The sequence below is a fragment of the Rathayibacter sp. AY1E2 genome (genome assembly GCF_002932325.1).
Taxonomy (GTDB): Bacteria; Actinomycetota; Actinomycetes; order Actinomycetales; family Microbacteriaceae; genus Rathayibacter.
The window spans coordinates 57672-157515 of the sequence record NZ_PSVO01000006.1; the positions used below are offsets into that span (position 1 = coordinate 57672).

Genomic DNA, 99844 nt, shown 5'->3' on the forward strand with positions numbered 1-99844 from the left:
GCCAGCAGCTGCGCGCCCTCGACGGGCCAGCGGCGGCCCGTCTCGATCGGCTCCGCGGCGAAGGCGTCCTCGATCTCGCGCCACTCCCCCGCGACCTGGAGGACGACGGCCGGTCCGTCCTCGGCCCGGATCCGCGCGAGGCGCATCAGCGGACGCCCCTCGGCTCGACGCCGGTGCTGCTGCTCGTTCTGCTGGTCGCCACGGTGCCTCGCTCACTCCGGCCCGCAGAGGCGGGATGGGCCGAGCGTAACAGCCCAGTGAACGGCATTCAACAGAATGGACGACGAGGCGTCAGGTGGGCGCTCCGGCGACGAGGGGCGGGCGGCCGAGCGCCGCGGCGGCCTCGCGGAGGGCCGCGACGACCTCCTCCTGATCGTCGCCGACCGGCCGGACCAGCGAGACGCCGACCGCGACCGAGAGATCGGAGCGGGTGGCGGCCGGGACCGCGACGGCGACGCCCAGGACGCTGGGGTGCAGCTCGCCGTCGTCGATCGCGTAGCCGCGCACGCGCGCCGCGGCGACCTTGCGGAGCAGCTCGCGGGTCGAGGACGTGGACCGGTCGGTGAAGGCGACGATGTCGCGGTCGTCGGCGAAGCGCTCGGCGATCTCGCTGTCGTCGAGCTCGGCCAGGAGCGCCGTTCCGACGGCCGTGGCGGAGGCGGGGTACCGGTCGCCGACGCTCGCGGAGAGCGCGAACCGCTCCCGCCCCTCGTGCACCGCCAGGTAGAGGACCCGCGTGCCGTCGAGCAGCGCGATCTGCACCAGCTGACGCGAGAGCACCGGCGACTCCTCGCAGAGCCGGTAGAACTCGCGCACCGGGTCGAAGCCGGCGAGGTAGTGGCTGCCGAGCTCGACGGTGCGCCGGCCGAGGAGGAAGCCGGAGCCGACGCGGCGGATGAGCCGGCCCTCCTCGAGCGCGGCGCAGAGGTTCGAGGTCGACGACTTGGCGATCCCGAGCTCGCGGGCGATGTCCGTCAGCGTGCGCGGGCCGCCCGCGTCGGCGAGGAGGTCGAGGATGCGCATGGCGCGCGACACGGCCGGGGCGCCCGAGCCCCTGTCGGAGTCGACCGTCGTCGGGGGCGCATCGGGGCGGGCCATGGCGTCCTCTTCCGGGGGCAGGATCAGTAGAACTCCACCGTATCGACTCGGTTGATCAGGGGCTCCCCGTCGAGGAAGCGGGTGGCGTTGCGCGCGAAGAGCTTGGCGATCAGGCGGTCCTCCGCGACGTTCAGCGCCGCGGTGTGGGGGCTGATCAGGACGCTCGGGTGGCTCCAGAGCGGGCTGCTCTGCTCGAGCGGCTCCTCCGCCACCACGTCGAGCGCGGCGAAGCCGACGCGGCCGTCGTCGAGCGCGGCGAGCAGCGCCTCCTCGTCGACGACCGTCCCGCGCCCGACGCTGACGAACGAGGCGCCGGGGCGCAGCGCGGCGAAGAACTCGGAGCCGACCAGCTTCTCGGTGGCGGCGGTGCCGGGGAGCGTGACGACGACCCCGTCGATCCGGCCCGCCACCTCCGCGATCGCGTCGGGGGCGACGATCTCGTCGACGTGCTCCGCCGCGGTCTCGTGGCGGCTCGTGCCGATCACGCGGGCGCCGAGCTGCTGGAGCTTGCGGGCCGTCGCGCGCCCGATCGTGCCGAGGCCCACGATCAGGACCGTCTGCTCCGAGATCAGCCCCATCGTCCACCGGCCGCCCCAGACGCGCTCGCGCTGAAGGGACTGGAGGCGCGGGAGGGACTTGGCACCGGCCAGGAGTCCGAAGACCCCGAACTCGGCGAGCGGCTCGGAGTGGACTCCCGCCGAGGTCGAGAACGCGATGCGCTCGAGCTGCGCGTCGTCGAGCCCCGCGGCCCGCACCTGCGCGCCTCCGCCCGCGGGCATCGTCTGCACCCAGCGGAGGCGCGGATTCGCGGCCGCCGTGCGCGCGAGGGCGGCGGGGGTCTCGTCCGGCACGCCGTAGAGCACGTCGGCGGAGTCGACCAGCTCGTCGAAGGCGCGCTGCTGCTCCGGAGCGCGCCGGAAGGAGGGGTCTCCGCCGTGGTCGCCGGGGTGGCGCATCGGAGGGAGGAGGCTCTGGTCGGCGACGACGTCGAGGCGCGGCTCGAGCTCGACGACGCGGGCGATCAGCTCGGGGCTGAGCGGCGAGGCGATGACGACGCGGAGGCGATCGGTCACGGGTGTCCCTTCGCGGGACGGTGCGGGAGGCTCTCCCCCGGATCGGCCCGCGCCCACCCTACTTCACTCCTGTGAACCGTGTTCGATATGCTGGGCGCATGCCGGACACCACGACCGCCGCCCTCCCGCCCGCGCGCACCGGCTTCGTCGGGCTCGGGAGCATGGGCGCCCCGATGGCCCGGCGCCTCGTCGCCGTCGGCATCCCGCTCGGGATCACCGCGCGCATCGGCTCCGCCGACCGCGCCCGCCGCGCCGTCCCCGAGGCGCAGTGGCACGACTCCGCCCGCTCGCTCGCCGCCGCATCGGACGTGCTGATCGTGATGGTGCCGGACCTGCCGCAGCTCGAGGAGGTGCTCGAGGGAGAAGAGGGAGTGCTCGCCGCGGGGTCGGACCTCGTGCTCGTCGTCTGCTCCAGCGTGTCCGCCTCCGGCCTGCGCGAGCTGGCGGGGCGCCACCCGCGGCTCCGCCTCGTCGACGCCCCCGTCAGCGGCGGCACCGAGGGTGCCGAGGCGGGGACCCTCTCGATCATGGTCGGCGGGGCGGAGGAGGACGTCGCCCGGGTGCTGCCCGTGCTGTCCGCCTGCGGAACCGCCGTCCGCCTCGGGCCGCTCGGTGCCGGCGAGGTGGCGAAGGCCTGCAACCAGCTCGTCGTCGCCGCGACCATGACCGCGATCGCGGAGGCCGCCGTCATCGCCGAGCGCTCCGGCCTCGACCTCGACACGCTGCTCGCCCTGCTGGAGGGCGGCTACGCGGGCAGCCGCGTCCTCGAGACCAAGCGCGCCGCCCTGGTCGCCCGCGACTACACGCCGACCGGCGTCGCCTCCTTCATGGACAAGGACCTGCGGGCCGCGGCCGACGAGGCGGAGGCGACGGGCACCTCCGCTCCGCTGCTCGGCACGCTCCGCACCGTGTTCCGCGACCTGGTCGACGCCGGCCTCGGCGACGAGGACCTCGCGGTGGTGCACCGCTTCGTCGCCGAGCGCTGAGGCGGGGAGCGTTCGCGCGGAGGCCGGGCGGCGACGTCCCGCTGCGCGCCGGGACGCCGGCGAGGGGCGGTGTCTCGGCACTGACGGGCAGCGGGAAGCCGGCGCCTCACCGCTGCCGGGCGCGTGAGCACGGCAGCTCGGCGGAGAGGCGCCGCGCGAGAGCAGCCTCCGCGCGTCGGCGCAAGGGCCCCCGCTCCGGGCGTCCCCGACCTAGCGTCGGAGGATCGGCATCATCGAGCGAAGGAGCACGACATGGCATCAGGAGTCGCAACGGTCTGGGTCCCCGTCACGGACATGGAGCGGGCGGTCGCGTTCTACCGCGACACGCTCGGCCTCGAGGTCAAGGACACCTCGGACGACTGGTCGGAGCTGGACGCCGGCGGGCTGATGATCGGCCTGAACGCCCGCGAGTCGGCCACGGTCGCGGAGCAGGGCGGGGCGGTCATCTCGTTCCAGCCCGAGGGCTCGATCGAGGACGAGCTGGAGCGCCTCACGGCGCGGGGCGCGTCGATCGAGGGCGAGATCAGCGACCACGAGTGGGGCCGCATCCTCCCCTTCAAGGACTCGGAGGGCAACGACCTCCAGTTCTACTCGCCGCCGCAGAGCTGAACGGAGGGCCGCCGTCGAGGCGGCCGCGACGAGCGGCGGTCGGGCCGGAGCCGGAGGGCTGCGGTCCGCCCGCCGCTGTGCGTCGCGCGGCCCGTCGGTCCTCGCGCAGGTGCGTCGCCCGGCCGGTCCGATCCTCGGATCGCCTCTCCGCCGCACGTGAGGCCCTCCTCCCGGCTCGCCTCCGCACGTGAGGTCCTAGGATCAGCTGTCCGCCGCATCTGCGGACTCCAGATCCGGAGGTCCCCGTGCGTCGTCGACTGCTCCCCCTCGTCCCGGCCGCTGCCGCGCTCCTCCTGCTCGCGGGCTGCTCCGCTCCGTCGACCCCCGCCGGCGACGCGGCCCCCGGCGGCGCGACGTCCTCGGTCGGCGGCTCCCTCACGGTCTTCGCCGCCGCCTCGCTGAAGGGCGCGTTCACCGAGCTCGTCACGGGGTTCGAGGCCGCCGAGCCCGGAGCCGAGGTCGAGCTCTCCTTCGCCGGCTCCTCCGACCTCGCGACGCAGATCGTCAACGGCGCCCCGGCCGACGTCTTCGCCTCCGCCGATGCGCGCACGATGTCCACCGTCGCCGAGGCCGGGCTCGTCGACGGTGACCCGGTCGACATCGCCACGAACACGCTCGAGATCGCCGTGCCCCCCGGCAACCCGGCGCAGGTCGTCTCGCTCGCCGACCTCGCCCGGCCCGGGACCGCCACCGTCGTCTGCGCGCCGCAGGTGCCGTGCGGAGCAGCGGCCGTCGCGGTCGAGCAGGCCGCCGGGGTCGACATCTCCCCCGTGAGCGAGGAGTCGTCGGTCACCGACGTGCTCGGCAAGGTGTCCTCGGGCGAAGCGGACGCCGGGCTCGTCTACGCGACAGACGTCCGCGGGGCCGCGGGCTCGGTCACCGGCATTCCCTTCGATGAGGCCTCGGAGGCGGTGAACACGTACCCGATCGCGGCGCTGACCGGAGCGGGCGACCCGGCCACGGCGGCGGCCTTCGTCGCGTACGTCGCCTCCGACGCCGGGCGCGCGGTGCTCGCGGCGGCCGGGTTCGGAGCGCCGTGAGAGGCGTCGCGGCGTCGGAGGAGGCCTGCAGGGCGGTCGGCAGGTCGGTCATAGGAGGGTCGTAGGACGGTCATCGGAGGCGCAGAGCCCCGGCCGCAAGGGTTGCTCGCGACGGACACCACGATCGACGAGGAGCACGACCATGACCCGCATCCCGGAGCCCCGCAGCACGCCCGACGGACCGGCCTACGAGGGCCGTCGGCTCGACCGCCCCGAGGAGGAGGTGGTCGACCAGGGCCTCCCGTTCGACGTGGGGACCCTCTTCTCGCGGCGCGGCGTGCTGACGCTGGTCGGCGCGGGGGCGGCGACCCTCGGGCTCGCGGCGTGCTCCACAGGAGGATCGGGATCCGCCTCCTCCGCCGCCGCGACCGCCACCGCGACTCCCACCGCGACCGCCACGGCCGGGACCGCCACCGCGGTCGCCGGCGAGATCCCCGACGAGACGGCCGGCCCCTACCCGGGCGACGGCTCGAACGGGGTCGACGTCCTCGAGCGCTCCGGGATCGTCCGCAGCGACCTGCGCACCAGCATCGGCGGCGGCGCGACGGCCGACGGGGTCCCCCTGGCGCTCACTCTGACGATCCTCGACGCGGCGAGCGGGGGCGTGCCGTTCGCCGGAGCCGCCGTGTACGTCTGGCACTGCGACGCGAACGGGGACTACTCGATGTACTCCCGCGGCGTCGAGGACGAGACGTACCTCCGCGGCGTGCAGGTCGCCGACGCGTCGGGCGTCGTCTCCTTCGCCTCGATCGTCCCGGCCTGCTACTCCGGCCGCTGGCCGCACATCCACTTCGAGGTGTACCCGGGAGCGGACTCGATCACCGACGCGTCGAACGCGATCGCGACCTCGCAGGTCGCCCTGCAGGAGGAGGCGTGCACCGCGGTCTACGCCCTCGAGTCGTATGCGGGCTCGGCCGCGAACCTCGCCCGGGTCGGCCTGGAATCCGACTCCGTCTTCGGCGACGACGGCGGAGCCCTGCAGCTCGCGACGATGTCCGGCAGCCCGTCGTCCGGCTACTCCGTGGCACTCACGGCGAGCGTCGACACCCGCACCGCGCCGACCGCGGGCGCCGCGCCCCGCAGCCGCTGACCCCCCGTCCCTCTCCGCGAGATGCCACTTGGGTACGCGACACGCCGTGCGAGGCGTACCGAACTGGCATCTCGCGGAGAGGGGACGGGCGGGGCGCGGGCGTGCGCGAGGGCGAGATGCCACTTGGGTACGCGACACGCCGCGCGAGGCGTACCGAACTGGCATCTCGCGGGGAGGGGATGGGCGGGGAGCGGCGCAGGCGCGGACGTAGGATCGACTCCATGCCGCAGATACGGATCAGGGACGCCGCCGCCGCGCTCGGCGTGAGCGACGACACGCTGCGGCGCTGGATCGAGAACGGGACGCTCGAGAGCGCGAAGGACGCGTCCGGGAGACGCGTCGTCGACGGCCTCGAGGTCGCCCGGCTCGCCCGCGCGAACGCCGTGCTGCCGGAGGATCCGTCCCCGGTCGCGCGCTCGGCCCGCAACCGCTTCGTCGGGATCGTCACCGGCATCGTGATGGACACCGTGATGGCGCAGGTCGAGCTGCAGTGCGGTCCGCACCGCGTGGTCTCGCTGATGAGCAGCGAGGCGGTCCGCGAGCTCGGGCTCGAGCCCGGGTCGCCCGCGGTGGCGGTGGTCAAGGCGACCACGGTCATCGTCGAGACGCCGCTCGCCCGCGGCTGATGCGCACCGGGTCCGGCCTGCCGCGCTGGGTCGTGGCCGTCGCCGCGCTCGGCGCCCTGCTGGTGCTGCTCCCGCTCGCCGCGATCCTCGCCCGCGTCGACTGGCCGCAGTTCCTGCCGCTGATCACCTCCGACTCCTCCGTCGCCGCGCTCCTGCTGAGCCTGCGCACCTCCGCCGTCGCGACCCTGCTGTGCCTGCTGCTCGGCACCCCGATGGCCCTCGTGCTCGCCCGCACGGCCTTCCCCGGCCAGCGCCTGCTCCGCTCGCTGGTGCTGCTGCCGCTGGTGCTCCCGCCGGTGGTCGGCGGGCTGGCGCTGCTCTTCACCTTCGGGCGGATGGGCCTCCTCGGCGGCGCGCTGGAGGCCCTCGGCGTCCGCATCGCGTTCTCGACCACCGCCGTCGTGATCGCGCAGACCTTCGTGGCCCTGCCGTTCCTGGTGCTGACGCTCGAGGGCGCGCTGCGCAGCGCCGGCGCGCGGTACGAGTCGGTCGCCGCGACGCTCGGCGCGTCCCCCGGGACGGTGCTCCGGCGGATCACGCTGCCGCTGATCCTGCCGGGCCTCGCCTCGGGCGCGATCCTCTCGTTCGCGCGGGCGCTCGGCGAGTTCGGGGCGACGCTGACCTTCGCCGGCAGCCTCGAGGGCACGACGCGCACCCTCCCGCTCGAGATCTACCTGCAGCGGGAGAGCGATCCGGACGCGGCGGTCGCCCTCGCGCTGGTGCTCGTGGGGGTCGCGGTGCTCGTGATCGGTCTCGCGCACGGCCGCTCCGCCCGGGGGGTGCCGCGGTGAGCCTGCTGCTGGAGGCGCGGCTCGCGGCGCGCGGGATCGACGTGCGGATCGACGTGGCCGAGGGCGAGACGATCGCGCTGCTCGGGCCCAACGGCGCGGGCAAGTCGACCGTGCTCGAGCTGATCGCCGGCCTCGTCCGTGCCGACTCCGGGCGGGCGACCGCCGGCGGCGAGCTGCTCTTCGACGACCGCCGGTGGACTCCTCCGCACCGGCGCCCCGTCGCCCTGCTGGCGCAGGATCCGCTGCTGTTCCCGCACCTCAGCGTGCGCGAGAACGCGGCGTTCGGTCCGCGCAGCGCCGGCGCCGGGCGGGCGCGGTCCCGCGAGCGGGCGGAGCGCGAGCTGGCCGCCGCGGGCGTGGCCGACCTGGCCGACCGGCGCCCGGGGAGCCTCTCCGGCGGCCAGGCGCAGCGGGTCGCCCTCGCCCGGGCCCTCGCGACCGACCCGCGCCTTCTGCTGCTCGACGAGCCGCTGGCCGCGGTCGACGCCCGGACCGCCCCGGTCCTCCGCCGGATGCTCCGCGAGGTGCTCGCCGACCGCTCGGCGATCGTGGTCACCCACGACGTGCTTGACGCCTGGACCCTCGCCGACCGGGTTCTGGTGCTGCACGGCGGCCGGGTGGTCGAGGAGGGGCCGACCGCCCGCGTCCTCACGCGCCCCCGCACCGCGTTCACCGCCGAGCTCGCCGGGCTCGAGCTGCTCGAGGGCGTCCGCACCGGGACGGGTCTGCGCACCCCTGACGGGCACGAGCTGTCCGGAGTCGCGGCCGAGCCGGTAGCGGTCGGCGCCGCCGTGCTCGCCGCGGTCCGCCCCTCCGCCGTCTCCGTCGGAGAGGGAGGCCTCCGCGCCGTGATCACCGATGTGGAGCAGCGGGGAGACGCGGTGCGGGTGCGCAGCGCGCTCCTGACCGCCGACGTCCCGGCGGCCGACGCGGCGCGCCTCGACCTCGCGCCCGGTCGCGAGGCAGGCTTCACCGTCGCTCCGGAGGATCTGCTGGTCTACCCGGCGTGAGGGGCGGGCACGAGGAGACGGCTCGCCATCCGGCATGAATACGTCCCTCGGACCGCCCTGTGCTCGACGCGAGGGACGGCGGGAGCGCCCGTCCCGCTACTCCGTCCGTCCGCCGTCCCCGCCGGGCGCCGCGCCGGACAGCGGGAGCCGCGCCCTCACCCGCGCCCCCGCCAGCACGGGCGAGTCCGAGAGCTCCAGCGAGCCCCCGTAGACCGCGAGCTGCCGCTCCAGCCGCGCCAGGCCCGAGCGCGTCGACCCCTCGACGAGTCCGCGGCCGTCGTCGTCGAGGGTGAGCACCACGACGCCCGCCTCCTCGTCGCCGCGCACCCGCAGCGAGGAGGCGCCGCCGTGCTTCAGCGCGTTGGTGACCGCCTCCTCCAGGAACCGGACCAGGAGCATCCGCTGGTCGAGCGGCGCCTCGGCGCCCTCGGCGGCGAGCGCCGGGATGCGGCCGAGGTCGAGGTCGACGGCGATCTCGGGAGGGAGTCGCGCGACGAGGTCGCGGACGGCGGGGACCAGGCCGTGGTCGATCTCGACCGGGTAGAGGGCGTGGCCGACCGCGCGCACCTCGTCCTCGCGGAGCCGGTCGAGCCGGGCGGCGATGGCGAGCAGCCGCTCCGAGGCCGCCTCGTCGGTTGTGCTCGCGACCGCGTGCAGCTCGGCGGTCAGCACCACGAGTCCGTTCTGGAGGCCGCCGTGCAGGCTCTGCGCGACGTCGCGCCGCACCCGCAGCTCCTCCCGCTGCAGGGCCTGCACCGCCTCGAGCGCCTGCACGGAGGCGCGGGCGTGCTCCCGCTCCTTCTCGCGCACGCGCCGTGCCGCGCGCACGAGCAGGTAGCCGTAGGCCGTGATCAGCGCGATCACCGTGGATCCGACGACCAGCTCGACCGCGAGAGCGGGGAGGGCCGAGAGCGGGTAGACGCCGGTCAGCACCTGGAGGCAGCAGCGGACGAGTCCCATCCCCACGGCGATGACCGCCGTCCGGGCCACCCGGCCGCTGCCGGTCGAGCGCTCGGGACGCAGCACCGCGACCAGGGCGATCGCGAGCCCGATCGTCGACACGTTGACCAGGACGCGCGTCGTCACGTCGAGCAGCGGCCCCGGATCGACCCCCCGCAGCGTCCGCGACAGCATCCCGAGCGCGAAGACGGCCTGGAGCGCGGCCAGCAGCGAGAGGACGCCGCCCAGGAGGGCCATCGCTCCGAGGACGATGCGGTTGTCCTCGCGCGCGTCGCGCGGGCCGGCGCTCATCCGGTGTACTCGAGGAAGAGGAGCGTCGCGTCGACCCGCGGGTTGCGCTCGCCGTCCGACCGCACGCCGAGGCCCGCGTAGACGGCGTTGACGTGGTTGTCGACCGAGCGGACCGCGATGCCGAGGCGCTCGCCGATCGCAGCGTTGGTCAGCCCCGATGCGAGGCCCGAGAGCACCTCGTACTGGCGCGGGCTCAGCGCGGCGACCGGGGAGTCGCGGCGGGCCGCGCGGGCGGCGACCAGCGCCGGATCGAGCACGGTGCGGCCGTCCGCCGTCGCGCGGACGGAGGCGAGCAGGGCGGGGGCGGAGAGGGAGGAGGTCTTCGAGAGGTAGCTCCAGCCGCGGGCCTCGGCGCGATCGAGGCGGAGGAAGCGGTGCATCGCGTCGACGGCCGAGAGCAGGACGATGCCCAGTCCGGGCGCGGTGGACCGCAGCCGGCGCCCGAGCTCGATGCCGTCGCCGTCGCCGAGCTCGATGTCGAGGATCGCCACGTCGAGCTCCGCGGGCCGCAGCACCGACCGCGCCTCCGTGGCGGATCCGGCCTCCACGACGCTCCGCACGCCCGGCACCGCGCGCAGCAGCGACGACAGCATGTGCCGGTAGAGGGGCTGGTCGTCGACGACGGCCAGCCTGAGCTCCGGAACGCCCCCCACGGATGTCATCCGCCCATCTTCACCCATGCTCCGGAGGTCGAGGCGTCCCTCGACCGGGGGTCACCGCGCGAGGATCCGCGTCGGCTCGCGGGCGGCGGCGGGCGCCTGCCCCGTGAGCGGGGGGATCAGGAGTGACGAGGCGGGCGCGGAGGGGCGTGGGGTGGGCTCCGGGAAGGGCGGCGAGGAGCGGAGCCACGTGCCGCTCCGGAGTGCCCGCCACGCTGCTCAAGACAGCCGGACGCCCGTCAGCGCGAGGCCCGCGGCCGCCGCCGCGACGGCGAGCGCCGCCGTGCCGACGCCGTACCCCAGGCCGGCCGCCCAGCGCCGGTCGAGCAAGAGCCGCGCGGTCTCGACGCTCGCCGTGCTGAACGTGGTGAAGCCGCCGAGCACGCCCGTCCCGAGCACGGCCCGCCACACCGGGTCGAGGACGCCGGCCAGCACGAGCCCGGTGACGACTCCGAGCAGCAGCGACCCGCTCACGTTGATCAGCGCGGTGCCGACCGGCCAGCGCGCCGGCACGAGCGACCGCGCGACCCCGTCGACGACGAGCCGTGCGGCCGCTCCGACTCCGCCCGCGAGAGCGACCGCGAGCAGCAGGCCGGCCGTCACGCCGCCGCCCTCCGCCGCCCCGCGACAGCGATGCCCAGCGCCGCGGCGAGCACGCCCAGCACGAGCGTGCCGCCGGTGTAGAGCAGGTACTCCACGACGTGGCCGCCCTCGAGCAGCGCGACCGTGTCGAGCGAGAAGGTGCTGTAGGTCGTGAATCCGCCCAGCACGCCGGTGCCGATCAGGAGGCGCAGGGTTCGGCGCCCGCCCTCGTCCGGCCCGCGCCGCGCCAGCGCCTCGAGCAGGAGGCCCAGGAGGAACGCGCCCGGCAGGTTCACGGCGAGCGTCGCGACCGGCACGACGCCCAGCGGAGGCAGTGCGGCGCCGATCGCGGCGCGAATCGCCGTGCCGACGGCACCGCCCGCCGCGACCAGGAGGATCGCGGAGGGGCGCAGGTGCAGGGGTCGCGTCACTCCGGGAGGTCCCAGGGCGCCGGGCGCGACGGGTCGCGGTCGGCGCGCGGGACGACGAGCACGGGGCGGTGCTGGCGGTGAGCGAGGTGGGCGGCGACGCTCCCGCTGAGGAACTCGGCGATGCTCGCGAGCACGCCCGCGTCGCGGGTGCCGACCACGATCATCCGCGCGTCGACCTCCTCGGCGACCTCGGCGAGCGCCAGGGCGGGCTCGCCCCGCGCCGCGCGCAGCGACCACTGCACGGTGCTGCCGTCCAGCTCGTGCTCGACCGTCTTGCGGAGCCCGGGCGGGAGGGACGGGCCCTCGCCGCGGTCGGCCGCGGCGCCGACGAAGCCGAGCGGGATGCCGCCGGTCATCGGATCGACGTACTCGCCGACGAGGTACGGATCGGCCGAGACCGACACGAGCAGCAGGGCGGCTCCGGCGTCGGCGGCGACGCGGGCGGCGGTGCGCAGGACCTCGGGTCGCTGGCCGTCGACGATGCCGACGAGGACGGGCCCGGTGGGGGTGGGTGCGGTCATGAGGAGCTCCTTCCCGGTTGCGCCCCATCCTGGCACCGCGCGGGCGCGAGCGGTCGGAGCATCCGTGCCGGATCCGTCGTGATCGTTCCGTTATGCGCGGGCCTCGGGCTAGAGTGGCTCGTCGCCGGATCCCCACCGGCCCCCGACCCCCCGTCACCACCGTCATCCGAGGAGAACGCACGCGTGTCGAAGCCAGGCATTCCCACCCCTGAGGAGAGTGCCGGCACCCCGACCACTGCACCCCTGACCCGGCGCGAGGCCCGCGAAGCCGAGCGCCGTGCGGCCCGGGCCGAGACGGAGACGGGCGCGGCGACCGCCGGCACCGCGGTCGAGGGCAGCGGATCGGACGACTCCGCCGCTTCCGCAGGCGCTGGCGACTCCGCGCCCACCGCCGTCGACGCCGCAACGGCCGTGGCGACCGCTCCGACCGTCTCGGTCGAGGTCCCCGCCGTCGCCTCCCCCGCCTCCCGGTCGATCCCGGCCTCACCGCGCCGCGCGTCCGCCTCCCGCCCCGTCGCTCCTCGCGTCGCCGAACCCGCCCGGGCCCGTGGCCTCAGCCGCCGCGCCCTGGCCTTCGGCACCTTCTCGGTGGTCGGCGGCCTCTTCGCCACGGCCGCGATCCCCGCGTACGGCGCCCGCAGCTCCTCCGCCACCGCGACCGGCCGCGCCGCCGCGAACCGGGTCGGCCTCCAGAACCTCACCGTCTCCTCCGACGCCGCCGGCCAGACCGCCGTCCGCGACGCCTTCGCCGCACCGACCCAGGCGCAGCTCGACGAGGCCAGCCGCCAGGCGGCCGTGCTCTCCGGATCGAACGGCGGAGAGTTCTCGACCGTGCAGACCCGCGCGGTCGGCGACGACTACCCGTGGCCCTACGAGACCATCGACGACGACGGCGGCGGACTCTCGCCCCTCGGCTACTACTACCGCGAGTGCGTCGACTTCGTGGCCTGGCGCCTCAACCGCGACGCCGGCCGCACCTCCGCGCCGTGGAAGTACACGTGGGGGAACATCACCCCGCTCGGCGGCAGCGCCTACGAGTGGCCGGACAACTGGGCCGCGAAGGGCTGGGCGACCAGCAGCGTCCCGATCGTCGGCTGCGTCGCGTGGTGGACCTACAACCACGTCTCGTACGTGCAGAAGGTCAACGACGACGGCACCGTGCTCCTCGAGGAGTACAACTACGGCGGCAAGCACAGCTACGTCACCCGCACCTTCCCCACCGCGCAGGTCCCGCTCTTCCTGTACCCGCCGGTCCTGTAGGGGGCCTGTTCCCGTCGCGCCTCGGCGGGCGGAGCGTCGCAGTCCCGCTCCCGGCGCGCGTCAGCCGAGCGCGGCGAGGAGGATCGCGAAGGCTGCCGTCGTCGGATCGACGAGCGCCATGTGGTCGGCGTCGGCGAGCTCGTGCAGCTGCACGGCGAGATGCCGGCCGGCGTATCGGCGGCTGTAGGCGACGGGGACGTCCTCGTCGAGTACGCCGTGGATCAGCGTGGTCGGCTGCGGCGGCGCGGGCAGCTGCGCGGGGTCGGCGCCCGGGAGCAGCGCGAGGTCGCCGCCGAGGAGCTCCCCCACGGCGTCGTCGCTGAGGCGGTCGGCGGAGGCGGCGGCCAGGTCGAGCACGCCCGCCAGCGCCACCACAGCGGCGACGTGCGGCGACGGACGGGCGGCCTGCGACCAGACGGCGAGGTGGCCGCCGGCGGAGTGGCCGACGAGGGTGACCGGTCCGGCGCCGGGCAGCAGCGCCGGGAGCGCCGCGAGCACGGCCAGGACGTCGTCGCCGGTGCTCGGCCAGCCGCCTCCCGTGTCGCCCGTGCGCCGGTACTCGGGGAGGAGCACGTCGTGTCCGCGGTCGGCCAGCGCCGCCGCGAGCGGCCGGGCGTGCCGCCGGTCCCACCGCGCGCGCCAGAATCCGCCGTGCACGAGCACGACCGGCCGGCGCGCCCCGCCGGGCGCCCCGCGGAAGACGTCCGCGATCTGCTCCGGTGCCTTCCCGTACCGGCGCACCTCGTCCGGCTCGCGCCCCTCCGTCTGCTGCATCCCCCCAGTACCTCCCCGCGAGACGCCACGTCGGTACGCCGGGCACGGCGTGTCGCGTACCGGAGCGGCATCCCGCGGAGAGGGAGGGGACCGCGTCAGGACTCGAACCAGCCCCGGGGGTGGTGGTCGGCCGTGAGGGGCGTGCGCGGCCGGGTCGGGCGGGCCCAGCGGACGGCGTTCGCCAGCACGCGCCGGATGTCCGGGTGGTGGTAGACGGGGTAGTCCTGGTCGCCGGGCGAGAAGTAGAAGACCTTCCCGAGGCCGCGGGTGTAGGTCACGCCGGAGCGGAACACCTCGCCGCCGGTGAAGGTCGACAGGAACACCGTCTCCTCCGGCACCGGGATGTCGAAGTACTCGCCGTACATCTCCTGCTCGGGGATGATCAGCGGGCTGGGCACGCCCTCGGCGATCGGATGGGTGGGCGCGATCGTCCAGACCAGCTCGCGGTCGCGGTCGTTGCGCCACTTCAGCGAGCAGGTCGTGCCCATGAGCGCTTTGAAGATCGACGAGTAGTGGCCCGAGTGCAGGACCAGGATCCCCATCCCCTCCTGCACGTGCCGCAGGACGCGCTGGACGACCTCGTCCGACACCTCCTCGTGCGCGATGTGCCCCCACCACAGCAGCACGTCCGTCGTCGCGAGCGCCTCCTCGGTGAGCCCGTGCTCGGGCTCGGGGAGCGTCGCGGTGCGGACCGAGACGGCGTCGCCGAGCGACTCCGCGAGCCCGTCCGCGATGACGCGGTGGATGCCGTCCGGGTAGTGGCGCAGCACGGTCTCGTCGCCGCGGGTCTCGTGGCGGAACTCGTTCCAGACGAGGACCTCGATCGGGGCGCTCATGCGACCGCCACCTCCTGCTTCTCGGCGGCGGAGCGGTAGATCGCGTCGACCACCCGGCTGCGGTGCAGAGCGTACTCGCCGTAGTGGCCGGAGTAGCGGGGGCCGCCCGCGGGCGCGTCGGCTCCCGAGGCGATGGCCTCCAGGAACTCGGCGATGACCGAGCGGTGGTGTCCGGCGGGGACCTTCACGTCGGGGTGCGAGACGGTCGGCGCTCCGGCGACCTCGGAGTAGAGCGTCAGAGTCCCTTCCGTGGCGTAGTCGGCGATGTGGAGGCGCGCGCCCCCGGCCGAGCCGAGCAGCTCGACCTCGATGTCCTCGTCGACCTTCGAGTAGCTGGCCCAGGAGGCGTCGAGCTGGAGCGAGCGGCCGTTGTCGAGGCGCAGCAGGGCGCTCGAGAAGTCCTCTACCTCGAACGCGTGCGTGCCGGTGGCGGCGACGCCGTGCGGGCGCCCTCCGCGGCCGGAGCGGCCGATCTCGCCGTACGCGACCGCCGAGACGCTGGTCACGCGCGGCTCGTCGAGCAGGTGCAGCGCGATGTCGAGCACGTGGGAGCCGAGGTCGATGAGCGGGCCGCCGCCGGCGAGCTCCTTGCTGGTGAACCAGGAGCCGATGCCGGGGATGCCGGTGCGCCGCTGCCAGCTCGCGCGGGCGTGGTAGACGTCGCCCAGCGGCGCGTCGTCGAGGTAGTCGCGGAGGAAGGCGACGTCGGCGCGGCGGCGGTGGTTGTACGCGATCTCGAGCACCCGGTCGTTCGTGCGGGCGGCCTCGACCATCTCGGCCGCCAGCTCAGCGGTGGTGGCGAGCGGCTTCTCGCAGAAGACGTGCTTGCCGCTCGCGAGCGCGGCCACGGCGATCGGGTGGTGCAGGTGGTTTGGGACGCCGATGGAGACGACGTCGAGGTCGTCGCGGGCGACGAGCTCCTCCCAGTCGGCGTAGAGGTCGGGGACGCCGCGGGTCGCGCCGAGTTCGTGCAGGCGCGCCTCCTCCTGGCCGGCGAGCGCGACGACGCGGGCGCCGGGCAGGGACTGGAAGGCGTCGAGGTGGGTGGTGCCGGCGAAGCCGAGGCCGACGACCCCCACGCGCAGCTCAGTGGTGTTCTCTGTCATGCGCCGAGCCTACTCGAATCGATTCGAGCACTCCATGGGCGGTGCGGCCTCCCGGAGCATCCGGCAGGCCGGCTTCAGGCCGCGAGGCGCGCCTCGAGCGCGGCGAGCGACGCGCGCAGGGCCGGCGCCTCGAGGGCGTCGCCGTCGGCGGCGGCGTGCGCGGCGGCGAACGCCTGGACCTGGCGGTGCAGCTCGACGCGGGTACCCCCGCGGGCGACGACCGCGAGCCGCTCGGCGAGGCGCACGCCGGCGCGGACGACGAGCGGCTGCTCCATCGCGTACGAGCGCAGGGCGAGGAACACGTCGGCCAGCAGCTCGCCCGCTCGCGGCCACGGGACGACCAGGCGGACGACTCCGTCGGCGTCGGAGTAGCGGCCGCGCGCCTCCGGCCGGCCGCAGAGGTCGACGAGCGCGCTGGTCAGGGCCTCGACGGCGCCGACCGCGGTGTACGGGTCGTTCGTGCCGGTCGCGAGCCCGCGGACTCCGATCTCGACCACCTGCTGGACGGCGTACCGGAGGTCCTGGTGCGGGGTGCGCGCGTCGGCGACGACGACCGCGGCGACCGCCTCCTCCTGGGCGACGGACCCCTCCAAGACCTCGAGCACCGGGTCTCCGACGAGGACGTGGTCGCCGGGCAGCGCGAGCACCCGGAGCCGCGCGTCGCCGCGGCGGGCCAGGGCGACCAGCCGCTCGACCTCGAGCTGCTCGACGTAGCCGCCCCGCACCGCCCGCAGGACGACCGGCTCGCGCCCCGCCGGCGGCAGGGCCTCCTCCGCGAGCAGGGCCGCCTCCGCCTCCGCCGGCTCCTCCCCGTCCTCCGGGTGCAGCCGCTCGATGACGTCGACGAGCTCGCCGAGCACCCGCTGCTGCAGCGTCGTCACCTGCACCGACAGCGCGATGTGGTGGATGAAGTAGACGAGCACCGCGACGTCGCCCACCGCGAGCAGCACCGAGAACGAGACGGCCACCACCGGCACGAACGTCAGCGAGGCGTCCTCCTCGGTGTGCACCGCGCGCAGAACGATCAGCGAGTACAGGAACGTGGACGTGAGCACCGCCAGGACGACCTGGTTGCCGCGGTCGGCCATGAAGTTGCGGACAAGCCGGGGCCCGTAGGCGGAGGACGTGGTTGCCAGCACCGAGATCGTGATCGAGAACGAGGTCGCGGCGACGCCCAGCATCGTCCCGCCGATCGCCGAGAGGATCGCCCGGCCGCCGGTCGGCGACAGGTCCTCGATCAGGGGGATGTCGCTGACGCCGGCGCGGACCAGCAGGTGGTCGACCTCGACCAGCCCCAGCGCCAGCCCGACGGCGAGGACGCCGAACAGCGCCGGGAGGAACCAGAAGGATTCGCGGAGATGGAGGAGCCGGGAGCGCATCCTCGAAGGCTAGAGCGGCGCCTCCTCGCGGGCCGCGCCGCCGCGGAGGCTTGCGCGCCGGGCCGGGACGTGCCGCGGTGCCTGCCGCCAAGGCGACGTCGCGTCAGGGCCGTCCGCACTGCGGGGGCGTCGTCGCGACGGACGCCGGACGCACCGGAGGCGCCGACCCCCGGGGATCGGCGCCTCCGCCGGGCGTCAGGTGACGTTGATGAGCGTGCGCTGCCAGCCGGAGGATCCGTCGGGCGCGACCGGCGCGCGGTCCTCGATCTGGACCATGCCGTTCTTGTCGACCGCGCGGACCGCGACGTAGTGCGAGCCGGGCTGGGCGTCCCAGTCGACGAACCACTGCACCCAGGTGTCGAGGTTGACCGGGGTCGAGAGCGTCGCCTCCTGCCAGTCGCCGTTGTCGATGCTCACCTCGACCTTCTCGATGCCGATGCTCTGCGCCCAGGCGACACCAGCGATCTTGAGAGCGCCCGAGGTGACGGGGACGCCGATCCGCGGGGTGTCGATCCGCGAGGACATCTTGATGGGGGCCTCGGCGGAGTAGCCGCGCGGGGTCCAGTAGGCCTGGTCGGCCTCGAAGGTGGTGACCTTGAGCTCGGTGAGCCACTTGGTGGCCGAGACGTAGCCGTAGAGGCCGGGCACGATCATCCGCACCGGGAAGCCGTGCTCGAACGGGAGGGGCTCGCCGTTCATGCCGACGGCGAGGATCGCGTCGAGATTGTCGTCCGTGACCGCGGTGATCGGGGTGGACGCCGTGTAGCCGTCGCTGCTGGTCGAGAGGAGCATGTCGGCGCCGCTCTGCACGCCGGCCATCTTCAGCACGTCGCGCAGGGGGACGCCGAGCCACTTGGCGTTGCCGACGAGGTTGCCGCCGACCTGGTTCGAGACGCAGGTGAGGGTGATGCCGTACTCGTCGAGGCCCATGTCGAAGATCTGCTGGAGGTTCAGCGTCACCTCGCGGTCGACCATGCCGGTGATCTTCAGCGACCAGGCCGACGGGTCCAGGTTGGGCACGGTGAGGGCGGTGTCGACGCGGTAGAAGTCGGCGTTCGGCGTGTAGAGCGGGGTGATGCCCTCGATGTCGAGCTCGGCGCCCGCGGGGACCGAGACGGTGCTGCGCGGGGACGGCAGGCGCAGGGCGTCGCGGACACCGGCGAGGGAGGAGGTCGCCGCGTTGACCAGGCGGGCACCGGTGCCGACGACGGCCGCGCCGACGGCGGAGATCAGCGCGATGCGGAAGAAGCCGCGGCGCTCGAGGGCGCCCGGACGGGCCTCGGAGGATGTTCCCCTGGCCTCCGAGGCCCGGGCCGCACGCCAGCCGCGCAGGCGCGTGAAGAGGAGGTGCATGACGACGACGGCGACGACGAGTCCGACCAGCGTGGGCACCGCAGCGAGCGGCGACGCTCCGGTGCGGGTCACGATGGCGGCGATCGAGAGGCCGCCGGCGATCACGAGCAGCACCTGGCCGAGCGGCGGGCGGACCAGCTGGAGCACTCCGGCGATCGCGGCGGCGACGACGACCGCGGCGCCCACGCTGCCGAGCAGGAAGGTCTTGTCGTTCTCGCCGAACGTCTCGATCGCGAACTCCTTGAGCGGGCGCGGGACGATGTCGACGATGAAGGCGCCGAGGGCGAGCACGGGGCTCGCGGTGCGGGCGACCGCGAGGGCGATGAGCTCGGCGACGGCGAGGAGGACTCCGCCCGTGACGATGCCCGCGAGGGCGGCGAGCAGGAAGTAGAGAGCTCGATGCTCGCGCACGGGTGCCGCTGTCTGGTTCATGGAGGAGAGTTTTCTCCCGCGACCTGCCGTTTCCCAGGGTGTCCCTGGTTTGGTCGTGTAGGCGCCTTTTTCATAACGAACAGGTAACGCACAGCGGCGTGACCGCGGCCGGGTCGGTCGAGGGGCCGACCCGCGAGGTCGGCCCGGCGTCGGCCCGGATCCGTCTCGAGACCGTCGACGGTGAGGATCGTCGACGGTGAGGATCGTCGACGCCGGTCCCGTGCGGTGGGCTCGGCGCAGGCGCGCTCGGACCCGCGCGACGGACTCGCGTCCCGCTGCCCCTCCGCGGTCCGGAGTGACGGTGCCGCGGACCGCTCGGGTCGGCTGCTCGCCGCCGCGCCTCTTCTTCCGCCGGCCCCCTCGAGGGCCCGTCCGTCAGAGCGCCCCGAGGACCGGGCCGCCGAGGATCGCCTCCGCCTCGTGCCAGAGCCGCGCGCCCAGCGCCGCGTCGGTCGAGCTGGGCACGGGAGTCGCGAGCACCGGCTCTCCCGCGGCTCCGTGGCGGGGGCCGATGTAGGCGTTCCGCGGCAGTGTCGGTGCGGCGACGGCGGCGACGGCGGGTCGCGCCGCGGAGTCCTTCCCCTGCACCAGGCGCGAGACCAGCGGCGCGAGGGCGGGTGCGAGGAGCCGCACGGGCAGCGGCCGCTCGTGGAGCGGCGGCCGCTCGGGGGTGAGGGCATCGATGGCGCCGCCGGGGTGGGCGACGACGGAGCGGATCCGAGACCCCGCGTCGAGGAGGCGGCGGTCGAGCTCGAACCCCAGGATCTCCGCGGCGTGCTTGGACATCGCGTAGGCGACGCGGGGGCGGTAGGACTTCTGCGAGAGCCAGTCGTCGGGGTCGAAGGGGATCCGCCGGGTGAGCATGCTGCCGGTGCTGACGATCCGCGCGGCCGGCGCCTCCTCGAGCGCCGGCAGTGCGGAGCGCAGGAGCTCGAGGTGCGCGAGGACGTTCACGCCGACCGTCGACTCGACGCCGAAAGCGCCCGTCGCAGCGGTCCTCGGCGCGGCGATGATCCCCGCGTTGAGGACGATGCCGTCGAGGGTGCCGAGGCGCCGGAGGGCGTCCCCCGCCGACAGGATCGACTCCCGGTCGGAGAGGTCCAGCGGCAGGTGACGGTGCAGGCCCGGCTCGGGGAGCAGCCCGATGGCCGAGTGCGCCCGGGCCGCCGAGCGGGCGGCGACGACGACCCGTGCGCCGAGGCGGGCGAGTCCCTCCGCGACGAAGAAGCCGATGCCGCCGGCGGCCCCGGTGACGACGACGGTGCGCCCGTCGAGTCGTGCGATCTCCACGGCGGTCTCCCCTCGGCGCCCGAGAAGGGGCGCGGTGGTCTCGGAAGGGCTCAGATTCCCTTCAATCCTTGAAGCTTCACCGTACATGCTTCAGGACTTGAAGCGATATTCTGCTCGCATGGCGACGCGACGGGACGAGCGGCTGGCGGACGCGCTGGCCGCGGTCTACGACGTGGTGGCGCGCACCGACGAGGCGCTCGCTCCGGCACTGCGCGAGTACGGCATCACCGCCACGACCGCCCACCTCCTCTGGAGCATCGACCCCGACGAGCCCGCTCCGTCCATGAGCGAGGCGGCCGCCCGAGCGCACTGCACCCCTCAGAACGTCACCTTCCTCTGCCGGCAGCTCGAGGCGCGGGGACTGGTCGAGCGCCGGGTGTCGCCGACGGACCAGCGGCAGCGCGTCATCGGGATCACGCCGCTCGGCCGCGTCGCCCGCGAGCGGATCAGCGCGCTCGTCTCCGCCGACTCCCCCCTGGCGCGGAGGACCGATGCGGTGCTCGACGCCGTCGTCGAGATGCTCGGCCCGCCGCCGGGCCTCACCGCGCGCGACGCCCCCGCCGGAGGACCGCCGCGTTCGCGGTGACGATGAGGGCGATGCCGATCCATCCGGCCGCGCCGACGTCCTGCCCGAGCACGACCGCGCCGATGAGGGCGGCCAGGACGGGGTTGGCGCTCATGAGCGTCCCGAACACGCTCGCCGGGAGCCTCCGGAGCGCGATCACGTCGGCCACGAACGGGACGGCCGTCGCCAGGACGCCGGCGCCGACCGCCAGGAGCACGGTGCCCGCGTCGGGGCGCGTCGTGACGAGCGTCCAGACGGCGACGGGCAGGAAGACGGCGGCGGAGATGCCGGTCGCCGTGGCGGTCCCCTGTGCTCCGGGCAGCCGGAGTCCGATGATCCGGTTGAGCAGGATGTACGCGGCCCAGCAGCACGCGGCCGCGAGACCGAGCGCGATCCCCAGCTGGTCGGACGAGGGCCTCGGCCCGGCGATCGCCACGACGCCCGCTCCGGCGACGAGGGCGCAGAGCGCGCTGGTCCTGCTCCGGGAGCCGAGGAGCGCGACCGCCAGCGGCCCGCAGAACTCCAGGGTCACCGCCAGCCCCAGCCCGATGCGGTCGATGGCCGCGTAGAGCGTGAGGTTCATCGCTCCGAACACCACGGCGAGGAGCAGGACGGGCCACCACTGCGCGCGGGTCAGGTCGCGGATCCGCGGCCGCACGACCGGGAGGAGGATCAGCGCGGCGACGATCTGCCGGACGGCGACCACTCCGACGGATCCCAGGACCGGGAAGGCCAGAGTCCCGGAGGCCGCCCCGAGCTGGTTCGAGAGGGCGCTCGCGAGGGCGGTCGCGACGCCGACGGTCCGGCCGTCGCCGGGGAGCTGCTTCGTCATGCCGGAAGTCTGCGAGCCGTCCGGCCCCGGCTCACAATGCATCACCGGTCCGATCGATGCGGGAACCGCATGAATAGGATGCGGTCATGGATCTGGAACTGCGCCACCTCCGGTCGTTCGTCGGCGTCGTGGACGCCGGGACCTTCACCGACGCGGGGATCGACCTCGGCATCTCCCAGACGGCGGTCTCCCGCAACGTCGCGGCGCTCGAGTCCGTCCTCGGACGAAGGCTCCTCCACCGGACGACCCGCAGCGTCGAGCTCGCGCCGGCGGGCGAGCGGGTGCTGCGGCACGCCCGCCGCGTCCTGGCCGTCGTCGACGATCTGCGCGAGGAGGCGGCGGCCGGGACGGACACGATCCGGATCGGCTACGCCTGGTCGGCTCTCGGCGAGCACACCCAGGAGTTCCAGCGCCGCTGGGCCGCGGCGCTCCCCCGCCACGAGCTGCGGCTGATCCGCTCCAACACGCCCACCGCGGGGCTCGCGGAGGGCCTCAGCGATCTCGCGATCCTCCGGCGCGGATCTCCGGCTGCGGACGTCGAGTCGGCTCTGATCGGCACCGAGAAGCGCTACTGCGCCCTGTCCGTCGACGACCCGCTCGCCGCGAAGCGCACGGTCACCCTCGCCCAGGTGGCGACCGCTCCGCTCGCGCTCGACGACCGGACCGGGAGCACCCGGCTCGACCTCTGGCCCGAGCACGACCGGCCGCGGATCACCGTCCCGACGACCGACGTCGACGACTGGCTCACGGTGATCAGCAGCGGCACCGCCCGCGGAGTGACCGCGGAGTCGACGGTGAGCCAGTACCGGCGGCAGGGCCTCGCCTACCGGGTCGTCCGCGACGCTCCGCCGGTCCCCGTGCACGCCGCGTGGATCCGGAGCGACCCGCCGCCCCTCCTGGGCGACGTCATCGGGCTGCTCCAGGGCCTCTACCGCGCCTCCGACTGACGACGACGGCCGCCGGGGGCGAGCCCCGACGGCCGTCGTCGTCACGTCACTTGCAGGTGAGAGCGGAGTACGCGGCCTGCTTCGTGGTCGTCACCGCGGCTCCGTCCAGGGTGGCCGTCGCGGTCACCGTCGCCGAGCCCGCGGCCACCGAGGCGGCGCGGGTGGTGAAGGCGTGGGAGGCGCTCGACCCCGGAGCGATCCCGGTGAACGACTTCGAGCCCCAGGAGGACGCGATGGTGATCGCCGCCGGGACCTTCGCGTCGTTCCGAGCGGAGACCGTCACCACGACCCTGCCCGCCACGCAGCGGCTGGTGGCCGTCACGGTGGTCGGCACCGTCGCCGCGGAGGCGCGGACGATCGAGAGGCGGTAGGTCGCGGTGGTCCTGTGGTCCTGCGCCGACGACTCGACGACCACGCTCGTCGTGCCCGACGCCGCGAGCGGCACCGTGCGGCGGAGGGTGTCGTCGATCAGCACGCCGTCGACCTTCACCAGACCGCTGGGCACGGCCGGGTCGAGGTCGAGCGAGACGCTGGTCGTGCCGGCCGGCACCGTCAGGGTGTGGTCCCGCACCCCGGCGGCGAGCGCCGGCGAGAGCGTCCCGACGTCGGAGGAGAGCTTCGTCAGCTCCGGGTTCACCGCGTAGGTGGTCGACTCCGTGGTGTAGACCCCGAAGACGCCGCCGACGTAGCTGGACCCGGTGCCCTGGAAGCGCACCGTGACGACGGGGATCTTGCGTCCCTGCGCGTCGAGCACGTACTTCCCGCTCTGGTCGCGCTTGTAGCTGTCCTTCGCGGCGAGACCGCTGAGGATCGACGCCGGGATCCGGTCGTACTGGACGTACCAGCTCGTCGCTCCGGCCGCTCCCGAGACCACCTCGGTCTTGAGCTTCACGTCGTTGAGGTAGACGTCGAAGGTGCGTCCCGCGTCGCCGCCGTAGTAGCGGACCCCGAGGTAGTTGGCCGGCAGGGTCGGGTCGACGATCATGTCGTACTGGAAGTACGCCTCCGCCGAGCGCTCGCCGTCGCGGTAGCCCTCCCCGCGCCAGGTGCCGACTCCGGACCGCGCGGTCTTGTAGTTCTTGTCGGCCTCGCTGTTGTTGTTGTCGAACGAGGTGAGGGAGTCGATGGTCGTCTCGTCGACGCGCAGCTGCTCCTTCTGGGTCCGGATCAGCGCCTGCGCCGCGGCCGAGTCGGGCTCGATCAGGGTCATGTACGTCGCGTATCGGGCGTTGTAGAGGCTGTAGTACGGGGTGAAGACCCGGGCGGCGGACGCGGCGTCGACGTTCTTCATGCCGAAGCGCATCGTCGTGCGGCCGTTGCCGTCCGCGCCGTCGGGCAGGCGGACCAGGTTGCCGCGGACCGCGGACTTCCAGGCCGCGGAGTCCGCGACGACGACGTTCGAGTTCACGGACTTGTCGGCCGTGCCCATGCGCACCAGGACGCCGGCGACGTAGGACGCCTCGACGTTCGAGCGGTTGAGCTCGGTCGCCAGCAGCACCGGTCCGTAGCGGAACGCGGTCCAGTCGGGGTTCTCCGTGTCCGCGACCGCGCTGACCGCGGCGGGCAGCTTCCAGGTCAGCACGTCACCGGCGGCGACGGCGACCGAGACGTATCCGGCCTGGGCCGTGACGGCACGGACGGCACCGTTCACGGTGAGCGTCGGCGCTCCGTCGATCCAGGACGGCACGCGCAGCTTGAGGGTCGTGTCCGCGGCCACGGCTCCTCCGGCCAGCGCTTCGACCCTCAGGGTCGCCGTGTCCGTGCTCGGGATGTCCGCCGTCTGGGTCAGCCGGAGGTTGTTCGCGGAGGAGCGGAGGACCGAGGAGCGGAACTGGTTCACGAAGACGGTCTTCGGCTTCTCGAAGTAGATCGAGTCGCCGAGCTTGGTGAAGCTCTCGATACCCGAGCCGTGGTCGCACCAGAACTCGTCGAGCTCGTGCCCGAAGACCTTGGCGTAGCCCGCGGTCTGCGGCTGGAAGTAGGTCACCATGCCGGTGTCCGGGTTCTGCACCGAGAGGACGCCGTTGATGAACGTCTCCTCGTAGAAGTCGGCGTACTTCACGTCCTCGGTCACCTGGAACAGCGCCCGGGTGAGCTTGAGCATGTTGTAGATGTTGCAGCCCTCGGAGGTCGAGTTCTCGCCGTAGCCGGTGGTCTGGCCGTTCGTGGCGTACTCGTACAGGGTGCCGGGTGCGTGGAAGTGCTCGGACTGGCTGTTGCCGCCGTTGGCGTAGGTGTGGGTCTCGTCGACCATGCGCCAGAAGTTCTCGGCGGCACGGCGGTACATGTCGAGGTCCGACTTCTCGGCGTCGGTCAGCGTCGCGTAGAGCGCCGGGTCGTCGGTGAAGACGCGGTAGCGCTTCAGCGCGCCGATCAGCTTCGGGATCGTGGTGTTCGCGTGCAGCCCGTTGAGGACGTCCTCGTTGTCCGCCAGCTTGCGGAACAGCGCCGTCTCGTCGAAGTACTCCGCCGCGCGCTTGTGCGCCGGGTCGTGCGTGGTCTCGTAGAGGCGGTAGAGCGCCTCGTTCATCCCGCCGTACTCGGTGTTGAGGAGCTGACCGGGGTTCGCCTGACGGCCCGCCCAGGCGGTGATCCAGCTGCCGAAGCCGCCGGCGACGGTGAGCGCCTTCTGCGAGACGGCGTCGGGCGCCTGGTCGTGGGCGTCGAGGAGGCCCGCGAGCACCTTGTGCAGGTTGTAGAAGGGGACGAGCAGGCCGTCGCCGCCCGAGGGGAGGTAGCGGGTCGGGAACGGCGAGACGTAGCCGGCGTTCGCGGGGTCCTTCAGCGCGTAGGCGTCCTGGACCTTCTTCAGCCCGTCGACGGAGGCGGCGAGCTTCGCGAGCAGGGCGGCCTTCGTGGTCGGGTCCTCGGTGGTGGCGTAGGCCTGCGAGAGCGCGGACATGTAGTGGCCGAAGAAGTGGCCCTGGAACCGGGTGCCGTTCTCGCGCTCCCAGCCTCCGTATCCGCCGCTCGTGGTCGGGGCGAGCCCGGCCTCGCGGTAGAAGGAGTAGAGGAACATCTCGGGGTCGAGGCTCAGCAGGTACTCGACGGTCTGCTGCTCCCCGTTCTCGAGGTACGGGTCCTGCACGGAGACGTCGGACAGGCCGGCCTCCAGAAGGTAGTTCGACGTCTTCACTCCCCGGGGCTGCACCTGGAGAGTGTAGGTCTTCGTGACCGCGGTGCTGCCCCCGTAAGTGGCGGAGCCGGTGAGGACGACCTGCGTCGCGGAGCCGGTGGGCGGCGTGACCGAGGCCGTGCCTCCGCTGATCGCGACGGTCGCCGGGTCGGAGGAGGTCCAGCTGAGGGCGGACCCCTTCGCGCCGACGGTGGGCAGGGTGAAGCCGGTGCTGGTGCTCGCGGGCGGGGCGACCAGCTCGAGGTCGGCCCGGGCGATGCTCGCGGGGTCGAAGGAGGGGTTCCCGGCCTTCGTCAGGGCGACGACGTCGGTGGTGGTCGCGACGCCGTTGTAGAGCGCGTAGTCGTCGAGCAGGCCGCGCAGGTGCGCGCCGTTGTACTGGGGGCCGTTGAAGCCGAGGGTCTTCGTCGACGTGCTCTCGGAGCCGAGGACGCCGGACGCGGAGGAGGACGGCGCGGTCTTGACGACGGCGGTCTGCTTCACCCCGTTGCGGTAGAAGGCCACGGCCTTGGTGCTCTTGTCGTACGTGGCGACCACGTGCGTCCACTCCCCCGCGGGGAAGAAGCCGGAGCGGGCGGTCTCGACGGCGACCTTGTACGGCTGACCGCCGGACGGGCCGATCGAGAGGGCGAGCGGAGTGCCGTCGCCCTCGGAGGTGAGGTACCAGCCGTCGGAGTTGTAGGCGGTCTTGTTCCAGGTGAAGACCTGCTCACCGGTCATCGCGCTGGTCGGCTTGTACCAGAACGAGACGGTGAGGTCGGCGGGCTGCAGCGCCGCCGCAGTGCCGAGCGAGATCGCGTTCGATCCGGTGAACTCGAACGCCCGGCCGTTCAGGCCGGTGCCGTAGGAGGCGGTGCCCTTCTGCATCCCGAGGGCGGTACCACGACCGCTGGTGTCGGCGAGCGACCCGTCGAACGGGAGCTCGAGCACCTTCGCGGCGTCGAGCGAGGTGGTGGGGGCGGCCTGGGCCGTGGGGCCGACCGACAGGAGACCCGCCGTCAGCGCCATCACCGCCACGGTGGCCAGGGGGAGTCGTCGTCTCATTCGTGAGGCCTCTCGTCGTTGAGAAATCCGGCCCAGGGGGGCGGGCCGCCTCGAATGTTACCGTTAACAATAGTTTTCGGTGAGGTTTCGGTGAGAGGTCTGACAGGGTCCTCCGGCGCTCAGCGGCGCCGGTCCAGAGCCGCCCGGAGGTACGGAGCGGTGCGGCTGCCCGCGGCCTCGGCGACCTCCTCCGGAGTGCCCGTCGCGACCACCGAGCCGCCGGCCCGGCCCGCCCCCGGGCCGAGGTCCACGATCCAGTCCGCGTCGGCGACGACGCGCATGTCGTGCTCGACGACGATCACCGTGTTGCCCGCGTCGACCAGGTGCTGCAGGTGCTCGAGCAGGCGGTCGGCGTCGGCGGGGTGCAGGCCCGAGGTCGGCTCGTCGAGCAGGTAGAGCGTGTCCCCGCGCTGGGCGCGACGCAGCTCCGAGGCGAGCTTCACCCGCTGCGCCTCTCCCCCGGACAGCTCGGGCGCCGGCTGGCCGAGCGAGACGTAGCCGAGCCCCACGTCCACCAGCGCGTCGAGGTGGCGGGCGACCTCGCGGTCCTCGGCGAAGGCCTCGCGCGCATCGGCGACGCTCAGCGCGAGGACGTCGGCGATCGTCCGGCCGCCCAGGGTGACCTCGAGCGTCTCGTCGTTGTACCGGGTGCCGCCGCACGCCGTGCAGGGCGCCTCGACGGTCGGGAGGAACAGCAGCTCCACCTCCACGGAGCCCTCGCCCTTGCAGACGGGGCAGCGCCCGCTGGGCAGGTTGAAGGAGAAGCGGCTCGCCGAGAAGCGGCGGCGCTTCGCCTCCGGTGTGGCCGCGAAGAGCGTCCGCACCCGGTCGAACAGGCCCGTGTAGGTCGCGACGTTCGAGCGCGAGGTCCGGCCGATCGGGGTCTGGGTCACCTGCACCACCCGGCGCAGGCGGTCCGCGGGCCCGGAGGCGGTGCCGCGGGTCGCCGCCGCAGCCGCGTCGAGCAGCGGGTCCGCCTCCCCGCCCTCCTCGGCCGGCGCGTCCTCGGCGACGTCGGCGCGGAGCGAGGCGCGCAGCAGATCGGGCAGCGCCTGGTTCACGAGCGTCGACTTGCCCGATCCGGAGACGCCGGTGACCGCGGTGAGAACCCCGACCGGGAACGCGACGGAGAGGTCGTCGAGGGTGTGCCGCGAGACGCCGGCGAGCTCGATCCACTGCTCCGCGGTGCGGCGGGAGCGCAGCGGCGCCGGGTCGCCCTCGGGGAAGAGGTAGCGGCGGGTGACGGAGTCGCGGGCGCCCGGCAGGCCGTCGAGCGGGCCGGAGTAGACGACGGTGCCGCCCCCCGACCCCGCGCCCGGGCCGATGTCGACGATCCAGTCGGCCTCGCGGATGACGTCGAGGGAGTGCTCGACGAAGAAGACGGTGTTGCCGGTCGCCCGCAGGGTCCGCAGGATGCCGAGCAGCGCCTCCGTGTCGGCGGGGTGCAGGCCCGTGGACGGCTCGTCGAGCACGAAGACGACGCCGAAGAGGCGCGAGAGCACCTGCGTCGCGAGGCGCATCCGCTGGAGCTCCCCCGAGGAGAGCGTCGGCGTGGAGCGGTCGAGCGAGAGGTGGCCGAGGCCCAGGTCGACGATCGGCGCGAGGCGGGCGACGAGGTCCTCGACCAGCCGCTGCGCGGCCAGGCGGGTCTGCGGAGCGCCGTCGGCCGGGGTCCAGCCGGGCTCCAGCACGCGCCGCGCGACGACGACCAGCTCCTCGAGCGGGAGCGCCGACAGCTCGGTGATGTCGAGCCCCTCGAAGGTGACGGCGAGCGCGTCGGGCTTCAGCCTCCGGCCGCCGCACACCGGGCAGGCGACGCTGACGACGAACGAGGCCGCGCGCTCGCGCATCCGGGCGCTCTTCGAGCCGGCGAAGGTGTCGAGCACGTAGCGGCGCACCCCGAGGAACGTGCTCATGTAGCGCGGCTCGTCCCCGGCGGCCACGGCCGCGCGCACCTCCGCGGGCGAGCGGTCGGTCCACACGGGGACCTGCGGCGAGTCGGGCGTGTGCAGGATCCAGTCGCGGTCCTCCGCGGGCAGATCGCGCCACGGAGCGTCGATGTCGTGGCCGAGCGAGATCAGGCTGTCGCGCAGCTGCTTGCCGTGCCAGGCGGTCGGCCAGGCGGCGAGCGCCCCGTCGCGGATCGAGAGCGAGTCGTCCGGCACCATCAGCTCGTCGGGGACGTCGTAGACCCGGCCGATGCCGTGGCAGCTGGGGCACGCGCCCTGCACGGTGTTGGCCGAGAAGTCCTCCGCGAGCAGCATCGGCGCGCCCTCGGGGTAGGCGCCGATGCGCGAGAACACCATCCGCACCACGCTCGAGAGCGTCGTCGCACTGCCGACCGTGGAGCGGGCCGAGCCGCCGGAGCGCCGCTGCGGGAGGGCGACGGCCGGCGGCAGGCCCTCGATCGAGTCGACGTCCGGCACGCCGACCTGGTCGATCAGCCGCCGCGCGTAGGGGGCGACCGACTCGAAGTAGCGGCGCTGCGCCTCCGCGTAGAGCGTGCCGAAGGCGAGCGAGCTCTTGCCCGATCCGGAGACCCCCGTGAAGGCGACGAGGGCGTCGCGCGGCACGTCGACGTCGATGCTCCGGAGGTTGTTCTCGCGGGCGCCGCGCACGCGGACGTGGTCGAGGGGGTCGGTGGTTCCAGGCGCGCTCATCCGTACAGCCTGCCGTGCCGGGATGTGGGGCGGCCGCCGCGGAGCTCCGAGGCGCTCGACGCCGAGACGGCCCGCTCCCGGCCGAGGCACCGCAGTGGGGCGGTGTCTCGGCGGGGGCGGGCCGTCTCGGCGTCAGCGGCGCGCGTGCGTCAGCAGGTGCGCGCCGGGTAGGCCGCGGTCAGGGCGCCCGCGGTGAGCGAGGCGGCCGGGACCGAGGCCTGACGGGTGGTGAAGGCGGCCGAGGCGCTGGCGCCGGGGGCGACGGTCAGCGTCTGCGAGGCGCCGAACGACGAGCGGATGACGACCGAGAGGGGCGTCGTGCTCGTGTTCTTCACCACTCCGGTGAGGACGACCCTGCCCGCGACGCAGCGGGTGGACGCGGTGAGCGTCGAGGTCGGTGCCGTCACCACCACGGTCGCGGTGACCGTGACGGCCGTGGAGCTCGAGAGCCGACGGTCGGCGGCGTTGTAGGCCGTCGATCCGTTCGCGCCCACCCACTGGTTGTCGTTCGCACCGATCGTGCGGACGACTCCGGTGACGGAGTAGCGGCCGGGCGCCGTCGCCACCGCAGAGGTGTTCCAGGTGACCGGCTGCGAGGCGGTGCCCCGGTTGTAGGCGAGCACGACGTCGGCGCGGGCGGGCAGAGCCGCCGCGGCGTCGGCGCCGGAGGCGACCGTCACCTCGCCGAGGTCCGAGCGGACCGCGGAGGCGGCGTCGGCCGAGCGGACCTCGGCGTACTGCCCCGCGGTCAGCGAGACGATGCCGCCGTGCTTGGTCGACGAGGCGAGCGAGAAGCCCGGGTCGGTGAGCTGGGTCCAGCCCGTGTCGAGGTCGTTCGTCACCATCGGCTTGTAGCCGGTCGCGGGGATCACGTCGACGTACAGGTACCAGGTGTCCTCGCCGTGGTCCTTGAACACCGCGGGGCCCTCGACCCCACCGGGGTTGCCGCCGGACCACACCGCGCCGATGCGCGACTGGATCTGCGTCCACGAGGTCGTCGGCAGCCACCAGGTCGCCGAGGTGGTCGACTCCATGTAGATGCCCTTGCCGGTGCCGTTGTCCTTCGAGATCCGGTAGGTCGTGCCGGAGTCCTGGATCAGCGTGGTGTCGATCGTGTCGGCCCCGGTGTCGATGAAGGTGCCGCCGTACGAGTAGGTGGCCTGCGTGAAGTCCGTGGTCGCTCCCCAGAGCACGCGGGAGGATCCGGTGCCCGGCGTGTGCGCCGCGGTCGGGTAGACCGTCGAGGACCAGTAGACGACGAACGCGCCCTTGCCGGGTCCCGCGTAGTCCGGCACCCACGTGGCCTCGGGAGCCCACATCATGCCGGCCTCGAGCTTCTTCGTCCCCGCGGCGTCGAGCGCCACGTCGAACTGCCGGACGTCGCTCCACGACACGAGGTCGCTCGACTCCCAGACGTTCATCTTCGTGCTGCCCTTGGTGGTCCAGTAGCACCAGGTGTCGCAGGTGCTGGGGCCCCGGTCGCCGCCGAAGACGCGGAGGTCCGTGGCGATGATGTAGTACTTCTTCGTGTCGGGGTTGTAGGTCAGGTACGGGTCGCGGACACCGGTGGTGCCGAGGTCGGAGGCCAGGATCGGCTTCGCGCCGTTGAGCGGGTCCCACTTCTCCGGGTCGTCGCCGCGGGAGACGTCGAGGTAGATCTTCTCGGCGTAGCCCTGGGAGTCCTCGACGAAGTGGACCATCATGTAGCCGTAGGGGGTGTCGACGCCGACCTGCGGCTCGACCGTCACGGCGATCGAGCGGGTCTGCACGATTCCGCGGATCGACGCCGTCGCGGTGAGCGACGAGGTGCGCGCGGCCTGGCCCACGGCGGGGCGGTCGGCGCTGAGGGTGCGGCCGTCGGCCGAGACGCGCAGGGTCGGGTCGCTGGAGGACCAGGTCACCGCTCCCCCGTAGTCGGGCAGGTTGGTGGTCGAGTCGTCGACGGTGAGCGGGGCGACCCCGGCCAGCACGGCGGCGGCGATCGGGGAGAACGTGGAGGCGTGAGGCTTCGCGTCGACGCTCGACACGGCCACCACCTCCGCCCCGGTGAGCGCGCGGTCGTAGACGCGGAACGCCGAGACCTCGCCCGTGTAGAACGGGTCGGGGTACGGTGCTCGGCCGATCGTGTTCAGCGACTGGTCCGCCACCGACGAGGGGCGCAGAGCGGTGGGCGCTGAGGCGACCTGGACGCCGTCGACGAAGAACGAGATCGTGCCGGCGCTGCCGTCGATCACCGAGGTGAGGCTGTACCAGCGGTCGGCGGTCAGGGCGGAGGCGCTGCGGGCGTTGTTCTCGCCGTTCCCTCCGCTGGTCGTGATCGCGGTGCGCACGCGGTCGCGGACGGACGCGAACCAGTACTGGTTCGTGCTGTCGCTGCCGATGTTCCACAGGAAGTGGAAGTTCGAGAGCATCGACGCGTCGGCGCGGGTCTCGATCGTGACGGTGGCCGACGAGCGACCGGTCAGCAGGTTCGCGGGCAGCTGCACCCAGGGGGCGGTGGTGCTGCTCTTGGGGCCGCCGGTGAGGCGGAGCGACGTGCCGGTCCAGAGCGCGTCGGTCGCGTTGCGGACGGTGGCGGCTCCCACGCCTCCGCTCACGGTGTTCGGGACAGCGCTGCCGGTGGTCTGCGTGAACCGGTAGTCGGCGAGGAGGCCCTGCTGCGGGATCACGGCATCGGCCGCCTGCGCGGCCGGAGCCGGGGCGACGAGGCCCGAGAGCAGCACTGCTCCGAGGCCGAGCGCGGCGAGCGCTGCGCGCAGCGGCGCTCGCCGCGCGGGTGTGGTGGTGGGGGGCATGGTGCTCCTTCAGTGGAGTGGTGCGGTTCGGGGGGAGGGTCTCGGGGTGCCGGGTCGAGCAGCGCCGTCAGGGACGTGTCGGGACCTGTGTGCGGAGCGCGGGGGTCTCGATACGCCGCTGCACTGCTGCTCGACCGGCATGGTGGGGGCGGCTGCGCCGGCTGCTCGACCGGCAGGAGGATCAGCCGCAGGTGAGCGCCGGGTGGCTCGCGGTGACGGTCGCGGTGCGGCCGGCATCGTCGGTGCCCGCGACGGCGACCGTCGTGGATCCGACCGGGACGCTCGCCTGGCGGGTCGTCACGGCGGTCGACGTGCTCACTCCGCCGGCGAGCGCGGTGACCCGCTTCGCCGCGGTGCCGGTGCCGATCGTGACGTCGACGGGCAGGTCGTCCGCGTTCCTCACGACCGTGGTGACGACGACCTTGCCGGCGACGCAACGCGCGGCCGAGGTCGCCACCGGCTGCAGCGGCACCGTCGACGCCGGGGCGCCGAGCGAGACGCGGAAGCGCTGGCAGTCGTTGTTCAGGACGCTCCACTGACCGATCCTGGTGCCGTTCTGCGCGGAGCAGTTCGACAGGTCGAGCGCCTTGCCGCTGTGCGCGGCCCGCAGCTCGACGGTGCCGTCGTTGCCCGGGCGGAGGCGCCAGCTGCTGCCCGTGACGCCGCACGCGCCCTGGGTGACGGTCGCGCCGTCGGCGGTGGAGCCCCCGGTGACCGCGAGGCACTTGGCGGCGGCCGAGACGGGGTGCATCTCGAGCGCGCCGTCGGCGGCGGAGCCGAAGGTGACGCGCTGGCAGGGCGAGCCGAGCCAGTCCTGCTGCTGGAGCAGGGCGCCGTCGGCCGTGGAGCAGTTCGGCAGGTCGAAGGACTTGCCGGTGACGAAGGACGTGACGGCGACGGGTCCGGCGGGGCGCAGCACCCACTCCTGAGCCGCGGCGGAGGTGGCGGCCGCCTGGCGGACGGTCGGGCCGGACGCCTCCAGCAGCTTGCCGCTGGTGCGGTTCGTCAGGGTCGAGTAGCCGCCGGTGGCCGGGGCGACCGTCCACTGCTGGCAGCTCGTGGTGAGCCATGCGGACTGCTGGAGCCCGGCGGTTCCGGTGGCGCAGCCGACCGGTCCGAGCGCCTTGCCGCTCGAGGCGTTCATCACGCGGAGGGTGCCCTCGCCGGTGGCGTCGAGCATCCAGTTCGCGCGCGGGGTCGAGCAGGAGCCCTGCACGACGCCTGCGCCGTCGCCGCTCTGCGCGGAGGAGACGGTGGCGCAGAGGCCGGTGCTGCGGCTGACGAGCTGCCACGGGGCGCCCTCGACGCGAGCGGTGATCGGGGCGTTCTCGCCGCTGGGGACGGGGATGCGGGCCGCGGTGCCGAGCGGAGCGCCGAAGTCGGGCTCGCCGGTCGCGGTCCACTCCACGATGTGCGCGCGGGCCGAGCGCTGGCGGCTGCAGCCGTCGTTCGGGCCGGGGTTCGCGTGGTACAGGTTCCAGGTCTCGGTGCCGTCGGGCGAGTCGAAGAAGTCGTTGTGGCCGGTGCCGTACTCGCCGTTCGCCTTCGAGAAGACGGGTCCGTCGCTCTTGGTCCAGGAGGAGGCGAGCACCGGGTCGCCGGTGCCGTCGTACTCGAGGGTGCCCAGCTGGTAGTCCTCGGTGCCGCAGAAGCTCGCCGAGTAGACGATCCAGGTGCGGCCGTCCCTCTGCAGCGGGATCGGACCCTCGTTGACAGGCATGCCGATGGTCTCCCACGGCTCGACCGGCTCCGAGAGGACGGTGCCGGTGCTGGTCGCGGTCCACGGGTCCGACATCCGGGCGATGTAGTTGCTCTGGAGGCCGTTCCCGGGCTGGAACTCGGACCAGGTCATGAACAGCTCGCCGTTCAGCTCCAGGTACGCGCCGTCGATGTTCCACCGGTCGGTCGGCACGGGGCGGCCCTTGTAGGTGTACGGGCCCATCGGGTCGTCCCCGGCGCTCTCGATCACCTGCAGGTGCTGGCCGTCGAAGTTCGCCACGGTCCCCATCGTGTACATGAGGTACCAGCGCCAGCCGTTCGGGCCCTGGAGCCGCTGCAGCTCGGGCGCCCACATGTTGGCGTTCCGGCCGGGGTTCGTGTCGGTGTAGACGGTGGTCGGGGCGGTGGTGCCGAGTGCCGCGAGGGTGGGCGCCTTCCGCATCACGACACGGTTGTCCCACGTCGTCGCGACCATGTAGTAGTTGCCGTCGTGGAACTCGATCGTGGGGTCGGCGGTGTCCGGAGCGATCGGGTTGGTGAAGGTCGGCTCGCCGAGGGCGACGGCCGGGGAGGCGGCGGTGAAGGGCAGTGCCACCACCGCGGCGAGCAGGATCAGCAGCCCGGCCGTGAGGCGGCGCCGGAGCCCTGCGGATCGGGGGCGCTCGGCGTCGGCGGGCGTCGGTGCGGTCGTCATCGTGACTCCATCGTCAGGGCGGCGTGGGGCCCGGAGGCGCACCGTGAGCGGCGCGCCCCCGGGGGCGGAGGGGCTCCGGAGACGCGCCGGAGGGCGCCGCGGAGAGAGGCCCGGTGGACCTCGGAGAAGAACTGGCCGTGCCTCGCAGGATCCGGCGCGACCTCCACCTCGAGGTCTCCGACGCCACCGGCCGCACGGTTTGTTCACGGTAACAGGGCGGTTGCGCAAACTCAACGGCCCCCGTCAGAGGGGTGGCATCGGCTCACGGCGCCTGCGGTCCCCGCGGTCGCGTTCGCAACGGAGGAAGGATCCGCGGTGCCCCGCGGAACGGCGCGGATCAGGAGGGCCGGATCGGACGTTCGTCCTGAGTTGTGACCAGCACTGCCGTCCCGAGCCGCCGTCCTCGGCCCTCCTCTGCCGCCACTCCGCACCTCCGCCGCCGCTGTCAAGAGGGGAGAGACGGCCCACGCCCCTCGCCTAGGGTGCCGGGATGCCCCGCACCCGGACGTCCCGCGCCGCCCTCGCCTGGCGGGAGGCGGTCACCGGCTCGCGCCTGATGCTCGCTCTCAAGACGGCGCTGGCGGTCGGCATCGCCTGGGCCGTCGCGCCGCTCGCTCCCGGAGTCGCGGAGCAGTACCCGTACTATGCGCCGCTCGGCGCCCTCGTGAGCATGTACCCGACACTGATGGGCTCGGTCCGCACCGGACTGCAGACCCTGCTCGGCCTGGCGGCGGGGATCGGGCTCGCCGCCCTCGTGGTGGTCACCGTCGGCCCGACCTGGTGGACGATCCCGCTCGTCGTCGGGATCGGCGTGGTCCTCTCGGGGACGGGGTGGTTCGGCGCGGGCCGCGAGTACGTGCCGATGGCGGCCCTCTTCGTGCTGATCATCGGCGGGGCCGACGCCGAGGACTACTCCCTCGGCTACCTCGTGCAGATGGCGGTGGGCGTGGTGGTGGGGCTGCTGGTGAACGGGGTCGTCGCCCCCGGGCTCACCGTCGAGGCGGCGTCCGCCCGGGTCGACGCGTTCCAGCGCGAGCTCGCGGAGCACCTGCGCCAGCTGGCCGCCGCGCTCGAGGAGACGTGGCCGCCCGAGCACGAGGCGTGGGCGCGCAACGGCGAGGAGCTGGCCCGGACGGCGGAGGAGGTCCGCGCGGCCCTCGCGGACGCGGACGAGAGCCGCAAGGGCAACCCGCGCGCACTGCTGCACCGGCGCGACTCCCGGCCCGACCACCTCCGCCTCGAGACGCTCGACGCGATCCTCTTCCACGTCCGGGATCTGAGCGGCGCCCTCGCGGACACCATCTGGGAGCGGCCGGGCGCGCTCCCGTTCGATCCGGCGCTCGGCCCGCCGCTGAGCGAGGCCTGCCGGGCGGTCGCCGACGCGATCGACCGCGACGACGCCGGCTCCCCCGCCGCGCACCGGGCGATCGGGGGCGCGGCCCGCGCGATCCGGCACCTCGTGCAGGTCGTCGACGAGCGGACCGCCGCGACCTCCCGGACCCTCGGGCCCGGCGTCCTCGCGGCGATGCACCTCCGCCGCGTCCTGGTGCGCCTGCAGCACGACGGCGCGGAGCCGCAGGAGGAGTGAGGGCTGGCGCCTCCCGTCCCATACTGATATGGTGATGGGACATCAGGAGGACGGGGACGACGTGGAGCGGACGGTGACGACGACGAGCCTCCGTGGTCGCACGCCGGAGCGGGCGACCACGGAGGCTCACCTGGCCTTCGGGCAGGCGCTACTCGCAGACGAAGAAGGCGACCTCCACGTAGCCCATCGTCTGCGAACGGGTGTCGACGTCGGAGTTCTCGACGGTCACGCCGGACGCGGCGAAGCTGCTGCCTCCTGCGCCCGTCGACGCGTTGGCCGCGTAGGAGCCGCCACCGCGCACCCACAGGGAGGTGCCGCCGCCGGCACCGCCGAAGTAGCCGCCGCCGCCACCACCGGACGCGTAGGTCACCTGGCGGCTCGCGTTCGTCCTGGCTGCGCCGGCACCGCCGTCGCGCCCGGAGCCCGGGCTGCCGAGAACCGTCTCGGTCACGTTGACCGTCGTCACACCGGGCTGCCCCGGCCCGGTCTGGCTTCCGCCAGTGCTCCGGGCCTGCTCGGTGGAGCCGGTGCTGCTGTCCGCGCGCGAGACGGCGCTCTCGTAGCCGGAGCCGCCGACGGGACCGCCGGACCCCGCGTTCGGCCCGACGCGGGCGGACCGGGTGAAGTCGTTCGAGGTGAAGCCGGCTGCGCTACCGCCGCCGCCGCCCGCGATGACGAGCAGGGAGCCCGCGGCGGTGATCCCGCTGGCCCCGCCCCCTCCTCCGGAGCCGATGTAGCCCGGAGTGCCCGGAGCCCCGCCGTTGCCGAGCCCGCGGCCGCCGGCCTGGTTGCTGCCGCCCGAGCCCGCGGTGATGACGATCTCGGACGCTCCGCCGAGCGCGTCGACGGGGATGGTGCCCGTCACCCGCGCACCGGCGCTGGTGACGTCCGACCCGGTGCGGACGCCGCCGCCGTCTCCGCCGACCGCCGTGAAGCGGACCCACTGGGTTCCCGCGGGCACGGGGATCGTCCGGGCCGCGAGCGCGGTGGTCGAGGTGGCGTCGATGCGCTGCGCGTCCTGCAGGGCGCACTGGGGGGCGGTCGAGGCCGACGCCATCGGAGCGGCGATCGAGGCGGCCACAACAGGAATCGCCCATGCGGCGCCCTTCACCACGGTTCGGCGCTGGGTCAGACGATCGGGGGCGCCGGTCGGCGTGCTGGTGTCTTCGTTCTGCATCGGAGTCCTTCTGTCATCGTGCACCCCTGGGTATCGGGGGCAGAGTCGGGTGAGAGGCGCGGGAGGATGCCCGTGCCGCTCCGACAGAGTCGCCTGCTCCGCGACGGGGCACGCCGCTCGAGGCCGCTCTGGCGCGAACGTGCCCTGAGGCGGCGCGCCGCGCCTCCCGCGCCTCATCCTCAGCAGCTTCTCCGCACCGCCGACCAGTCGTGCACGACGTCGCAGATGCCCCGTCGGACTCGCCGATACGGACCCTCCGAGCGGGCGGCCCGACTCGCGAGCACCCCGGACCGAGCGGCCCGGAGAGCCCGCGACGGCCGAGCGCAGAACCCGACGTCAGTCCGGCGCCGGCCCGCGACGGCCGAACGGGCAGCCCGGCGTCAGCCCGGCGTCACGCCCCGACGGCCGAACGGCCAGCCCGGCATCAGCCCGGCATCAGCCCAGCGCCAGCCCGGCGTCAGCCCGCGTCGGCGAGCAGCGCCTCGCGGTCGAGCCGCTTCGCGTAGCAGCGCGCGCTCGGCTCGTCGCCCCAGTAGCCGTAGCCCGCGATCGGGTCGTAGCCGGCGCTCGCGTAGAGCGCCATCGCTTCCGGCTGCTCCGTGCCGGTGACCAGTCGGAGCAGCTCCACGCCCTCGCGGGCCGCCAGCCGCTCGACGCCGGCGAGCAGCACGCGGCTGAGCCCGCGGCCCCGCGCGGCGCTCACCACGAACATCCGCTTGATCTCGCCGATCCCGTCCTCGACCGCGAGCGCCACGCAGCCGACGAGCCCGCCGTCGACCTCGAGCAGCAGGGTCGGAGCGTCGGCGGGAGGGCGCGGACCGGTGTCGTCGCCGCCGTAGCGGGCGAGGAGGTCGGCCTCCTGCAGGGCGAAGAGGTCCGTGGCTGCCGGGTCTCCGGCCGTGGTCTCGATCAGGCGGTGCACGGCACGATGCTACGGCGCGGCGGCGAGCCCCGCGGCGATCCCGGTCAGCTGCTCGAGCACGGCCCGCACGGCCGAGCGCTCCAGCGTCTCGGGCCGGGCGAGGCAGTCGATGTGGCGGCCGAGCCCCGGGATCCCGAGCGGCCGCAGCACCACCTCCGGCGTGCGCCGCAGGTCGGTCGTGTACCGCGGCAGCAGCGCCACGCCGTCGCCCGCCGACACGACCGCCGCCGCGACCAGGAAGTCGTTGATCCGGTGCGGGATGCGCGCGTCGCCGCCCGCGAGGACCGCGATGGCGTCGATCGCCCGCTCCAGGGGGAAGCCCTCGTGCACCGCGACCCACTCCTCGTCGCGGAGGTCGGCGGGACGGACGACGTCCTTCGCGGCGAGCGGATGGTCGCGCCGCAGCGCGAGGTCGAGCGGCTCGAAGAGGAGGGGCGTGGAGCGCACGGTCCCGGGCCACTCGGCGCTGCCGGCGAGCCGGTGCGCGACGACCAGGTCGTGATCCGCGGTCAGCCCGGCGAAGGCGCTCTGCGCCACGTCGAAGTCGGCGAGCGCGACGCCCGGCCGACCCGGTGCGCGCAGCGTTTCCAGCAGCGGGCCGAACATCGCCAGCCCCGCGCTGTGGAACGCGGCGACCGAGACGGTGCCGCTCGGCTCCCCCTCGAAGTCCGCGACCGCCCGCGCCGCGCGCTCGAGCGCCACCTCCACCTCGACCACGGCGGCCGCGAGAGCGCGGCCAGCGGGGGTCAGCGCGGTCCGGCGCCCGTCGCGGAAGGTCAGCGCCGTCGGCGTGCGGCGCTGCAGCGCGCTGATCTGCTGCGAGACGGAGGAGGGGGACACCCGCATCGCGGCGGCGACGGCGGCGATGCTCCCGCGCTCGCCGAGCTCCCGCAGAGCCCTGAGCTGTCCGAGTTCCATGAGTTCCAACTTACGCGTCGGCGAAGAAGATGCAGTCTTGTCCTTCGGGTCTCCGTGCCGCCACGATGAGCCGTGCGCGCTCTCCTCTCCCGCTTCCGGGTCGACCTCCTCCTGCTCGTGGTCGCCGCCTCCTGGGGCTCGACCTACTTCGCGGCGAAGGAGCTCGTCACCGACTCCAGCGTGATGGCGCTGCTCGGCTCGCGGATGACCCTCGCCGCCCTGTGCCTGGCCGTGATCGTCGCGGCGCGGCGGCACCGGATCACCGCGGCGGAGTGGCGGGTCGGCGTGACCATCGGGGCGCTGCTCGCGACGATCTTCGCGCTCGAGACCTACGGCATCGCCGGCACCTCCGCCACCAACGCGGGCCTCATCATCAGCCTGACGATCGTGATCACGCCGATCCTCGACTCCGCCGTCTCGAAGCGCCGGCTCCCGGGCCGCTTCCTGCTCGCATGCCTCGTCGCGGTCGTCGGAGTCGCGCTGCTCGCGGGCAACGGCTCCCTCCGCCCGCCCTCCCCCGGCGACCTGCTGATCCTCGGCGCGGCCGTCGTGCGGGCCGTGCACGTCACGTCGATGCACCGCCTCTCGGCGCGGGCGCCGATGGACTCCCTCCGCCTGACCACGGTGCAGCTCGGCACCTGCGCCGTCGTGTTCAGCGCCGCGTCGCTCGTCGTCGGCGTGCCGATCCCCGAGTACGTCGCGGGACTCGACTCCGTGGGCGCCGGCCTGTTCCTCTACCTCGTCCTGGTCTGCACCGTCTTCGGCTTCCTCGTGCAGACGTGGGCGGTCCGCCGCACCTCCCCCTCCCGCGTCAGCCTCCTGCTGGGCACCGAGCCGGTGTGGGCCGCGGTCGTCGGAGTCGCGCTCGCCCGCGACCCGATCGCGCCGGTCGGCTTCCTCGGCATCGCGCTGATCCTCGCGGGCACGGCCTGGGGCCGCTCCCTCGAGCAGCGGACGGCACCCGACGCGCCGACCGCGGCGGCCGCTCCGGAGGCGTTGCTCGCCCCCGAACCGGAGGACGAGCACCGGCGTCCCGTCGAGCGGTAGCCGGGTCAAGGGACTCGCGTGCGGCGCCCCGATGTGGGGGAATCGGATCGGGAGGCGTCCGCCGCGGGCGCCGCCGGAGGAGGATCCATGTCGCTCAGCGTGCTGTTCATCGGCGGGACGGGCATCATCAGCGCCGCCTGCGTCCGCGAGGCGCTGCGGCTCGGCCACGACGTGACCGTGCTGAACCGGGGGCGGACGTCGCTCCGCCCGCTGCCCGAGGGCGTCCGCGAGGTGCAGGCCGACGGCCGCGACCGCGACTCCGTCACCGCCGCTCTCGGCGACCGGAGCTTCGACGCCGTGATCGACTTCGTCGCCTTCACGCCCGAGCACGTGCAGCAGGACATCGACCTGTTCGCCGGCCGCACGGGCCAGTACGTCTTCATCAGCTCGGCCTCGGCCTACCAGAAGCCGCCGCGCAGCCTCCCGGTCACCGAGTCGACTCCGCTCCGGAACCCCTACTGGCAGTACTCCCGCGACAAGATCGCGTGCGAGGACCTGCTCGTGGCCGAGTACCGCGCGAGCGGCTTCCCGGTCACGATCGTCCGCCCCTCCCACACCTACGACCGCACCGCGCTGCCCGTCGACGGAGGCTGGACCGTCGTCGACCGGATGCGGCGCGGCCAGGAGGTGGTCGTCCTCGGCGACGGCACCTCGCTCTGGACGCTCACGCACGCCGACGACGTCGCTGTCGGCCTGGTCGGTCTTCTCGGCGCCTCCGCCGCGATCGGCGAGGCGTTCCACATCACCGGCGACGAGACGCCGACCTGGGACGAGATCCACCGCGACCTCGCCGCGGCGGCCGGAGTCGAGCCACGCCTCGTGCACGTCGCCTCCGACGCGATCGCCGCGGCCGACCCCGAGCTCGGTGCCGGGATCATCGGCGACAAGGCGCACTCGATGGTGTTCGACAACGCGAAGATCCGCCGCCTCGTCCCGGCGTACTCCCCCTCGGTGCGCTTCAGCGACGGCGCCCGCGAGATCGTGGAGTGGTACGACGCCGACGAGTCGCGCCGCGTGGTCGACGAGCGGATGAACGGCCTGTTCGACGCGCTGATCGAGCGGTACCGGCCGCGCCCGCTGTGAGGGTCGGGCGGAGGGGGTGCGCGAGTCCGCCGGCTCCGCCCCTCCCGGCCGCTGCACCCGGCCCGGCTCCTCCACCTGCGCCGGCGCCCCCGCTCAGCCGATCGGCTCGAGCCGCACCAGGAACCCGCCCGGCACTCCCGGCTGCAGCTCCTGGTACTCGGACGGCACGCGGTAGGAGCCCTCGCCGACCGCGGTCACGGTGAAGGCGTCGTCCGTGCGGGTCCCCGCGAGGAAGACCGTGTAGACGTCGGTGCCGTCCTCGGTGGTGCGCTTCCCGGCCGCCGCGCCGACCCAGCGGTGCCCGCCCGGATCGGCCGTCGCCGTCTCCCCGAGGGTCGCATCGATCGCGGCCGGGTCGACGCCCACAGTGCGGATCCCGTCCTGGCACTCGCGCCAGACGCCCGTGAATCCCGGGTCGGGGTCGGAGTAGCAGAACATCATCGACCCGTCGGGCGCGACGTGCAGGTCGCCGTAGCCGCCGACCACCGGCCCGGAGACGGGGGCGGTCGTGGGCCCGGTCGTCGGCTCGGGGTCGGCCGGCGCGGTGCACCCGGCGAGCGCGAGGACGAGCACCGCCACCGCTCCCGCTCGCCACCTCATGTGCGCAACCTACTGGAGCCGCGCCCCCGCCCGTCCGGGTGCCGAGCCGGGAGTCCGCCGGGAGCCGGCCCGCCCTCAGACCAGCCGGCGGCCGCTGAAGCGGTCGACGGGGGCGTCGTGGCGCATCGCCCGCTCGTACATCCGCCGGAACGGCTCGGTGAGCACGCCGTTCGTGCGGTCCAGCGAGTCCTGCCAGGCCACGATCTCCCCCAGCTGCGCGGCGAGATCCGCGCGGAGGGCCGCCTCGTCGACGGTGGTCGAGACGCCCTTCGAGACGACGATCCGGCCCGCGACGATCACGGTGTCGATCGACGAGCCGTTCTCGGAGTAGACGAGCTGGTTCTCGAGCCGCTGGCGCGGGGTGAAGTTCAGCGTCTCGAGGTCGTAGACGACGAGGTCGGCCTGCTTGCCGACCTCGATGCTGCCGGTGACGTCGTCGAGCACGGCGCTGCGCGCGCCTCCGATCGTGCCGGCCGTGAGCACCTCGGACACGGTCGGCCAGGTGGCGATGTCCGGATCCGTCACCTTGTGCAGGAGCGCCGCGGCCTTCACGACGTCGAGCATGCGCGGAGAGTCGCTGCTCGAGCAGCCGTCGGTGCCGAGGCCGAGGTTCACGCCCGCGTCGTGCAGCGCGCGCCACGGGGCGATGCCCGAGCCGAGCTTGAGGTTCGAGATCGGGTTGTGCGAGACGGACGTGCCGGCGGCGGCGATCCGCTCCATGTCGGAGTCGGTGAGCCAGATCCCGTGGGCGAAGGTCGTGTTCGGGGAGAGCGCGCCGATCCGCTCCATGTACTCGACCAGCGTCGAGCCGTAGGACAGCTCGCCGGTCACCAGCTGCGTCTTCGTCTCGAGGACGTGGATGTGGCACTCCGCCCCGTGCTCGAGCGCCAGCTCGGTCGCCCCCACGAGCAGCTCGGGTCCGCAGCGCTGAGGAGCGGACGGGGCGACCATGTAGCGCAGCCGCCCGCCTCCCCTCCCGTGCTGGGTCGCGAACGCCTCGCGGCTGAAGGCGAGGTAGCCCTCCGTCGTCGGGCGCGACGCCGACCGCGCCTGATCGAGGATCTCCGCCGGCACGTACTCCTCGAGGAACGGCATCGTCTCGTGGAAGGGCCTGCTGATCACGTGGCCCGAGATGTTGGCGCGGACTCCGATCTCGTCGTACGCGTCGAAGACCGCGGCGAGCTGCTCCGCGTCCTGGTCCGGGTTCTCGAGCACGTCGTCGACCAGGGTCGTCACCCCGGCCTTCAGCGATTCGAGGGCGAAGAGCGACGAGCGCAGCCGCACCAGATCCGGAGCGACGCGGCTGTTCCCGAGGATCGGGTACGACAGCAGCATCCACAGCTCGAGCGGCAGGTTGTCGTAGCGGCCCTTGTAGAGGTACTCCCACGAGTGGGTGTGGGCGTTGACGAAGCCGGGGACGACCAGGCGGTCGCGCCCGTCGATCACCTCGTCGCCCGGCTCGGGGACGAGGCCCGGGCCGATCGCGACGATCAGCTCGTCGACGATGCGGATGCTCGCGGTGATCGGGACGGCGCCCGAGACCGGGTCCATGGTGATCACGGCGGCGTCGGAGAGGAAGAGGGGCATGGCGGTTCCGTTCGTGGTGCGGGGTGCAACGGGGCGGGCCGGCTCGCGAGGGAGCCGGCCCGCGGAGGGGCTCGGGCTCAGCCGCGGACGGGCTCGGGCTCCGCGGCGACCGCCGCGGCCGACTCCCGGCGCTCGACCCAGGCGGGAGCGTCCCGGCCGAGCAGGAGGTAGGCGATGCCGGCCGAGACTCCGCCCGCGAGCCACGAGACGTCGACGCCGCCGAGGGCGGTCGCGGCCGGACCCTGCAGGGCGGGCACCGAGCCGTTCATGAACAGCCAGGTCAGGGTCGCGCCGATCGCGAAGGAGAGCAGCGCCCGCCAGCGGACGTCCGGCAGCAGCGGCGAGCCGACCGGGGCGAACAGGTGCCCGAAGGAGCGGACGCGCGGCTCGAACACCGTGTAGTGCACCAGCACGATCGCACCCCAGGGGGCGACCCAGCCGACGAGGCCGACCAGCCACGCGTCGAGCGTGGTGGCGAGGTCGTCCTGGAAGACGAAGAACACCGCGGCTGCGAAGGCCAGCACGCCGACGATGAGGCTGAGCGCGCGGCGCCCGAGCCGGATGTCGAGGGCCTGGGTCGCCATGCCGAACGAGTAGATGTTCAGGACGTTGGTCGCGATCGGACCGTGCACCACCAGGAGCAGCACGGGGATCGCGAGGGCGCCGAAGTTCTCGACGATCAGCTCCCCGGGATCCACGGATCCGTTCTTCGTCGCGAGGGTCGCGCCGAGGACGCCGAGCCAGACCACCGGGATGAACTGGCCGAGGACGCTGGCGAGGTAGAGCCCCCGCTTCGAGGAGCGGGGCCCGACGAAGCGGGAGTAGTCGCCGGCGTAGGCGAGCCAGGTGAGGCCCCAGCCGATGCCGATGGCGGTCATCACGATGGACATGGCCGCGATGCGGTCGCCTCCGGTGAGCGCGCCCTCCGCGGGGCCGGCGTAGGACCAGTCGATGTCGAGGAAGAACCAGGCGACGACCGACATGATCGCCAGCACCAGGAGGGTCGGCGGGACGGTCCAGCGCTCGAAGGCGGCGATCGCGCGGTAGCCGAGGAAGGAGATCGCGACCTGCACCGCCATGATCACCGCCGCCACCGCGATCTTCCAGCCGACGTTCGCCTGCTCCGGGTCGACGACGCCGACGGAGCCGAGGAGCGCGATGACGAGGTCGAGGACGATCCAGGTGTTGATGGCGCACCAGCCGATCACGACCACGGCCTGGATCGCGGCCGGGACGTAGTTGCCGCGCCGGCCGAAGATCGCCCGTCCCACGAGCATTCCGGTCGCCCCCGTCCGCTGGCCGAGGAGGACGAAGAAGCCGAACACCGCCATCCCGACCACGTTGCCGAGCACGAGGACGGTGACGGTGTCCGCCAGGCCGAGGCCCATGTTCACGCCGAGGGCGCCGAGCACCCAGTTGATGGGGGCGATGTTGGCGCCGGCCCAGATCCAGAACTGCCCGTCGAGCCGGGCGGTGCGTCGGGAGTCGGGCAGGGGACTCAGCGCGTCCTCGGCGTCGGCGGTGCCGTGCAGGGTGTCGGTGCTCATGGCGGATCCTCTCGGGGAGGGGGATGAAGGGGAGGGCGGGGCGCCCGGTGAGGCTCCACTCTCGTGCGGACCCGTTTCGGGCGGCGCGTCCGCGTGTAAATTCGCCGTGACGCGAGAGGACGTTCTGTATGGCCTACCTGCTGTCGGACGCGATGCGGGATCCGCGCCTCGCCGCCATGCTCCCGGTGGTGGCCGCCGGGCACGCGGCCGCCGAGCGCGCCGTGATCCGCTGGGCCCACACGAGCGAGCAGCTCGACATCGCGCCCCTCCTCCTCGGAGGCGAGCTGCTCCTGATGGAGGGCGCGCTCCTCTCGACCGACCAGGACCCGGCGGAGTGCCGCGAGTACGTGCGGTCTCTGGTGGATGCGGGAGTCGGCGCCCTCGCTCTCGAGCTCTCGCCGCGCCTGCCCGCGGTGCCGCCGCCGATCGTCGCGGCGGCCGACGAGCTCGGCCTCCCCGTGCTCGCCCTGCCCCGGCGAGTCCCCTTCGTGCAGGTCTGCGAGAGCATCAACACCCATCTCACCGAGCAGAAGTTCCGGAGCATCCGACTGGCGGACAGAGTGTCCGGTCTGCTGGCCGACGCGGCCTCCGGGGACGCCGGCGTCGACGAGCTCCTGCAGGTCGTCGCCTCCGCGACGGGCGCCTCCGCCTCGCTCGTCTCGCTCACGGGCGACGAGATCGCCCGCGCCTCGCCCGGGCCGGGCGTCGACACGGAGCCGACGGCCGGGACGTTCTCGAACGTGCTGCACGCGGGCGACTCCCTCCTGGGCACCCTGCATCTGCGGGCCCACGCCGACGCCGACCTCCACGCCGTCGCCGTCGCGCTCGACCGGGCGCCGGACGTCCTCGCGATCGCCGTGCTCCGGCACCGCCCGCCGTCGGTCACCGAGCGGCTGACCGCCCAGCTCTTCGCGATCGCATCTGTCGAGCGCGCGGACCCGGCGGCCGACCTCCAGATCGACGCCTTCCTCGGCCGCCTCGGCGCCGGCTCCCGGGAGCGCTACCTCGGCGTCCGGGCCGACACCGGTCACGACGACCGGCGGCTCCGCGCTCTGCTCCGCCTCCTGACGGGCGCAGGAGCGGATCCCGGCCCGGTGCTCTGCGTGGTCGGCTCCGAGCTGCTGGCGCTGCTGCCGTTCGCCACCGCCGCCGCGATGGAGGAGGGCCGCGCGGAGCTGCTGCGCCTCGGCGCCGCCCTCGACTCGGACGCTCTGCTCTGCGTCGGCAGCGGGCTCGGCGGGCAGGAGCGGGTGCCGCGGGAGCTGGCGGAGGTGCGCGGCGCGCGCGAGTGGGCGCCCGCAGGCGGAGTCGTCGACTCGCGCCAGTACCGCCTGGAGCGGTTCGCGAGCTCCCTGCAGGACGATCCGGAGGCGGACGACCTCGTCGAGGAGGTGCTCGGGCCCCTGCGCGCCCAGCGCGGCGAGCTGCTCGCCACCCTCGAGGCCTTCGCGTCGCTGTGGGGGAGCAAGACGGCGACGGCGGCCGCGCTCGGCATCGGCCGGCAGACCCTCTACGACCGGCTCGCGCGGATCGAGGAGCTGATCGGCCCGCTCGACTCGTCGCCGGCCCGCGCCCGGGTCGTCATGACCGCCGTCTTCCTGCACCGGGCGCGCGCGGCGCTCCCGGCGGGCTCGCCTCCGGTCGGGCGGACGTTCCCGCCTCCCGCCGAACGCTGACGCGGCCGGACGGGATCGACCGGCTCAGGCGGGCAGCAGCTCCGCGACGAGCGCCTGCACACGGGCCCTGATGTCGTCGCGGATCGAGCGGACCTCCTCGAGCGGTCGGCCCTTCGGGTCGGCGAGGTCCCAGTCCTCGTAGCGCTTGCCCGGGAAGACGGGGCAGACGTCGCCGCAGCCCATCGTGATCACGACGTCGGAGGCCTGGACCTGCTCGGTGGTCATCAGCTGCGGGACGGCCTGCGAGATGTCGATGCCCTCCTCCGCCATCGCCTCGATCGCGATCGGGTTGATGCTGTCGCCGGGCTCGGAGCCGCCGGAGCGGACCTCGACGGCGCCGCCGGAGAGGGCGCGGAGGTAGCCGGCGGCCATCTGCGAGCGGCCGGCGTTGTGGATGCAGACGAAGAGGACGGTGGGGGCGGCCATCGGGGCTCCTTATGTCGAGGGGCGGTGCTCGGAGGAGCACGGGGCGAGGGTAGCGCGCCCGGGCGAACGGCTCGCGGGCCTGCGGAGCCGCAGGAGACTCGGACGGCCGGGTCGGGAATATACCCCCCGGGGGTATGTTTCACTCCCCTGGACCGAACCGGAGGAGACACCATGACCGACCACGCCCACCACCACCCGACCACCTGGCGCGCCGCCGCCCTCGCGACCCTGCACTGCCTGACCGGCTGCGCGATCGGCGAGGTCCTCGGCATGGTGATCGGCTCCGCCCTGGGGCTGCCCGCCCTGGCGACGGTCGCCCTCTCGATCGTCCTCGCGTTCGTGTTCGGCTACGCGCTCACGCTGCGGGGGGTGCTCCGCTCCGGAGTGACGTGGCGCGCCGCCGTCGGCATCGCGCTGGCGGCCGACACCGTCTCGATCGCCGTGATGGAGGTCGTCGACAACACGGTGGTGCTCGCGATCCCCGGAGCGATGGACGCGGGCCTCTCGTCCGGCCTCTTCTGGGGCTCGCTCGCCGGCGCCCTGGCCCTGGCCTTCGTCGTCACGACCCCGGTGAACCGCCTGCTCATCTCCCGCGGCCGCGGCCACGCAGTCGTCCACGGCCTGCACGGCTGAGCCGCGCGGGTCTCGACAGGGCGCCTGCGGCGGCTGCTCGACCAGCAGGAGGCGCGTGCCGATCGAGCCGCCCGGGCAGCAGGCGCCGCGAGATCCCGTCGGCCGTCAGCCCTGCAGGCGGCGGTAGTGGCGGTTGCGGACCGAGAGGATCGCGCCTCCGATCACCGCCGCGAGGAACGAGCCGGCCAGGACGCCGACCTTCACATGGTCGTCGGACTCGCTGCCCGCGCCGAACGACAGCTCGCCGACCAGCAGCGACACCGTGAATCCGATGCCGGCCACGAACGCCATGCCGATCACGTCCACCCAGCGCAGCGACGGATCCAGGCCGATGCCGCGGAACCGGGTCAGGAGGAAAGTGCTCCCGGCGATGCCGAGCGGCTTGCCGAGCACGAGGCCTGCGATGATGCCCACGGCGATCGAGTCCTGGAACGAGTCGACCAGACCCGCGACTCCGCCGACCGTCACTCCGGCCGAGAAGAACGCGAAGACCGGCACCGCGACCGCGGTCGAGAGGACGCTCCAGCGGTCGGCGAAGTGCGCGGCGAGGCCGTCGTAGACCGGGCGCCCCTCCGCGTCCGACCCCACCCGCACTCGGGCGCGCTTCGTCGCGACGACCGGCACGGTGAAGCCGAGCAGCACGCCCGCGACCGTGGCGTGGATGCCCGAGGCGTGCACGAGCGCCCACGTCGCCACTCCGAGCGGGATCAGCACCCACCAGGCGCGCACGCCGCGCTGCACGCAGACCGCGAAGACCGCCAGCGGCACCAGCGCGAGCAGGAGCATCAGCACGTCGATGCCGGCGGTGTAGAAGACGGCGATGATCGTGATCGCGATGAGGTCGTCCACCACGGCGAGCGTGAGGAGGAACGTCCGCAGCGCCGGCGGGAGGAAGCGGCCGACCACGGCGATCACCGCGACGGCGAAGGCGATGTCGGTGGCGGCGGGGATCGCCCAGCCGTCCAGCGCGGCTCCTCCGCGGGGCAGGTTCACCGCGGTGAAGATCAGGGCGGGGACGGCCACGCCGCCGACGGCCGCGACGATCGGCACGAGCGCCGTCTTGGGGTCGCGGAGCTTGCCGGCGACGAACTCCTCCTTGAGCTCGAGCCCGACGACGAAGAAGAAGATCGCGAGCAGGCCGTCGGCCGCCCACGACCCGACGCTCAGCTCGAGGTGCAGGGCCTCGGGGCCGAAGCGGAAGTCGCGGACCGCGGTGTAGAGCGCGGACGCGGGGCTGTTGGCGACGATCAGGGCGAGGAGGGTCGCGGTGAGCAGGAACGCTCCGCCGACCGTGTCCTTCTGGAGGGTCTGGCGGAGTCCCCGCCAGATCGAGTGGGGGGCCTGATCGGCGGGCAGGGGCTGGTGCGGCATGAGGGGTTCCGTCCGGAGGGGTGGGTGAGCGCGGGAACGCGGCCGCGGGCTCCGGAGGAGGGGCGGTCGCGGGTCAGCCGCGCGGCGGCGGGCAGCCGGCGATCTCGCCGTGCGCGTTCGTCCCCCACGAGCTGAGCCATCCGTTCGTGCCCGAGGCGCGCTTGGTCAGCAGCAGCCGGGTCGGGTACGCCGCGGCGGCGCGCGCGCGGGCGCGGCTCAGCGGAGGGAGGGTCAGGGGCACCGGACCAGGGTACCGGTGGCACCCGCGAGGGGGCCGGGTGTGCACGAGCGCTCGGAGGAGGAGCCGTCTCTCCCGCTGCCGAGCCTCACCGCCCCGTCCGCTCAGGGGACCTCGTGCCCCGGGCCCGGCTGCCCGCCGAGCAGCGGGCGCAGCGCGGTCGCGACGGCGTCGGCGCGCTCCTCGCCGCCGAACCACGCGTTGCCGGCCCGCACGAGCGGGTAGGCGGCCGCGAGGAGGTCGCGCCCCGCCGGGGTCAGGGCGATCCGGGAGTGACGGCCGCGGCCGCGCTCGGCGCCCCGGTCGAGCAGGCCCCGCTCCGCCAGCCCGGCGACCAGGGCGGTCATGCTCTGCGGGCGGACGCCGACGGCGCGGGCGAGGTCGGCCTGCGTCAGCCCGTCGGCCGCCGAGAGCTGCGCCAGCACGCCGAACTCGACCGGGCTGAGCCCGACCGGCGCGAGCGCGTCGCCGACCCGCCTCGCCAGGTCGCGGGCGGCGCGGATGACCGTCCAGGCGGCGATCGCGTCGACGTCGTCGCGGGTCAGGGAGAACTCCGAGGACATGGACCGAGCGTACCGGCGTAGTCTTCGAGTATCAGTTAGTTGATACCGAGGAGGAATCATGAGCGACGTGATCGCTATCACCGGAGTCACCGGCGACGTCGGCGGAAAGACCTTCGAGCGGCTCGTGGCGGCCGGCGCGCCCGTCCGGGCGATCGTCCGCCGGCCGGAGCAGGCGGCGGCCCTCGCGGCCCGCGGCCTCGACGCGCGGATCGCCGACCTCGGCGACGGGGCCGCACTGACCGCCGCCCTCCGGGGCGCCGACCAGCTCTTCCTGGTCACCGCCGCCACCCCGCGCCAGGCCGAGCACGGCGCCACCGCCGTCCGCGCCGCCCAGGAGGCGGGCGTCCGCGCGCTCGTGCAGCTCAGCGGCGGCGACGCGGCCGAGCACTCGCCGCTCCCCTGGGGCCGCGCGATCTGGCGGACCGACGAGCGGGTGCGCGCCTCCGGGCTGCCCGCGACGATCCTCCACGCCTCGGGCTTCCTGACGAACCTCGAGCCCTCGGCGCCCGCGATCTCGCGCGGTCTGCTCCCGCAGACGATGGGGCGCGGCGTCATCCCGTGGATCGACACCGCCGACATCGCCCGGGTCGCCGCGCGCGTCCTCGAGGCGGGAGGGCACACCGGCGCCGAGCCCGTCCTCACCGGACCGGCCCTGCTCGACGGACCCGGCGCCGCCCGCGAGCTGACCGCGGGCCTGGGGCGGCGCGTCCGCTACCTGCACCTGCCCAGCCGCGTGTTCGCCGGGGTCCTGCGCCTCACCGGCATGTCCGCGTGGCAGGCGGAGGGGCTCCGCCGGCAGTTCGGAGTCGTCGCCCGCCGCGGCCTGGACGGCGTCGACGTGCTCACCGACGAGGTCGAGCGGATCACGGGGACGCCGGCCCGCTCGACGGCCGACTGGGCGCGGTCCCGCCGCTCCGTGCTCCTCGGGCGGGAGTAGCCGCGACCCCTGCACGCTCCACCCGGCACCGGTACCCCTACCCGTGGATCCGCCGCAGGCGCATCGTAGGGCTGTGAAGCAGATCCAGTACGCCGGCGCGACCTTCCAGGTGGGGGACGCGGTCGCCGACGCACTCGTCTCCTACGCCTCCGGGCTCGCCGCCCACGGCCGCACCGACAGTGTCGAGCTCCCCGTGCTCGGCGGCGACGGCCACGCGACGGTCGTGACGCTGCTGCTCAACTCCGCGACGAGCCTCTTCGTCTCCGGCGCCGCAGGCCTCCTGCCCGGGCTCGACGAGAAGGCCGTCGCCGCCGACCTCCGCCAGCGGACGCAGTGGCTGGACGCGGTCCCGGCGGTCACCGCCGTGGAGCCGAGCGCTCCGGAGGACCTGATCTGGCTCGAGTTCCCGGAGGTCGCGGCCCTGATGGACCCCGAGACCGGCGCCCGCTCCCCCGCCGCGCTCCACCTCGTCGAGCACTCGCCGCGGCGCGACTCCCTCGTCTTCACCGTCGTCTACGTCAGCACCCTCGACCGCGACCTGGGCTCGGGGGAGATCCGCCGGCTGCTCGAGACGAGCCGCCGCAACAACGTCGAGCACGGCGTCTCGGGGATGCTCGTCTTCCGCGGCCGCCGCGTGATGCAGCTGCTCGAGGGCGAGGAGTCCGACGTGCGCTCGCTCTACGCGCGGATCCTCGCCGACCCGCGGCACGAGGGAGTGGTCACCGTCTGGACCAGCGTGCACGAGCAGCGCCGGTTCCCGGACTGGTCGATGGGCTTCGACGAGCTCGACCTGCCCGTCGAGCGGCCCGCCTCCTGGCCCGAGCCGGACCTCCCCGAGCAGTCGATCGACGCCGTGGCGGACGACTACCTCCGCCGCCGGTCGGAGGCGCTGCGGAGCGCGCTGGTGAGCAGCGACCCCCTCGTCGCGAGCCTCGCCGTCATCCTGCACGGGCACCGCCCCGAGCGCGTCCTCGAGGGCGGCGCCGGAGTGCGGCTGCGCTGCGCCGAGTGCCGCGCCTTCGACGCCCACGACGGGTACGACTCCTACCCCTGCGCGACCGCGAGGACCGCGATCCAGGCGCTCGAGGCGGCCTGACGCGAGCCGGGCGGCCGTGCGGGATCACCGTCCCGGGGCACTCCGAGCGCACCCCCCTTCCGCGGGTCTGCGCAAGCCCGTCCGCTCGCCCCGGCGCGCGCCTAGGGTGAGGCCATGACCGATCCCGGCGCGGCCCGCCACGACGTCCTCATCATCGGCGGCGGCAACGCCGGACTCTCGACCGCGGGACGCCTGCGGCGCTCCGGAGTGGACGACGTCGCGGTGATCGAGCCCCGGTCGACCCACGTCTACCAGCCGATGCTCTCCCACGTCGCGGGCGGCACAGCACCCGCCTCCGCGGCGACCCGGCCCCAGGGCTCGGTGACACCGAAGGGGGTCGTCTGGATCCAGGACCGCGTCGAGACGCTCGACCCGGTCGCGCACACGGTCACCCTCCTCTCCGGCCGCACCGTCGGCTACGGGCAGCTCGTCGTCTGCCCCGGGATCCAGAAGGACTGGGCCGCGGTCCCCGGGCTCCAGGAGGCGATGGACTCGCCGTTCGGAGTGTCCAACTACGAGTACGAGTACGCCCGCAAGGCGTCGCAGGTGCTCCGCGAGGTCCGCTCCGGCACCGTCGTCTTCACGCAGCCCGGCGGCCCCGGCACCTGCTCCGGCGCCTCGCAGAAGCCGATGTACCTCGCCTGCGACTACTGGCGCGCGACCGGCGTCCTCGACCGCATCCGCGTTGTGCTCGTCGTGCCGACCCCCACCCTGTTCGGGATGCCGCTGATCGACTCCGAGCTCGAGCGGAAGGTGGCGGAGTACGGGATCGAGGTCCGCTACGGCCGCGAGCTGGTCGAGGTCGACGCGGCCGAGCGGCGGGTCGTCCTCGCCGTCGACGAGCGCGCGACCGCCCTCCCCGGCCCCGACCGCGCGCGGCGCTCGACCGACGGCCCGCGCGAGACGCTGTCGTACGACGTGCTGCACGCCGTGCCCCCGCAGTCGGCCCCCGACTGGCTGGCCGGCACCGGACTGGCCGCCGAGGGCGACGAGGGCGGCTTCGTCGAGGTCGACCCGCTGACCCTGCGGCACCCACGGTTCCCCGACGTCTGGGCGCTCGGCGACGCGGCGGCCACGGTCAACTCGAAGTCCGGAGGAGCGCTGCGCCAGCAGACCACCACGCTCGCGAAGAACCTCGTCGCCGCGCAGAAGGGCCGCCCGCTCCCCCGCGTGTACAACGGCTACTCCGTCTGCCCCTTCGTGGTCTCGCGCTCGAGCGTGGTGTTCGCCGAGTTCGACGACCGCTACCGCCCGAAGCCGACCGTCCCCTTCTGGACGGGTCTGGCGAAGGAGCGGCGCCTCACCTACCTCGCCGACCGCCGCGTCCTGCCGTGGGTGTACTGGAATCTGATCCTGCAGGGACGGGCCTGAGCGTCCTCTTCCGGACATGTCCGGTAGAGGCGCTTGCCGCTGCTGGACGCGCTCCCGAGACTGAGGGGTCGGCACCACCGTCCGACGCGCCCCCTCGTCCCCTGGAGGACCCGATGCGGCCCAGCCCGACTCCCGACCGCTCCGGCACCGCGCGATGACGACCGCGCAGGACTGGGGGCCCTCGACCGACGCGGACTCCGCCGGCGGTCCGCCCGCCTCGCGGAGGCAGCGCGTGCGCGCCTGGATGCGCGGCGGCTCCTTCGGGCCGACCGGCCTCACCCGGCGCGGCTGCCTCCTGGTGCTGGCGTCGGTGCTCGTGGTGGCGGTGCCGGTCGTCGCGCTGACGCTCGCGCATGTCGATCCGCACGCGTCGCTCAAGGTCTGGATCCTGGCGATCACGCTGATCGCGCTGGTCGGAGCGCTGCTCCGGGTCGTCGCCGACGCCGGTCCGGACCCGCAGGCCGACCTCGACCGCGCGGGCAAGGCGGTCGGAGCAGTGGCCGCGGCCTACACGGCGCTGGCCGTGATCATCGACTGGGGGATGCTGCACCTCTGAGGCGCGGTCAGCGGGCCTCGTCGCGCGGGTCGTCCGTGCCGTCGGGAGCGCTGCCGATCACGTCCGGTGTGCCGCCGGTGCCGCCCTGCGCGCTCCCGGTCCCGCCCTGCGCCGCTCGCTCGTCCTCGCGCCGGCTGAGCCAGCCCGGGCCCTCGCGCCGCAGCCGCTCCGCCTCCGGACTCGGGACGGGCGGCGCCGCCGGCCGCCGCAGGAGCCGCACCTGCCGGACCGCGCCGAGCACCACTCCGGCGCCGAACAGCGGCAGGCCGAGCAGGAGCACCAGCCACAGCGGCGCGTGCCGGCGTCCGCCGCCGACGACCGCGCCGAGATCCCAGCCCGCGTCCGCCGCCAGCCAGAGCATCCCCGCCACGAAGACGGCGCTCACCAGCGAGAGCGCCCAGGGCTGCGCGAGGAGGAGCGCCTGCGCGCGCTCCGTGCGGAAACCCTTCGCCATGCGCCGATCCTAGGCGGGCGTCAGCCGGCGAGGATCCGGTCGACCAGCCCCTGCGCGTCGCCCTCCGCGGGAACGGTCTGCACGGTGTCGCCCTCGATCGGCTGCATGACGGAGAGCGCAGACTCGACCCGGTCGCCCACGCGGAGGAGGAGCCGGGCGTCGGCCCCCTCGTCGATGGCCGCCTGCGAGCCGCGGCGCAGGAGGGCGGCGCCCGCCTCGTCGAACCGGACGTCGACGACCCCCGTGCTCGGATCGGCCTCGACCGCGGCGACGCCCGCGCGGGTGAAGTCCTCGGGATCGACGAGGACGTCCTGCCCGCCGACCGGGACGCACTGCGGATCGGAGCCGGGCTCGCAGAGCGCCGAGACGGCGACCCCGAGGCCGCCGACGGGCTCCGGAGTGGCGGACGGGGACGACGCGGACGACGACCCGGCGGAGCAGCCGGTCAGGGCGAGCAGGAGGAGCGCGGCGGCTCCGGGGGCGGTGCGGCGGATCACGGGATCTCCTCGGGTCGCGTCGGAGCGCGCCACGATACCGAGGCTCCGGCGCTGCGGCCACTCGGCGGCACGGCTCGGGCGGAGCGGCTGCGGCGGGCGGCGGCGGACCGGAGGAACCCGGCCGGATCCCCGGGCTGGTCGCTCGGGGCCGGACCCCGCTCGATCCCTCCGCACGGGGCCGGTCGGAGCCCGGCCTCCCGGAGCCCGCCCTCAGAGGCGGACGACCAGCTTCACCGCCGACACACCCTCGTGCAGCCGGTCGAGGGCGGGCTGCAGCGCGGCGAGCCCCTCACCCACCACCTCGGGCGCCGGGGCGCAGACGTGACGGCCCTCGGCGAGCGCCGCCGGCAGGTGGTCGCGCCACAGCATCGGCCCCACCTCGTTCGTCATCAGCGAGCCGCCCCAGACGAAGCGGGCGCGGATGCCGCGGCGCCGGGCCGCGATCTGCAGCGCCGCGGTGCCGCCGACCACGCGCAGCATCGTCCGCACGAAGGCGGCGCTGACACCGCGCCGGCGCGGGAGCGAGCCGAACGAGACGGAGGGGCTGGCCAGGGCGACGCGTCGCGCTCCGGTGGCTGCGGCCACCGCCACCGACGGAGCACCGGAGCCCGTCCCGATCGCGAGCACCCCCGCGACCTCGTGGCCCGCGAGCGCCGCCACCAGGTCGGCGACGACGGTGGGGCTGCGGTAGTCGAGCACGATCTCGGCGCCCAGCTCGCGCATCCGCTCGTGGTTGCGAGGCGACGCGGTCGTCGCGACGCGGTGCCCGGAGGCGACGGCGAGCTGGATCGCGTTGCTCCCCACGCTCGTCGTCCCGCCCCAGACCACGACCGTCCTGCCCGTCGGCCGGACCGCGACGCTCGGGTGCGGCAGGGCGAGGTGGTCCCGCTGGAACAGCGCCGTCGCCGCCGTCGAGACCGCGAGCGGCAGCACCGCCGCCTCCTCGAAGCCCAGCCGGTCGGGGATCGGCGCCGCCAGGTCCTCGCGCACGACCGTGTACTCCTGGAAGGCGCCCTCGTCGCGGTTCCGCCGCCCGCGCTCCATCCCGACCGCGTACGCGACGACCCGGTCGCCGACGGCGAAGCGCGTCACTCCAGGGCCGACCGCCTCGACCACTCCCGCCACGTCCTCCCCGAGCACCGCCGGGTACGGCACCCACCGGAACGTCAGATCGCCCGTCCACTGCTTCATCTCGTCGACCGGATTCACGGCCAGGGCGCGGTTGCGCAGCAGGACCTCCCCCGGACTGGGGACGGGCATCGGAGCGGGGCGGACGACGAGGTCGGCCCGAGGGGCGGTCAGCAGGGCGGCGGCGTTCTCGGGCACGGGCGGCTCCAGTCGGAAGTGATGGCAGGACGTGTCGTCACACTACTCCTGATGACACGTCGTGTCGTCAGCTATCCTGGGCGGATGTCACGCTGGGCCCCCGATGCCGCCCTCCGCCTCGAGCAGGCGGCGATGGAGCTCTTCGCCGAGCACGGCTACGCGGGCACCACCGTCCCCGCGATCGCAGAGCGCGCCGGGCTCACCACCCGCACCTTCTTCCGCCACTTCGCGGACAAGCGCGACGTCCTCTTCCTCCGCGAGCGCGAGTTCCCCGAGATCGTCGGCCGCCTGCTCGCCGGCGCCCCCGCCGGCCTCGCGCCGATGGACCTCGTGATGCACGGCCTCGAGGCGGCCGCCTCGGGCGACCTCCAGACCTGGCGCGCTCAGATTTCCGCCCGCCGTGCCGTTGTGCGCTCCGAGCCGCAGCTGCGTGAGCGCGAGCTCCTGAAGTCGGCCGCCCTCGCCGAGAGCATGCGCGCCGCCCTCGTCGACGCCGGAGTCGCGCCGGAGGACGCGGCCCTCGCCGCCCTCGCGGCCTCCGCCCTCTTCGACCTCGCCCTGGAGCGCTGGCTCGCCGCGCCCGAGGGGTCCCTCCTGGTCGACGTCCTCCGCGCCGAGCGCGCACGCCTCGGCGCACTGCTCGCGCGCTGACCCCGCACGCCGCTGTCGAGGCGTCGCGAACGGTCGTCCTCCGCGGCGGGAGGCGACCGTTCGCGACGCCTCGGACCGGCGGGCGGGGGACGATCCGCTCAGAGCGCCCAGGGGAAGGCGGGAGCGTTCGAGCGGGCGCCCTGCGCGGCCTTCGAGCGGCCGGGCTCGCCGAGCTCGGCGAGCAGCGCCTCCGACTCGCCGACGAGGACCGCGAGCGCGCCGGGCGTGAACCAGTCGGGGCGCAGGGCGAACAGGAGGTCCTCGGTCGCCGTGTTGCCGCTGGCGCCCGGTGCGAAGGGGCAGCCGCCGAGGCCGCCGAGCGCGCCGTCGACCACCGCGGCCCCGGCCTGCACGGCGGCGATCGCGTTCGCGACGCCCGAGCCCCAGGTGTCGTGGCCGTGGAACACGATCTCGCGGGGCGGGGTCTCCGCGGCCACGCGCGAGACGAGCGACGCCACCTGGCCGGCGTGCGCCTGACCGAGCGTGTCGCAGACGACCACGTCGGCCGCTCCCGCCGCTCGCGGGTCACGCGCGATCGCGAGCACGCGCTCCGGGTCGACCGGGCCCTCGAACGGGCAGGTGAAGGAGGTGGCGATGCACAGCTGGATCCGCCCGCCGACGCTCTCGGCGAGCTCGACCGCCTCCGGCATCGCGGCCAGGCTCGCCTCGGTCGGCCTGCCGACGTTGGCGAGGTTGTGCGAGTCGGACGCCGAGAAGCAGTACTGGAAGCGGCGCGCCCCCGCGGCGGCCGCACGCTCGACGTGGCGCGGAGTCGCGACCCACACCCAGCACCGCTCCAGCTCCTCGGGAGTGAGCGCGGCGATCACGTCGAGGGTGTCGGCCATCGGAGGGACGAGGTCGCCGCGCGCGAGCGAGCCGATCTCGAGCTCGGGCACTCCCGCGGCGAGCAGCGTGCGCGCGAGGTCGACCTTGCGCTCGGTCGTCAGGAGCTTGCCGGTGAGCTGCAGGCCGTCGCGGAGGGTGACGTCGCGCAGGCGCGCGGAGGCGAGCGCGGTCACCGGCCGGTCTCCTCGGCAGCGGCGGCGGAGGGAGCAGCAGCAGCGGCCGGAGCTGCAGCAGCAGCCCCGCCGGCGGAGGGAGCAGCGGGACCGGTGCGCCGGAGCATCCCCAGCACCTCCTCGGTGTCCTGGCCCAGGTCGGGCGCGAGCGAGCGGATGGGGAGGGAGCGGCCGCCGAGCACCGGCACGATCCCCGGGAAGCCCACGCCGCGCAGGGTGCCGCCGGCGTCCTCGACGTCGAAGGCCTGGATCATGTCGCGCGCCGCGTACTGCTCGCTCGCGCTGATGTCGGCGGCCGTGTAGATCGGGCCGGAGGGGACGCCCTCGTCGTCGAGGACCGCGAGCGCCTCGGCGGCGGTGCGGCCCGCCGTCCACGCGCCGATCACCGCGTCCAGCTCGTCGCGCCGGGCCCAGCGCTGCTCGTTCGAGGCGAGCGCCGGGTCCTCGCCCAGGTCGGCGCGGCCGATCACCGCCATCAGCCGCTGGAAGATCGCGTCCGCGTTCCCCGCGATCACGATGCTCGCCCCGTCGGCGCAGGTGTAGGCGTTGGTCGGGGCGATGCCCTCCATCCGCCCGCCGACCCGCTCCCGGACGATGCCGTGCGCCTGGAAGTCGGGGATCAGCGACTCCGTCATCGAGAACATCGCCTCGTGCAGCGCCACGTCGACGACCCGCTCCGCCAGCGGTGCCGGATCCAGCCCGGCGGAGCGGCGGGTCTCGCGCTGGAACAGCGCCATCATCACTCCGTAGCCCGCGTACAGCCCGGCGATCGAGTCGCCGATCGAGACGCCGACGCGCACGGGCGGCCGGTCCGGGTCGCCGACCAGCTCGCGGAACCCGCCCATCGCCTCCGCGACCGCCGCGAACCCGGGCCGGGCCGACAGCGGGCCGGTCTGCCCGAAGGCGGAGATGCGGCCGATCACGATGCCGGGCCGGGCCTCGTCGAGCACGTCCGGCCCGATCCCCCAGCGCTCGAGCGTGCCGGGACGGAAGTTCTCGAGCACCACGTCGCACTCGGCGACCAGGCGGCGGACGGCGTCGCGCCCCTCGTCCGTGCGCAGGTCGAGCGCGATCGAGCGCTTGTTGCGGTTGATCGTGTGGAAGAGGAGCGAGGTCTCGGACCCCTCGTGCAGCCGCCAGCGGCGCAGCTCGTCCCCCGTGCCCGGCCGCTCCACCTTGATCACCTCGGCGCCGAAGTCGGCGAGCAGCCGGCCCGCGGTGGGCGCCGCGATGAAGTTGCCGAGCTCGAGGACGCGGACGCCCGCGAGCGGGAGGGGTGCGGTCATGGCACGGCCTTTCGCTCCCGTCGAGGCTAGCGCGGAGGACGGCGCCACCCCCTGCCCTCACGCGGACGCCCGACCTACACTTGCCGGACATCATGCGCAGACACACCCTTACTCCGCGACCGGACTGGCGAGCCCGCTGCGACGAGATCGGCTTCAGCTTCTACGACCTCCCCTCCGAGGGCGGCCGCCCCTACTGGAACGAGTCCGCGGCGTACTCCTTCGAGCCCGCCGAGATCGACCTGCTCGAGCGCACGACCTCGGAGCTCTTCGACCTCTGCATGGAGGCGTGCGAGCTCGTGGTGCGGAAGGGCCGCTTCGCCGAGTTCGGCATCCCGCCCCGCTTCCACGACCTGGTGCGCACCTCGTGGGACGAGGACGACCCCACGGTCTACGGCCGCTTCGACCTCGCCTACGACGGCGCGGGCGCGGTGAAGCTGCTCGAGTTCAACGCCGACACCCCGACCTCGCTGGTCGAGACGGCCGCGGCCCAGTGGCAGTGGCTCGTCGAGACGAAGGGGCCCGACGCCGACCAGTTCAACAGCCTGCACGAGCAGCTCGTCGAACAGTGGCGCCACCTCCGCCTCGAGCGCTGGAGCCTCGACGAGGGCGCCCGGCTGCACCTCGCGTCGCTGCACGACTCCGGAGACGGCGAGATGATCGTCGAGGACGCCGACACCGTCGCCTACATGGCCGAGACCGCGGCGCAGGCCGGCTTCGACCCCAAGCTGATCTTCGTCGAGGACATCCGCTACGAGCTCGACGGCGCCGGCTTCCTCGACGGCGACGGCGAGCCGATCCGCCACGTCTTCAAGCTGTACCCGTGGGAATGGATGCTCGGCGAGCAGTTCGGCGGCCTCCTCCTCGACCGGCGCGAGCGCACCCGCTGGGTCGAGCCGGCGTGGAAGCTCCTGCTCAGCAACAAGCAGCTGCTGGTGGTGCTGTGGGAGATGTTCCGCGGCCACCCGAACCTGCTGCCCGCCTCCGTGCATCCGCTGCCCGGCACCGCGCAGGTGCGCAAGCCGCGCCTGGGCCGGGAGGGCGCCAACGTGACGGTCCTCGACGCCGACGGCTCGGTCGTTGCCGAGAACGGCGGGAGCTACGGCGCCGAGGGCTTCATCCACCAGGAGCGCGCCGAACTGGCCCGGGTCGACGGGAAGACCGTCGTCATCGGCAGCTGGATCGTCGGCGAGACCCCGGCCGGCATCGACGTGCGCGAGACGAGCGGCCTGATCACCGGCGACCTGGCGGAGTTCGTCCCCCACTACATCGAGGGCGGACGGAGCGACGGGGCCGCGACGGACGCGGACGCCGCGTCGGCCGCCTCCCGCCCCGGGCACGGCGCCGCCCCCGCCTACGGCGCTCCCGCGCCCGGCACCCCCGCGCCCGAGTACGGCGCCCCCGAGCACGACCGGCCGCAGGACACCCGCGCGGCCCGCCCGCAGGACGAGGAGATCCGATGACGGACGACGACCGCACCCCCGGCGATTCGGGGACGCCGAGCTCCGGGAACGACTGGGGCAGCCGCGAGCCCGGGGCGGGCTCCGGCACGCCGGGCGGCGGCTCGAGCGGCGGCACCGGCCGCGGCGACGGCTCCACCCGCACCGCTCCCCACCGCTCCCGGAGCGTCGGCATCAGCGGCATCGCGAAGAACCGCCGCGGCCTGCTCATCGGCGGCGCGGTCGCGGTCGGCGCGGTCGGCCTCGCCGTCGCCCTCGCGAACGGCGGCCCCTCGACCGACGGCGTCGTCGCCACGGGAGCCGACGGCCAGGACTACGTCATCCCCGAGAACGCCGAGCGCCCCGTCTACGCGAGCCGCGAGGACTGCCTCGCCGACGTGCGGGAGCAGATCGCCCAGCTCCAGGCGCAGGGCGAGGAGGTCGGCGACGACCCCGAGCAGCTGTGCGAGGCGACCGACGAGTACCGCGGGCACTACGCCGGCGGCTTCTGGCTCGGCCCGCTGATCTTCGCGTCCTCGCGCTGGAACTCGACGCGGGCGACCAGCTGGGCGCCCGTCGCGTCCGGCGGCTTCGCGGCCCGCGGAGCGACCCAGCCCGACGTCGTGCAGCGCGCGCCGGCCGGCTCGACCGTCGGCTCGAAGGCGACCCTCTCCGGCGGCTTCGGCTCCTCCGGCAAGTCCGGCTTCGGCTCCACCGTCGGCGGCTGACCGCAGCGCACCTCCGCCCTCGCGCCCGGGACGCGGGGCGAGACATCCGCCGAGACACCGCTCGCACGCCGGCCGTCTCGACGATCACGGGGACGGCTCGCCGCCGCTCCCTCTCTCAGGAGGAGGGCGTCGTGCTCGGGAAGAAGTGCCGCTCGACGGGATCGCCGTCGGCGTGGGTCAGCGCCGCCGCGCGGATCTCGCGGTCGCGGCCGGTGAGCCGCTGGGTCTCCTGCCGCCGGAACTCGCCCCACGAGGGCACCATGAACGTCTCTAGCTGCACGTCGGCCTCCTCCCCGCTCCGGTAGAGCGCCCAGCGCGAGGCGCCGGTCCGGCGGCGGGAGCTCTCCAGCAGCCGCATGGCCGATCGGAAGTCCGCGAGGGAGTCGGGGCGGACCGTCCACGAGATTTGCACCATCACCGGCCCGTCCGTCGGCTCCGGCTCGAACACCAGCGTGGGCGTGGGCCACGACATCGAGATGCTGCGGTCGACGGTTCCCGTCCCCGGCAGCAGGGGCAGCACCCGCACGCTGGCCGCCACGAGGAGGAGCAGAGCGGCCGCCGCGGCGTACGCGGGCGCGGTGCCGAGCACCTGCGCGGCCAGGCCCCAGCCGATCGAGCCGACCGCCATGGTCCCCATGAAGACCAGGATGTAGATCGAGGCTCCGCGGGACCGCACCCACTGCGGCAGTGTGAGCTGCAGTGCCGCGTTCAGCACGGTGAGGGTGCCGATCCAGGCCAGCCCCGCGAGGACCAGCAGCAGCAGGGCCGGAACGAGGGGCAGGAAGGCCGCCGCGAGAGTCCCCGCCGCGAACAGCACGGCGCTCGCCCCGATGACGTCGTCGTCCGAGAGCTTCCGGCGGGCGAGCGGCAGGGCGAAGACGCCGAGCACGGCACCGGCACCGAGGGCCCCGAGGAGGAAGCCGTAGCCGCTGGAGTCGAGCTGGAGGCGCTTCGCGGTGAGCGGCAGCAGCGCCCAGAGCGCACTGGCGGGCAGGGCGAAGAGCGCGGAGCGGAGGAGGATCCGGCGGACGAGGTGCGCGGAGGCGACGTACCGGATCCCTCCCTTCAGCGCGGCGCCGAACTGCTCGCGGTCGTCGAGGCCGGTCTGCGCCGGCCGCTTCCACCAGAGCAGGGCGAGCACGGCGCCGATGAAGCTCAGGGCGTTGATGCCGAAGACCACCGGAGCGCCGAACGCCGAGAGGACGACTCCCGCCAGGGCCGGGCCGACCGCGCGGGCGCCGTTCACGGTCACGCCGCCGAGGGCCGACGACGCCGCGATCAGGTTCCGGGGCACGAGCTCCGGCTGGATCGCCTGCCAGGCCGGCGAGGTCAGGGTGGAGGTGATGCCGAGGAGGAAGGTGAAGGCCAGGATCGTCCACGGCGTCAGCGCGCCGACCGCCGCCACGACCGTCAGAGCGGCCGCCAGCAGCGCGCTGGCCGACGACCCCCAGATGAGCAGCCGCCGCCGGTCGAGCGAGTCGGCCAGCACGCCCGCGGGGAGGGCGACGAGGATCGAGGGCGCCAGGCTCGCCGTCTGCACCAGCGCGACGACCGCCGCGCCCGCGGCCGCCTCGACCAGGTACCACTGGGCTCCGACGGTCTGCATCCAGGTGCCGATGTTGCTGCCCAGCTGGGCGAACCACAGCACCCGGAAGGCGGTGATCGCCATGGGCGCCCAGGCCGACGGCTGCGCCGGCGCGGACGTCTGCGCCGGGGCGGCGGGAGCGGGAGCCGGAGCGACGTCCTCAGTCACGGGGCACGGCCTGCCGCACCGAGAAGAGGTTGCCGAACGGGTCCAGCAGCTGGCACAGCCGCTCCCCCGTGAACACCGTCTTCGGACCGCGGTGGGCGACGGCGCCGTTCGCCGTCCAGTCGGCGACGACGGCGTCGACGTCGGGGACCGTCCAGTACGGGCTCGTGCCGTCGGGTCCGGGCCGGTTCAGCTCGTCCCGCTCGTGCAGCGTCAGGCGGGTGCCGTCCAGGTCGTAGGCCACGAGCGCCCCGCCGCGGACGACGGGCTCGCGCCCGAGCCTCGCCGAGTACCAGGCGACAGCGGCGTCGAGGTCGTCGACGAAGTAGAAGACGTTTCCGACTCCGGCGAACTCCGTCGTCGTCATGCTCGGGCCAGCGGGAGGGCGTCGCGGAGGAAGGCGAGCGAGGGGCCGATGGCCGCCTCCGTGTACCCCTCGGCGTGACGGGTGCCCGGGATCAGCTGCAGCGTGCTGGCGACTCCGACCGCGGAGAGCGCCCCCTGCATGGCCTGCGCGTCGCTCACGGGGACGAACTCGCCGAGCGAGTTGGCCAGGAACACCGGCCCGCCGTCCGAGGAGGCGTGGCGCGTCGTGGAGGCGGCGGTGAGCAGCCCGCGGTCGCCCCCGACCTCGTTGAGGATCGTCCAGCGCAGGAAGGCGTCGTTCCGGCCGGTCTGGTTGATGTCGGCGCTCTTCATGGCGTCGAGGTCCTGCGTCGTCGGCGTGGCCGGGAGGTCGTCGGTCGCCTCGACGATGCCGAGGAGGTCGAACATCCCCGACCAGCTGACGGCGGGCCGGCCGGTGGCGATCGCGGCCTCCACGACCAGGTTCCCGCCCGCCGATCCGCCGAAGAACGCCAGCCTGCTCCGGTCGAACGCCCACTCGGACGCGACCGCCCACCGCTCCGCGGCGAGCACGTCGTCCCTGCTGGCCGGGAAGACCGAGTCCGGAGCCTCGCGGTAGTCCGCCGCGAACACGAGGTAGCCGGCGTCGACCAGCATCGTCGCGAGCGCCCGCTCCTTGCTCTTGTCGCCCCGGAACCACCCGCCGCCGTGGATCAGCACGACGGCCGGCCGAGCGGCGTCCTCGGCCGGGGACACCGACCTGCTGTACACGTCCAGCACCTGCGGCGACGACCCCCCTTCGACGTACGGAACCCCGATGCTCACTGACGGCTCGTCCGACACGGTGACCCCCTCCGGTCCAGATTCTCGACTGCAGTCAGACCGTAGGAGCCGGGGGCGGCGCGAGCCAGGCCCTGCCGGGGTCACCCAGGAGGGCGCCCGCAGGCCCGCCTCCCGCGGCTGGGCGGATCGCGACTAGCCTCGGAGGGTGTTCCTGACCGAGCCTTACGGCTTCCGCGACCGCTCCGCCCTCGACGAGCGCCGGGCCCTGCTCGAGGACGAGCCCTCGGTGCAGCCCCTCCGGGCGTTCCGCGAGGAGCTCCTCGCCCGGCGCACGCGCAGGCATCCCGGTGCCGTGGTGCCCGACTTCGACCCGGCCGAGGCCGGCGTCGAGGCGCGTGCGCTCATCGTGCTGGAGGCCCCGGGACCGATGTCGGCCGGCCCCGACGGCTCCGGCTTCGTCTCGGTCGACAACGACGATGCGACCGCCGCCTCGACCTGGACCCTCCGCGACGAGGTCGGACTGCACGCCCGCACCCTGGTCTGGAACATCGTGCCGTGGCAGCTCGACGGCGCCCCCGACGCGGACGAGGTGCGGCAGGGCGCGATGGAGCTGCGCCGGCTCCTGCCGCTGCTCCCCGACCTGCGGGTCGTCGTCAACGCCGGGACCGCGCCGACCAGCGGCTGGAAGAAGAACATCGAGCCGTACCTGGTCGACGGCCCGACGGTCATCGACTCCTGGAGCCCCGGCCAGCGGGCGATGAGCCAGCCTCGCAAGCGCGACGAGCTGAAGCGCGCCTTCGAGCGCGCGACGCACCTGGTCGGCTGAGCCCCCGGGGCTCCGAGGCGTCACGAACGGTCGTCATCCGAGCCGGGAGGCGGCCCTTCGCGACGCCTCGACCGCCGGCGGGCGGTCCGCTCAGGCCGAGCGGGCGTCCCGCAGCGCGTCGGCCGACTGCTGCGCGGCGCGGCGGACGTCGCGGTCCGGGTCGCGGAGCATGCCCGTCAGGACGGCCTCGACGCTCGCCGCGAACTCGCCCTTCGCGTCGCGACCGGAGGAGATCCCCGCCAGAGCGGCCGCCACGAGAGCGCGCGCTCCGGCCGCGCGGACCCGGGGGTGCTCATCGGTGGTCAGGCGGGACAGCTTCTTCTGCCCGCCCAGCACGCGCTCGGCGCAGACGCGGGCGCACATCTCGCGGACGCGCCAGGAGGGGTTCGCGAGTCCGGCGGTCACCGCGTCGGCGGCGTCGTCGTCCCAGACGTAGAGGAGCGCGCGGGCGCCCCAGAGCTCGGGCCAGTAGAGGGAGGGCGCTCCCTTGAGGATCCCGTCGGCGTGCTCGCCGCCCACGGTGAGGAGGAAGGACTCGCCCTCGTACCCGCCGGTGAGCAGGGCCGCGGATCGCAGAGCGACGTTGCGCTCCCCCTCGCGGGCGACCTGCGCGCGCAGGCGCTCCTCGAGCGGATCGGTGAGGGTGACGGTCGGTTCGTTGTCGCGTGCCATGAGGCTCCCGAGAGTACTCGCCCGCCCCGCACCTTCGAAGACCCGCAGCGTTCGGCGCCGCAGCGGTCGGCCCTCTCCGTCCTGCGGCGATGGTCCGATCAGCACTCGTTCCACCTGCTGGTCGAGTGGCGCCGCAGGGACCACGGCTGAGGGACGCCTGGTAGATTCGATCCGATCGACCCCCTCCCAAGCCTCTCCGCGATGCTCACATGGGAGGGGCCTTTTTCTTCGGCACCGAGGTACTGCGATGGCACGGAAACCGAGCCTGTCGTGGAAGCAGCAGGTCCAGCTCCTCCGTGACCGCGGGCTCGGCATCGCCGACGGGGAGGCCTGCACGAGCTACCTGGCCGCGCAGAACCACTACCGCTTCTCCGGGTACGCCCGCTACTTCCAGCGGGCTCCGCACGACGGGGACGACTCGTTCGCGGACGGAGTCTCGTTCGAGGACGTCCGAGCGGTCTGCGACGCAGATGAAGCGCTGCGGCAGAGCCTGCGTGCTCGACTGGCCCGTGCCGAGATCCTTCTCCGCAGCCGTACGGCTCATGTCATCGCTCGTGAGCACGGCCCGTACGAGTGCTATCTCGAGAAGAGCTTCTACTCCGAGTCTCCGAACGCGGAGTCGACAGTCGATTCGTGCCTCCGCGACATCGAGCGCAGCAGGGAACGGCATGTCCTCCGATTCACGGAGCTCCCCGGCGGCAGGGGCGCGGCCGCCTTCGGCGAGCTACCGGTGTGGTCGGCCGTCGAGGCCTGGTCCTTCGGAACTCTGTCGAGATGCATCGAGCGAGGGGCACGAGGATCGCTTGCGGGGGACGTCGCGTCCGGTCTGGGAGTCGCCCGAGCCGGTTTCGCCTACCGGGTCCGCGCACTCGTCTACCTGCGCAACCGGTGCGCTCACCACAGCCGGCTCTGGAACCACTCCGTGATCGATGCGGGCCCCACGCCCAACAACGTCCGTGCGAAGGCGAAACGTCTCGCCGGGCAGTCCACTCCGCGCTCGGTCGTGGACGTCATCGCTTCGTTGGACGACATCCTCCTACGAGGAGCGGACGCGGCCCAAATCCTTCCGGAGCTCGTCGCCGAGCATTCCCTGCACGACGTGTTCTGGCGAGGGCTCACGACGCCCCGGAGCCCCCTCGATCATCGAGGACCGCAGTGAGAGCGACGCGACCGGGACGGTCCCGCCCGCCCCGCGCCACGGCGGATGCCGCAGCGGATCGGACGATGCCCGCCCGCTCAGGAGGCGCCCACCGGGAGGTCGGCCCCGCCTGACTATGCTGGTGCCACCCCCGGCAGCCGAGCCTTCTGAGCCTCGTCCGCGCCGGGGTGGCGCGGCTCACCCGCCCGGGGAGCGGAGGAGGTCCTCTCATGGCCGATCGGCCGAACCTCCGCCATGTCGCGGCGGTCGCGGGCGTCTCGCACATGACCGTGTCGCGCGTGCTCAGCGGGCACCCCAACATCAAGGAGTCGACCCGCCAGAAGGTCCTCGAGGCGGTCGACGAGCTCAACTACAGGCCGAACATCGCCGCCCGCTCCCTCGTCACGCAGCGCACCGACCGCATCGGCGTGATGATCGAGAGCGGCGCCGAGTACGGGCCGTCGAGTACCCTCCGCGCGATCGAGCGCGCCGCCCGCGAGAAGGGGTACTCGATCACCTCCGTCGCGCTGCGGCCGGACCTCGAGATGACCCCCACCGACGCGATCGCCCACCTGATGGGCCTCGGGATCGACGCGCTCTGCGTGATCGCGCCGCGCTCCTCCTCCGTGGCGACCCTCCGCACCGTCGAGATCGGCGTGCCGACGCTCGTGGTGAAGAGCGACAAGGATCCGAGCTTCCTCACCGTCTCGGTCGACCAGCAGGCCGGCATGTTCCAGGCCGTCGACCACCTGGGGAACCTCGGCCACCGCGACGTGCTGCACCTCTCCGGCCCCCTCGACTGGCTCGACGCGCGCGCCCGCGAGCGCGCCTTCCACAGCCGCGCGAAGTCGTGGGGGATGCACGAGCGCCCCATCGTCATCGGCGACTGGACCCCGGACTCCGGGTACGACTTCGCCGCGAGCCTGCAGTCGGTGCCCGACTTCACCGCGATGGTCGTCGCGAACGACGAGATGGCGCTCGGAGTGATCCACGGCCTCGTCGAGCGCGGGATCCGCGTGCCCGAGGACGTGAGCATCGTCGGCTTCGACGACCTGCCCACCGCCCGCCACTTCCTCCCGCCGCTGACGACGGTCCGCCAGGACTTCGACAAGCTGGGGACGACGGTCGCCGAGGTGATCCACGCGAGGATCCGCGGCCAGGAGATCCCGCAGCGCACCCGGATCCCCACGGAGCTGGTGATCCGCTCCTCCACGGCCGCTCCCCGATCGTGACCCTCCTGTTCCCGTCCCGCCGCATGCGCTCGCGTATCATCGGCGGCAGCCCCTGGCACGCCGGACCCTGACGGCGCGCCGCACACGAACCGAGGACGGCACGTGGCGATCTCATCGAGGACGACCCGGAGCTCCGCGGCACCCGTCGTCGAGATGACCGGCATCCGCGTCTCCTTCGCCTCCGGACCCGCTCTGAAGGACGGGAACCTGCGGCTGGTGCCGGGCGAGATCCACGGACTGATGGGCGAGAACGGCGCGGGCAAGTCCACGCTGATCAAGACGCTCACCGGCATCCACCAGCCCGACGCGGGCGAGATCCTCGTCGACGGCGTCGCCCGGCGCTTCAGCGGCCCGGCGGAGGCGAAGGCAGCGGGCATCACGGCCGTGTTCCAGGACGAGCGCCTCACCGACAACCTCAGCATCGGCGAGAACGTGATGCTCGGCCACGAGGTCCGCGGCCGCTTCGGCATCTCCTGGTCGCGCACCCACCACCGCGCGGCTGAGATGCTCGCCGAGCTGGGCCTGGAGGACCTCGACCCGCACCTGCCGCTGCGCTCGCTCTCGCCGGCGATCCGCCAGCTTGTCGCGATCAGCCGCGCGATGGTCGACCGTCCGCGCGTGCTCGTGCTCGACGAGCCCACCTCCAGCCTCGACCTCAGCGACGTGGCCCGCCTCTTCACGGTGCTGCGGAGGCTGCGCGACCAGGGCGTCGCGATCCTGTTCGTCTCGCACTTCCTCGAGCAGGTCCTCACCCTCAGCGACCGGCTGACGGTGCTCCGCGACGGCGGCACCGTCGGCGAGTACCCGGCGCACACCATGGACCGCGCCGAGCTGATCGCGAAGATGATCGGCAAGGACATCGACGCGCTGCGGCAGATCGGCTCCGACCGCCGCGAGCACCGCCGCCAGCCGGTCGGCCCGGCGATCTACCGCGCGCACGGGATCGGCCGCCGCGGCGCCGTGGGCCCGACCGATCTGGAGCTGCACCGCGGCGAGATCGTGGGCTTCGCGGGCCTGCGCGGCTCGGGGCGCACCGAGCTGGCGTCGCTGGTGAGCGGGGTCGAGAAGCCGGACACCGGCGAGGTGCTGATCGACGGCGAGCCCGCGCACATCTCCGACCCGGTGTCGGGCCTGCGCCACCGCATCGCCCACTCGAGCGAGAACCGCCGCGAGGACGGGATCATCGGCGACCTCTCCCTCCGCGAGAACCTCGTGCTGGGCCTGCAGGCTCTGCGCGGCTGGGCGCACCCGCTCTCGGCCGCCGAGACCGACACCCTGGTGCGCACCTACGTCGAGGCGCTGAACATCTCGCCGGCCGACCCGGACATCCCGGTGAAGTACCTCTCCGGAGGCAACCAGCAGAAGGTGGTCCTCGCGCGGTGGCTCGCGACCCGTCCGCGGCTGCTCGTGCTCGACGAGCCGGCGCGCGGGATCGACGTGGCGTCGAAGGTCGAGATCCAGGCACACATCGCGCAGCTCGCGAAGGAGGGGGTGACCGTCGTCTACATCTCGTCCGAGCTGGAGGAGGTGGTGCGCCTCAGCGACCGCATCGTCGTCTTCAAGGACCGCGAGAAGATCGGCGAGGTCAGCAACGGCCCCTGGCTCACCGTCGACACGATCGTCGAGATGATCGCCGCCGACCGCGACGACGACCTCGACGACGACGACGACTGACCTCCCCCGCCGGCCGAGCGGCCGCACCGTCCACCGGGTCTCGATGAGCCGTCCGGGCTGCTCGACCGCCAGGACCTCGGCGCGCCGGCGGGTCCCGCTCGGGCGCCGGGCCTGCGAGGATCCGGGGGTGGACGATCAGCGACCGGACGAGCTCGCGGAGCTGCAGCGGCGCGCCTACGGCCGAGGCTCCGACATCGAGCGGGACCCCGGCGCGCTCGCCCGGCTCTCCGCGCTCGAGGCCCGCGTCCGTCCTGCCCTCGGCACCGCACTGCCGGGCGCGGTGGTTCCCGCGGACTCCGGGGACGCGGCGCCGGAGGACGCGGCACCTCCCGCGGACGCCTCCGCCGACGAGGAGTCCGACCCCCTCGGCCACGTCCCGCCCCGCCGCTCCCGTCGGCGCGGCCTCCTCCTCCTCGCCGCGCTGGCCGCGACGGCCGCCGTCGCCGCGGGGGCCACCCTCCTCGCCACCGCCGGGGACGGACAGCCCGGCCGCGAGGTCGCCGTGCTGCCGCTGTCGAACGGCACCGACCTCCCCGGCTGGGAGGGACTGGGGTTCGACGGATCGGTCACCACCGAGGACTTCGGCGGGCTCACCGTCGTGCGGCAGAGCCTGCCCGCCGACACGGGGCTCACCGTCGTCCGGCAGCGCCGCTCCTCGAGCGCCGGCTCGTGCCTCTCCATCGTGCGGACCGCCGAGCCGCAGGACGGCCTGTTCTTCCAGGGCTGCACGGCCGGAGCGTTCCCCGCGGTCGCGCAGTTCACCGTGACGTCGGCGGCGCCGGAGGCCCTGCGCGAGCGGTTCCCGATCGGCACGTCCCTGCGGTTCGCCCTCGAGGGCGACGAGATCCGCGTCCGATCCGACGCACCCTGACCACTCAGATCCCCGTCCGCCCGTGCGGGTCGCCCACCTTCTTCGACTCGCTCGACCCGCGCTCGCGCAGGAACACGGCGAGCGCCGCCATGCTGCCCACCGCGAGGAACTCCGACTGCCAGTTCTGGAGCGTCCGGTTCCAGAAGTCGGCGGAGGAGACGTAGCCGAGCCAGTCGACGGACGCCTCCAGGCTCGTCAGCTGCTCCTCGTTGTAGGCCACGACGCCCGTCACCGACTGCGCCGCCCAGGACAGCAGGAACACCGCCCCCATCACCAGCAGCCGCGAGTGCGAGAACAGCGCTTGCTGCAGGCCGCCGGCGGACGCCGAGGGCGGCGAGTCGTCCTCCGCGGACGCGCCCGCCTTCTGCTGCTCGTCGGTCTCGAGGCCCTCCTCGCCCACCCGCTTCGACTCGGGCGACCCGCGCTGCACGAGCCAGACGGTCGCGCCGATGTAGAGGAAGAACTGGAGGCACTCCGACTGCCAGTTCTCGGCGACGTCGATCGCGAAGTCGGAGGAGGTGACGAAGCGCCAGTAGCCGACCTCCCGCAGCTCCTCCGCGACCTGGGTGTCGTTGTAGGCGGCGAGCCCGGCGAACGACTGCCCGAGGAGAGCGAGCAGGAAGATCGCGAGGAAGAACAGCGAGAGCCCGTTCTCGCGCAGGAAGCGGCGCATCCGGCTCACCTCCCGAGGATCCCGACGGCGAAGAACCCGATCAGGCCGAGCACGATCACGGCGTAGTACAGGGCCGAGGCGGTGCGCACGTCAGCTCCCGTCGAGGACGCAGTCGAAGGGCGCGTCCGCCACCGGCGCCCAGCCGGCCGCGCGCACCAGCCAGCCGTCGTCGCCCGGAGTGAGGAACACCGCGGTGCCGCCGGAGCGCACGATCGCCGCCCGGCCGTAGACCTCGGCGTCCCCTGCTCCGTCTTCCGTGATCCCGAGCTCCAGCACGCCGCCGGGGCAGTCGCCCTCCCGGTCCTCCACGGCCTCGCGGGCGGAGCCGGTGAGCAGCGCGCACGCCGCGGCGCCGTCGCCGTCGGCGAGCGCGGAGAGGAAGGCGTCGGCCGCGCGGCGGGCCGCCGTGCCGTCCGCGGAGCATCCGCAGAGCGCGAGCACGAGGGCCGCCGTCCCGGCCGTCGCGGGGACGGAGCGCGATCGAGGGAGCATCATGGCCAGGGAAGCTACTCCCGGGCCCGACCACCGGGCAGAGGGTTGCCATCGGGCCCTGCGGGGCCCCGCGACCGGATCGTTACCGAAGCGCACCGCCGTGCTGTTGCGTCACAAGAATTGTTCACGGTAACATTTCGACGCGGCGCTGCTTCGGCCGGCGCCCACTGCACATCCTGCACTCACCGCACCTCGGGCCGCTAGGCCCGCATTCGAGGCCCTTCGGGGTCCACCATCTCGGGCGCGCTCTTCGTGCCCGCGATCTCAAGGAGGAGATCTATGTCCAAGACGAGGCGTATCGGCCAGTTCCTGGGTTTCGCAGCAGTCGGCGCACTCGCGTTCGGACTCGCGGGCTGCTCGGGCGGTTCCGGCACCGATTCGGGCTCCGGCTCGAGCGGTGACCTCACCACCGTCGGCTTCGTGGCCGTCGGCCCCGAGGGCGCGTGGCGCCAGGCGAACGAGACCAACATCGAGGACACGTTCACCAAGGACGCCGGCTTCGACCTGAAGTACGCACCCGCCACCAACGGAGACCAGAAGTCGCAGATCGACTCCTTCACCTCCTTCGTGGACGAGGGCGTCGACATCATCCTGCTCTCCGCCACGGAGGGCTCCGGCTGGGAGGACTCGCTCGAGCGCGCCCAGGAGGCCGAGATCCCGGTCATCCTGATCGACCGCGGCATCGAGCCGGACAACACCGACCTCTACGTGACCCGCATCGCGCCGGACAACATCGCGGTCAGCACCTCGGTCGCCGACTGGGCCAAGACCACCTTCCCGAGCGGCGCGAAGTACTTCACGCTCGAGGGCCCCGCGGGCGTCTCGGTCGTCAACGAGCGCAACGAGGGCTGGGACGAGGTCATCGGCGCCGACTCGAAGTTCACCAAGATCGGCGCGCAGACCGCGAACTGGTCCACCGAAGAGGCCAAGAGCGTCTTCGAGACCGTCCTGAAGTCGAACAACAACGACGTCCAGCTGGTCTTCGCACAGAACGACGAGATGGGTCTCGGCGCCGTCCAGGCCGTCCAGGAGGCCGGCCTCACCCCCGGCACCGACGTCAAGATCGCCACGATCGACGGCACCAAGAACGCCCTGCAGGCGCTGGCCGACGGCGAGCTGAGCTTCGTCGCCGAGTACAACCCGCTGTTCGGCGAGACCGCCCTCGACGCGGTCGAGAAGACCCTGGCCGGCGAGACGGTCGAGTCCTCGATCGTCGTCCCGAGCGAGACCTTCGACTCGCCCGAGGCCGCCACCACCGCGCTGCCCGACCGCAAGTTCTAGTCGCTCAGCACCACCGGTCGCCCGGCGTCGTCCTCGACGCGGCACCACTCCCCCGGAGCGACCGGGGCCGGCTCTCCGCCGGCCCCGGTCGCTCCGACCCTTCGGCGCACCTGTTCGGCTGCGCCCCGCTCGAGAACGGAACGACGCGACATGACAGGTTCGCCTCCGATCGTCGAGATGAAGAACATCTCGATCAGCTTCCCCGGCGTGAAAGCCCTCGACGGCGTCGACTTCCGCCTGTTCCCGGGCGAGGTCCACACCCTCATGGGTGAGAACGGCGCCGGCAAGTCCACGCTCATCAAGGCCCTCACCGGCGTCTACCGCATCGACAGCGGAGACATCGTGATCGACGGGGAGACCCGTCGCCTGACCGGCACCGCCGACTCGCAGGCCGCGGGCATCTCCACCGTGTACCAGGAGGTCAACCTGGTCACGAACCTCTCCATCGGAGAGAACGTGATGCTCGGCTACGAGGTCCGCGGACCCTTCGGCATCAACTGGAAGGCCACGCACCAGGCCGCGAAGGTCGCGCTCGAGAAGCTCGGCCTCGGCCACCTCAACACGCGCCAGTCGCTCGCCTCGCTCTCGATCGCGATGCAGCAGCTGGTCGCGATCAGCCGCTCGACGGTGAGCGACTCCAAGGTGCTCATCCTCGACGAGCCGACCTCGAGCCTGGACGCGAACGAGGTCGAGAACCTCTTCGTCGTCATCCGCCGCCTCCGTGCGGAGGGCGTCGCGATCCTCTTCGTCTCGCACTTCCTCGACCAGGTCTACGCGATCAGCGACCGCCTGACGGTGCTGCGCAACGGCACCTTCGTCGGCGAGTACCTGACCCACGAGCTCGACCGCACCTCGCTGATCTCGAAGATGATCGGCAAGGACATCGCGGCGCTGCGCTCCCTCGACTCCGAGCGCGAGAGCCAGGACCACCTCTACCGCGACGCCCCGCTCTACACCGCGAAGGGCATCGGCAAGAAGGGCTCCATCGAGAGCACCGACCTGACGCTGCACCGCGGCGAGGTCGTCGGCTTCGCCGGGCTCCTCGGCTCCGGCCGCACCGAGCTCGCGCGCCTGATCTACGGCGTCGACAAGCCCGACACCGGCGAGATCACGATGCACGGCAAGAAGATCGACGTCCCGACGCCGACCGCCGGTCTCGCCCACAAGATCGCGTTCTCGAGCGAGAACCGCCGCGACGAGGGCATCATCCGCGACCTCTCGGTCCGCGAGAACCTCATCCTCGGCGTGCAGGCCAAGCGCGGCTGGGCCCGCCCCCTCTCCAAGAAGGAGAAGGACGAGATCGTCGGCAAGTACCTCGTCGAGCTCAACGTGCGCCCGGCCGACCCCGACCGCCCGATCAGCAAGCTCTCCGGCGGCAACCAGCAGAAGGTCCTCCTCGGCCGCTGGCTCGCCACCGCCCCCGAGATCCTCATCCTCGACGAGCCGACCCGCGGCATCGACGTCGGAGCGAAGGCCGAGATCCAGGAGAAGGTCGTCGCCCTCGCCGGCGAGGGCGTCGCCGTGGTCTTCATCTCGTCCGAGCTCGACGAGGTCGTCCGCCTCAGCGACCGCATCATCGTCCTGAAGGACCACCGCGTGATCGCGGAGATCCTCAACGGTCCCGCTGTCACTGCGGAGTCGATCGTCACTACCATCGCCGCAGAGGGAGTCGTCGACGAGGACGTCGTCGTCCTCGAGAGCGCCACGCAGGAGGCCGCATCATGAGCAGCGACACCCGACCCGCCCGGGGATCCGTCCTCGGCGGGATCATCCGCCGCCAGTACTTCTGGGGAGTCGTGGCGATCGCCCTGCTCCTCCTCGTCAACGTCGTCAAGGACCCGGGCTACCTGGCCGTCTCGGTCAGCCCCACCACCGGCTACCTCGTCGGCAACGTCATCGACATCGCCCGCGCCGCCGCTCCGATCCTGATGATCGCCGTCGGCATGTGCCTGGTCGTCGCGACCGGGGGCATCGACCTCTCGGTCGGCTCGATCATGGTCGTCGCCGGCGCCGTCTCGATGGAGTTCCTCAACTCCGCGGGAGCGCCCGACTCGCTCGGCGCGGCAGCGGGAGCCTTCGCGGTCGCCCTCCTGGTGGCCGCCGTGCTCGGAGCCGTGAACGGCGTCCTCGTCTCGGTGGTGGGCCTCCAGCCCTTCATCAGCACGCTCGTCGTGATGCTCGCGGGCCGCGGCCTGGCGAAGGTCATCACCGGCGGCCAGAACACCGCCGCCACCAACGAGCCCTTCCGCTGGCTCGCGAACGGGTACGTCTTCGGGCTCCCGGTCGTGTTCCTCCTCGCCATCGCGATCGTCGTGGTCGTCGGAGTCCTGGTGCGCCGCAGCGCGCTCGGCCTGATGATCGAGGCCATCGGCATGGACCCGAAGGCGGCCCGCCTCGCGGGCATCAACCGCCGGGGCCTGCTGATGACCGCCTACATCGGCAGCGGCATCCTCGCCGGAGTCGCGGGCGTGTTCGCCACGGCGAGCGTGATGACGGTCGACGTCTCGCGCACCGGCTACCAGCTCGAGCTCGACGCGATCCTCGCTGTCGTCATCGGCGGCACCTCGCTCGCCGGCGGCAAGTTCAACATCACCGGTGCCGCCGTGGGCGCGATCCTGATCGCCACCCTCGACAAGACCGTCGTGTTCCTCGGAGTCTCGTCCTCCGCGACGCCCGCCTTCAAGGCGATCGTCATCGTCGCGCTCTGCCTCCTGCAGTCCGAGCGCGTCCGCTCCGCCTTCAAGTCCCGTCGCGAGGCGCGCCGCAGCGTCCCGCAGAAAGAGGCGATCCCCGCATGAGTGCCGTGATGACCCGCTCCGCCCCTCCGGCGAGCACCAAGCGCACCTCCGGGGCGCGCGGCTGGCTGAGCCAGCACCTGGACAAGCTGCCCACCCTGGCCGCGCTGATCATCTTCTTCGGGATGATCGTCTACGGCGAGGCCGCCTACGGCCGGATCCTGCAGGCGAGCACGATCTCGAACCTGCTGGTCAACAACGCGCACCTGATCATCCTCGCCGTGGGCCTCACCTTCGTGATCCTCACCGGCGGCATCGACCTCTCGGTCGGCGCGGTGATCGCGTTCAGCAGCGTGAGCGGCGTGCTCCTGATCAACGCCGGCTGGAACCCCTGGCTCGTGATGGTCCTGATGGTCGTGATCGGCGCACTGTTCGGCGTGATCTCCGGCGTCCTGATCCAGTACTTCAACGTGCAGCCGTTCATCGCGACGCTCGCGATGATGTTCCTGGCCCGCGGTCTCGCCTCCATGCTGAGCACCGTCCCGGAGCGCCTCCCCGAGGACTCGGCCGTGCTGAGCCTGGCCACGCCGATCAAGCTGATCGACGGGCCGAAGGTCAACGACTTCGTCATCAGCCCCGGCGTGATCATCGCGATCCTCGTCGTGGCCGGCGCGTTCTTCGTGCTCCACCGCACCCGCCTCGGCCGCACGGTCTACGCGATGGGCGGCTCCGAGCAGTCGGCGGCCCTGATGGGCCTCCCGGTCGTGCGGACCAAGCTGTTCATCTACATCATCAGCGGCACGCTCGCCGGTCTCGCCGGTGTGGTCTACACCGCCCGCCTCGGCAGCGCGCAGAACATCACCGGCACCGGCTGGGAGCTCGACGCCATCGCGGCGACCGTCATCGGCGGCACGCTGCTCACCGGCGGCGTCGGGTTCGTGCTCGGCTCGGTGGTCGGCGCCCTGGTGCTCGGCCTGATGAACGTCCTGATCACCCGTGACGGCGGCATCCCGCCGGAGGCGACCACGATCATCACCGGAGGCATCCTCCTGGTCTTCGTCCTCCTCCAGCGCGCCGTCATGGCCCGCAGCAAGACCTGACCGGGCTCCCGCCCGATCTCCCCCGGCGCCCCCTCGTCCCTCCGCGGACGAGGGGGCGCCGTCGTGTCCGAGGCGCTCCGCCGACCTCAGGAGGCGGAGCGGCTGAGCGTCAGCGCGGCCTGCTCGCGGGTGGCGTAGCCGCACTCCTCGACGAGGCGGGCGAAGTCGTCAGGGCCCCGCCGCCGCAGGCCGATCCGGCGCCGGAGGGTGCCCGCCCGGCGCGTCTCGATCTCCTCCGCCGGCGTGCGGCCGAGGAACGCGAAAGCCTGCGCGAGCATGCGGGGGCAGACGAGCAGCTCCCGGGCGAGCACCGCGGCGGAGAACGCCGGGTCGCGGTGGCGCGCCTCGATCACCGGGATCGCCTCCGCGTAGACCTGGTCGGCGCGCCGGGTCCGGACCTGCGGAGCGCTGTGCTCGACGATCCCCTCCAGCAGCAGCTCGCTCGCCCGCCTCACGCCGGCGGCCCCGAGCACGGCCGGATCGCCCTCGATCAGACTGTTGGCAAGGGCACGGGCAGGCGTCCAGACCGACTCGCGCACCGGCACGACATCGTTGATCCGCTCGCGGACCCACCGGTGCTCGAGCACGGCGGCGTCGAAGCTCCAGGTGTACGAGAGGGTGGGCCGCCGGTAGTCGATGCGCACCGGGACCCTGGCGTCGAGGAGCAGGACGCTGTTCGGCATCGCCTCGAGCACGCCCTCGTCGAGGACGACCTGGCCCCCGCCCTCGACGATCAGGGAGATGTGAACGCCCGCCGGCCTGTCCGCCCTGTCGACCGACGGCGAGCGGGCGATCCTGATCCCGTTCGGCCCCCACACCCGCGTGAGCGCGAGTCCCGGTCCATCCGCTGCGTCCATCCGCAGACCGGGAGCGCCGGTCCCGCGCTCGTCCCCTGCGCGAGCGAACGCCTGCGTCCGCTCCTCTGCGGCCCCCATCTCCCGCCTCCTCCGCGTCGAACGAACAGAATCCCTCATCTGTCGATCACCGCCGGACGTTCGCACGGATCTCCCAGGCCTCCGCGCCTCGCACTCGGAATCCGGCCGCACGCCGTCGCCGGACCGGGAGGACGGCCACGGGGACCGTCCCGGTCAGCGGCGCTGGGAGAGCCGCCACAGCGCGCGGCGAGCGCTCCCCTCGGAGGCGAAGCCCGCCTCCTCGGCCGCGCGCGCGAAGTCGGCCGTCGCCAGGGACCGCCCGCCGATCAGGAGCAGGAGGGTGCCCGCCCGGCGCCGCTCGAGCTCGTCGTCGGCCGTCCGCCTGAGGAAGGAGAACGCGCGAGCCAGCGTCAGCTCCGACACCAGGAGCTCGCGGGCGAGCCGGGCGGCGGTGAGGGCGGGATCGCGGTGGCGCTCCTCGATGAGGGCCATGGCCTCCCCGTAGACCTCCTCGGCGCGGGGACGTCTGCGCGGCGCGGAGCTCTCGACCAGCTCCTTCAGGAAGGCCTCGCCCGCCCGGGCGACGGCAGGCTGCTCCGCCAGAGCGGGGTCGCCGTCGAGGAGACCGTCCATCAGCGCCCGCGCCGGAGCCAGGAAGGAGTCGGCGACCGGCAGGACCTCGCCGAAGCGCTCCGTGACCCAGCGATGCTCCGGCGCCCGCTCGCCGAGCATCCAGGCGTAGATCACGGTCGAGCGGGGGAAGCACGCCCCGGTCCGCGGCTCCGCGTCGATGACCACCAGATCACCACTGCCGCACTCGAGCATCCGTCCGTCCTGTCGGATGCGTCCTCCGCCCTCGACGACCAGCAGCAGATGCGCGCCCGGCGGGCAGCGCGACTGCGGCTTCTGCTCGAGAACGCATCCGCCGGGGATCCACAGTCTGGCGATCTCGAAGCCGGGCGAGCCCGTCCCCTCGACCCGCAGTTCAGAACGGGCCTCCACGCCGTTCCAGTGCTCGGCCATCCGCCGGTACATCTCGCCCGATCTCGACCCCATCGGGCGCCCCCTCCTCGCGGGCACGCTGACGCCTCACCACGGGAGTGATTCGCAGCCCGCGCGTGGTCCGTTTGTCACGGGACCGGTCACAGCGGACGGCGACGCTCCCACTCATCGCACCGGCGGCGCCCCGGCCGGAACGGGCGACCGAGGGGATCCCGGGTCAGGAGGGCTATCGCGACTCGGGACGGCGCCTGAGCTCACCACTCCCTCCTCACGGCAGCGCCACTTCCTCCTCACCTGCCCCCGAGCGCTTGGGCCGACCGCCCGCCCGCGGGAAGACTCCCCAGCGGTACGGCGCCCGTCGTACCTGCCGAAGCGGCCGAGCGGACGACGACCGTCCTCCGAGCAGGCCGCCGGCGAGAAGACAGACCGAGGAGCTTCACTGTGACTTCAGACAACTCTCCCGCTGAGCAGGGTCCGCTGAGGCGACGCACCGTCGTCGCCGGCGCCACCTGGTCCCTGCCCGTGATCGCCGCAGCGACGGCCACACCCGCCGCCGCCGCCTCTGCCACGCAGACCCTCGTGTTCAGCTCCATCCCGACCATGATCGCGTGCATGCCCAACACGGCGCCGATCACGCTGACCCTCACCGGCGGCAACGTCGCGAACGTCCCTGTGCGGGTGAACACCCCGCCCGGCTTCCGCTTCGGAGGGAGCGGGACCGACACCTTCGTGACCGACGCGAACGGAGTCGCCACCATCCCCGCCGGCAGCGTCATCGCCGGCCCCTCGACAGGCTCGGCCCTCGCCTTCGGCGGCTCGGCGAAGACGAACGCCCCGTTCCCGGTCAGCCAGACCGGCGACCTGCAGTACAGCACGGGCCTCGCCACTGTTCCCGAGAACTCCGGATTCATCCACACCTCCTCGCAGGGTGTGAACGGCAACGTCTCCGTCAAGGCGAACGGCGACATCTGGCAGTACCGGCGGTCCGACGGCTGGCAGAAGCTCGGCACGGGCGCCTCCACGGAGCCCAGCACGTCAGGGCTCACGCAGCAGCCGGACGGAACCTACAACGCGCACTGGATCAAGGACGGAGTCCTCCAGTACGGCAAGGCGCTCGCGACCGTTCCGAACAACTCCGGATTCGTCCGCACCTACGGTCAGGGCGCGGACGGGAACGTCTCCATCAAGTCGAACGGCGACGTCTGGCGGTACAACCGCCAGGCCGATGAGTGGACCCTTCTGGGCACCGGCGCCAGCACCGAGCCGAGCGCGGCCGGCATCTCCGCGAACCCGGCCGGGACCCTGAACGTCCACTGGATCAAGAACGGAGTCCTGCAGTACGGCACCGCAGCGGCCACCGTGCCGACCAACTCCGGATTCGTCCGCGTCTACGGCCTCGGCACCCGCGGCACGATCGCCGTGAAGTCGAACGGCGACATCTGGCGGTACACCCCGCAGGGCGACGTCTGGGACCTCGTCGGCACCGGAGCCAGCACCGAGCCGAGCGCCGCCGGACTGACCCAGCGGCCGGGCGGGACCTTCGAGATCCACTGGATCAAGGACGGGGTCCTGCAGTACGGCACCCGGCTCGCGACCGTTCCGGAGAACTCCGGGTTCGTCCGCACCTACGGTCAGGGAGCGGATGGGAACGTCTCCGTGAAGGCGAACGGCGACATCTGGTACTACAGCCCGGCGCAGAACACGTGGACCAAGATCGGCTCCGGTGCCAGCACCGGCCCCGATGCGGCCGGGATCACCGCCCAGGGAGACGGCGCACTGAACCCCCACTGGATCAAGGCGAGAACCGACTGCCGCTGATCCGCGCCCGGCGGCCCTCTCCGCCCGCGTCCTGCCGGACCGCGGGCGAGGAGGGCCGCCTCCGCCCTCCCGCCGAGGACGGGCGCCTCGTCCGAGGTGGAACGCGCCACGCCGTCTCGGCGCCCCTCCCCCGGCCTAGCGTGGTCACCGCCCGCGCACCCCGTCCCCGCTGCGAAGGAGCCCGGTGACCGCTTCCGAGCAGCCGGCCGCCCCGCGCGGTCTCGTCGAGACGCTGCAGCTGAGCGGTCCCCGCGTGGAGGCGTGGCTGAGGAGCCTCGGCTGGGCGAGCGACGGAGCTCCGCCCCTGCACCTCGCCGGGGACGTGCTCGCCGTCGACGGCTTCCGGCTGAGCCGCCTCTGGCACACACCCGGCACCGTCCGGACGGACCCGCCCCTCCCTGCCCTCGACCGGGCCGAGGTCGACCTGATCGTCCCGGTCGCCGGCGAGATCGTCGTCGACGGCCCTCTCGAGGCCGCTCGTCTGCGGCCCGGCGGGCTCGCCCTCCTCCGGCGCGACGACTCCGCTCGGTTCCGGGCGGAGGAGGACTCCGCCTGGCTGGCGCTGAGGACGTCCTGGGGCCGGCTCGGCCTCACGAGCGCACAGTCCGGCGGGCCGTCCTGCACGCTGCTCGCCGCCGACAGCTACAGCGGCGCCTTCGTCTCCCTCGTCAACGCGACCCTCAACGCGGACCTCTCGGCGGGCGATCCCGGCTTCAGCGAGCTGCGCCGTGCGCTCGAGGCGACCGCGTCGGCTCTCATCAAGCAGAGCCTCCCGCCCGCCCGTCCGGAGGACGGACTCGAGGGCGTCCTCCTCCGCGCGATCGCCGTCATCGACGCGGAGGCGGGCGATGCGGACTTCACCGCCGGCGCTCTCGCGATGCGTCTCGGCGTCTCACGGGCGACGCTGGACCGCGCCTTCCACCGCCGGGGCACGACCGTGGCCGCGACCCTCCGCGAGCGGCGCGTGCACCTCGCCGCGTCGCTGCTCGCCGCGAGCCCGTCGCTCTCGCCCTCGGCTCGCGCGGCCGTGGCCGAGCGGGCCGGCTTCCGGACGCTGAGGGCGATGGACCGCGCGCTGAGCCGTTCGCGCGACGTCGACCGCGGCTGATCAGACCGGACATCGGCGTACGCGTCGCTCCAGGATGCACTCGGGATTCGTCGAACCGGTTCGCCTCTCCTCTGGAGTGTCGGGAAATGATCCGGTTAGGCTCTTCACGTTGTCGTCAACATAGTGTTACCGTGAACATTGCCGCGTACGAAGCCGGCACACTCCCTCCCCTCAGCAATGGTGCCGACCCTGGAGCAAAGCGCGATGAAGCCTTTCCTGCGACCACTCGTCCTCGTGACGGCCGTGGCCCTCACCGTCCCCCTTCTGACGGCCCAGTCGGCGAGCGCAGCTCCCTCCGACAGCCTCGTCCTGCGCTACGCGCTCGACGAGACGAGCGGCACGACCGTCGCCGACAGCTCGGGCAAGGGCCGCACCGGCACGCTCGTCAACGGAGCCGCTCCTCGCGGAGCCGCGGGCGTCGCCCTCGACGGGACCGACGACTACGTCAAGCTGCCCGACGACCTGCTCGCGGGCCTGAACTCGATCACGGTCAGCACCGAGGTCCTGGTGAACGCGAACCAGGGCACGCCCTACTTCATCTGGGGCCTCGGCAACACGACGAACGGCGCCGGGAACGGCTACCTCTACACGACGGGCAACGGCTACAAGGCCTCGATCGCCACCGGCAACTGGACCACCGAGCAGACCGTCAACTCCAACGCGAACCTCGCGCGCAGCGTCTGGAAGACCCTCACCTACACGCTCGACGACGCGAGCGACACCGCACGCCTCTACCTCGACGGCACCCAGGTCGCGCAGCAGACAGGAGTGACCATCACTCCCGCCGCGATCGGCAACGGCACCACCACCGCTAACGCGATCGGCCGCTCCGTCTACACGGCGGACAAGACCCTCGCCGGCTCGGTCCGCGACTTCCGCGTCTACAGCACGGCGCTCAGCGCGGCCGACGTCGCGACCCTCCAGGCCCCGGACAGCACGCGCGTCTCCCGCGACTCCGCCGCCCTGGACCTCGGGAGCCTCTCCTCGGTCTCCGCGAACCTCACCCTCCCGACGACCGGCCCCAACGGCTCCGCCATCGCCTGGGCCTCGAGCAACTCCTCGGTCGTCTCGACCAGCGGAGTCGTCACGCCGCCCGCGACCGGGGTCGCCTCGGTCGAGCTGACCGCCACGACCACCCGCGGCTCGGCCACGGCCACCCGCACCTTCACCGCCACCGTGCCCGCCAAGGACGTGAACGCCGACGCCCAGAAGGCGCTGGACGCCCTCTCGATCGTCAACTCCGGCGACGTCCGCGGCAATGTGACGCTGCCCGCGAAGGCCGGCTCCTACGACGTCGCCTGGGCCTCCTCGAACACGGCCGTGCTCAGCACGACCGGCGTCGTGAAGCGCCGGTCCGCCGCCACGCCCGTCACACTCACCGCGACGATCGCCGGCACGACCGCGACCCGGCAGCTGCCCGTCACGGTGACCGCGGCTCCCGCGGGCCTCGACACCGAGTACGACGCGGGCTACCTCTGGACCCACTTCGCCTCGACCGACTACGAGAAGATCTACTTCGGCTCCAGCACCGACGGTCTGCACTGGTCGAAGCTCAACAACGAGAAGGCCGTGCTCGCCAACCTCGGCGGCACCCTCGGCGTCCGCGATCCGCACCTCGTGCGCTCCCCCACCGGCGACGAGTACTGGATCATCGGCACCGACCTGCACGCCGAGGGCACCGCTCCCGGCGGCACCTGGGACCAGACCAACGCGAGCAAGAACCTCGTCGTCTGGCGCTCGACGGACCTCGTGAACTGGAGCGATCAGAGCATCGTCTTCGCCGGCTTCCCCGACGCGGGCAACGTCTGGGCTCCCGAGGCGATCTGGGACGACACGACCGGCCAGTACTACGTCTACTGGGCCGCCCGCGACAAGACGCTGACCGGCGGAGCCTCCGCCCAGCGCGTCTACGTCTCGACCACGCGCGACTTCGTCGGCTTCTCCACCCCGAAGGTCTGGCTGGACGAGAACCCCGCCGCCGGCGGCGGGAGCCGCGGCAGCATCATCGACACGACCATCGCGAAGGAGGGGGACACGTACTACCGCTTCTCCACCGCCGACTGGCGCACGGTCGTCGACAAGGCCCCGAGTCTCGCCGGCCCCTGGACCCGCGTGATCGGCTTCGGCGAGGAGAAGTCCCGCGGCCTCTCCGACCACCTCGAGGGCCTCACCGTCTACCAGCTGCCCGACGGCCGCTGGGTCGTCATGGGCGACTCGTTCGGCTACTCCGCCTACGTCACCGACACCCTCGCGGACATGCGGTTCACGGCGCTTCCTGTCGGCACCACCGGCCCGAACACGTACTCGTTCTCGAAGCCCTTCCGCCACGGCTCGGTGCTCCGCCTCTCGAGCGCCGAGGAGGCGCGCCTGACGGCCGCCTACGGCACCAGCAGCACCGGCCCCGCCGCGAAGCCGGTCAACGCGGCGGGTGAGATCCTCCGCTACACCTTCGACGGCGGCTCCGGCACCACGGTGCGCGACAGCTCGGGCAACAACCAGAACGGCACGCTGCCCTCGGGTGGCACCTGGAAGGACGGCGCCCTGCAGCTCGACGGCACCGACGACTACGTCAAGCTGCCGAACGACCTGCTCGCCGGAGTGACGGACCTCACCATCCAGTCCGACGTCTGGATCGACCCCGCGCAGGGCGGCGCCTACTTCCTCTACGGCCTGGGCAACACCACGAACGGCGCCGGCGACGGCTACCTCTTCACCTCGGGCAACAACTACCGCACCAGCATCGCGACCGGGAACTACACCACCGAGCAGACCGTCGCCGGCGGCTCGGCCCTCCCCCGCGGCACCTGGGCGCACCTGACGTACACGCTCTCCGGCACCACCGGCACGATCTACCTCGACGGAGTGAAGGTCGCCAGCGGCACCGTCACGACCGACCCGAAGGACATCGGCGGCGGCTCCACCTCGGCGAACTACATCGGGCGCTCGAACTACGACGCCGACAACCGCTTCCGCGGCCAGATCCGCGAGTTCTCGGTCTACAACCGGGCCCTCAGCGCCTCCGAGGTGCTCGCCGCCTCCGGCAACACGTCGGCCCTGGTCGACCTGTCGCTCAGCGGCGACGTCCTGAAGACGGCCCCGATCGTCGACTCGGCGAGCAGGACGGTCACCTTCCCGGTGAAGCCGGGGACCGACCTGACGAAGCTCACCCCGACCTTCTCCACCGCGGCCGGCGTCACGGCGAGCCCCGCCTCCGGCACCGTCCGCGACCTCTCCACCCCGCAGACGGTCGTGCTCACGCCCGCCGCCGGCGGCACCGCGACCACCTGGACCCTGAAGGCCGTCGTCATGAAGTCCCCCGTCCTCGCAGGCCTGAACGCCGACCCGAACATCGCGGTCTTCGGCGACACCTACTACCTGTACGCGACCTCGGACGGCTTCGCCGGCTGGGGCGGCAAGACCTTCTACGCCTGGTCCTCGAAGAACCTCATCGACTGGACCCGCTCGGAGCAGCCCTTCCTGACGCTCGACGGCGCGAACGGCAACGTGCCGTGGGCGACCGGCAACGCCTGGGCGCCGACGATCATCGAGAAGAACGGGAAGTACTACTTCTACTTCTCCGGCGAGAACTCCTCGCTGAACCGCAAGACGATCGGAGTCGCCGTCTCGGACAGCCCGATGGGCCCGTTCACGGCGCAGCCGACCGCGATGATCACCAACGGCGAGTCCGTGCGGTCCGGCCAGGCGATCGACCCCGCCGCGTTCACCGACCCGAAGACCGGCAAGAGCTACCTCTTCTGGGGCAACGGCGACCCGCTCTACGGGGAGCTGTCCGACGACATGCTCTCGATCAAGACCGGCACGATCAAGAAGATCAGCGGTCTGACCGACTTCCGCGAGGGTGCGTTCCTGAACTACCGCGACGGTCTGTACCACCTCACCTACTCGATCGACGACACCGGCTCGGAGAACTACAAGGTCGGCTACGCCACCTCGACGAGCGTCGACGGACCGTGGACCTACCGCGGCGTGGTCCTCGAGAAGGACACCTCGCAGGGCATCCTCGCCACGGGCCACAACTCGATCGTCAACGTGCCCGGCACGGACGACTGGTACATCGCCTACCACCGCTTCGCCATCCCCGGCGGAGACGGCCAGCACCGCGAGACGACGATCGACCGGGTGACCTTCGACAAGACGACCGGGCTCATGCAGAAGGTCGTCCCGACCCTCACCAGCGTCGCCGCGCAGACGATCGTCGACACCGCGCCGCTCGCAGCCTCGATCACGGGGAAGGCGACGGTGGGCAGCACGCTGACCGCCTCCGCCTCCTCCCCGTGGACGGCGACCGGCTTCCAGTGGAAGCGCGGCGGGACCGCGATCAGCGGGGCGACGGCGTCGAGCTACACGCTCACCGCCGCCGACCGCGGAGCGACGATCTCGGTGGCCGTGACCGCCGCGAAGCCGCAGTGGACGCCGGCGACGGCCTCCGCCTCCGTCGGTCCCGTGACCGACTCGGCACCCGCGATCGCCGTGACCACGACCTCCACGACGCGCTGCGCCGCCGGGAAGATCGTCGTCACCGCGACCGCCACGAACCCGAACGCCTTCGCCGCGAAGATCGTGATCGGCACGACGTGGGGCTCCAAGAGCTTCGCCGACGTCGCTCCCGGCGCCACCGTCTCGGCCGCCTTCACCACCCGGGCGACGAGCGTGACCGACGGATCCGCGACCGCCACGGCGACCGCGTTCATCAGCGGGAAGCCGGCCACGGCCTCCGCGACCGCCCCCTACTCCGCGGCCAGCTGCAGCTGATCCGCGGGCACGACCCACACCCATTGAGATCGAGCCGGCGACGACGCCGGCCGGAGAACGGAGAACACCCGACATGAACACCCGATCCCTTCTGATCCGCGGAGCCGCTGGACTGGCCGGAGGCGTCCTCCTGCTCGGAGTCGCCGGAACGGCGTTCGCCGCCGAGGTCAACTACGGCAACGACGACGTCGACATCAACGTCGAGATCGCCGACCTCCCCGGTAACGGTGCCCTCTCGATGACCGTCGCCGCGGACTCGACGACGCTGACCGAGACAGGCTCGGACAACGTCCGCCGCCAGTTCACCGGCACCCTGCCCACCGTCACGGTCACCGACACCCGTGACGCCGCGGACGTCTCCCCCGACTCCGCGTGGTACGTCATCGGCACGGCGAGCGACTTCACGTCGGCCGACGGCTCGACCATCGGCGCCGAGAACCTCGGCTGGACCCCGGACCTCGTCGACGGTGGAGACCTCGGCGAGGTCGCCGCGGGCGATGAGGTCGGCACCGCCATCGACGGCGGCGTCAACGGCGTCGGCCTGAAGGGCAAGGAGCTGCTCGCGATCGTCGCCAGCAACTCCCAGCAGGTCAACCCCGAGGGCTCCTGGAGCGCCGACGCCGACCTCTTCCTCCGCACCCCCGTGAACGTGGACGCCGGCGCGTACTCGTCCACCATCACCCTGTCGCTCTTCGAGTGACCCGTCGCGGCCGGGGGACGCACTCCCCCGGCCGCGATCCCACCACGGCCGACGCGGCCGGGCCCGCCCGCCCGGCCGCGTCGTGCTTCCCCCGTGCGACCATGAGGTTCTGATGACTGCTCCGCGCCGCTCCGCCGCTCCCCGCCGCCCGCTCCTCCCCGCGCTGCTCGCGCTGATCGTCGCCCTCCTCGGCGCGGGCGTCGCTCCGCAGGCCGTCGCGGCCGACGGAGCGATCACCTGGGCGGTCAGCCCCTCCACCGACGGCGTCCCCGACAAGCGCGCGTGGGTCGAGCTCGAGCTCGCCCCCGGCGCGAGCGCCTCGGACGAGGCGGTCGTGCGGAACCTCAGCGACCAGCCCGTGACCTTCAGCATCACCAGCGCCGACGGCTACTTCACCGACACCGGCCGCTTCAACATGCTCAACTCGGACCAGGAGTCGGTCGACGCCGGGCTGTGGATCTCCGCCCCCGAGACCGTGACCGTCGATCCGGGCAGCAGCGGCGTGGTGCCGTTCACCGTGACGGTCCCCGACAACGCCACCCCCGGCGACCACGCCGCCGGCATCGCCGCCTCCGTGCTCTCGCAGGGCACTGAGGCGGGAGGCGCGAACGTCGGAGTGGAGAGCCGCATCGGCTTCCGCGTGATGACCCGCGTGACCGGCGAGGTGACCCCCTCCTTCTCCGTCGAGGACCTGGCCAGCGACTACCGCCTCTCCTGGAACCCGTTCCAGCCCGGCTCCCTCTCGCTCGTCGCCGACGTGGTGAACACCGGCAACGTGCGCCTGCTGCTCGACGGCACGGCGAGCGCCCAGGGCGCCACCGCCCCCGTCGTCGCGGCCGACGCGCCCCAGCAGGAGCTGCTGCCCGGCGACCGGCGCAGCGTCTCGGTGCAGCTCGACGGCATCTGGCCCCTCTTCGGAGTCGGTGCCGACCTGACCATCGCACCGACCGTCGCCGCCGCCGATCAGGAGCCGGTCGCCACCGCTCCCGTGACGGAGTCGATCACGGTCGCCGCCGTGCCGGTCCCGCAGCTGCTCGTGATCCTCGGCGTCGCCCTCATCCTCGCGGCGCTGCTCGCCGGGCGCTCGCGCTCGCGCCGTCGCATCGCCGCCCTGGTGCAGCAGGCCAAGGAGGAGGGCCTGCGCGAGGGCGCGCGCGTCTCCTCCTGAGCGCCCCCTCCGCACGCTCCCTCCCCCCTCCCTGCCGCCGAGGGGCCCCGGGCCGTCGGGGGGATCCGCTACACCGGGTTCCCCCGACGGTCCAGGGTTCGCTCACCGCGCGGCCATGCGTCAGAGTGAGCGGATGACCACCACCTCCCTGGAGGCGCCGACTCGGCGTCTCGGCCTCATCGCGCTCATCGCGACCCTCGGCGGCCTCCTCTTCGGCTACGACACCGGCGTCATCAACGGCGCCCTGGAGCCGATGTCGGCCGAGCTGGGCCTCACCGCGCTGACCGAGGGGGTCGTCACCAGCTCGCTCCTCTTCGCCGCCGCGATCGGCGCGATCTCGGGCGGACGCCTCGCCGACGCCCTCGGGAGGCGGACCACGATCCGCCTGCTCGCCGTGCTCTTCCTCGTCGGCGCCCTGGTCTGCGTGGTGGCGCCGGGCTTCGGCGTGATGGTCCTCGGGCGGGCGGTCCTCGGACTGGCCGTCGGCGGCGCCTCGGTGGTCGTGCCGATCTACCTCTCCGAGATCTCCCCCTCCGAGATCCGCGGCTCGCTCGCCGGCCGCAACGAGCTGATGATCGTGATCGGCCAGCTCGCCGCCTTCGTGGCCAACGCCGTCATCGGCACCGTCTGGGGCGAGCTGCCCGGCGTCTGGCGGATCATGCTCGCCGTCGCCGCGCTCCCCGCCGCCGCGCTCCTGCTCGGCATGACCCGGGTCCCGGAGTCGCCGCGCTGGCTGATCGCGCACGGCCGACGCGACGAGGCGCTCGGCGTGCTCACCACCATCCGGACGCCCGACCGGGCCCACGCGGAAGCGGAGACCATCGCCCGCTCGATCGGCGCGAAGGACGGACCGAGGATCCCCCTGCTGCAGGCGCTGCGCGAGCGCTGGGCGGTGCGCATCCTGCTGGTGGGCATCGGGATCGGAGTCGCCCAGCAGCTCACCGGCATCAACTCGATCATGTACTACGGCCAGTCGGTGCTGAAGGAGGCGGGCTTCGACCACGACGGCGCGCTCGTCGCCAACATCGCGCCCGGGGCGATCGCCGTGATCGGCGGCCTGATCGGGCTGCGGCTCATGCAGACGATGAACCGCCGCACGACCCTCCTGCTCGGCTACTCCCTGACCACCGCGATGCACTTCCTGATCGGCATCGCCTCCGTCGCACTCCCCGTGGGGAACCCGGCGCGACCGTACGTGATCCTGGTGCTGGTCGTCGCGTTCGTGGGGAGCATGCAGACGTTCCTCAACATCGTCACCTGGGTGATGCTGTCCGAGATCTTCCCGCTGCGGATCCGCGGCGTCGGCGTCGGCATCGCGATCTTCTGCCACTGGATCACGAACGCGGTGCTCGGCCTGTTCTTCCCCACCCTCGTCTCCGGCGTCGGCATCACCGGAACGTTCTTCCTGTTCGGCGCCGTCGGCCTGCTCGCGCTCGCCTTCATCTGGAAGCGCGTGCCCGAGACCCGCGGCCGTGCCCTCGAGGAGGTCGAGGCGGGCGTCGTCTCCGGCGAGCTCCTGCGCCGCTGACGCCCGTCCCCGGGATCCGCCTACTGGTAGGTAACGAGGTCGGGGAGGGGGCGGACCTCGGCCATGGTCTCGGCGGGGGTGAGCATGGGCGCGTCCTCGTCGTAGAAGTTCTTCCAGCCCCAGCCGATGCCCTCGGGGGCGCCCTCGTGCAGCGCGTCCCAGGTCGCCTGCTTGTCGGGCTGCGAGCCCTGGCCGTCGACGTGGATGAGGAACTCCAGCTCGGGCCGGTCGCGGCGGATGCTGTCGCGGTCCTGCAGCATCGACAGCCGGAACTGGTGCAGCACGAACATCTTCGGCGGCAGCCCCTCGCTCTGCACCAGGTCGGCCAGCCACTCCGACACGCTGTCGACCTCGGCGGCCGAGACGCGCCCGATCTGCTCCAGCGGCTTCTGGCCGGGCAGCAGGCGCCACTCCGGGTCGAGCGCGAGGCCGACGTTGGGCAGCGTCAGCAGGTCGGCGTACTGCTTGGCCTGGGTGAGGAAGTCGGTCAGCCCCGACTGCAGGTCGAGCACCACGTACATCCCGGCCTCCTGCGCCGCGTCGATGTAGGGGCGGATGTCGGCGGCGTCGAGCTCGTTGGAGTAGTCGCCGTCCTTGCCGGGGTCGCCCGCCGCGACCGTGGTGATGATCTCGAGGCTCGGCACGACCTGCTTGTCGGTGAGCGCCCGGTACGGCTCGGCCACCGCCTCCGCCCGCGCGATCGTGGGCTCGAGGCCCTGCTCCCCCAGCACGCCGAGGACGGGAGCGCCCGGAGTGCCGTAGATCGCGACGAAGAGGTGCCCGCCGAACATCCGCTGGCCGCCGCCCGGCAGCTGCCAGCCGCTCGCGGCCGCGCGCACGGCCCACTCGGGCTCGGGCTGGGCGGCGAGCACGGGGCCGAGCAGCAGCGTGCAGGAGGCGTCGGCCTCGGCGATCGCGGTCACGGCTCCGCCCGAGGCGAGCAGGTCGTCGCCGTCGACCACGGTGACGGGCACGCCGGCCGCGCGGGCGGTCGCCAGCGCGGCGATGTCGGCGTCCTGCGCGCGGGCGAGGGCGTGCAGGCCGGTCAGGGCGTCGGCCCGGGCCGGGAGGGCGCCGAACGGAGCGTCGGAGGCGGTGGACGGCGCGGCGGCGGCGAGGTCGGCGAGCGCCAGGTCGGTCACGGTCACGCCGGACGCGCTGCTGAGGGCGGCCGCGTCGGAGGCGGAGGCGACGACGTCGACGCCCTCGGGCGCGGTGACGTCGCCGATCGCGAGCACGCGGGTCACGCCGAGGCGGGCGAACTCGGCGGCGAGGGCGTCGGAGGTCGGAGCGGTGGAGGACGGAGCGACGGACGGGGTCGCGGAGTCGGACGGCGTCGCCGAGTCCGACGGCGTCGCGGAGTCGGACGGCGTCTCGGAAGCCGTGGATCCCGCGGCCGCGGCGTCCGCGGTCGGGGCGGCCGTCGCTCCGGATCCCGCCGAGCCGACCAGCAGCGGCACGCCCCAGGCGATGCTCACCTGGGCGGCGCGCAGGCGGGACTCGGCGACGTCCTCGACCAGGACGACCAGCGGAGCCGCGGCGAACAGGGCCGCGCTCGCGGCGAGCGCATCCGCGGCGAGCGCCACCGGCCCGCTCGGAGCCGCGGTGCGGGTGCGGGGCGCCTCCTGCTGGGCGTCGTCCGGAGCGGAGGAGTCGGGCGTGCAGGCGCTGAGCAGCGGGAGCACCGCGAGACCGCCGATCACGACGCTGCGGCGCGAGAGCCCGGAGCGGGAGGGGACGGAACGGGGTGTCGAGGGCATGGCAGGCCTCTCCTCTCGGAGCCCGATCGGGGCTCTCTGGTGCGTGGCTGGTCTCCTCTCGACTATCGCAGGCTCGGCGGCGGTGAGCGCCGAGGGGGCCGTCCCGGGCGCGCCTCCGAGGCCGTCCGGACAGGCAGAAGGGGAGCGGCGCCGCAGCACCGCCCCCCTCCGAGAGGCTGGATCAGACCGTGCGGGGAGCCTTCGCGAGGTTGGCCTCGAGCTCCTCGCGGTTCTGCCGCACCACGTAGGCGGGGCGGTCGCGCTCGACCCGCCACGACTCGCTCAGCGGCGTGATCGCGACGGTGTCGAAGCCGATCCGGTCGTAGAGGTCGGTCACGAAGTGGATCGCCTCGGGGTAGTCGCTCGACGTCGCGAGAGCGCGGCGGTCGGGCGTGCCGGCCGGGGTGCCGTCGGTGGTGATGTCGGCGGCCATGATGTGGTTGAACGCCTTGACGACCTTCGACTCCGGGAGGTGCTGCTGGAGCATCTCGCTGGTCGTGGTCTCGCCCTTGTCGAGCGCCTCGATGCGGCCGTCGCGCTCGAAGTAGTAGTTGTTCGTGTCGAGGACGATCTTGCCGGCGAGCGGGGCGACCGGCACCTCCTCGAGGTTCTTCAGCGGCACCGTCACCACGGCGATCTCGGCGGCCTCGGCCGCCTCCTGAGCCGTGGCGGCGCGGGCCTTCGGGCCGAGCTCCGCGATGAGGTCGGCGAGGGTCTCGGGGCCGCGCGAGTTCGCGATGACCACCTCGTCCCCGAGGGCGATGACCACCCGTGCGACCTGGCTGCCGATGTTGCCTGCTCCGATGATTCCGTACGTCGTCATGCTGAGGAGAACGCGGAGGGCGCCCCGGCATTCCGCTCTGCGGCGTTCTCCCACGCCGCACCCAGGTGGGCCCGTGCCTCCAGTAGCCTCGGTCCTCGGGCGCCGCTGCCCGAGAAGGAGTCCGTGATGCCGCAGTACGACCTCCCGCTCGACCTCCTCGAGCAGTACGCCCCCGAGATCGCCGAGCCCGCCGGGTTCGCCGAGTTCTGGCGCGACACGATCGCCGAGGCGAGGGCCGTCGCGACCGAGCCGCGCCTCGAGCGGGTCGACGCCGGCTTCGGACTGCTCGACACCTTCGACGTCACCTACTCCGGCTTCGGCGGCCACCCGATCCGCGCGTGGCTGATCCTCCCCCGCGGCGTCGAGGGGCCCCTCCCCGGGCTCGTGACCTACATCGGCTACGGAGGCGGCCGCGGGCAGCTCGCGGAGTGGACCGCGATGTCGGCCGCCGGCTACGCGCACCTGGTCATGGACACCCGCGGCCAGGGGTCCGGGCACCGCTCCGGAGCGACGCCCGACCCGGTGGGCAGCGGGCCGCACGTCTCCGGCTTCATGACGCAGGGCATCGAGTCGCCCGGGGAGCACTTCTACCGCCGCGTCTTCACCGACGCCGTCCGAGCGCTCGACGTGCTGCGTGCGCACCCCGCGGTCGACGCCTCCCGCGTGGCCGTCTCGGGCGGCAGCCAGGGAGGCGGGATCGCCCTGGCCGTCACGGGGATCCTTGGCCTGCTCGGCGAGTCGGAGTCGGCGCGCGCGGCGATCGTCGACGTGCCGTTCCTCTCCCACATCCCGCACGCCGTGCGGCTGGTCGACACGATGCCGTACGGCGAGATCGTGCAGTACCTGCACACCCACCGCGGCGCCGAAGCGCGCGTGTTCGACACCCTCTCGTACTTCGACGGCACCTCCTTCGCCCCCTACGCGCAGTCCCCCGCGCTGTTCTCGGTGGCGCTCCGCGACGACATCTGCCCGCCGTCCACCGTCTACGCCTCCTACAACCGCTACGCCGGACCCCGCGAGATCCGCGTCTACCCCTTCAACGGCCACGAGGGCGGCGAGGCGTTCCAGATCGGCGAGCACGTGCGCTTCCTGGGGCGCGAGCTGGCGTAGGAGGAGGAGCCGCCCGGTCGGCGGACGGGGGCGGTGCGCCCCGGCGCATCACCCGTTCCGACTCTCGATCATCGCGCTGCCGATGCGGTCCTCGAGGTCGGCCAGCTCGTCGAGGACGTCGCCGACCACCCAGACCTGCCGGGCGCCCCGACGGGCGTCGCTTTGTGACGCCGTGCGTCGCGCTCGGTACCCGTTCGCGGCTCCGCTGGGCACTATCGACTCCATGACCCGCCAGATCCGCTTCAACGCCTTCGACATGAACTGCGTCGCCCATCAGTCCTCGGGCATGTGGCGCCACCCCCAGGACCAGTCCTGGCGCTACAAGGACCTCTCGTACTGGACCGACCTGGCGAAGCTGCTCGAGCGCGGCACGTTCGACGGCATCTTCATCGCCGACGTGCTCGGCACCTACGACGTCTACGGCGGCTCGAACGAGGCGGCGATCCGCCACGGCGCGCAGGTCCCCGTCAACGACCCGATCCTCCTCGTCTCGGCGATGGCCGCCGCGACCGAGCACCTCGGCTTCGGCATCACCGCGGGCACCGCCTACGAGCACCCGTACCCGTTCGCGCGGCGCATGTCGACGCTCGACCATCTGACGAAGGGCCGCGTGGGCTGGAACGTCGTCACCGGCTACCTCCCCAGCGCCGCCCGCAACATGGGCCACGAGGACCAGCTCGAGCACGACGACCGCTACGACGTCGCCGACGAGTACCTCGAGGTGCTCTACAAGCTGTGGGAGGGGTCGTGGGAGGACGACGCGGTCGTCCGCGACCGCGAGTCCGGCGTGTTCACCGACCCGGCGAAGGTGCACGAGATCGGGCACCGCGGCAAGAACTTCACCGTCCCCGGCATCCACCTCTCGGAGCCGTCGGTGCAGCGGACCCCCGTCATCTACCAGGCGGGAGCGTCACCGCGCGGCATCCGCTTCGCGGCGGGCAACGCGGAGGCGATCTTCGTCGCGTCCTCGACGAAGGCCGGCCTGAAGGCGACCGTCTCGCGCATCCGCGACGCCCTCGAGGCGGCCGGCCGCGACCGCTACTCCGCGAAGATCTACACGCTGCTGACGATCATCACCGCCGAGACCAGCGAGGCCGCGCACGAGAAGCACCGCGACTACCTCTCCTACGGGAGCGAGGAGGGGGCGCTGGTCTTCATGTCGGGCTGGATGGGCATCGACCTGTCGCAGTACGACCTCGACGAGCCGATCGGCAACGTGAAGAGCAACGCGATCCAGTCGGCCGTCGCCAACTTCCAGGAGGCGAACGAGGACGGCTCGGAGTGGAAGGTCCGCGACATCGCCAAGCTCAGCGTGATCGGCGGGCTCGGCCCGTTCGTCGTCGGCTCGCCCGCGGAGGTGGCCGACCACCTGCAGGAGTGGGTCGAGGAGACCGACGTGGACGGGTTCAACCTCGCCTACGCGATCACGCCCGGCACCTTCGAGGACGTGGTGGAGTTCATCGTGCCGGAGCTGCGCCGCCGCGGCGCGTACCCGGAGGAGTACGTCGAGGGGAGCCTCCGCCAGAAGCTGCACGGCCGCGGCGACCGACTGCCGGAGGAGCACCTCGGCGCCGGCTTCCGCTACGCGCCGGCGGCCGTCTGACGACAGGGGGCGCCGGGCGGCGGGTGGGGGCGGGGGTCTCGATACGCCGCGCCGGACGCACGAGCACCCCGCCGCGATGCGCGACGGGGTGCTCGTGACGTGCGGAGGGGCTCAGCCCTCGAAGGTGGCGTCGAGCGTGATGTCGACTCCGGTGAGCGCCTTGCTGACGGGGCAGGTCTCCTTGGCCTCGTCGGCGGCCTTGAGGAAGGCGGCCTCGTCGATGCCGGAGACCTCGCCGCTCACGACGAGCTTGATGCCGGTGAGCTTGAATCCGCCGGCCGAGTCCGGGCCGAGCGAGACGTCGGCGCGGACGTCGAGCGCCTCGACGGTGCCGCCGGCCTGGCCGAGGACGGCCGAGAACTGCATCGCGTAGCAGGCGGAGTGGGCGGCCGCGAGGAGCTCCTCGGGGCTGGTCGAGCCGTTGGCGTCGTCGGCGGCGCGCTTGGGGAACGAGACGTCGTAGGTGCCGATCTTCGAGCTCGAGAGCTCGACCTGGCCCTCGCCGGTCTCGAGCGAGCCGTTCCAGGCGGTGCGTGCGGTACGAGTGGGCATGAGTCCTCCTTGGGGGGCGGGGAGAACCGTAGAACGATCGTTCTCCCCTGATGCGCCGAGCCTAGGTGGAACGCGCGGCGTCCTGCAACCACCGGCCTCGGACCCTCGGCGAGATGCCAGTCCGGCGCGCCTCCGTCGGCGTGTCGCGTACGGGAGCGGCCTGTCGCGGAGGAGAGGACGGCCACCAGGTCAGTGCACGAGCTTCAGGCCGACGACGCAGCCGACGATCCCGAGGACCAGCAGCGTGCGCACGAGCGAGAAGCCCTCGCCGCCGAAGAACATGCCGTAGAGGACGGTCAGCGAAGCGCCGATCCCGACCCAGACCGCGTACGCGGTGCCGGTGGGCAGCTCGCGCATCGCGTAGGCGAGGCCGGCCATGCTCGCGACGACGCCGACTCCGAAGACGACCGATGGGCCGAGCCGCGTGAAGCCCTCCGACTTGCCGAGGGCGGTGGCCCACACGGCCTCGAGGACACCGGAGAGGATGAGGACGATCCAGGACATGACAACTCCTACGAGTCAGTCTTGTCGCGTTCCGGGTACTGCTCCCTCGTCCGGTCGCCGTCATCGGCTCCGGACAGTCTGCCCGTGCGCGCTGGGCAGGCCCTGGGCAGCGCGCGGCGGGGGCGGAGCCGCCGCGACCGCGACTCCGCCCGCCGCCGTCAGCGCGGCTGAGCCGGGTTCGTCGGCACTCCGTGCGAGGGCGGATTGATCGGCGGACCGGACGTCGCCGGCGAGACCGGCGATCCGGACGACGAGCGGAACACCTCGGGCAGCGACTCCGGAACGCTGCCTGCCGGCTCTGCTCCCCCGCGCAGCTGCTCGAGACGCGAGTGCAGGATCGTCGTCACCGGCAGGCGGTGCCCGTGCGCCTCCTCGTAGGCGAGCAGCGCGCCGAGGCCGGCCTCGTCGAGCGGGCGGATGCGCTCCGCGAGCGTGGCGAGCGGGATGTCGTTCCAGTCGGGGAGCGGCAGCTCCTCGCGGGAGGGTGTGTCGGTCATTCGTGCTCCTTCCGTTCCCTCCATCCCACGCCTCGGACGGCCGTCCGCCCAGGGGCTTGACCGGTCGCGGGGCGAACGGGGCTCGGCCGAGGGAGGACGGTCGGATGGTGCAGCCGGCCCATCCCCCGCCGGATCAGGCGGTGCGGCGGGACGAGCGGCGGGTCGCCAGGTGCACGAGGACTCCGACCACGAGGAGGATCCCGGCGTAGAGCCAGACGATCGGGTCCTGCTGGCTGAGGAGCAGCACGCACGAGGCGATGCCGAGCACGGGGATCACCGTCCACACGCGGAAGTGGTCGTGCTCGACCCTGTCGCGCCGCAGCACGAGCACCGAGACGTTCGTGCTGATGAACACCAGCAGGAGGAGCAGCACCACGGTCTCGGCGAGGGTCGCCAGATCGCCGACCAGGGTCAGGAGGCATGCCGCCAGCGTGGTCACCGCGATGGACACCCACGGCGTACGGCGCTTCGGCAGCACCCGGCCGAGCACGTCCGGGAGGAGGCCGTCCTTCGCCATGCCGTAGGTGACGCGGCTCGCCATGATCATGGTCAGCAGCGCTCCGTTGGCGACCGCGACGAGCGCGATCAGGCTGAACAGCCACGCCGGCACCCCGGCTCCGCTCGCCGTCACGACGTCGAGCAGCGGGGCGGAGGAGCCGGACAGCTCGTCGGCGGGCAGCGCGATCGAGCTCGCGAGGCCGACCAGGACGTACACCGCACCGGCCGTCAGCAGCGAGCCGAACAGCGCGCGCGGGTAGATGCGGCTGGGGTCGCGGATCTCCTCGGCGATGTTGGCCGAGGTCTCGAAGCCGACGAAGGAGTAGTACGCGATGATCGCCGCGCCGAGCACCGCCAGCGCCGGCGCCTGCTCGGAGCTGAGCTCGACCGTGCGGGCGAGGTCGCCGCCTCCGCCCGCCACGAGCAGCGCGACGCATCCGATCACGATCAGCAGGCCGCCGACCTCGATCACGGTCATCACCGTGTTGCTGAGCAGCGACTCCGCGACGCCCCGCGCGTTGAGGCACGCGACGAGGATCAGGAAGACGATGGCCGTCGGCACGGTCGGCACGTCGAGGAAGGTGCCGAGGTAGTCGCCGGCGAACGCGAGCGACAGACCGGCCGCGCTGGTCACTCCGGCCGCGAGCATGGCGAAGCCGACCAGGAACGAGACGATCGGGCGCTGGAACGCCCGCTGCGCGAACACCGCCGCGCCTCCCGCCTTCGGGTACTTGGTCACCAGCTCGGCGTAGGAGCCGGCGGTCAGCAGCGCGAGGCCGAGCGCGAGCAGGAGGGGCATCCAGACGGCGCCGCCGACCTCCGCCGAGAGCGTGCCCATGAGGGCGTAGATGCCCGCGCCGAGGACGTCGCCGAGGATGAAGAAGTAGAGCAGCGGGCCGGTGATGCGGCGGCGCAGGGAGGTGCCGCCGGCCTCTCCGGTCGCGGGGGCGTCGCTCGTGGTGGCCATGTCGTCCTCTCGTCGCGCGCTCGGGAGCGAGCACGACGGGCCACGCTAGGGAGGAGGGGGCCGGGAGATCGAGAAGGTTGACCGGGCGGGGTCGAGGGCGCTACACGCGCGGGACGGGGCGTCTGCGGAGCGGGCGCCTGCGGGCCGGGCGCGTTCCGCGGGCCGGCGGCGTTCCCCGATCGGGCACCGCATGCCGCGCCCCGCGCCGGCCGTCAGCCGAGGACGACGTGCTCCCCGCCGCGCTGCTCGGCGATCTCCTCGCCGACCTCCTCCGCCTCCTGGCGCGACTCGTGGTGGCTCAGCGGGACCCGGGCGTGGGCGATGCGGTTGTGCCAGCCCTGCTCGTCGGAGTAGGTCTCGATGGGGAGGACGGTCGTGGTGCTCATGGTGCTCCTTCGTGGTGGTCCCTCCATGGCACCTCGCGCCCCCCGCCGCTCGGGAGAGGGTTGACGCGAGCCCGTGTCTCGAGCAGGACGGAGGCGTCTCGGCGGTCCAGCAGCGAGCGCCGGCGGCGCGGCGGGTCAGGGCGAGACCATGCCGCCGTTCACGTTGAGGGTCTCGCCGACGACGAAGCTCGACTCGGCGGATGCGAGGAACACGTAGGCCGGGGCCTGCTCGGCGGGCTGGGCGGCACGGCCCATCGGCGACTCGCTGGAGCCGAAATCGGGCAGGCTCTCGGGGTCGACGCCGCCGCTCACCTGCAGGGCGGTCCACGTCGGGCCGGGCGCCACGACGTTCACGCGGATGCCCTTCGCGGCGAGCTGCTGCGCGAGGCCCTTCGAGAGGTTGTTGATCGCGCCCTTCGTCATCGCGTAGTCGAGTCGGTCGGGGGCGGGCTTGTGCGCCTCCGCCGACGCCGTGTTGATGATGGTGGCGCCCGCGGGCAGGTGCGGGAGGGCCGCGCGGATGATCCGGAACGGAGCGAAGACGTTGACCGCGAAGGTCGCCTCGAACTGCTCGTCGGTGATGTCGAGCAGGTCCTCCTTCCAGATCTGCTTCCCGGCCACGTTGACCACCGCGTCGAGCCCGCCGAGGCCCTCGACCGCCTCCGCCACGAGCCGCGTGCAGTACTCGGCACTCGTGAGATCGCCGGGGATCGGCACGGCGGTGCGCCCCTCCGCGCGGATCAGCCCGATCACGTGCTGCGCGTCCTCCTCCTCGCTCGGGAGGTAGGCGAGGGCGACGTCGGCCCCCTCGCGGGCGAAGGCGATGGCCACGGCGGCGCCGATCCCGGAGTCGGCTCCCGTGATGAGCGCGCGGCGGCCCGCGAGCCGGCCGGTGCCGCGGTAGCTCTCCTCGCCGAGGTCCGGCACCGGGGTCATCCGCGACTGCAGCCCGGGCTCGGGCTGCTGCTGGACCGGCGGAGTCACGTCCGGGTACCGGGTGGCGGGGTTCGTGAACGTGTACTGGTCGGGCATGGCTCCTCCGTCCGCGGCACCCGGATCGGGCCGCTCCCCTCCATCCCAGGCGAGCCGCGCCTCCGGGGCCACCCCGTGCACGGGCGGGCGGCGCTGTGGTAGCCGGCGCCGCGCCTGCTCGGAGGACCGGCACGGCGACCCGGACGTGCCGGTGCCCCCCCTCCGCGGATGAACACCGGACGACAGTGGGCTCCCCCGCGCGCCGACGCCGCGCGGGCGTGCGAGGCTTGATGGTCGTCCCCCTCC

90 protein-coding genes and 1 riboswitch (1 of these 91 running past the window's edge) are annotated in these 99844 nt (G+C 73.3%); of the genes, 39 read left to right on the forward strand and 51 right to left on the reverse strand.

Features of this window, described 5'->3' with window-relative positions; translation table 11 throughout:
* From C5C49_RS06900 to C5C49_RS06910, 3 genes are all read right to left on the reverse strand, one after another.
* On the reverse strand, positions 1-146 hold the 5' portion of the coding sequence (locus C5C49_RS06900) for a fumarylacetoacetate hydrolase family protein (protein WP_104326135.1). 622 nt of this gene lie to the left of the window's left edge; only the first 146 of its 768 coding nucleotides appear in the window; it begins with the start codon at positions 144-146; its stop codon lies beyond the left edge, outside the window.
* 145 nt (positions 147-291) lie between these two features.
* The gene (locus tag C5C49_RS06905) at positions 292-1098 is read right to left on the reverse strand and encodes an IclR family transcriptional regulator (RefSeq protein ID WP_104345753.1); all 807 of its coding nucleotides are present in this window, start codon (positions 1096-1098) and stop codon (positions 292-294) included.
* Between the two features lie 23 nt (positions 1099-1121).
* Entirely contained in the window at positions 1122-2171 is a 1050-nt protein-coding gene (locus C5C49_RS06910; protein ID WP_258068408.1) for a D-2-hydroxyacid dehydrogenase, read from the reverse strand.
* 98 nt (positions 2172-2269) lie between these two features.
* On the opposite strand from C5C49_RS06910, the gene C5C49_RS06915 reads away from it, so the two are divergent.
* From C5C49_RS06915 to C5C49_RS06945, 7 genes are all read left to right on the forward strand, one after another.
* Positions 2270-3157, forward strand: coding sequence for an NAD(P)-dependent oxidoreductase (locus tag C5C49_RS06915; protein WP_104345755.1), 888 nt, complete (start codon positions 2270-2272; stop codon positions 3155-3157).
* A 252-nt stretch (positions 3158-3409) separates the two neighbouring features.
* Entirely contained in the window at positions 3410-3766 is a 357-nt protein-coding gene (locus C5C49_RS06920; RefSeq protein WP_104226592.1) for a VOC family protein, read from the forward strand.
* A 245-nt stretch (positions 3767-4011) separates the two neighbouring features.
* Positions 4012-4806, forward strand: coding sequence for a molybdate ABC transporter substrate-binding protein (gene modA / locus C5C49_RS06925; protein WP_104345756.1), 795 nt, complete (start codon positions 4012-4014; stop codon positions 4804-4806).
* A gap of 142 nt (positions 4807-4948) precedes the next feature.
* Complete coding sequence (locus C5C49_RS06930) at positions 4949-5896, forward strand: intradiol ring-cleavage dioxygenase (protein ID WP_104345757.1); 948 nt, start codon at positions 4949-4951, stop codon at positions 5894-5896.
* Between the two features lie 221 nt (positions 5897-6117).
* Positions 6118-6522: a molybdopterin-binding protein gene (locus C5C49_RS06935; protein WP_104222447.1), complete on the forward strand. Its 405-nt coding sequence runs from the start codon at positions 6118-6120 to the stop codon at positions 6520-6522.
* The gene (locus tag C5C49_RS06940; protein WP_104345758.1) at positions 6522-7313 is read left to right on the forward strand and encodes an ABC transporter permease; all 792 of its coding nucleotides are present in this window, start codon (positions 6522-6524) and stop codon (positions 7311-7313) included. Before C5C49_RS06935 ends, C5C49_RS06940 begins: the two co-directional genes overlap by 1 nt.
* Positions 7310-8323 (forward strand): sulfate/molybdate ABC transporter ATP-binding protein, encoded by a 1014-nt coding sequence (locus tag C5C49_RS06945; protein WP_104345759.1) that lies wholly within the window; start codon positions 7310-7312, stop codon positions 8321-8323. The genes C5C49_RS06940 and C5C49_RS06945 overlap by 4 nt, the downstream gene beginning before the upstream one ends.
* Before the next feature lie 96 nt (positions 8324-8419).
* On the opposite strand, the gene C5C49_RS06950 is transcribed toward C5C49_RS06945, so the two are convergent.
* From C5C49_RS06950 to C5C49_RS06970, 5 genes are all read right to left on the reverse strand, one after another.
* On the reverse strand, positions 8420-9574 hold the full coding sequence (locus C5C49_RS06950) for a sensor histidine kinase (RefSeq protein WP_104345760.1): 1155 nt from the start codon (positions 9572-9574) through the stop codon (positions 8420-8422).
* Complete coding sequence (locus tag C5C49_RS06955) at positions 9571-10236, reverse strand: response regulator transcription factor (RefSeq protein WP_104345761.1); 666 nt, start codon at positions 10234-10236, stop codon at positions 9571-9573. Before C5C49_RS06955 ends, C5C49_RS06950 begins: the two co-directional genes overlap by 4 nt.
* Positions 10237-10452: 216 nt before the next feature.
* Positions 10453-10836 (reverse strand): CrcB family protein, encoded by a 384-nt coding sequence (locus C5C49_RS06960; protein ID WP_104345762.1) that lies wholly within the window; start codon positions 10834-10836, stop codon positions 10453-10455.
* The gene (locus C5C49_RS06965; RefSeq protein WP_258068409.1) at positions 10833-11246 is read right to left on the reverse strand and encodes a CrcB family protein; all 414 of its coding nucleotides are present in this window, start codon (positions 11244-11246) and stop codon (positions 10833-10835) included. The genes C5C49_RS06960 and C5C49_RS06965 overlap by 4 nt, the downstream gene beginning before the upstream one ends.
* On the reverse strand, positions 11243-11767 hold the full coding sequence (locus C5C49_RS06970; protein WP_104345763.1) for a universal stress protein: 525 nt from the start codon (positions 11765-11767) through the stop codon (positions 11243-11245). Before C5C49_RS06970 ends, C5C49_RS06965 begins: the two co-directional genes overlap by 4 nt.
* Positions 11768-11950: 183 nt before the next feature.
* On the opposite strand from C5C49_RS06970, the gene C5C49_RS06975 reads away from it, so the two are divergent.
* The gene (locus C5C49_RS06975) at positions 11951-13027 is read left to right on the forward strand and encodes a CHAP domain-containing protein (RefSeq protein WP_104345764.1); all 1077 of its coding nucleotides are present in this window, start codon (positions 11951-11953) and stop codon (positions 13025-13027) included.
* 60 nt (positions 13028-13087) lie between these two features.
* Here the strand turns inward: C5C49_RS06975 and C5C49_RS06980 are convergent, their stop codons facing one another.
* From C5C49_RS06980 to C5C49_RS07005, 6 genes are all read right to left on the reverse strand, one after another.
* A complete protein-coding gene (locus tag C5C49_RS06980) occupies positions 13088-13801 on the reverse strand; it encodes an alpha/beta hydrolase (protein ID WP_104345765.1) in 714 nt (237 codons plus the stop codon).
* A gap of 95 nt (positions 13802-13896) precedes the next feature.
* A complete protein-coding gene (locus tag C5C49_RS06985) occupies positions 13897-14637 on the reverse strand; it encodes a ThuA domain-containing protein (protein ID WP_104226581.1) in 741 nt (246 codons plus the stop codon).
* A complete protein-coding gene (locus C5C49_RS06990; RefSeq protein WP_104248208.1) occupies positions 14634-15743 on the reverse strand; it encodes a Gfo/Idh/MocA family protein in 1110 nt (369 codons plus the stop codon). The genes C5C49_RS06985 and C5C49_RS06990 overlap by 4 nt, the downstream gene beginning before the upstream one ends.
* Positions 15744-15817: 74 nt before the next feature.
* Positions 15818-17122 carry a DUF2254 domain-containing protein gene (locus tag C5C49_RS06995; RefSeq protein ID WP_104345766.1) on the reverse strand — a complete coding sequence of 435 codons (1305 nt, stop codon included), beginning with the start codon at positions 17120-17122 and terminating at the stop codon, positions 15818-15820.
* Positions 17123-17317: 195 nt separating this feature from the next.
* A complete protein-coding gene (locus C5C49_RS07000; protein WP_104239239.1) occupies positions 17318-18907 on the reverse strand; it encodes a molybdopterin-dependent oxidoreductase in 1590 nt (529 codons plus the stop codon).
* Positions 18908-19282: 375 nt separating this feature from the next.
* Entirely contained in the window at positions 19283-20197 is a 915-nt protein-coding gene (locus C5C49_RS07005; RefSeq protein ID WP_181135724.1) for an SDR family NAD(P)-dependent oxidoreductase, read from the reverse strand.
* Positions 20198-20315: 118 nt separating this feature from the next.
* On the opposite strand from C5C49_RS07005, the gene C5C49_RS16930 reads away from it, so the two are divergent.
* A complete protein-coding gene (locus C5C49_RS16930; protein WP_181135725.1) occupies positions 20316-20783 on the forward strand; it encodes a MarR family winged helix-turn-helix transcriptional regulator in 468 nt (155 codons plus the stop codon).
* Here C5C49_RS16930 and C5C49_RS07015 read toward each other — a convergent pair.
* Positions 20737-21594 (reverse strand): DMT family transporter, encoded by an 858-nt coding sequence (locus C5C49_RS07015; protein WP_104345768.1) that lies wholly within the window; start codon positions 21592-21594, stop codon positions 20737-20739. The genes C5C49_RS16930 and C5C49_RS07015 overlap by 47 nt on opposite strands.
* A gap of 86 nt (positions 21595-21680) precedes the next feature.
* Between C5C49_RS07015 and C5C49_RS07020 the strand changes: the two genes are divergently transcribed.
* Positions 21681-22541 carry a LysR family transcriptional regulator gene (locus C5C49_RS07020; protein WP_104273848.1) on the forward strand — a complete coding sequence of 287 codons (861 nt, stop codon included), beginning with the start codon at positions 21681-21683 and terminating at the stop codon, positions 22539-22541.
* 46 nt (positions 22542-22587) lie between these two features.
* Here the strand turns inward: C5C49_RS07020 and C5C49_RS07025 are convergent, their stop codons facing one another.
* The 4 genes from C5C49_RS07025 to C5C49_RS07040 all read right to left on the reverse strand — a co-directional run bounded on the left by C5C49_RS07025 (position 22588) and on the right by C5C49_RS07040 (position 34589).
* A complete protein-coding gene (locus tag C5C49_RS07025; protein WP_104345769.1) occupies positions 22588-26721 on the reverse strand; it encodes a beta-L-arabinofuranosidase domain-containing protein in 4134 nt (1377 codons plus the stop codon).
* A gap of 119 nt (positions 26722-26840) precedes the next feature.
* Positions 26841-29381 (reverse strand): excinuclease ABC subunit UvrA, encoded by a 2541-nt coding sequence (locus C5C49_RS07030; RefSeq protein ID WP_104345770.1) that lies wholly within the window; start codon positions 29379-29381, stop codon positions 26841-26843.
* Positions 29382-29530: 149 nt separating this feature from the next.
* On the reverse strand, positions 29531-32176 hold the full coding sequence (locus tag C5C49_RS07035; protein ID WP_104345771.1) for a LamG-like jellyroll fold domain-containing protein: 2646 nt from the start codon (positions 32174-32176) through the stop codon (positions 29531-29533).
* A gap of 181 nt (positions 32177-32357) precedes the next feature.
* Positions 32358-34589, reverse strand: coding sequence for a family 43 glycosylhydrolase (locus tag C5C49_RS07040; protein WP_104345772.1), 2232 nt, complete (start codon positions 34587-34589; stop codon positions 32358-32360).
* A 490-nt stretch (positions 34590-35079) separates the two neighbouring features.
* On the opposite strand from C5C49_RS07040, the gene C5C49_RS07045 reads away from it, so the two are divergent.
* Positions 35080-36177 (forward strand): aromatic acid exporter family protein, encoded by a 1098-nt coding sequence (locus C5C49_RS07045; protein WP_104345773.1) that lies wholly within the window; start codon positions 35080-35082, stop codon positions 36175-36177.
* A 148-nt stretch (positions 36178-36325) separates the two neighbouring features.
* On the opposite strand, the gene C5C49_RS07050 is transcribed toward C5C49_RS07045, so the two are convergent.
* From C5C49_RS07050 to C5C49_RS07060, 3 genes are all read right to left on the reverse strand, one after another.
* A complete protein-coding gene (locus tag C5C49_RS07050) occupies positions 36326-37354 on the reverse strand; it encodes a hypothetical protein (protein WP_146076912.1) in 1029 nt (342 codons plus the stop codon).
* A gap of 457 nt (positions 37355-37811) precedes the next feature.
* Positions 37812-38276: a GNAT family N-acetyltransferase gene (locus tag C5C49_RS07055; RefSeq protein WP_104226986.1), complete on the reverse strand. Its 465-nt coding sequence runs from the start codon at positions 38274-38276 to the stop codon at positions 37812-37814.
* Between the two features lie 9 nt (positions 38277-38285).
* Positions 38286-39194 (reverse strand): LysR family transcriptional regulator, encoded by a 909-nt coding sequence (locus C5C49_RS07060; RefSeq protein ID WP_104345774.1) that lies wholly within the window; start codon positions 39192-39194, stop codon positions 38286-38288.
* 72 nt (positions 39195-39266) lie between these two features.
* Here C5C49_RS07060 and C5C49_RS07065 point away from each other — a divergent pair, with 72 nt between their 5' ends.
* Together C5C49_RS07065 and C5C49_RS07070 are read left to right on the forward strand one after the other, a co-directional pair.
* The gene (locus tag C5C49_RS07065) at positions 39267-40241 is read left to right on the forward strand and encodes a DMT family transporter (RefSeq protein ID WP_219814577.1); all 975 of its coding nucleotides are present in this window, start codon (positions 39267-39269) and stop codon (positions 40239-40241) included.
* Positions 40242-40328: 87 nt separating this feature from the next.
* Positions 40329-41324: an SDR family oxidoreductase gene (locus tag C5C49_RS07070; RefSeq protein WP_104345775.1), complete on the forward strand. Its 996-nt coding sequence runs from the start codon at positions 40329-40331 to the stop codon at positions 41322-41324.
* A gap of 93 nt (positions 41325-41417) precedes the next feature.
* On the opposite strand, the gene C5C49_RS07075 is transcribed toward C5C49_RS07070, so the two are convergent.
* The 3 genes from C5C49_RS07075 to C5C49_RS07085 all read right to left on the reverse strand — a co-directional run bounded on the left by C5C49_RS07075 (position 41418) and on the right by C5C49_RS07085 (position 45058).
* On the reverse strand, positions 41418-41924 hold the full coding sequence (locus C5C49_RS07075) for a hypothetical protein (RefSeq protein WP_146084862.1): 507 nt from the start codon (positions 41922-41924) through the stop codon (positions 41418-41420).
* 75 nt (positions 41925-41999) lie between these two features.
* The gene (locus tag C5C49_RS07080; RefSeq protein WP_104234486.1) at positions 42000-43511 is read right to left on the reverse strand and encodes an amidohydrolase family protein; all 1512 of its coding nucleotides are present in this window, start codon (positions 43509-43511) and stop codon (positions 42000-42002) included.
* 77 nt (positions 43512-43588) lie between these two features.
* Positions 43589-45058 (reverse strand): cytosine permease, encoded by a 1470-nt coding sequence (locus C5C49_RS07085; protein ID WP_104345777.1) that lies wholly within the window; start codon positions 45056-45058, stop codon positions 43589-43591.
* A 128-nt stretch (positions 45059-45186) separates the two neighbouring features.
* Here C5C49_RS07085 and C5C49_RS07090 point away from each other — a divergent pair, with 128 nt between their 5' ends.
* The gene (locus C5C49_RS07090; RefSeq protein WP_104273778.1) at positions 45187-46734 is read left to right on the forward strand and encodes a PucR family transcriptional regulator; all 1548 of its coding nucleotides are present in this window, start codon (positions 45187-45189) and stop codon (positions 46732-46734) included.
* 24 nt (positions 46735-46758) lie between these two features.
* On the opposite strand, the gene C5C49_RS07095 is transcribed toward C5C49_RS07090, so the two are convergent.
* Positions 46759-47160: an arsenate reductase ArsC gene (locus tag C5C49_RS07095; RefSeq protein WP_104222419.1), complete on the reverse strand. Its 402-nt coding sequence runs from the start codon at positions 47158-47160 to the stop codon at positions 46759-46761.
* Positions 47161-47331: 171 nt separating this feature from the next.
* Between C5C49_RS07095 and C5C49_RS07100 the strand changes: the two genes are divergently transcribed.
* Positions 47332-47793: a DUF4396 domain-containing protein gene (locus C5C49_RS07100; RefSeq protein ID WP_104234357.1), complete on the forward strand. Its 462-nt coding sequence runs from the start codon at positions 47332-47334 to the stop codon at positions 47791-47793.
* 105 nt (positions 47794-47898) lie between these two features.
* On the opposite strand, the gene nhaA is transcribed toward C5C49_RS07100, so the two are convergent.
* From nhaA to C5C49_RS07110, 3 genes are all read right to left on the reverse strand, one after another.
* Complete coding sequence (gene nhaA / locus C5C49_RS07105; protein ID WP_104255612.1) at positions 47899-49164, reverse strand: Na+/H+ antiporter NhaA; 1266 nt, start codon at positions 49162-49164, stop codon at positions 47899-47901.
* Positions 49165-49237: 73 nt separating this feature from the next.
* Positions 49238-49405, reverse strand: a complete 168-nt coding sequence (locus C5C49_RS16935) for a hypothetical protein (protein WP_159940701.1) — start codon at positions 49403-49405, stop codon at positions 49238-49240.
* Positions 49406-49506: 101 nt separating this feature from the next.
* Positions 49507-49965, reverse strand: coding sequence for a MarR family winged helix-turn-helix transcriptional regulator (locus tag C5C49_RS07110; RefSeq protein WP_160035578.1), 459 nt, complete (start codon positions 49963-49965; stop codon positions 49507-49509).
* A 58-nt stretch (positions 49966-50023) separates the two neighbouring features.
* On the opposite strand from C5C49_RS07110, the gene C5C49_RS07115 reads away from it, so the two are divergent.
* The 4 genes from C5C49_RS07115 to C5C49_RS07130 all read left to right on the forward strand — a co-directional run bounded on the left by C5C49_RS07115 (position 50024) and on the right by C5C49_RS07130 (position 53925).
* The gene (locus tag C5C49_RS07115; protein WP_104345778.1) at positions 50024-50902 is read left to right on the forward strand and encodes an NAD(P)H-binding protein; all 879 of its coding nucleotides are present in this window, start codon (positions 50024-50026) and stop codon (positions 50900-50902) included.
* A gap of 73 nt (positions 50903-50975) precedes the next feature.
* Positions 50976-51998: a BLUF domain-containing protein gene (locus C5C49_RS07120; protein WP_104345779.1), complete on the forward strand. Its 1023-nt coding sequence runs from the start codon at positions 50976-50978 to the stop codon at positions 51996-51998.
* 114 nt (positions 51999-52112) lie between these two features.
* A complete protein-coding gene (locus C5C49_RS07125; protein WP_104269292.1) occupies positions 52113-53369 on the forward strand; it encodes an NAD(P)/FAD-dependent oxidoreductase in 1257 nt (418 codons plus the stop codon).
* Positions 53370-53523: 154 nt separating this feature from the next.
* A complete protein-coding gene (locus C5C49_RS07130) occupies positions 53524-53925 on the forward strand; it encodes a hypothetical protein (protein ID WP_104226999.1) in 402 nt (133 codons plus the stop codon).
* A 7-nt stretch (positions 53926-53932) separates the two neighbouring features.
* Here C5C49_RS07130 and C5C49_RS07135 read toward each other — a convergent pair whose 3' ends face one another.
* From C5C49_RS07135 to C5C49_RS07145, 3 genes are all read right to left on the reverse strand, one after another.
* Positions 53933-54379 (reverse strand): hypothetical protein, encoded by a 447-nt coding sequence (locus C5C49_RS07135; RefSeq protein WP_104255608.1) that lies wholly within the window; start codon positions 54377-54379, stop codon positions 53933-53935.
* A 20-nt stretch (positions 54380-54399) separates the two neighbouring features.
* Positions 54400-54876 (reverse strand): hypothetical protein, encoded by a 477-nt coding sequence (locus C5C49_RS07140; RefSeq protein WP_104345780.1) that lies wholly within the window; start codon positions 54874-54876, stop codon positions 54400-54402.
* A 210-nt stretch (positions 54877-55086) separates the two neighbouring features.
* Positions 55087-56202 (reverse strand): zinc-binding alcohol dehydrogenase family protein, encoded by a 1116-nt coding sequence (locus C5C49_RS07145; RefSeq protein WP_104345781.1) that lies wholly within the window; start codon positions 56200-56202, stop codon positions 55087-55089.
* Between the two features lie 84 nt (positions 56203-56286).
* Between C5C49_RS07145 and C5C49_RS07150 the strand changes: the two genes are divergently transcribed.
* Positions 56287-56853: a TetR/AcrR family transcriptional regulator gene (locus tag C5C49_RS07150; RefSeq protein ID WP_181135726.1), complete on the forward strand. Its 567-nt coding sequence runs from the start codon at positions 56287-56289 to the stop codon at positions 56851-56853.
* A 98-nt stretch (positions 56854-56951) separates the two neighbouring features.
* Here the strand turns inward: C5C49_RS07150 and C5C49_RS07155 are convergent, their stop codons facing one another.
* Both C5C49_RS07155 and C5C49_RS07160 read right to left on the reverse strand, forming a co-directional pair.
* Positions 56952-57872, reverse strand: a complete 921-nt coding sequence (locus tag C5C49_RS07155; RefSeq protein ID WP_104345783.1) for a hydroxymethylglutaryl-CoA lyase — start codon at positions 57870-57872, stop codon at positions 56952-56954.
* The gene (locus C5C49_RS07160) at positions 57869-59158 is read right to left on the reverse strand and encodes a CaiB/BaiF CoA-transferase family protein (protein ID WP_104345784.1); all 1290 of its coding nucleotides are present in this window, start codon (positions 59156-59158) and stop codon (positions 57869-57871) included. The genes C5C49_RS07155 and C5C49_RS07160 overlap by 4 nt, the downstream gene beginning before the upstream one ends.
* Before the next feature lie 92 nt (positions 59159-59250).
* On the opposite strand from C5C49_RS07160, the gene C5C49_RS07165 reads away from it, so the two are divergent.
* Both C5C49_RS07165 and C5C49_RS07170 read left to right on the forward strand, forming a co-directional pair.
* Positions 59251-60618, forward strand: a complete 1368-nt coding sequence (locus tag C5C49_RS07165) for a glutathionylspermidine synthase family protein (protein ID WP_181135727.1) — start codon at positions 59251-59253, stop codon at positions 60616-60618.
* The gene (locus tag C5C49_RS07170) at positions 60615-61322 is read left to right on the forward strand and encodes a hypothetical protein (RefSeq protein WP_104261077.1); all 708 of its coding nucleotides are present in this window, start codon (positions 60615-60617) and stop codon (positions 61320-61322) included. Before C5C49_RS07165 ends, C5C49_RS07170 begins: the two co-directional genes overlap by 4 nt.
* A gap of 115 nt (positions 61323-61437) precedes the next feature.
* On the opposite strand, the gene C5C49_RS07175 is transcribed toward C5C49_RS07170, so the two are convergent.
* The 3 genes from C5C49_RS07175 to C5C49_RS07185 are packed head-to-tail and all read right to left on the reverse strand — an operon-like array spanning position 61438 to position 64173.
* A complete protein-coding gene (locus C5C49_RS07175; protein WP_258068410.1) occupies positions 61438-63075 on the reverse strand; it encodes an MFS transporter in 1638 nt (545 codons plus the stop codon).
* Positions 63068-63439 carry a VOC family protein gene (locus C5C49_RS07180; RefSeq protein ID WP_104234343.1) on the reverse strand — a complete coding sequence of 124 codons (372 nt, stop codon included), beginning with the start codon at positions 63437-63439 and terminating at the stop codon, positions 63068-63070. Before C5C49_RS07180 ends, C5C49_RS07175 begins: the two co-directional genes overlap by 8 nt.
* The gene (locus C5C49_RS07185) at positions 63436-64173 is read right to left on the reverse strand and encodes an alpha/beta hydrolase (protein ID WP_181135728.1); all 738 of its coding nucleotides are present in this window, start codon (positions 64171-64173) and stop codon (positions 63436-63438) included. The genes C5C49_RS07180 and C5C49_RS07185 overlap by 4 nt, the downstream gene beginning before the upstream one ends.
* A gap of 232 nt (positions 64174-64405) precedes the next feature.
* Between C5C49_RS07185 and C5C49_RS07190 the strand changes: the two genes are divergently transcribed.
* Complete coding sequence (locus C5C49_RS07190) at positions 64406-65026, forward strand: uracil-DNA glycosylase (RefSeq protein WP_258060547.1); 621 nt, start codon at positions 64406-64408, stop codon at positions 65024-65026.
* Positions 65027-65116: 90 nt separating this feature from the next.
* Here the strand turns inward: C5C49_RS07190 and C5C49_RS07195 are convergent, their stop codons facing one another.
* Positions 65117-65698 (reverse strand): HEAT repeat domain-containing protein, encoded by a 582-nt coding sequence (locus C5C49_RS07195; RefSeq protein WP_244230570.1) that lies wholly within the window; start codon positions 65696-65698, stop codon positions 65117-65119.
* A gap of 247 nt (positions 65699-65945) precedes the next feature.
* Between C5C49_RS07195 and C5C49_RS07200 the strand changes: the two genes are divergently transcribed.
* From C5C49_RS07200 to C5C49_RS07215, 4 genes are all read left to right on the forward strand, one after another.
* The gene (locus C5C49_RS07200) at positions 65946-66857 is read left to right on the forward strand and encodes an Abi family protein (protein ID WP_104345786.1); all 912 of its coding nucleotides are present in this window, start codon (positions 65946-65948) and stop codon (positions 66855-66857) included.
* Between the two features lie 209 nt (positions 66858-67066).
* Complete coding sequence (locus C5C49_RS07205) at positions 67067-68068, forward strand: LacI family DNA-binding transcriptional regulator (protein WP_104227009.1); 1002 nt, start codon at positions 67067-67069, stop codon at positions 68066-68068.
* A gap of 153 nt (positions 68069-68221) precedes the next feature.
* The gene (locus tag C5C49_RS07210) at positions 68222-69742 is read left to right on the forward strand and encodes a sugar ABC transporter ATP-binding protein (protein ID WP_104261089.1); all 1521 of its coding nucleotides are present in this window, start codon (positions 68222-68224) and stop codon (positions 69740-69742) included.
* Between the two features lie 127 nt (positions 69743-69869).
* Positions 69870-70613, forward strand: coding sequence for a hypothetical protein (locus tag C5C49_RS07215; RefSeq protein WP_104345787.1), 744 nt, complete (start codon positions 69870-69872; stop codon positions 70611-70613).
* Between the two features lie 4 nt (positions 70614-70617).
* On the opposite strand, the gene C5C49_RS07220 is transcribed toward C5C49_RS07215, so the two are convergent.
* Both C5C49_RS07220 and C5C49_RS07225 read right to left on the reverse strand, forming a co-directional pair.
* Positions 70618-71286: a DUF6766 family protein gene (locus C5C49_RS07220; protein ID WP_104345788.1), complete on the reverse strand. Its 669-nt coding sequence runs from the start codon at positions 71284-71286 to the stop codon at positions 70618-70620.
* 90 nt (positions 71287-71376) lie between these two features.
* Positions 71377-71781: a hypothetical protein gene (locus C5C49_RS07225; RefSeq protein ID WP_104345789.1), complete on the reverse strand. Its 405-nt coding sequence runs from the start codon at positions 71779-71781 to the stop codon at positions 71377-71379.
* Between the two features lie 276 nt (positions 71782-72057).
* Here C5C49_RS07225 and C5C49_RS07230 point away from each other — a divergent pair, with 276 nt between their 5' ends.
* The 4 genes from C5C49_RS07230 (at position 72058) to C5C49_RS07245 (ending at position 76894) form a co-directional block, all read left to right on the forward strand.
* Entirely contained in the window at positions 72058-73059 is a 1002-nt protein-coding gene (locus C5C49_RS07230; protein WP_104222394.1) for an ABC transporter substrate-binding protein, read from the forward strand.
* A gap of 150 nt (positions 73060-73209) precedes the next feature.
* On the forward strand, positions 73210-74784 hold the full coding sequence (locus C5C49_RS07235; protein WP_104222393.1) for a sugar ABC transporter ATP-binding protein: 1575 nt from the start codon (positions 73210-73212) through the stop codon (positions 74782-74784).
* Positions 74781-75857 (forward strand): ABC transporter permease, encoded by a 1077-nt coding sequence (locus C5C49_RS07240; RefSeq protein WP_104238658.1) that lies wholly within the window; start codon positions 74781-74783, stop codon positions 75855-75857. Before C5C49_RS07235 ends, C5C49_RS07240 begins: the two co-directional genes overlap by 4 nt.
* A complete protein-coding gene (locus C5C49_RS07245; protein WP_104222391.1) occupies positions 75854-76894 on the forward strand; it encodes a sugar ABC transporter permease in 1041 nt (346 codons plus the stop codon). The genes C5C49_RS07240 and C5C49_RS07245 overlap by 4 nt, the downstream gene beginning before the upstream one ends.
* An 86-nt stretch (positions 76895-76980) precedes the next feature.
* On the opposite strand, the gene C5C49_RS07250 is transcribed toward C5C49_RS07245, so the two are convergent.
* Together C5C49_RS07250 and C5C49_RS07255 are read right to left on the reverse strand one after the other, a co-directional pair.
* Positions 76981-77829, reverse strand: a complete 849-nt coding sequence (locus tag C5C49_RS07250; RefSeq protein ID WP_104345790.1) for a hypothetical protein — start codon at positions 77827-77829, stop codon at positions 76981-76983.
* Between the two features lie 153 nt (positions 77830-77982).
* Positions 77983-78825 carry a hypothetical protein gene (locus tag C5C49_RS07255; protein ID WP_146080953.1) on the reverse strand — a complete coding sequence of 281 codons (843 nt, stop codon included), beginning with the start codon at positions 78823-78825 and terminating at the stop codon, positions 77983-77985.
* Positions 78826-79212: 387 nt separating this feature from the next.
* On the opposite strand from C5C49_RS07255, the gene C5C49_RS07260 reads away from it, so the two are divergent.
* The 6 genes from C5C49_RS07260 to C5C49_RS07285 all read left to right on the forward strand — a co-directional run bounded on the left by C5C49_RS07260 (position 79213) and on the right by C5C49_RS07285 (position 89866).
* On the forward strand, positions 79213-80589 hold the full coding sequence (locus C5C49_RS07260; protein ID WP_104345791.1) for a hypothetical protein: 1377 nt from the start codon (positions 79213-79215) through the stop codon (positions 80587-80589).
* 184 nt (positions 80590-80773) lie between these two features.
* The gene (locus C5C49_RS07265) at positions 80774-81697 is read left to right on the forward strand and encodes a helix-turn-helix domain-containing protein (RefSeq protein ID WP_104345792.1); all 924 of its coding nucleotides are present in this window, start codon (positions 80774-80776) and stop codon (positions 81695-81697) included.
* A gap of 204 nt (positions 81698-81901) precedes the next feature.
* Positions 81902-86470 (forward strand): family 43 glycosylhydrolase, encoded by a 4569-nt coding sequence (locus C5C49_RS07270; RefSeq protein WP_181135729.1) that lies wholly within the window; start codon positions 81902-81904, stop codon positions 86468-86470.
* 73 nt (positions 86471-86543) lie between these two features.
* Positions 86544-87170 (forward strand): hypothetical protein, encoded by a 627-nt coding sequence (locus C5C49_RS07275; protein WP_104345794.1) that lies wholly within the window; start codon positions 86544-86546, stop codon positions 87168-87170.
* A gap of 112 nt (positions 87171-87282) precedes the next feature.
* Positions 87283-88338: a WxL protein peptidoglycan domain-containing protein gene (locus tag C5C49_RS07280; protein WP_104345795.1), complete on the forward strand. Its 1056-nt coding sequence runs from the start codon at positions 87283-87285 to the stop codon at positions 88336-88338.
* Positions 88339-88471: 133 nt separating this feature from the next.
* Positions 88472-89866, forward strand: coding sequence for a sugar porter family MFS transporter (locus C5C49_RS07285; protein WP_258068411.1), 1395 nt, complete (start codon positions 88472-88474; stop codon positions 89864-89866).
* Between the two features lie 20 nt (positions 89867-89886).
* Here the strand turns inward: C5C49_RS07285 and C5C49_RS07290 are convergent, their stop codons facing one another.
* Both C5C49_RS07290 and C5C49_RS07295 read right to left on the reverse strand, forming a co-directional pair.
* The gene (locus C5C49_RS07290) at positions 89887-91626 is read right to left on the reverse strand and encodes a hypothetical protein (RefSeq protein WP_104345796.1); all 1740 of its coding nucleotides are present in this window, start codon (positions 91624-91626) and stop codon (positions 89887-89889) included.
* Between the two features lie 181 nt (positions 91627-91807).
* Positions 91808-92449 carry an NADPH-dependent F420 reductase gene (locus C5C49_RS07295; RefSeq protein WP_104345797.1) on the reverse strand — a complete coding sequence of 214 codons (642 nt, stop codon included), beginning with the start codon at positions 92447-92449 and terminating at the stop codon, positions 91808-91810.
* 126 nt (positions 92450-92575) lie between these two features.
* Here C5C49_RS07295 and C5C49_RS07300 point away from each other — a divergent pair, with 126 nt between their 5' ends.
* A complete protein-coding gene (locus C5C49_RS07300; RefSeq protein WP_104257718.1) occupies positions 92576-93559 on the forward strand; it encodes an acetylxylan esterase in 984 nt (327 codons plus the stop codon).
* 48 nt (positions 93560-93607) lie between these two features.
* Here C5C49_RS07300 and C5C49_RS16940 read toward each other — a convergent pair whose 3' ends face one another.
* A complete protein-coding gene (locus tag C5C49_RS16940; protein WP_181133644.1) occupies positions 93608-93772 on the reverse strand; it encodes a hypothetical protein in 165 nt (54 codons plus the stop codon).
* Positions 93773-93782: 10 nt separating this feature from the next.
* Between C5C49_RS16940 and C5C49_RS07305 the strand changes: the two genes are divergently transcribed.
* On the forward strand, positions 93783-95162 hold the full coding sequence (locus C5C49_RS07305; protein WP_104247810.1) for an LLM class flavin-dependent oxidoreductase: 1380 nt from the start codon (positions 93783-93785) through the stop codon (positions 95160-95162).
* Positions 95163-95273: 111 nt separating this feature from the next.
* Here C5C49_RS07305 and C5C49_RS07310 read toward each other — a convergent pair whose 3' ends face one another.
* The 6 genes from C5C49_RS07310 to C5C49_RS07335 all read right to left on the reverse strand — a co-directional run bounded on the left by C5C49_RS07310 (position 95274) and on the right by C5C49_RS07335 (position 99598).
* Positions 95274-95714, reverse strand: a complete 441-nt coding sequence (locus C5C49_RS07310) for an OsmC family peroxiredoxin (protein WP_104247811.1) — start codon at positions 95712-95714, stop codon at positions 95274-95276.
* Positions 95715-95903: 189 nt separating this feature from the next.
* The gene (locus tag C5C49_RS07315) at positions 95904-96218 is read right to left on the reverse strand and encodes a multidrug efflux SMR transporter (RefSeq protein WP_104222377.1); all 315 of its coding nucleotides are present in this window, start codon (positions 96216-96218) and stop codon (positions 95904-95906) included.
* 9 nt (positions 96219-96227) lie between these two features.
* Positions 96228-96291: riboswitch (guanidine-III (ykkC-III) riboswitch) on the reverse strand.
* Positions 96292-96376: 85 nt separating this feature from the next.
* The gene (locus C5C49_RS07320; protein WP_104345798.1) at positions 96377-96715 is read right to left on the reverse strand and encodes a hypothetical protein; all 339 of its coding nucleotides are present in this window, start codon (positions 96713-96715) and stop codon (positions 96377-96379) included.
* Between the two features lie 133 nt (positions 96716-96848).
* A complete protein-coding gene (locus C5C49_RS07325; protein WP_104345799.1) occupies positions 96849-98180 on the reverse strand; it encodes an APC family permease in 1332 nt (443 codons plus the stop codon).
* Between the two features lie 212 nt (positions 98181-98392).
* On the reverse strand, positions 98393-98566 hold the full coding sequence (locus tag C5C49_RS07330; RefSeq protein WP_159940661.1) for a DUF2188 domain-containing protein: 174 nt from the start codon (positions 98564-98566) through the stop codon (positions 98393-98395).
* Between the two features lie 135 nt (positions 98567-98701).
* Positions 98702-99598, reverse strand: coding sequence for an SDR family oxidoreductase (locus C5C49_RS07335; protein WP_104345800.1), 897 nt, complete (start codon positions 99596-99598; stop codon positions 98702-98704).
* Positions 99599-99844: the final 246 nt, after the last annotated feature.

What these genes read in the sequence shown, in the direction of transcription:
- C5C49_RS07180 (WP_104234343.1), bottom strand. Translation starts at nt 63,439, where the DNA reads ATGACGACGACGGAGTTCGCCGGAGTCGGAAACGTCTTCTACTTCGTC.
- C5C49_RS06980 (WP_104345765.1), bottom strand. Translation starts at nt 13,801, where the DNA reads ATGCAGCAGACGGAGGGGCGCGAGCCGGACGAGGTGCGCCGGTACGGG.
- C5C49_RS07035 (WP_104345771.1), bottom strand. Translation starts at nt 32,176, where the DNA reads ATGCCCCCCACCACCACACCCGCGCGGCGAGCGCCGCTGCGCGCAGCG.
- C5C49_RS07165 (WP_181135727.1), top strand. Translation starts at nt 59,251, where the DNA reads ATGCGCAGACACACCCTTACTCCGCGACCGGACTGGCGAGCCCGCTGC.
- C5C49_RS06905 (WP_104345753.1), bottom strand. Translation starts at nt 1,098, where the DNA reads ATGGCCCGCCCCGATGCGCCCCCGACGACGGTCGACTCCGACAGGGGC.
- C5C49_RS06950 (WP_104345760.1), bottom strand. Translation starts at nt 9,574, where the DNA reads ATGAGCGCCGGCCCGCGCGACGCGCGCGAGGACAACCGCATCGTCCTC.
- C5C49_RS07030 (WP_104345770.1), bottom strand. Translation starts at nt 29,381, where the DNA reads ATGAGCGCGCCTGGAACCACCGACCCCCTCGACCACGTCCGCGTGCGC.
- C5C49_RS07110 (WP_160035578.1), bottom strand. Translation starts at nt 49,965, where the DNA reads ATGTCCTCGGAGTTCTCCCTGACCCGCGACGACGTCGACGCGATCGCC.
- C5C49_RS07315 (WP_104222377.1), bottom strand. Translation starts at nt 96,218, where the DNA reads ATGTCCTGGATCGTCCTCATCCTCTCCGGTGTCCTCGAGGCCGTGTGG.
- C5C49_RS07135 (WP_104255608.1), bottom strand. Translation starts at nt 54,379, where the DNA reads ATGGCGAAGGGTTTCCGCACGGAGCGCGCGCAGGCGCTCCTCCTCGCG.
- C5C49_RS07205 (WP_104227009.1), top strand. Translation starts at nt 67,067, where the DNA reads ATGGCCGATCGGCCGAACCTCCGCCATGTCGCGGCGGTCGCGGGCGTC.
- C5C49_RS07080 (WP_104234486.1), bottom strand. Translation starts at nt 43,511, where the DNA reads ATGCCCCTCTTCCTCTCCGACGCCGCCGTGATCACCATGGACCCGGTC.
- C5C49_RS06995 (WP_104345766.1), bottom strand. Translation starts at nt 17,122, where the DNA reads ATGCGCTCCCGGCTCCTCCATCTCCGCGAATCCTTCTGGTTCCTCCCG.
- C5C49_RS07290 (WP_104345796.1), bottom strand. Translation starts at nt 91,626, where the DNA reads ATGCCCTCGACACCCCGTTCCGTCCCCTCCCGCTCCGGGCTCTCGCGC.
- C5C49_RS07020 (WP_104273848.1), top strand. Translation starts at nt 21,681, where the DNA reads ATGGATCTGGAACTGCGCCACCTCCGGTCGTTCGTCGGCGTCGTGGAC.
- C5C49_RS07235 (WP_104222393.1), top strand. Translation starts at nt 73,210, where the DNA reads ATGACAGGTTCGCCTCCGATCGTCGAGATGAAGAACATCTCGATCAGC.
- C5C49_RS07150 (WP_181135726.1), top strand. Translation starts at nt 56,287, where the DNA reads ATGTCACGCTGGGCCCCCGATGCCGCCCTCCGCCTCGAGCAGGCGGCG.
- C5C49_RS07125 (WP_104269292.1), top strand. Translation starts at nt 52,113, where the DNA reads ATGACCGATCCCGGCGCGGCCCGCCACGACGTCCTCATCATCGGCGGC.
- C5C49_RS07330 (WP_159940661.1), bottom strand. Translation starts at nt 98,566, where the DNA reads ATGAGCACCACGACCGTCCTCCCCATCGAGACCTACTCCGACGAGCAG.
- C5C49_RS07085 (WP_104345777.1), bottom strand. Translation starts at nt 45,058, where the DNA reads ATGAGCACCGACACCCTGCACGGCACCGCCGACGCCGAGGACGCGCTG.
- C5C49_RS07160 (WP_104345784.1), bottom strand. Translation starts at nt 59,158, where the DNA reads ATGACCGCACCCCTCCCGCTCGCGGGCGTCCGCGTCCTCGAGCTCGGC.
- C5C49_RS07070 (WP_104345775.1), top strand. Translation starts at nt 40,329, where the DNA reads ATGTCGCTCAGCGTGCTGTTCATCGGCGGGACGGGCATCATCAGCGCC.
- C5C49_RS07170 (WP_104261077.1), top strand. Translation starts at nt 60,615, where the DNA reads ATGACGGACGACGACCGCACCCCCGGCGATTCGGGGACGCCGAGCTCC.
- C5C49_RS07320 (WP_104345798.1), bottom strand. Translation starts at nt 96,715, where the DNA reads ATGACCGACACACCCTCCCGCGAGGAGCTGCCGCTCCCCGACTGGAAC.
- C5C49_RS06940 (WP_104345758.1), top strand. Translation starts at nt 6,522, where the DNA reads ATGCGCACCGGGTCCGGCCTGCCGCGCTGGGTCGTGGCCGTCGCCGCG.
- C5C49_RS06955 (WP_104345761.1), bottom strand. Translation starts at nt 10,236, where the DNA reads ATGACATCCGTGGGGGGCGTTCCGGAGCTCAGGCTGGCCGTCGTCGAC.
- C5C49_RS07025 (WP_104345769.1), bottom strand. Translation starts at nt 26,721, where the DNA reads ATGAGACGACGACTCCCCCTGGCCACCGTGGCGGTGATGGCGCTGACG.
- C5C49_RS07280 (WP_104345795.1), top strand. Translation starts at nt 87,283, where the DNA reads ATGACTGCTCCGCGCCGCTCCGCCGCTCCCCGCCGCCCGCTCCTCCCC.
- C5C49_RS07240 (WP_104238658.1), top strand. Translation starts at nt 74,781, where the DNA reads ATGAGCAGCGACACCCGACCCGCCCGGGGATCCGTCCTCGGCGGGATC.
- C5C49_RS06930 (WP_104345757.1), top strand. Translation starts at nt 4,949, where the DNA reads ATGACCCGCATCCCGGAGCCCCGCAGCACGCCCGACGGACCGGCCTAC.
- C5C49_RS07075 (WP_146084862.1), bottom strand. Translation starts at nt 41,924, where the DNA reads ATGAGGTGGCGAGCGGGAGCGGTGGCGGTGCTCGTCCTCGCGCTCGCC.
- C5C49_RS07195 (WP_244230570.1), bottom strand. Translation starts at nt 65,698, where the DNA reads ATGGCACGCGACAACGAACCGACCGTCACCCTCACCGATCCGCTCGAG.
- C5C49_RS06970 (WP_104345763.1), bottom strand. Translation starts at nt 11,767, where the DNA reads ATGACCGCACCCACCCCCACCGGGCCCGTCCTCGTCGGCATCGTCGAC.
- C5C49_RS06990 (WP_104248208.1), bottom strand. Translation starts at nt 15,743, where the DNA reads ATGACAGAGAACACCACTGAGCTGCGCGTGGGGGTCGTCGGCCTCGGC.
- C5C49_RS07230 (WP_104222394.1), top strand. Translation starts at nt 72,058, where the DNA reads ATGTCCAAGACGAGGCGTATCGGCCAGTTCCTGGGTTTCGCAGCAGTC.
- C5C49_RS07060 (WP_104345774.1), bottom strand. Translation starts at nt 39,194, where the DNA reads ATGGAACTCGGACAGCTCAGGGCTCTGCGGGAGCTCGGCGAGCGCGGG.
- C5C49_RS06915 (WP_104345755.1), top strand. Translation starts at nt 2,270, where the DNA reads ATGCCGGACACCACGACCGCCGCCCTCCCGCCCGCGCGCACCGGCTTC.
- C5C49_RS07250 (WP_104345790.1), bottom strand. Translation starts at nt 77,829, where the DNA reads ATGGGGGCCGCAGAGGAGCGGACGCAGGCGTTCGCTCGCGCAGGGGAC.
- C5C49_RS07220 (WP_104345788.1), bottom strand. Translation starts at nt 71,286, where the DNA reads ATGCGCCGCTTCCTGCGCGAGAACGGGCTCTCGCTGTTCTTCCTCGCG.
- nhaA (WP_104255612.1), bottom strand. Translation starts at nt 49,164, where the DNA reads ATGCCGCACCAGCCCCTGCCCGCCGATCAGGCCCCCCACTCGATCTGG.
- C5C49_RS07285 (WP_258068411.1), top strand. Translation starts at nt 88,472, where the DNA reads ATGACCACCACCTCCCTGGAGGCGCCGACTCGGCGTCTCGGCCTCATC.
- C5C49_RS07310 (WP_104247811.1), bottom strand. Translation starts at nt 95,714, where the DNA reads ATGCCCACTCGTACCGCACGCACCGCCTGGAACGGCTCGCTCGAGACC.
- C5C49_RS07045 (WP_104345773.1), top strand. Translation starts at nt 35,080, where the DNA reads ATGCCCCGCACCCGGACGTCCCGCGCCGCCCTCGCCTGGCGGGAGGCG.
- C5C49_RS07200 (WP_104345786.1), top strand. Translation starts at nt 65,946, where the DNA reads ATGGCACGGAAACCGAGCCTGTCGTGGAAGCAGCAGGTCCAGCTCCTC.
- C5C49_RS07050 (WP_146076912.1), bottom strand. Translation starts at nt 37,354, where the DNA reads ATGCAGAACGAAGACACCAGCACGCCGACCGGCGCCCCCGATCGTCTG.
- C5C49_RS07245 (WP_104222391.1), top strand. Translation starts at nt 75,854, where the DNA reads ATGAGTGCCGTGATGACCCGCTCCGCCCCTCCGGCGAGCACCAAGCGC.
- C5C49_RS07270 (WP_181135729.1), top strand. Translation starts at nt 81,902, where the DNA reads ATGAAGCCTTTCCTGCGACCACTCGTCCTCGTGACGGCCGTGGCCCTC.
- C5C49_RS07295 (WP_104345797.1), bottom strand. Translation starts at nt 92,449, where the DNA reads ATGACGACGTACGGAATCATCGGAGCAGGCAACATCGGCAGCCAGGTC.
- C5C49_RS07275 (WP_104345794.1), top strand. Translation starts at nt 86,544, where the DNA reads ATGAACACCCGATCCCTTCTGATCCGCGGAGCCGCTGGACTGGCCGGA.
- C5C49_RS07100 (WP_104234357.1), top strand. Translation starts at nt 47,332, where the DNA reads ATGACCGACCACGCCCACCACCACCCGACCACCTGGCGCGCCGCCGCC.
- C5C49_RS16930 (WP_181135725.1), top strand. Translation starts at nt 20,316, where the DNA reads ATGGCGACGCGACGGGACGAGCGGCTGGCGGACGCGCTGGCCGCGGTC.
- C5C49_RS07015 (WP_104345768.1), bottom strand. Translation starts at nt 21,594, where the DNA reads ATGACGAAGCAGCTCCCCGGCGACGGCCGGACCGTCGGCGTCGCGACC.
- C5C49_RS07115 (WP_104345778.1), top strand. Translation starts at nt 50,024, where the DNA reads ATGAGCGACGTGATCGCTATCACCGGAGTCACCGGCGACGTCGGCGGA.
- C5C49_RS06985 (WP_104226581.1), bottom strand. Translation starts at nt 14,637, where the DNA reads ATGAGCGCCCCGATCGAGGTCCTCGTCTGGAACGAGTTCCGCCACGAG.
- C5C49_RS07000 (WP_104239239.1), bottom strand. Translation starts at nt 18,907, where the DNA reads ATGAACCAGACAGCGGCACCCGTGCGCGAGCATCGAGCTCTCTACTTC.
- C5C49_RS07335 (WP_104345800.1), bottom strand. Translation starts at nt 99,598, where the DNA reads ATGCCCGACCAGTACACGTTCACGAACCCCGCCACCCGGTACCCGGAC.
- C5C49_RS06935 (WP_104222447.1), top strand. Translation starts at nt 6,118, where the DNA reads ATGCCGCAGATACGGATCAGGGACGCCGCCGCCGCGCTCGGCGTGAGC.
- C5C49_RS07210 (WP_104261089.1), top strand. Translation starts at nt 68,222, where the DNA reads ATGACCGGCATCCGCGTCTCCTTCGCCTCCGGACCCGCTCTGAAGGAC.
- C5C49_RS07305 (WP_104247810.1), top strand. Translation starts at nt 93,783, where the DNA reads ATGACCCGCCAGATCCGCTTCAACGCCTTCGACATGAACTGCGTCGCC.
- C5C49_RS07090 (WP_104273778.1), top strand. Translation starts at nt 45,187, where the DNA reads ATGGCCTACCTGCTGTCGGACGCGATGCGGGATCCGCGCCTCGCCGCC.
- C5C49_RS07040 (WP_104345772.1), bottom strand. Translation starts at nt 34,589, where the DNA reads ATGACGACCGCACCGACGCCCGCCGACGCCGAGCGCCCCCGATCCGCA.
- C5C49_RS07130 (WP_104226999.1), top strand. Translation starts at nt 53,524, where the DNA reads ATGACGACCGCGCAGGACTGGGGGCCCTCGACCGACGCGGACTCCGCC.
- C5C49_RS06920 (WP_104226592.1), top strand. Translation starts at nt 3,410, where the DNA reads ATGGCATCAGGAGTCGCAACGGTCTGGGTCCCCGTCACGGACATGGAG.
- C5C49_RS07325 (WP_104345799.1), bottom strand. Translation starts at nt 98,180, where the DNA reads ATGGCCACCACGAGCGACGCCCCCGCGACCGGAGAGGCCGGCGGCACC.
- C5C49_RS07255 (WP_146080953.1), bottom strand. Translation starts at nt 78,825, where the DNA reads ATGGGGTCGAGATCGGGCGAGATGTACCGGCGGATGGCCGAGCACTGG.
- C5C49_RS07095 (WP_104222419.1), bottom strand. Translation starts at nt 47,160, where the DNA reads ATGGCCGCCCCCACCGTCCTCTTCGTCTGCATCCACAACGCCGGCCGC.
- C5C49_RS07225 (WP_104345789.1), bottom strand. Translation starts at nt 71,781, where the DNA reads ATGATGCTCCCTCGATCGCGCTCCGTCCCCGCGACGGCCGGGACGGCG.
- C5C49_RS07300 (WP_104257718.1), top strand. Translation starts at nt 92,576, where the DNA reads ATGCCGCAGTACGACCTCCCGCTCGACCTCCTCGAGCAGTACGCCCCC.